Raw genomic sequence first — 81447 nt, forward strand, 5'->3', positions numbered from 1 at the left:
CACTTAAAACAGCGAAGCGCCGAATTTCAATTTCTGAATACAGGAATAATATCATTTTAAAAGGTGGTATGCTTATTGCTTCAGTCGTCGGTATAGAATCCAGATTGACCATGGTCATGGATGCAACCATTAGAGGATTTGAACTGTCTGAAGAGAATCTATCTATAGTTCTGAAGGATATACTTGAGATTCCCATTGAAGACGGCGTGACTATGACACTTGGTAAACTAGAAGTTATACGGGAAGAAGCTGAATATCCAGGAATTCGAGTTTCGATTGATGCTAAGTTTGACAAGACCCGGCAGACCATGAAACTCGATATTTCAACAGGCGATATTATTACACCAGATGCAATAGAATATGACTTCAAGCTGCTTCTTGAAGACCGTAAAATTAAGATTTTTGCATATAGTCTGGAGACAGTGTTTGCCGAGAAAATGGAGACAATCCTTTCAATGGGCACTACTACAACTAGAATGAGGGATTATTATGACATCCATACCTTGTCCTTATTGCATGGTAACAATCTTAATGAAGAGATGCTGAAAAAGGCTTTCCAGACAACTTCCTCACATAGAGGAAGTTTGGGTGTGCTGCTCGAAAATAGCAATCATTATATCAAAATGATTAATGAATCGGATGTGCTCAAGGTACTTTGGGGGCAATATCAGTCAAAATATGTATATGCATCTGAAATTGGTTGGCCTGATGTGATGAACAGCGTAAAATCGGTACATGATATCATCACTCATTCTTGACATTAAAGCTAACATCGAAAATTATTTTAGCACGAATGTCAAAAATAAAAATGGCCGCAGGGACATCTTAGGACTGTCCTGCGGCCATTTCCTATTACATCTATCCCCTGACCTTCAGCGAGATATCTATTATCCTTGTTATCAGGTCCTTGTAGCTAAGGCCGATGCCCTTTGCGCTCTTCGGGAAAAGCGAGGTCTTTGTCATTCCCGGAAGAGTATTTAGCTCCAGGAGGTAAGGCTTTCCATCGTTAAGGATGAAGTCTACCCTGGCATATACCGAGCACTTCAGTGCCTCATATGATACTTTGGCAAGTGAGTTGACCTCGTTCTTAAGCTCTTCTGGAAGCTCTATTATCTCCTCTATGGCTCCGCCTTCCTCGTATTTTGAGGTGAAGTCGAAGAATCCGCCCTTCTGAGGCTTTATCATGAGTGTAGGAAGCACTTCTCCGTCAAGGACAGGGACAGTGATCTCATCACCCTTCAGGAATCTTTCTATCATGACTTCGGTGTCGTACTTGAGCGCTTCCTCAAGTCCTTTCCTTGCCTCTTCGTAGCCATCGCAGATGAATGTGGCTACGGATGAGCCTCCGCTGTTGGGCTTGACAACTACCCTTGCTCCAAGCTCCGCCATGGATTCCCTGGTAAAGTCCTCCAATGACCTCGCTATCATCCAGTCAGCCGTCCTTACGCCCTTCTGCCTGAGGACTGTCTTTGCGATATCCTTGTCCATGCACATTGAGCTCGCAAGCACTCCGCAGCCTGAATAGGGGACTCCAAGGGCTTCAAGCACAGCCTGGACTGTTCCGTCCTCGCCGTACTTTCCGTGAAGTGCAAGAAGTGCAAAATCAAGCCCCTTCGCCTTCTCGAAAATGTCATCCCTTGAATCAAGCACTACCTCTACCGGGTCAAACCTTTCAGTATCAATGTTGGCAAGCATCTCCCTGCCTGACCTGAGTGAGATCTCCCTTTCACTGGATATCCCTCCCATAAGCACGCCTATCTTCATCTTCATATGTTCATCTCCTGTAAATTGGTTATTCTGTCAAAAATCCAGTCGGAAAACTTTATCGATGCAGTGCCGTATATTATGCCTCCCAGTATGTCGAGGACTACATGCTGCCTTATAAGCACCGTAGATACTATTATAAGCACCGAAACTATTATTGAAAAGACTTTCCAGCCTTTCGAATATACATGGCTCCTTATGACCGCAGCGCAGACCACGAAGGTAACCAGCACATGGATCGACGGAAAACAGTTGTATGGTTTGTCATACCCATAGGTGAGCCTTATGAGGTACAGGAATATCCCTTCTCCCGAGACATCAGGCCTTGTGACCGTCGACTGGAAGAAGTAGAAGGTCACGTATGAGGACAGATAGCCGATATCCAGTGCAAGGGCCGCCCTCTTGAACGTGTTCCAGTCATGGAAAAAAAGTATGAGCCCGAAAACTATTATGAAAGGATACCAGATGTCATAGAAGATTATGAAGGATGGCATGAATGGAAGCATCCTGTCAAGTCCTGTTGAAAGGTCCAGGACGTTTTCCGTCGGGTTGTTGAATAGAAAATACAAACTCGCTGAAGCGACCACAGAGAGGAGCAATAGCACCCTACCCCATGTGATCCCGTATTTTACTGTGCTTTGCCTTACCATATGCTGTCCTCCAAAATCATAAGTCTGATAGCTCGATCGCTACCCTCTCTCTGCTTATCTCATAGCTTTCCGGGCCATCACCGTCGTCATCAGCCTGGACATCCGGCAGTATGACTGAGAAATCCGAGCCCTTCTCAAGCTCGCTCATTACCTCGCAGCGTCCACCCATGATGTCAACAAGCTTGTCTACTATCGAAAGTCCGATTCCTGTGCCTTCATGGTCCCTTGTTGTCGATTTGTTCACCTGTATGAACCTGTCGAATATATCTTTCAACTTGTCCTGGGGGATACCTATTCCTGTATCGCTTACGCTTATCCTCACCTCATCGTCCTGCTCGGAAATCATGACCTTTATCTCACCACCTGGCGGTGTGAACTTTATCGCGTTAGACAGGAGGTTCAGGATAACCCTTTCAAGGCTGTCCTTGTCCAGGGCTATGTGCTTCTCTTCGAATTCAGTGTCGAATACTAGTTCAATACCCCTGCTCGAGGCATAAGGAACAACCGATGTGACAGTATCTTCAACAAGCCTCACGACGTCCATGTTGACCAGCTTGATGTTGTAGAACTTGGCATCGAACTTGGTAGAGTCAAGGATGTTGTTGACAAGCTTCAGAAGCCTGTAGGAGTTCTGCCTTATTATAGACTTGTACTCATCCTGCTTCTCCTCGTTGTTCCTGTGGAGGTCCATTACCTCAAGTGCAGAGAATATCACGTTGATTGGCGTCCTGAGCTCATGGGATATGTTGGCGAAGAACTCGTTCTTTACCTTCTCATGCTCCTGGGCCTGATAGAGCCTCCTGAGGTTACCCTCGTTTTCAATCCTCAGCTCATCGAGCTTCTTGGCATTTGTGACATTCCTCAGGAAAACAAGGATCTGCTTTGCCTTGCCATCTACCTTGATCAGCCTGAAATTAGGCTCCACATAAGTGACCTTTCCGTTTTCGCCATATATCTTGTAGGTATCCAGCTTGATTATGTCGTCAGCATATATGGTCTTCGCCAGCTTTTCAAGGCTGAAGTTGCCCTGTGTCTCGAAAAGCTTCCTAGTGATGTCATCACCCAGGTTCCTTCTCTTTACCTCATCAAACTCAGTGTATATGGCATCATTTGCCTCAAGGATCCTTCCGTTCTCTATGTCATAGACGAAAATGAAATCGGGGATAAGGTTGAAGAAAGACCTGTACTTGTTCTCGGATTTCGCAAGGGATTCCTGCATCACCCTGAAGGATGTTACATCCTTTGCATTTATGCAGAACACATTCTCATCCTCTGAGGGTATGTACACGACATCAAGTTCAAGTATGTGCTGCTTTCCCTCCAGGTCTATCTGGATGCTTGATGAGTAGTTCTTCCTCTCCTTTATCCTCCTTGCCTTCTCAATGAGATAATCCCTGAGTTCAGCCTGAAGCTCCTTGCCTGAATTACCGAAGTAAGACCTGTATTTCGGGTTTGAATAGACTATCTCAAACCTATCGTTTACGAATACCGATATAAGGTCGTTGTATTCCGCGGACTTGAAGAACATGAACAGGTTCTTCTTCAGGATATCTGACTTGTTTATGACCCTGTCCTTCTCCGCTATGCTTGCCATGAGAGTCACCAGAGTCGAAAGTATCGGAAGTGAAAAGGAGAATGTCTCAAAGACCTGTGCCGTTAGGTAATACGGAGCATATATCCTGTAGTAGAACATGCTGTAGTATACCTGTGAAAGGCTATAGAATATGGCACCTACCACAAACAATGAATTGAAGAGGTTCTGCTTCGTCTCCCTGGTGTTGTAGTACATGAATCCAAAGATTGGAATGGTTGCGAGTATGCATGCTTCGATATATGGTGCGGCAGCCGATGTGTAGTATATCTCCTGTATGATCCCCATGCTTACAGCAAGGGTATTAAGCAGAAGTATAACCATTCCAATTGCGAAAAGAACCACAAATTCCCAGCTTTTAAGTGTCCGGTCAGTATTCTCCATTACAAGCATGAACATGGAGAATATGATAAGAACCAGGAAAAGGCCTTTGAAATTGACGTTTATCTCCCTGTTTATTATGAACAGGTTATTGCCGTACTCAAGTATCCCTCCCCCGAAGAGAACCGCGGCAAGTACAAGCGAGTATTTCTTCCTCATGGCTATCGCATAGGTCAGGATGCACAGGGCAGATACCACGGAAAGCGTCAGCATTATGACATCCAGGCTTTCGCTCTGTATCACCGGGAAAACTGCAAGATAAACATCCACCGCCTTCCTTATGCCAAGGGCAAGGAATGCGGAGGATATAAGAACGAGCAGTGAATTTTTAATCTTTCTCTTTGCGTTCTCGCTCATTTTTCTTGCTAAGAAGCAGAAATGCCTCCATTCTCCTTGTAGTAGTCGCAGTGAAGCCTCAGAGGACATTCGCTGCACAGTGGCTTCCGCGCATGGCACAGCCTTCTTCCATGGAATATCAGCATATGGTGAGCCTTTGTCCAGACATTCCTGTCCAGACTTTTCATTAGAGCTTCTTCAGTCTTTTCAGGGGTATCAGCCTTTGCCATGCCCAGTCTGTTTGAGACCCTGAACACGTGGGTGTCGACGGCTATGGCAGGTACGCCGAAGCAGTTCGACATGACTACATTTGCTGTCTTCCTCCCTACCCCCGGAAGCCTGGTAAGCTCCTCCATTGTCTTTGGAACCTCACCTCCAAACTCATCGCGAAGCATCCTGAAAAGTCCCATGAGGTTCTTTGCCTTGCTCTTATAAAGTCCGATAACCCTTATGTATTCCTCAAGCTCCTCCTGGGTTATTTCCAGGAAGTCCTGAAGTGTTCCATATTCTCCGAAGAGGACGGATGTGACTTCATTGACCTTCTTGTCAGTGGTCTGTGAAGAGAGTACCGTAGCTACAAGAAGCTGGAACGGAGTCCCGTGGTCAAGCTCACATCTCGCGTCAGGATAGGTCCTCTCAAGTATCTCCATGATCTCCCTGTTCTTCTTTTTCATCCGGTAAATATCCCTCTCATCAGGCGTAGATTCCCCTGTATTCCCTGGGCAGCATGCTGGCGATGCTTATCATGATCGCATCCATGGAGCGCTTCTCGAAGTCTTCCTTTGATTCATCCTCCAGCTTCAATGGAAGATTGAACGGTTTGCCGATCGTCAGGCTTATGTTCCCCTTGTGGACCTTCTCAGCCCCCATTTCACCCTCCTGATTTATCGGAAGTACCTTGTCTGTTCCGGTCAGGGCCATGGGCACTATCGGAACCCCAGAAAGCCTTGCAATGAGAAGTATCCCTCTCTTCCCTTCCTGAAGCGAATATGACCTTGACCTGGTCCCCTCAGGGAAGATCATGATTGATTCGCCTGACTTCAGGTGACCGAGTATTGCCTTCATCGCTTCCTTGTCGGGTGAATTCGGCTTTATGTCAACACTCTTGAAAAGGTTCTTGAACAGTGATGTCAGTGACACATTGTCGAGCTTCATCCCTGCTACAAAGTAAGGATCCTGTCTCTTCAGCACCCGCCTGATAACAGGACCATCCAGGTTAGAAAGATGGTTGCAGACGAATATTGCCGGCACACCGGGTTCAGGAAGGTTCTCAGCTCCGTTTACCTTGATCGGTGCTACCCTCGTGAATACGTAATCCAGCACTTTCTCTGCAGCAAATTTCTGGACCTTCGGCGGAAGAACCATCGCAGTCTTAAGTAGTAAATTTCTGAACATATGCATACCCCTCATATATATCAATTATAAATTATATCTCTTTAAAAGTCTTTCCCTCATATCCTTCAGATACTCGGTATCAGCATATTCCTCACGGATCTCCATCCCCTTCGAAGCCAGTGCGATCATGGCATTCCTTTTAAGGAGCTTCTTGCCTCTCCAGCCTGATGATGTTTCCCTGTACTTGTTGAATGTCTTATTGTCCATGGCCATGATCTCGTTAAGGTCAGGGTCCCTCATGTAAGGAAGCGGCTGGAACAGGGAAACATGTGACCTCTCAGCGAACTTGTTCAGCGGGCATACCCTCTGGCATGTATCACAGCCGAAAAGCCTTCCCCTGAACAGGTCAATGTCCTCATCCTTAACCTTCTTGTCCTGGGTTATGTAAGACATGCACCTGCTTGTGTCATAGTATTCTCCATGAAGTATGGAGGTCGGACATGCCCTCTGGCAGATATCACATTCTCCGCATATCGTGTGTTTCAAGGCATCCTCAGGATCCCTTTCATCTGCTTCTGTCTCCCAGTCTGTAAGTATCTCACCAAGGAACACATAAGATCCGTATTTCCTTGTTATAAGCAGGTGGTTCCTGCCAATGGAGCCTGTCCCTGCCATATGTGCAATAAGCCTTTCAGGCAGGGCGTTATCATCACAGAACACCTCTGACCTGAAGCCATTGGCTGAAAGGACAGCTGAAACCTCCGAGAGCATACCCCTTACTACTGCATGATAATCCTTTCCCTGGGAATAAAGCGAAAAGTATGCCCCTTTCGATATATAAGAATCATAGTAGTAAGGAATGGCAAGGCTTATGACCGTCCTTACCCATGGCATCCCTAAAGTGAGGTCGGTCCTCAAATCAGCATCTGATTCCTCGAAGGTGGTTGATAGCTTCCTCTTCTCACGTTCGAGGAAGTATTCCCTGGAGCCTTCAAGCCTTCTCGCCTTTACAAAGCCATAATGCTCGATTCCAAGCTTCCTTATCCTGTCATGGAGTTCCTTCATTCCGCACCTCCCTGGTCGCTTACAACCATTATAACCAAAACCGCCTTAAAATGACACAGTCCCGCCAAAGTAGGGGTACGAAGGTACCTCAGCCAGGCGGGACTTAAGTTCACGGGAATCACCCGGACCCACATCATATGTAGTTGTAGTAGTATACCTTGAGGTTCGGGTCGTCCTTCTTCTTCTTTACGAGGATCTTAGCCGGGATTCCCACGGCTGTCGCTCCTTCAGGAACCTCATGGAGAACAACCGCATTCGAGCCTATCTTGGAATTGTCCCTGACCTTTATGGGACCCAGTACCTTGGCTCCGGCACCTATGATAACGTTGTTGCCTATGTCAGGATGCCTCTTCTTCTCAAGAGTGGATACTCCGCCAAGCGTAACCCCATGGTAGATCACACAGTCATCTCCGACGGTTGCTGTCTCCCCTATCACTACTCCCATCCCGTGGTCGATAAGCAGCCTCCTGCCTATCTTCGCACCGGGGTGGATCTCTATCCCGGTCAGGAACCTTGCTGTCTGGCTGAAGAGCCTCGCAAGGAAAAACCACCTGTTCCTATAGAGGCAATGGGCCATCCTGTGCCAGATTAGGGCATGTATGCACGGGTAAAGGAGAAGCACCTCAATGACGCTTCTCGCTGCCGGATCCTTCTTAACTATGTTCCTTGCATCCTCCATGATGGACTTCAACATTTGTTTCACCCTCTAATGCAGGCTTTATGGTTTAGTCGTAAAGCCCCATGCTTATGTATTTTTCACCGCCGTCTGGAGCTACAGTGACAACCTTCCTGCCTTTTCCAAGCTTCCTTGCAACCTCAAGTGCTGCAAATATGTTAGCTCCGGAGGATATGCCGACAAGCACCCCTTCCTTCTGGGAAAACTCCCTGGCAGTCTGGAACGCATCCTCATCCCTAACCTGGATGACCTCGCTCACAACATTCCCCCTGTAGTTTTCAGGTACGAACCCTGCACCTATACCCTGTATCTTGTGAGGACCTGCCTGTCCGCCTGAAATTACAGGTGAATTTGCAGGTTCCACCGCAACTATCTTTACACCAGTTCTTCTTTCAGCAATATAGGCAGACACTCCAGATATAGTACCTCCTGTTCCGACTCCTGCAACGAATGCATCAAGGTCCGGAATATCGTCGAAGATCTCCTTTCCTGTAGTCCGGTAGTGCATCTCGGGATTGGCCGCATTTTCGAACTGCTGTGGAACGAAAGCGATATCCCCAAGGTCTGATTTCAGAAGCATCGCCTTCTCGATGGCTCCCTTCATGCCCTTTGCACCTTCGGTCAGGACAAGCTCGGCACCATACGCCTTGATGAGGCTCCTTCTTTCAAGGCTCATCGTTTCAGGCATCACTATTACCACTCTGTAGCCCTTGGCCTTTCCTAGCATTGCAAGCGCTATACCGGTGTTCCCGCTGGTTGGCTCTATTATTATGGAGCCAGACTTGAGCTTTCCTTCCTTCTCCGCAGCCTCGATCATCCCCAATGCTGCCCTGTCCTTTATGCTTCCGCCCGGATTGTATTTCTCTAGCTTGACGTATACATCAGCCCTCTTACCGTCGTCAAAGGATGATACCTTCAGAAGAGGTGTACTTCCTACAAGCTCCATTACGCTTCCATATATCATGCCATTATTCCTTTCGGGTCATGACCCAATTATTTCCTAGTAAAACAGTAGGAATTCTTATTCCTATTATCCTAAAGCCTGGCTTCTTTGTCAACTGCGACATTCCTTGACAGTATCCTGGCAATGTCATGGACTGCCACGCCATATTCGATCCTGAAATTCAATTGAATGCAAGGCAGCCGACTATCTTGCAAGCCGGCTGCCCTCAGCATCTGTGTTACTTGTCCCTTCTCTTCTTCCACATCGGTGCAAGGAACTCATCTATGACATCGTGTATGTTCAAGACTCCCACGATCCTGCCATCATCGTCCACGACAGGTATGAGAAGAAGCTCGTACTTTATGGCCAGGTCCACTGCAGTTACCGAATGGTCTGAGACTTTTACGTTCTCAAGGGATGTGTCCATGATATCGGCAAGAAGCTTACCTCCATCCTCCACCAGGAGGTCCCTAAGGTTTATGAAGCCCTCAAGGACCGCATTCTCATCCTGTACGAATATGAAATATATCTCGTCATACTCAGGAGCCAGCTCCTTTAGGAGAGATACGGTGTCCTTCGCGGTGATATTCTTGTTGAACACGAAAAAGTCCTTTGACATGAGGGCTCCTGCCAGCTCTTCCTCATACTGCATAAGTTCCCTTACTTCAGCCTCATCATCATTTTCGAGGTTAAGGAGTATCTTCTCCCTTGTCTCGTCATCAAGGTCATCAAGGAAATCAGCGATCTCATCATTGGGCATCTTTTCAAGGAGTTCTGCAGCCTTCTCTTCACTCAGCCCTGATATTATCTTTGCCTGTACCTCAGGTTCCTCGATCTCCTCAAGGGTGTCTGCTGCAAGCTCTTCGTCAAGGCTTTCAAATATCTTGTTCCGATACTCGTGGTCTACTTCCTCAAGTATATCTGCAAGGTCAGCAGGATGCAGCGTGGATAGCTTAGCGTACGGGACGCTTATCTTAAGGTCCTTTCCTTTTCCCATATCGAACTCAACGTCATCCCAAAGGATAAGGGAGTCACCCGTCTTCTTGCCGATCAGCTTCAGATAGGCCCTGTAAATCCCCTCCATGTTCCTTCGCCTTCCAAGACCCATGGGGCTCTTGTCCACGGCTACGATCCTCAGGTCCCCTGATATCTGGGCAAGCCTGACATCATACGCCCTGAAGACCTTCTTCCCTTCCTCGTCTAGGATCTGCTTGTCCAAAAGGTTCTTCACAAGCATGAAGGAAAAGGTCCTGGGTATGATGTCCCTCGCTCCCTTTATCTTTATCTGCACATCCTTGCCGTCATCATAGAAGTCAATGTACTTGAACTCGAAGTTGTACTGTTCCTTGTTCCTCTCCACCACATAGCCTATTGCCTTGGGGTAGCCTTCCTCTGCGGCGAAGTATATGTCCTTGAGGTTCCCGACAACCTCATTGTACTCGTCGTATACCCTCCTGTTGAGTATCGAACTGAAATAGAGCAGATTCAATCTTTCCATACGTCTCTCCTTCTCCAAGGAGAAAAGATCTCCTCGGCTGTTATTCCTTTTTCCTACTGTCAGGCAGTGGTTCCAACTTTTTTCACTTCCTTTTCAAATTAAGCGTCAGTAAAGCCTTTTTTTGCAAAAAGTCTTAGCCTTTTTTGCAAAAAGTCTTACATCCTTATACATCATACTTCCTTGGCATTCCCTTTTCAACGGGAATCATCAGGTTGCGGTCCATACGGCCCTTTTACTTGCGGCAAGTTCATCCTCATTGACACCCATAACCAATATCGCATCAGGGATGCACTTTATCTTAAGAGGAAAATCAGGACCTTTCTCCCCGTCTATGTCGCTGACGAGGTTCCGGTCAGTGGTCTCAATGGTAAGCTCGTCGGTCTGGAAGTAGATGAGCCCTACCGGCTCCTCCAGATGCTCTCTCCTCAGGAACTTTATGAGGAGAGGAAATATCTCCCTCAAGGCTTCATCCTTGATAAGGATGACATCAAGCTTTCCGTCGTTCCCCCTTGCCTTGTATGCAAGCTCTATGTTTCCGGCTGTCCTTCCATTGAAGACAAGCACCATGAACATGCCGCCGTCATAGCTGCCGTCCTTTGATGTTATCCTTACATGGATCCTCCTGAAATTCGGGAGCTGCTCAAGGCCTTTCAGATAATACGCCAGTTTCCCTATGGAATTCTTCATGTCGTCATCCGTCTTCTGGGATACGTCTGTGAACAGGCCGGCACTTGCCACGTTTATGAAATACCTCTCGTTTATCATTCCAATATCCATTGGAACAGGGGCAGAGGAAAGTATCCTCTCGCATGCTGCAGAAAGGTCAGGCGGCATCCCTATGTATTTGCTGTAATCATTGGCCGTACCTGCAGGTAGGATTCCTATCGGAATCCTTAAGCCTGCCCTCATCATCTCATTGACAAGGAGGTCGACCGTTCCATCTCCTCCTGCCACTATGACATGGTCATAACCGTCGTTTATGTCAGACAGCGCTTCAATCATCCTGAAGCTTTCATCCAGTCTGGCTGTGACCAGCTGGTAGCCGTGCTTCTGATGTATCCTGATGATATCGTCAAGTTTGTCAATGACGATGCTCTCTCCCGCGCTGGGATTATAAAGGAGCTTTGCTTTCTTCAACTCCAATCACCTCGCTTTATATATTTATAATACCACTTGTGAAGGATATATGCCCAGTGGAATAATCATGCTGACTCAGGAATTTCCACATGCGGGAACATAAAAGTTTCACTTAAGCCCAAAATAGTTTATAATGAAGTATCGCATTAGAGCCGGAGGTAACAATGAACAGCGCACTGATTCCCAATATGATGACATTCCTAAACCTCACACTTGGGGTCATGTCCCTGATCAAGGGCGTGCAGGGCGACTATGCCACTGCAGGGCTATTCATACTTTCCGCCGGAATGGTGGACAGGTACGATGGCAGGATAGCGAGGGCGCTGGGCGCCGAATCGCCCCTTGGCAAGGAGCTTGACTCACTGTCAGACATGGTGTCCTTCGGGGTTGCACCTGCAATACTTGCATACTTCATGTTCAATCTCCATGAGCTCGGACTCATGGGACTTCTGCCGGTGATCCTGTTCCCCATAGCTGGAGCGTACAGGCTGGCAAGGTTCAATTCCTGTGATTTCGACGGAGTGTTCACTGGGATCCCCATAACACTGGCAGGCTGCATGCTGGCAATGCTGGCGCTGCTCCTCCGCAATAACCCGGACCTTAGGAGCCTTGTCGTCATAATGATGGTCGCTCTATCTTACCTTGAAGTCAGCACGATAAAATTCAAGAAATTCTGAATGAGGACAGGTTTATAGCCTGTCCTTTTTAATCCTTCCCACCGAAGATCCTCCTCGCGAGGACCTTTCCCGTTTCAGTACCTGCAAGTCCTCCGATTCCTGTCTCCCTGAGTGATTCAGGCATTGCCCTGCCAATCGAGTACATGGCTTCGACTGTGTCATCGAACGGGATCCTTGATTTCACTCCTGCCAGCACCATATCGGCTGCGCCAATGGCTGAAAGCACACCCTGTGCATTCCTTTTGGCGCAGGGGACTTCAACGAGCCCTGCTATGGGATCGCAGACAAGGCCAAGAGTGTTCTTGAACACAATGGCGCCTGCATCAAGGCACATCTCAGGAGTTCCACCCATCATCTGGACAATGGCGCAGGCAGCCATGGCCGCGGCTGAACCGCACTCCGCCTGACATCCGCCTTCAGCACCGGATATTGTTGCGTTCTGGGCAATTATTGCCCCCACCGCACCTGCAGCGAACAGACTTAGAATTATGTCATCCTCGCTGATACCATGCTCGTCCTTCAGTGTCATCACAGCTGCAGGTAGAATCCCGCACGCTCCAGCTGTGGGGCACGCGACGATCTTACCCATCGATGCGTTGACCTCTGAGCATGCAAGTGCATATGCCATGGCCCGCGTGGCAACGCTGCCTCCTACGCTTTTCCCTTTTTTCAGGTATTTTCCCATCCTGTATGCATCTCCACCAATAAGGCCTGATACGGATATCACTTCTTCAGATACTCCCTTTGATGTGGAGCCTTCCATTACCCTTAGCGCTTCCTTCATCTTATTCCATATATCTTCACGGGAGATCCCCGTCTCATCGGATTCCTGCCTTATCGCAAATTCACCTATGCTTATGCCCATGGCTTCACATGCTTCCACAAGTTCCTTACCGCTTGAAATGTTCATAAAGACCCTCCCTCATGTCGTGACCGGATAGCTTACCGAGTCCGAGGATACTGGCAGGAACCTTATCCCGCCTACCCCGGAGACTGCCTTCAGCTTTTCCAGAGTTTCTTCAGGTATGTTCTCGTCCGTCTCGAAGATTATTGTTGCATCTTTTCCTCTCTGGGACCTGAATACGGACATGAATGCAATGTTTATGCACGCCTCGTAAAGAAGCCTTGTGACATGGGCAACAACTCCCGGTGCATCGGTATGGGTAATGAGTAGTGTAGGGTAGTTCCCAGTGAACTGGACATCCTCATCCCCTATCCTCGTTATCAGTACAGCTCCGCCTCCTATTGACGAGCCGGTAACTGTCACGATTTCTCCATCTTCACGGGTCATGTCGATCCTGACAGTGTTAGGATGCACATCTCCAAGGCTTCCTTCCCTGAAGGTTATGGATATGCCGGCCTCCATTGCAAGGTCCATCGAGTCCCTCAGCCTGTCGTCATCCGGCAGCATGCCAAGGAGCCCCGCAACAAGGGCCCTGTCAGTGCCGTGGCCGCGATAGGTCTTGGAAAACGAACCGTGAAGGATAAAGTCTGCCTTTACGACCTCGCTTCCCGCAATCAGCCGTGCTATCCTTCCTATCCTTGCAGCTCCTGCTGTGTGTGAGCTGGACGGACCTATCATTACCGGACCAATAATGTCGAAAATGCCGTATTTCTTCTGCATGTTCACCAGACCTTTCTTCAGTATTCGTAGAAGCAGCTGCCTCCGATAAATTCCCTTAGTATGGAGTTTTCCGGAACCATCTCGTCCTTTATGTCCCTCACAAGAACCAGTATTGACGAGAGTCCCTTAGCCTCCTCATAAAGCAGGTTCGACTTGTCAATAGCCCGCAGTTCCTTGAGACAGTGCTTCTTAAGGACTGCAAGCTCATATAGGATAGTGGAGTTGAACATGGCGTCAGCCTCTTCCTGGTATGGGTATATATGCTCCTTTTCCCCTCTTGCGACCGACGGAAATATGCCAAGGGTTTCGGATGCCGAATAGCCTCTTGAGAGGATGTCACGAACCATCCTTCTCAGCTTCCTGACATCTGTTGTTGCTATCCTGTTGTGCCTGTCCATGTTCATGGCAGTGAGTGCGCTGATATAGACCTTGAATTTTGATTTTCTTGGGATTTCCGGCAGCAGAGCCGGATTCAGCCCATGGATACCCTCTATCATGAGGACCCCCCTTTCAGGAAGCCTTACGATATGTTCTGAAATAGTCCTCTTCCCGGTCCTGAAATCAAAATGCGGAAGAGCCACACCTTGCCCGTCTATCAGTTTGAGCACATGCTCCTGGAAGAGGTCAAGGTCAAGTGCCCTTAAGCTTTCAAAATCAAAGGAGCCGTCCGGATTCTTCGGTGTGTGCTCCCTGTCTACAAAATAATCATCCATACCTATCGCTACCGGTATGAGTCCGTTGACCCTGAGCTGTATGCCAAGCCTTTTCGTGAATGTTGTCTTCCCTGATGAGCTTGGTCCCGCGATCATTACGACCCTCACGTCCTTTTTTCCCGCAATCTCATCGGCAATGTACGCTATTTTCTTCTCATGCAGAGCCTCTGTCACCCTGATAAGGTCGAAGGCTTCACCGCCGATTATCTTTTCATTAAGGTATCCGATACTGTCTACACCGATGATCTCATCCCACTCCTGTGTCTCCCTGAAAATCCCGAACAGCTTGTCCTGCGGTTTGAATATTCCAAGTGACAACGGATCGTATACTGGTGGATACGTAAGGACAAAACCTCCCTTGTACGGTTCAAGGCCGAAGAGGCTTATGAGTCCTGTATTTATTGCCATCTTCCCATAAAAGTAGTCGTAGTGTCCAAGCAGCCTGTAGAGGGTGACTGACTCAAGTCCTGATTCCCTCAAAAGGTCTATCCTGTCCTCCATATGTTCCTTCCTGAAGATCTCAAAGGCCTCTTCCCTTGACAGCTTGACCTTCTCCAAAGGATGGCTGCCTTCAATGATCCTCTTCATCTCCACCTGGAGTCTTCCTATGAATTCCCCTGAAAGCTCAAGTCCAGGCATCCTGCAGTAGAGCCCTCTGCTTATGGAGTGCTCAATATACAGCTGATGTCCGGGGCAGATTGTCTTCACTGCCACAACAAGGATGAAGGACAGCGTCCTCTCATAAGCCTTGTTTCCATGGGAATCGGTAATGTATACGGGGAATACTTCCCCTTCCTTCCTTATTTCCTCATCAAGCTCGAAATATTCTCCTGCCTGTCTTGCAAGCATTGGTTTCAGCGGCCCGTCCTCATCCCTGAGGAGGTCCCTGTACCTGATCCCAGACTCCACGCTGATGTCAGAATCCCTGTATCTGAGTTTAAGCATAATACCGCCTCCAGTGCCCTTTCCTTGATTATAACCTAAACTTAGCACCCTGAGTCTATCCGAAGCTTAAAGTATCCTCCCCGAATCGCCTTTTTCACAAGGTTTCCATAATGTTAACAAGTATTTGACAGACTGTTTCTTCAAAATAATCTCATAAACCTGTACAGTTGTTGTGGAAGTATCCTTGGGATTGGATTATAATGGTATTGTAATTGTCCCTACGGGCACAAAATTGTCCCATACGAAAGGTGGTCAACAAATGGCATTAGTAACAACCAAAGAAATGTTCAGAAAGGCTTATGAAGGTAAATATTCCATCGGTGCGTTCAACATCAATGACATGGAGATCATACAGGGCGTAGTGAATGCGTGCAAATCAAGAAACTCTGCAGTAATACTTCAGGTTTCGACAGGAGCGCTGAAATATGCAGGTCCCGATTATCTCATGAATATGGTGGATGCGGCGATAAAGGAAACGGGAATCGACATCGCAGTACATCTTGACCACGGCCCGGACCTTGAGACAGTGAAGAAGGTAATAGAAGCCGGATTCACATCTGTAATGTTCGACGGGTCACACTATGACTTCGAGGAGAACGTGAGGCTTACGAAGGAAATAGTTGATTATGCCCATGCAAGAGGCGTAGTCGTTGAAGCTGAGCTTGGAGTGCTTGCAGGAGTAGAGGATGATGTCCAATCTGAAAAGCATGTCTACACCCAGCCAGATGAAGCAGTGGAATTCGTACAGAGGACCGGCTGCGATTCACTCGCGATAGCTATCGGAACCTCACATGGTGCGTTCAAGTTCGCAGGAACACCTGAGCTTAAGTTCGATATCCTTGAGGAGATCGGAAACAGACTGCCAGGTTACCCGATAGTACTCCACGGAGCATCAGCCGTAAGCCAGGAGCATGTGGCAACATGCAACCAGTTCGGCGGAGCCATAAAGGGAGCACAGGGAGTTCCGAAGGAAATGCTTAGGAAGGCCTCAGAGATGGCAGTGTGCAAGGTAAACATGGACACCGACATCAGGCTTGCAATGACAGCCGCTCTTAGGAAGTTCCTCGCTGAGAACCCATCGGAGTTCGATCCGAGAAAGTACATGGGAGCAGCCAGAAAAGAGATCCAGAAGCTTGTCGAAGAGAAGATCGACGATGTTCTTGGTTCAGCTAACAGCATGGCATAAGAAACAGGCTCTGATGAGGCATAACCTCATCAGAGCCTTCCTTTTCCAATCAATTTCAATTTTCATTTCCATTTTCCTTCATTATTTCCACATGTACATTTTTTCATAGGATGCAATCAGCCGGAAGCTTTCGCTTCCGGCTGTGCAGTTTACTCTTTAGTTATTCAAGCAATTCATCTTAAGTGTGCTTCACCTGGCAGTGGTTCTTTAGTTACTCACATCGCTCATCATTAGTACCGGGCTGCTCTGCCCTTCGTCCTTGGTATGTTCTAATCTATATTGGGGATGATTAGAAGGCTGTCTGTACCGGCACCTGCAATTTCTCAAGGCTGTGCTTGAGTCTGAAGAACTCGTCCTCGAGAGCGTTTATCTTCTTTTCGATAAGCTCCCTGGCGGTTGGCTTCACAGCTGCTCCAAGTTCGTGGGAAAGAGTAGTCAGTTCGTCGCTGATGTTGACAAGTCTCCTCACAGCATCGTATCCGTTCACTTTCATCTCTCCTTTTTTAAAGTCAATACGTTAGTATTGATCTGTAAATGCATATGGCAATTGCCTTATACTTGTTTACATGTGAATCATAGGGCAACCAGACAGTAAACACAAGTGGCCCATGAAAACTTTATGAAAATGAATAATGTATGCGTTTCAACGCTTTTTCATCGCAAAAGTAAAGGGTTGCATTTACCGGATGCGTTGCACAATTTGCAGTTTACATTGACTTATTACAAGAATCACATCGCAAAACCCTGCATAATTTCACTGACTAATGTATAATCAGGGTAACAGACAAGGGGTTGATCAGATGGAAATGGAAGTCAAGATCCTTGATATAGATATCGAGGATGTAAGGAAAAGGATGAAGGAAGCCGGCGCCATGCTTGTCAAGGATGAGGACCAGGAAAACAGGATATTTGACTTTCCTGACGGGAGGCTTCTTAAGGAAAGGGGTTATGCCAGGATACGCAGTGTCAGGGACAGAAGGGACGGAAGCATCCAGCATACCATGACAACCAAGCGGATGCTCTCACAGGAGAAGTACAAGGTCATGGACGAGCACGAGACCGTAATATCCTCAGGTGAGGAGGGCGAAGGCATCTTCCTTGCCCTGGGGCTTGAGCTGTCACATGTCATAAGGAAGTCCAGGGAGAGCTACAGGTACAAGGACACTTTGGTGGAGATAGACATCAACGAGAAGGAATTCTTCCCGGTACCCTACCTTGAGGTGGAGAGCGCCTCTGAGGATGAGCTTGAGGAAACGGTGAAGCTTCTCGGATATACGATGGCTGACGCTACCTCAAGGACCATGTATGAGATCATGCGTGACATGGGCCTTGTCAAGGGCGACGATTTCGGGTTTTAGGTTGACGGTAGGCAAAGGTTAGACTATAATTTTAACGATAAGCTTTGAACGGGAGTATTAGCGAAATTTACCTTTTAAGAGAACCTCCGGATGGTGCGAGGAGGCAAAGGGAAAGCGTGAACTCGCCCGGGAGCTCGGCCGAAAAAACGGCCGCGGGCAGGACCGTTATATCCTTTTTGAGAGGGGCAGCCTTGCCCAACTAGAGTGGTACCGCGGACATGTTCCGTCTCTTGACTGAGACGGGACTTTTTTTAATTTTAGGAGGAATATCATGGCAAACTATGGAAAGGCCACGGACATCAAGTGGCAAAGGACCTGGGAAGAATCTGGAAAATTCAAGTTCGACATCAACGGAAAAGGCGAAAAGCTGTATGTGCTGGAGATGTTCTCCTATCCTTCAGGCAGCAACCTGCATGCAGGGCACTGGTTCAATTACGGACCTACTGATTCATGGGCAAGGATGAAGAGGATGCAGGGCTACAATGTGTTCCAGCCGATGGGCTTCGACGCATTCGGACTGCCTGCTGAAAACTTCGCGATAAAGACCGGGATCCACCCCATGGACTCCACGCTGAAGAACATCGAGACCATGGAGAAGCAGCTAAGGTCAATGGGAGCAATGTTCAGCTGGGACAATGAGGTAATAACATGCCTTCCTGACTACTATAGATGGAATCAGTTCCTGTTCCTCAAGCTATACGAGAACGACCTGGCATACAGGAAGAACGCGCCTGTAAACTGGTGTCCGAGCTGCATGACAGTACTTGCCAATGAGCAGGTCGTTGATGGAGCATGCGAAAGGTGCGGAGCGCTTGTAACCAAGAAGGACCTGACACAGTGGTTCTTCAGGATAACCAAGTATGCAGACGAGCTCCTTGAAGACCTTGAAGGCCTGGACTGGCCTGAAAAGACCAAGGCCATGCAGAGGCATTGGATCGGGAGGTCATACGGTTCAACTGTCAATTTCAAGGTCAAGGATACAGAACTCGATTTCTCAGTCTTCACCACAAGGGTCGATACGCTATTCGGGGCAACCTATGTCACACTTGCACCAGAGAACGACCTGGTCCTTAAGATAACCACTCCAGGCCAGCTTGCAGAAGTGGAAGCGTACATAGAGAACGCAAGAAGCCAGTCTGACATCGAAAGGCAGTCCCTCACAAGGGAGAAGACCGGAGTGTTCACAGGCTCCTATGCCATAAACCCTATAAACGGCAGGGCTATCCCGATATGGATCGGAGACTATGTCCTCAACACCTATGGAACGGGTGCCGTAATGGCTGTCCCTGCACATGATGAAAGGGACTACGACTTCGCCATCAAGTACAACCTCGAAATCGAGAGGGTAATCCTCGGAGGAGATGGACTTCCATTCTGCGAGGATGGGGAGATGACGAATTCAGGCAGCTTCAACGGATTCGCCGGGGATGAGGCCCGTGACAAGGTAACTGATTACCTTGCATCAATAGGAATGGGAGAAAAGAAGGTAAACTACAGGCTGAGGGACTGGCTGGTCTCAAGGCAGAGATACTGGGGAACCCCGATTCCGATGGTATACTGCGACAAGTGCGGAGTGGTTCCGGTTCCTGAAAAGGACCTGCCGGTAGAGCTTCCTTACGATGTCGAGTTCACACCGGATGGAAAGAGCCCTCTCGCAAAGAGCGAGAAATTCATGAACACTACCTGCCCGCACTGCGGAGGCCCGGCAGAGAGGGATCCTGACACTCTTGATACCTTCGTCTGCTCATCCTGGTATTACCTGAGATATGTGGACAACAAGAACGGCAATGAGATGTTCAGCAAGGACATGGTGAACAGGATGCTGCCTGTCGACAAGTATGTTGGCGGACCTGAGCATGCGGTTATGCACCTGCTCTATGCCAGGTTCATAACAAAGGCGCTCAGGGACATGGGGTACCTTGACTTCAACGAGCCGTTCCAGTCGCTTACACATCAGGGGCTGATACTCGGGTCGGACGGACAGAAGATGTCCAAGTCAAAGGGCAACACAATAACACCTGACCACTACATCGAGCAGTACGGCTCCGACGTATTCAGACTTTACCTTATGTTCGGATTCGCATATTCTGAAGGCGGAGCATGGTCTGACGATGGAATAAAGTCCATAGCGAGATATGTGGACAGGATAGAGAGGAACTTCCAGACATCCCTTGAGCTGATGGAATCAGCGACGAGGACTGAAACCGGAAAGAGGGAAAAGGAGCTTCTGTACTGGAGAGCCAATGCAATAAAGGGAGCAACAGAAGACGCATCCAAGATGCAGTTCAATACCACGATCGCAAGGACCATGGAGCTCATGAACGCTATAGGAAAGTATATCCAGGACGGCGATGTCAACAAGGAAGTCCTCATTGATGTACTTAAGGACTATACAAGGATAATCGCACCGTTTGCCCCCCACTTCTCCGAAGAGCTCTGGCAGCTTCTGGGAATGGATTTCACCATATTCGATGAAGCATGGCCGGTATGGGATGAATCAGCGCTCATCAAGGATGAAATCGAGATTGCAATCCAGGTCAACGGAAAGATCAGAGGAAGGATCATGGTACCATCAGACGCCACAGAAGACATGATAAAGGAAATGTCCCTTGCCGCTGACTTCACAAGGTCAGCTACAGATGGAAAATCCATAATGAAGGTCATCGTAGTCAGGGGAAGCCTTGTAAACATTGTGGTCAAGTAACCGGAACTTCAAATTGGCAATGGAAGGTTTGAAAGCTCCATGCGGATTATCCCGCATGGAGCTTCTTCTTATGAAAACAATCTTCCATCTGCATGTTCAGTCTGCCACTTCTCAGCTTCCCGTCCAGTTCAGTACCTCAGCATATCTACAGCATGGCCAAGGAGCATTAAAGGATGCCTGTATATCATCTTAGGGCCTACAGTCCTCATGACAAGCCTTATCCTCTGCCTGAACTCATCCTTGTAGCAGTGAACGGTACATCTTCCGCAAACCTTCTTCTTCTCACCGAACCTGCAGGTCGTGAGCCTCTTTTTTGAGTAGCTTAGAAGTTCCCGGCATTCATCGCAGAGGGCATTGGTTCCGTGCCCTTCATCCTTGCAGTAAATATGGACCATAGTCTCCAGAGTCTTCAGTTCCCTTCTGATCCTGTCACCCATAAACCTCACGCTCCCGTATCTTCTGGAATACCGTAACATGTGTGCCCCTGATTCAAGGATACCCTTAATACGTAAGATTTACCAGGAAAAATCAGATTGACTGTCTGCCAGAGGACTCAAAAAAATGGCAGGGAATCGCTTCTCTGCCATTTCATTCATACTGCCTTCCCGTCCAGTTCATCTTTACTTCCACTCAGGATATCCATACCGGTCAGATTCAGGACCCTCTGGTTCGATGACCCAACAAAAGGTATGGATAGCGTCCGCCTTGAGAGGATGAACCTTCCGTCTACCAAAGTGTCGATATGAGCCAGTAGGTTCCTTTGGGCTCCGGTTCCCTTCTCCATCAGCTCCTCCATGGTGTAGCCTGTGTAGCACCAGATTCCCAGTCCCTTTCCCTTCAGCCTTTCAGCGATGTCGATGAAGGGCTCAGGTTGAGAAAACGGGTCTCCACCTGAGAAGGTCACTCCTGATAACAGGGGGTTTTCCAGGATTTCATCCACAATGCGGGATGTTTCGTCCACAGTTCCGCCAAGGAAGCTGTGGGTTTCCGGATTATGGCACCCATGGCAGTTGTGCGTGCACCCCTGGGAGAATATGACATACCTGAGTCCAGGACCGTCTACTATGCTTTCCGGCTCAATACCTGCTATCCTTATCTCCATTCTATGAATGCCTCACCCTATCGCGAACCTCTGCCTGCTTTGCATCATTGAACCTGTCAAGTGTCCCCACAAGGTAGCCGGTTATCCTTCTGATCCTCTCGAAAGGAATGTCACCCTCCTGCCTTCCGCAGCTTGGGCAGGTATCCTCGATAACACCTGAGAATCCGCAGACAGGGTCCCTGTCAAGAGGATGGTTGATGCTTCCATATCCTACTCCTGCTTCCTTCATGGCCTTGATCAGCTTTTCAAAGGCTTCAAGGTTTGAGGAAGGGTTGCCGTTGAGCTCAATGTAGGTTATGTGACCTGCATTGGTAAGCTCATGGTACGGAGCCTCAAGCCTTATCTTGTTGTAGGCGCTTATCTTGTAGCCAACCGGAACATGGAATGAGTTGGTGTAGTATTCCTTGTCGGTTACGCCTTCAATATTCCCGAATTCCTTCCTGTCGATCCTCGTGAACCTTCCTGAGAGGCCTTCAGCAGGAGTGGCAATCAGAGTGTAGTTAAGCTGCTCCTTCCTGCTCCTCTCGTCAAGGTACTTCCTTATCCTTCCGATTATCTCAAGCCCAAGCTTCCTCGACTCCTCATCTTCCGCATGGTGCTTCCCGGTAAGCGCTGTCAGGCATTCTGCAAGTCCTATGAAGCCTATGCTGAGTGTTCCGCTCTTTATGGCTTCCCTGAGCTCGTCGTTCCAGTCGAGCCCCCTTGCGGTCTTCCAGACACCCTGTCCCATGAGGAACGGGAAATTCTTGACCCTCTTCATGGCCTGGACCTCGAACCTCTCAAGAAGCTGTGCGCATACAAGCTCAAGCCTCCCGTCAAGTTCCCTGTAGAATCCTTCAAGGTCCATCCTTGACCTTTCCTTTAGGGCAATACCGTGCTTTATGCCTATCCTTGGAAGGTTGATGGTCGTGAACGAGAGGTTCCCTCGTCCGAGGACCTGCTCCTCACCGTTGACGTTTCCGATGACCCTGGTCCTGCAGCCCATATATGCAGCTTCAGTCTCAGGTCTGCCTTCAACGTAGTGCTTGAGGTTGTATGGAGCATCAAGGAAGCTGAAGTTAGGGAACAGCCTCTTTGATGAAACCCTCATGGCCAGGTGGAACAGGTCATAGTTCCTGTCGCCTTCATTGAGGTTTATGCCTTCCTTGACCTTGAATATGAGTATCGGGAATATCGGAGTCTCTCCGTTACCGAGTCCTGCTTCCTGAGCCAGGAGAAGGTTCTTTGTTACCATCCTTCCCTCTTCGGAGGTGTCGGTTCCGAAGTTCACGCTTGAAAAGGGAACCTGAGCCCCTGCCCTTGAATGCATTGTGTTAAGGTTGTGTATGAAGGCTTCCATGGACTGGAAGGTTTTCCTGTCTGTTTCTGTGAGGGCTTCCTCGAATGCGAAGCCTACAGCACCTGCGGCATCCGCTCCTGAAATCTCATACCTGATGGATACCGCTTGAATTACAGCGGATTTCTCTGTCAGGCCGTCCTTCATCCTGCCGGCATTATTCTTGTCAACAAGCTCCAGGAGCTCCTCCTTATCAGCCGTTATTCCCATCACTGCCAAGGCCTTCCTTAGGTTGTCACCATAAAGCTTCCTGAAGGTCTTCTCAACACCCTTTGCCAGGTTGTAGTCAAAGGTAGGTATTGACTGGCCGCCGTGCTGGTCGTTCTGGTTCGACTGTATGGCTATTGCCGCAAGTGCAGCATAGCTTGTAATGTCCTGTGGCTCCCTTAGGAATCCGTGGCCTGTGGAGAAGCCTCCCTTGAACAGCTCGTCCAGGTCTATCTGGCAGCACGTGAGGGTTCCCATGTTAAGGAAGTCCATGTCATGTATATGTATCTCGCCCTTGTCATGCGCTGACGCATGGGCTGAGGAAATGACGAAATCCCTGCAGAATTCCTTTGATACGATGCTTCCATACTGCAGCATGGTTCCCATTGCAGTATTTCCGTTGATGTTGGCATTCTCCCTCTTAAGGTCCGATTCCTTGGCATCAAGGAAGGTGACGTCCTCAATGCTCTTCATGAGCCTTGTCTTTGAATTCCTTATCCTGCTTCTTTCTGCCCTGTATAGTATGTATGCCTCGGAGGTCCTTGCATGTCCGCCTTCGATCAGCACCTTTACTACCGAATCCTGGATGTCCTCAACCGTAGGGGTAATTCCGTGGAACTTCCTGTGTACGAGCTTCTCCACATCACCCGTGATCCTCTCTGCCATCCCATAATCTGGAGTCTCCCCCAGTCTGTCAGCAACGTCCTTTGCTGCGAGGAATATTGCGCGCGTTATCTTTTCGGAATTGTATGGTATTATCCTGCCGTCCCTTTTCCTGACCTCCGTGATCATATGTCCGCCCCTTTACTACATCTTGTGTCATATATTTTCATTTTATCTATATATTGTGGTCCATACAATGATACAGCACAAAAAAAATCGGGTCAACATTTGTGAATTGCTATATGTCCAAAATTCCCCGAAAAAAAATGAAAGAACGGGCTTTTCCTAGTCCGTTCTACATATTCCTTGCCTTGACAGCAGCCTATATTCCATCTCCGTATGCGCTTCCGGTTTCGTTCTTCAGATAGTCCAGGACCCTGAGTTCAAGATAGCATACCTCTCCCATGGACTCGAATATTACATCCTTAAGCTCCGTCCTTATATATGTAACAAGCGGCCTGACCTCAGCTGTATCGAGTACCCTCAGGACTCCTATGTCATTTCTTCTCAGGAAAAGGCAGAACCTTTTCAGAATATACCTGGTAAGGTCCAATGAAATATCGACAGTCCACTCATAAATGACCATCCTTTTCTCGTTCAGCTTCACCCTTATGGATCCTTCGCCTGTTATGAAGGAAACGAAAAGATTCCCGTCCTCATGCACCTCTATCAGCGATTTCCCAACTTCCTTGCGCAGATTGAGATTGATAGGCGAAAATATGACCCTTATGAGCTCTTCTTTGGCTCCGAAATGCACACCCTTCTTATCCATCTTTTCCTCACTGTGTTCACAAAATGTTTTCAAATTTTAATTGATAATCACTTTCAATTGCATCCAATCCATGCTATTATAATACTAGACACACTACACATGCAAATGCTTTGAACCCTAAGAAGTATTTCATATTTCCCCCTTTTATGCGATTGTGTTTACCAGTGGAGGCCGATTTTCCCCGAATCGGCCTTCATCTTTTTTTGGGGGTTCCTCACCTACATTCTACCACACCGGAGGGTAGCTTACATGTAAAATAGCCGGAATCACCCTGCCACAAGATAGACCAGCTTCAATTTCACTTAAGGAAAAAATAATTTGAAAGCTCAGGGAAGCTGTTATATAATATATCCAGAATGTTGATTAAATTACTATGATTTAAAAAAGGAGTTGTCATATAGATGGAAACGGTAAAGACCGGCATCATCGAGATGAGCGAGGAGGCATACAGCGAATTCTTCGATCTGCTCGAGATCAATGAGATAGAGCCGAAAATCGTCAGGATCGCACTTGCCGGCTATGGATGCAGCGGCCCGAGCTTCGGACTTATGATGGATGAACCGGGTGCAAGTGACGTGGTGCAGGTTTACGAGGACATCACCTTCATTGTTGCAAAAGAGCTCTATGAAGAGTATGATGGCTTTAAAGTGCTATCAGACGACGAGAACTACGGCGGCGGTATGTCACTGAGACCTAGAAATACAGACACAGCATCAGGATGCTCAACATGTGCATCCGGATGTGCAGTTTAGGAGGAAAATCAATGGAAACAACAAAGAAGGAAGTACTCACGCTCAGTGAAGGCGCATACAACGAATTCAAGTCATTCCTTGCGTCAAACAACGTAACTGACAGCAACATAAGGATAAGCCTTGCAGGCTATGCATGCAGCGGACCAAGGTTCGGGCTCATGGTGGATGCACCCGGAGCTGAAGACCTGGTAGCAACAGTGAACGACATCAACTTCATAGTCGAGAAGAACCTGTACGAGGAATTCGAAGGATTCCAGATCCTGTCAAGCGAAGAGAACTTCGGACAGGGTATGGTCCTAAGACCAAACAAGGTAGACGACAGCGCTGGCGGATGCTCATCCTGCTCAGGCTGCTAAAAAGAAAAACTCATGCTCCATTCACATACGTGAATGGAGCATTTTTTTATGAAAGGACTCCTCACTGAATGCCCTAAGGCAGATTAGTGGACTAAATTGCATTTCAAGGTGTTGATTTGGCTCAATCAAATTGACGGTTATCTCAGATTTACAGTCCATTAAAAGTGAAGTGTTCTCAATTTCCACGATGCCCATTAAAGATACCCTACAGGTATAGCTCGTGTGCCCTTGTCAAGGTATATCAATTCAGGATTTTGGTTAATCAATGCTCCCGCCCCTAACTTCATATCCCCTGCTTCAGTTACAGGTTCCAGAAGATGGAATGCTTGTACCATATTCTTATTCGGTCTGGCAGTCATTTTGATTTCAACAGGATACACTGTCCTGCCAATTTCCATAACCAAATCGATTTCCCTTTGATCTGCATCTCTATAAAAATAGAGATCGCGCACCGACTTACCAGCATTTAGAAATGACTTGACAATCTCTGAGACAACCCAGGTTTCGAAGAATTGTCCAGCTTTTGCCCCGAATTGAATTGTCTCTGGTGTAATCCATCTTGTCAACCAAGCCATCAGTCCTGTATCCATAAAGAATACTTTTGGCGTCTTGATCACGCGTTTCAAACGATTATTATGGTATGGATTCAGTTGCAGTATGATGCCCGAACTTTCCAGGATCTGAAGCCACCGTCTCACAGTTGTCGCAGATACCCCTGCATCCCTTGCAATGCTGTCATAATTCAATAGCTCCCCGCTTCGCGCAGCTACTGCTGCCATGAATCGCACAAAATCGCCTTTATCAGATATCTTGGTCAGTTGGTTAACATCGCGTTCAATATATGTTGTCACATAACTCGAGTAGTACGTTTCCCAATCATCCTGAGAGGCAATAAGCCTTGGCATATACCCTCTGTGAATCATGGTCCAGAGATCATCTGTATTTAGACTCTCTTTTTTTCGGATATCTAGATACTCATCAGTCGGTACGAAGGGCAGTGCACATTTAATGTTTTTTTGCTCACGATAAGAAATTCCCTGAAGCGGGAGTATTGCCAATCTTCCTGCCAGTGATTCGCTTACATTCTCCATCAGATGGTAAGCCTGTGAACCAGACAACAGAAACAGGCATTTTTCTGTACTTTTGTCCTTCAGGGCGGCTAACCTCATCTCATCAATCTTAATTTTCAAAAAAGGAAACAATTCTGGCACATATTGTATTTCGTCAAGGATCAATTTTGCAGAATGATTCATAAAAAATAGTTCTGGATCCTCTTTAGCCTGCTGTAAAACAAAAGGATTGTCAAAAGTGATATATTCAAAGTCATCAACAACCATTTGCAGCAAAGATGATTTTCCAACCTGGCGGGGGCCAGTTACCAATACTGCCGGGAAAGTATTTATCGTTTTTACAAGGTAGTCCTCGATAGCTCTATCAATCCATTCCATCAAGCTTCCTCCTCTCATCTTTTTAATAATAGCATATAATCTCGTATAATACAACATTACAGAGTTGAATATACGAGATTATATGTCTTCCTTTCCGATATGTTGATTTTTGCATCTAGTGGTTTCCCTGACCCAAAAATCCCCTGATGGCAATAATAAATCTAATCAGCATTATTTCTTTTATTTAGGTAAATTCGTAATCCTTCCAGCCTTACATCTTGCTCAGTTCGTCCTCGAGTGCAGACATCCCAAGGGCTATTGCGCCCTTTATCCCTGCATCTATCCGAGTACTGGTACACGATGTAAGTGTCCAGGTCCTCAAGCTCAGCAGTCCTTATTTAGCCTGCAAGGAGCTCACTCACATAACGCCTCACCGCTCCGAGTAAGTGCCCCCTACTCATGGCTTCGCTGCCAGCAATTATCCTCTTTGGTGAAAGGATGAGGATGAAGTTTACGAGGGCATGAACCACGTTGCAAAAGAGTTCTATGAACATTATGATGGCCACAAAGTGATATCAGACGACGATAATTACGGCGGCGGAATGGCACTTAATCCTAGAAACACAGACATAGCATCAGGATGCTTAACTTGTGCATCCTGATGTGCAGTTTAGGTAGAAAATCTATGAAACATCAAAGAAGGAAGTACTCACTCTAAGTGAAGGCGCATACAGCGAATTCAAGTCATTCCTTGCGCCAAGCAATGTAGACGGCAGAGCCACCAGATGCTCATCCTGCTCAGGCTGCTAAAAAGAAAAACTAATGCTCCATTCACTTACGTGAATGGAGCATTTTTCATAAGCATTGGAGTTCGACATCTTCAATATTTTTAATCAGCTATCGTATTAATTCCTTCCCTCATCGATACTAATCAGGTATTCCCTTATAGAGTCCACAACGGAAATTACACTTTCCTCTCCTGTGTAGCTTGCAACAAGCACCAGGTCACCTTTTGAGGCGAACACAAGACAGCCATTCCACCTTTCCTCTGTGGACAGATAATCCAGCCAGACATCCTCCGAAATCATAAGACTGCCTTTGCTTAGCCTTGATTCCCAACCTTCTGTTACCAATCTTGAATGATCAGGGATCTTCAGGTCATAGAAATTGACAAAAAGATGGGGCTCGTATCCATCTGAAGACTTCCAGACTTCTGAGCCGGTGTACATCCTGTCTGTCAGCAACGAGCCTGGTTCATGGTAGTACGGAAGTTCCTCTGATACAAGGTCATTCCTTGTCTCTATGTCAGGAAGCCTTAGTATATCAGATGAAGGTTCATACAAAGGCATGATCCTCTGGTCACTTACTATGATCTCACCGATGTCAGCGAATACGCACCATGCAACACCTGCAGTAAGGACAGCAACTGAAGCGATCCTTTTTGTAAGGGCCTTCCTCCAAAGCATATCCTGCTTGCCTTCTCTCCTCAGATACCTGCTCAGCTCGCTTATTCCAACGTATTCCTCAAAAGCCCTGAAAGATGATATTGCAAGGAGCGCCAGGTTTATTCTGTTCATTGTCCCCCTGTCAAGCATTCTAAGATAGAAATCCATATCAGTCATTATGAAAAACACTAGCGCAGCGATTCCTGATACTATCAAAGTGAGAGCAAGGATAATTCCAGTATTCATCTTTCTCTGGAGCCTCTTGATGGATATCGACCTGTCGAACATATCAGTATGGAGGGGCCTTGCGCCTGAACTTCCAGAAGTCCTGAAAAGATGGACATCCCTCCTGTAGCCTACATGCTCCCAGCCGCAGTCAGAGAACACCTGAAGTTCATCCTTCCCCGGATCCTTTGCCATGATATCCATAGAATACCTATAATCCTTTGGCTCTCCCTTTTCGAAGGCTGAGTAATAGTATCCGAAATCCCTGACATGCAGGCCGTCCATCGACATGTCGTGGAACCAGGCCTCAAGCATCCCTGTCCTGTACATCCCTGATGGCATTATCTTTCTTATTACGGTGCCCATCCCCTGCCTCCTTCAACTGCAACGAAGTCCCTGTGCATCATCGCTATCCTGTCATGCTCGGCCTGAAGGGCATGCCTTCCGTCAATGGTCAGCTGGTAGGTCTTCCTCCTGTTGTCTTCCTTAACCACGGATATCAGCTTATCCTTCTCAAGCCTTGCAAGGACTCCGTAAAGGGTTCCCGGGCCCATCAGGACCCTGCCTCCGGATACCTCCTCTATGGCCTCCATGAGCCTGTATCCATGGGATGGGTTCATGAGTGAAAGAAGAACATAGAACATGGCCTCTGTCATCGGACCTCCCTGATATGGCATTTCTTCACCTCCAGTCTTGCTATGCGTCGCGTTATTATGTATAGCGATATATCGTATAACATAATAGTAGAGTAACGCATGTATGTTGTCAACAGCAAAAAGGATGCTGCAGCTGCAATATTGCAGCCGATGCATCCTCTTTATACCGTATCCAAAATACGGGTATGTTTTTAGTTTCTGTCCCTATCTCTTCCTCTGTTCATCCTCGAGGGCTGACAGCCCAAGGGCTATTGCGCCCTTTATCCCTGCATCGTTCCCGAGTTCCGGGTACACGATGTAGGAGTCGAGGTCCTCAAGCTCAGGAGTCCTGATGTAGCCTGCGAGAAGCTCTCTGACATAACGCCTCACCATTCCAAGCACGTGTCCCCTGTGCATTACTCCTCCTCCTACGACTATCCTCTTCGGCGAAAGGATGAGTATGTAGTTTACGAGGGCCTGAGCCACGTAATATGCGAGAATATCGAACACCTTATGGTCATCAGGTATGTCCCTGCCCTTCATTCCGGTCCTTGCTTCAAGTGCCGGACCTGCTGCAAGGCCTTCAAAGCAGTCCCCGTGGAACGGGCAGACCCCCTTGAAGTCATCATCCTTGTGCTTCCTGAGGATTATGTGCCCCATCTCAGGATGCAGCATTCCGTGGATGAGCTTCCAGGATTCCATGGCACCCGCACCGATTCCTGTGCCTATAGTCATGTACAGGCAGGAATCAAGCCCTCTGCAGGATCCGAAGAAGGCTTCTCCCAGGGCTGCGCCATTGACATCCGTATCGAATCCCATAGGTGCATCAATATATGTCTTAAGCTCTTCGATCAGATTATAATTCTGCCATTTGACCTTTGGGGTGGATGTTATTGACCCGTAGGTTGGTGAATCCCTGTCAAGGTCGATAGGACCGAATGATCCCACTCCAATGGCATCAAGTTCCTCTCCGCTGAAGAATTCCCTTACCCCGGCCATTGTCCTTTCCGGTTCTTCAGTAGGTATTTCCTGTCTTCTTTCGATTTCGCCCTTCTCGTCGCCGATAGCAAGGACAAACTTGGTTCCGCCAGCTTCGATTGCTCCTATCCTCATGGTTACCTCCTGAAACATCTTTTCTTTAAGTCTATTCTATCTTGCCCACTCGTGCAACAGTGTCCTCATGACCTGGAGACCGTAGGTCCTGTCGACCTCTTCCCTGTCCACCTTGAGTATGAACACATCACCTCTCGGGTCCTTTAGGGATATGGAGGTCCCAAGTACCACCCACAGCGTCCTGAAATGCACAGGAGACATTGAAAGCCGGTCCTCGCCTTCACCGTCTGTAAAGTAAACGAGGAAGGTTGACCTCAGGTTATTCTCCCTGATGTACTCGAACACAGGGGAGAACCTGGTGCCTCCGCGCCTTTCAAGGAGCGGTCTGATATCCTTTATGCTCCTTATCATGTAGTCCCGCCTGACTTCGTTATCGCACTCGAGGACCCTTATTGGAGCATCATGCTGCCTTGTGAGCATAAGCATCTCGGTTAGGAAGCCGTTCATGTCCTTGTCACTTATGCTGCCAGAGATGTCCAGTGCGACCGTTATGTCCGGTGCGAAATCCCTTAGCTCCCCCTTCAGGTCAAGCCTGTCAGGCTGCCTCCTGTCAAGCCTTGCGACCGTCTTCCTTCTGCCCTTGGGTACTGTCCTCAAGGCCCGCCTCACGCTGCTCTGCCAGTTTATCCTTCCCTTTCCGCCGGTCTCGAGTATCTTCAGGATCTCTCCCGGTACTCCCTTGTCACCTGCATGGGAAAGTATCGCCTTGATCGTCTCCCTGGACCTGTCTTCATCCTCGGTTTCAGACTCAGCCCACCTGTCATGGGCGGTCTCGATGTCGATGCCGTTGTCCTTCTTCAGGTCCAGAGACTTCCTGTCCATCTTCATCATGGCATCATGTATGGATTCAACATAGAACTCAAGGGTCTCGTTTGTACGGAGGTTCAGGTTGAACCTGACGTTTACGGAATTTATCCTTTCCGCGAAATGCGGAAGGTTCGTTATGTACTGGTTCACTGATATGTCCATGCCAAGGCTTATGGCAAGCTTCTGGTACTTGTTCTTGAGAGCCTTCTCCCTTGAATGGTGCTTGAGGATTATATGGTATATCTCATGCTTGATCATTGCCCTTGCCTCAAGCTCCTCGAGGAACAGGAAGCTTAAGGGGTTGAACATGAACACGACGCTGCCCTTCCTCATAACGCTTGCCGTTGGGTAGGTCAGAGTGAAGTCTATCTCCCTGATTGTCCTTGAAAGGAAAAGGGCATAGTAGTCCTCACCGCCAGTCACCATCCTGAATGACAGCTCATCCAGGTACTTAAGGAAATCCCTGCTGAATCCCTTCCTCAGGCTTCCTGATTCTGTGAAATCCACCGCATCGGAAAGAAGCTCCCTTCTCCTTGCCGATATGGCATCCCTGTCCCTCAGGTCCTTGTGGAAGTTAAGATCTGCCATAGCACTGGAAGAAGCCTTCTATGAAGGTGTCGGAATTCAAGAGAATAGGGTACACATCTCCATAGTCAGCCCTTATCTCCTTCATGACTGATATCCTCAGGTCCTTTGGCATGAGGTTCAGGACCTCTGAGTACCTGTCAGCGAAACCTGGCTCCATATGGTCCCTGAGGTATAGGATCATGTTCTTCGCAAGGATGTACAGCCTTGAATGGCTTGCCTGGGAGATCTCATCCTTCACGAACTGGCTCAGGACCTCCATAGAGAACAGGTCATCAGGAGATACGAGCGGATTCCTGTTGTCCTCGATGAACGCCATGAAATCCTGGGCCACCTTCATGCCCACGTTTCCCTTCACCACATTGTAGAGTGTCTTCTGGTCGATATCCCTGATCTCTGCCACCTTGAGAGCATTGGAGACCCTTTCCCAGCTTCTTGGGGTAGACCTTATGAATTCATCCTGAGGCTTGTAGTTCAGGTATTCCCTGAACTGCGATATGAACTGGATGACAAGAGGATGTATCTCACCTTCCTCCATGCCCCACGTTATCCATTCCCTTGAGTCAGAATCCATGTTGAACCATACGAACCTGTCTTCCTGGGCCGGGTCCATGTCAACGACCTGGTAGTCTGTCTCCGAGAAATCCTCCATCCTGTTCGAGGGATTCATTGCAGCCGCGACAACCACGCGTCCGGAAAGCCTGTACCCGTTGATCTCCCTGTTGAGTATGAGGTTCATGAGCTCCTGCTGAACCGAATGGTCGCACCTGTTGATCTCGTCAATGAATAGAAGGACAGAGCCTTCGCTTTTCTCCAGATACTCGTCTATTTCAGTAAGCTTGTGATGTGTGGCGTATCTGGTCCTTCCACCAACCACTGTGGGAAGCCCGCCTATCTCCCCTTCCTTGAGGAGGTTTGCGTCAATGTTCACCAGATACAGTCCCTTTTCCTCAGCATACTCCCTGATGAGGGATGTCTTGCCTATTCCGCTCTCCCCTATGATAAGGGGCACCGCCCCTGATAGGACCGCAAGGTCCAGAGCTTCAAGAGTCTCCTTGTAGTTCATGCCCCGTCCTCCTATCTCGACAGCACGTAGTCGATGAGCTTCATCTTAGCAGCCTTCGACCCGTGCTCGTTTATGAAATCGACCTTGTTCATGTCAAGGACCTGAAGCTCCATGAAGTCCCTTACATACCTTTCTGTGACATCGTCCCTTGAAAACACACCGGTCAGGACCTCCAGGAGGAAGTCCATGTCCAGGCTGTCGTACAGGTACTTTGCGATCCTTATGTTAAGCCTGAGGTACTCCCTCAGCTCCTCATCGTCATACCCCCTGATGTAGGTTATTGCCTGCTCGCTGGCTTTCAGCGCTTCCTTCCTTGCCTCGAGGCAGGGCTCCTTTATGTATTTGAGCGCGCTCCAGTAGTTCCTGACTGCAGCTACCTGAACCTCGCACTCCGGGTCAGCTATGTACTGAATGGCGTCGTAGTCTCTCCTGACTGCTGCAAGCTTAAGCGCAAGGTCGGGTCTCCTTATGTACTGTATGGCCCAGCCCTTGTTCTCAACTGCCGCCATCATGACCTCGTATGATGGGTCCTTGATGTGCTTCAGGCTGTTCCAACCTGCCCTCACCGCAAGAAGCCTTACCTCCTCCGGCGCATCCTTGATGTGCCTTATTGAGCCGGGAGTCTTCCTCACCGCCTCTCTCATGGTTTCAAGGCCCGGGTCCATGATATGCCTGATCTCATTTCCGTTTTTCCTGACTTTCTCTATGTCTTCTGACTCGTTTCTCATGAACTGCTCCTCTGTATCCTATCTTTCAATGTATTATCCGCCATCATTATATCAATTAATTGGATACAATTGAAGTGGCACCGTGAAAAAACGGCATTTCTGCCGTCATTACCAATAGTCACTGCCTGTGCCTCTCAAGCTCCCTCTTCACCTGCTCCTGCAGCTCATTAAGCTCTGTGACTCCACCGTACTCTATCAGCTTGTTCAATGTCACCTGGAACCTTGCAGCCTCCTGTGACCTGCCCATGGACATGAGGGACAGTATGTCACTCATTATCGACGATATCATCGCTGACTTCACCTCGAAAAGCTTCTGGGCATCCTTTATCTCATCCTTGATGTCCATCATTACCTGGTCCAGCTGATACGCCGACTCTGCCGCTGTCTTCAGCTTGCCCCGTATTTGCTCGGGAATGTGGGCCTTGTACTTGTAGTTCAGTGAATGCTCGGTCACCGCCCAAAAATTCATTGCAAGAGTCCTTATCTGTATCTCTGCAATGATCTCCGTAACCCCTCCAGCCATGTTTACAGGATACTTTATCACGACATGGTAGCTCCTGTAGCCTGAAGGCTTCACATTGCTGATATAATCCTTCTCGTACATGATCTGCATGTCGCTCCGTTTCCTAATTATGTTCACAACAGTCTCTATGTCGTCCACGAACTGGCACATGATCCTTATACCCGCTATGTCTTCCAGCTCGAACCTCAGCCTGTCGTGGGGGATGTTGAACTTGTTCGCCTTTTCGAGCATTGAGGATATCTCCTTCACCCTTCCTGTTATGAATTCGATTGGTGAATATTCATTCCTCCTCCTGTATTCGGTCCTTATCGACCTGAGCTTGACCTTAAGCTCTTCAACAGCCTGGTCGTATGGTATCAAGAAGGTCTTCCAATCCGTCCCGGACATCCCAATCACCTCTTTACTTCCTTGCCTAACATCACTTGCTCATTCAATTATAGCAAACTTTGACAATTGTTTTAACATGCATACAAAAAAAGACCCTCCGGTGACACAGAGAGGCTGAACCTCTGTGTTCCGGAGAGTCTTTAAAATGCTATATGAATAGTGTGGCGTTTGAATCCTCTGATTCTGAAAGCATGTAGCCTACTCCGCCGAGCTTTATCCCGTCTATGAGCTCCTCTTCCTTGAGTCCAAGGAGGTCCATGCTCATCTGGCATGCGACTACCTCAACTCCGCTCTCAATCGCTGACTTGATGAGGTCTTCAAGGGAGTGTACGTTCTTGTCCTCCATGATCTTCCTGATCATCATCGGTCCGAGTCCGCCCATGTGCATCTTGGAAAGTCCAAGCTTCTTTGAGCCCTTTGGCATCATCATGCCGAATGCGTTCTCAATGAAGGTCTTCTTTACAGGTCCGGCGTTTTCCTTCCTGAGGATGTTTATTCCCCAGAATGTGAAGAACATGGTCACCTTCTTGCCCATGGAAGCTGCTCCATTTGCTATGATGAAGGATGCTATGGCCTTGTCCAGGTCACCTGAGAAGACTATCATGGTCTTGTTGTCCTTCACCGGCTGCATTGCAGCATAGGATCCTGAACAGCCTATCTCCGTATCATTGTCATCTTCGTAAAGTCCCTTCCTGATGCTGGCCTTGATGAGACCCTTGTCCTTCTTGACTGAGATCAATTCATTTCCGGTCCTCTTGGCCCAAGCCTTGATGTCCTCGTAGAAGCCCATGTCTGATGCGGTTATATCAAGCCTGTCGCCCTTATCCATGCTGTCAATTGAAGACTTTACCCTCATGAGAGGTCCAGGGCAGCAAAGTCCTGTAGCATCAAGCTCTACTGTCTTTGAGATCCTGTCTGGCTCCTCAGTATTTACGCCGGGGGCGCCGATCCCGGCTTCCTCAAAAGGGCCGGTCTTTCCTCCGCCAATTCCGCCATCATTTCCATCTTTCTTTGAAGGCTTGAACTTCGCGAAGTTTATGAGCTTGTAGCCACCAGAGAGGTTCTTTGTCATATATCCGTTCTGGTTCAGTATCCTTGCAGCTATGTAGCCTCTAAGTCCGACCTGGCAGTAGATCCATATGAGCTTGTCCTTCGGAAGCTCCGACATCCTTGCCCTGAGGCTGTTGAGAGGAATGTGCACCATGCCGTCAACGCTGCCGTTTTCAACCTCGATCTTGTCCCTTACATCAAGAAGTACCATTGCAGCCGGGTCATACTCAGCGTTGAACTCATCGATTGTCCTGTTGTCCGCAAGCCCTTCCAGCGTGTTCTGGGCTACGAATCCCATCATGTTCGCTGGTGACTTTGCTGATAGGAATGGAGGTGCATACGCAAGCTCAAGCTCTGCAAGGTCGTCTACTGTAGCTCCGAACTTTATCGCTGTCGCGATAACGTCTATGAGCTTGTCTACTCCGTCATATCCTACTGCCTGTGCTCCAAGGACCTTCCTGTCCTCTGTGAATACAAGCTTCGCGGAAAGCTGGGTTGCTCCGGGATAGTAGGTAGCATGGCTGTTCGGGTGGATGAATATCGCCTTTACAGGTATACCAGCCCTCTTCGCATTTCTTTCGTTCATTCCTGTAGCAGCTGCAGTCATGTCAAAGACCTTGAGTATTGAGGTTCCCATGGATCCTGAATACTTCCTGTCGATTCCCGCTATGTTGTCGGCAATTATCCTGCCCTGCCTGTTTGCAGGTCCTGCAAGAGGGATCGCCGTCCTTCCCTTAGTCATGAAGTCAACTATCTCTGCGGCATCTCCTGCTGCATACACGTTCTCGAAGTTTGTCCTCATGTGGTCATCTGTTACAATGTGTCCCCTTGGCCCGAGTACTATGCCTGAATCCTTCAGGAAGCCTGTTTCAGGCTTTACTCCGATAGCGGCAACAACGAAATCTCCTGTGAGTACAGTTCCGGAAGCAAGCTTTACTGATATCTTGTTTCCCTCTTCAATGAACTCGCTTACTCCGTCTCCAAGGTGAAGCTCCACTCCCCTTGACTCCATCTCAGCCTCGGCAATCATGGAAAGCTCTGAATCAAATGGTGCGAGAATATGCGGTACAGCCTCTACGAGGATAACATTCAGTCCTCTCTCCACCATGTTCTCAGCAGCCTCGATTCCAATGAAGCCTCCGCCTATTACGATCGCAGTTGCCTTGGTATTCTTGTCAACTTCAGCCTTAATCGCATCAGTGTCAGGAATGTTCCTCAGTGAATAGACCTTCTTTGAGTCGATTCCCTTGATTGGAGGCTTCATCGGTGATGCGCCTGGTGAAAGTACAAGATAGTCATATGACTCCTCGTAGGTTCCCCTGTCCTTGGAGTTTACAGTCACTGTCTTCGCAACCGGGTCAACCTTCACCACTTCGCTGAACACCCTTACGTCAAGCTCGAACCTGTCCTTCATCGCCTTAGGTGTCTGAAGCAGGAGCTTGCTCCTGTCCTTTATGACCTCTCCGATATGGTATGGGAGTCCGCAGTTTGCAAAGGATATGAACTCATCCTTCTCAAACATCACTATCTCCATGTTCTCGTCAAGTCTTCTAAGCCTTGCCGCAACGGTTGCTCCTCCTGCTACTCCACCTACGATTACTGTCTTCTTGCTCATTTCTTCTCCTCCAGATCAAGTATTCTTATTATATCTTTGGCCGTCTCACTTACGACCCTGTACGTTATTTCCGTGCCTTTCCTCTCGCCCTCGATGATACCCGCGGCCTTAAGGCTTCTTATGTGCTGAGAGATGGTAGACTGCGGTATGTCCAGGCATTCCTGCATGAAGCTGACGTTGCACCCGTTCTCCCTTATGAGTCCCCTTGCTATGCAAAGCCTTACCGGATGTCCTAATACCCTCATTATCTCTGCCGGTCTTTCCAGCTGATCAAGGTTGTTGTCCATATATCCCCTCTCCCTCAATTAGTACATTATAATATTACGTTTTTTAAATATATTTGTCAACATTTTAACGTGTAATTTTTTCACAAATTACAGCCTTATTCTCATATAAATATTCAACAACCGTCCCTGTATTTTGACATATCAGCAGAATCGCATCATGTGTTCAGCTTTTTCACTGCCCGTGTAACTACAAACCTGGGTACGAACCTCGACAGCACCGGGATCGCCTTGTTGAACGGACCCGCTACAACAATGCTCTTTCCCATCATCATGCCCCTGTATCCTTCCTCTGCAACAGCAGCTGCAGACATCTTGAAATGATTCGCCACATTGGTCCTCGACACTTTAGCCTTCCTCTGGAAATCAGTGGTGGTAGGCCCCGGGCAAAGGGCTGTGACAGTGACTCCAGTGCCTTCAAGTTCGTGTGACAGGGCTTCGGACAGACTGAGGACATATGCCTTGGATGCATAGTATGACGCCATGAGCGGCCCTGGCTGGAATGCTGCTGTCGAGGCTATGTTAAGCACCATGCCCCGTCCTTCAATAACCATACCTGGAAGGATCAGCCTTGTCATTTCAGTTAGGGCAATGATGTTAAGATTAAGAAGGGCTGTTGTTTCTGATAGGTCCAGCTCATGGAACAGTCCATAGCATCCTATCCCGGCATTGTTAACAAGGTTCTCAATTTTTATCCCCATCGCCGATACTTCGTCAAAAACCTCCCTGGCTGAACCTATCCTAGACAGGTCTTTGACAATGGTCACAATATTGATCCCATACTTCCTGCTGTAGAAGCCCTTTATTCTCTCAAGCATGTCATTGCTTCTGGCAACAAGCACAAGGTCATTCCCATCCTTCGCAAACAGCTTCATGAGCTCGTAGCCTATCCCGCTTGTCGCTCCGGTAATCATTGTATGTCCCACTTCAACCCACCCCTTATTAATCCATGTCCCACCACCATTATATCCCTCCTTCCAGAAGGATTAAAATAAACGATTTCTGAACGTTCGCCATAATCAGTATATCTGCAGTATGAAAACAGGACAAAATTGAAGACCCCGCTCGCGCGGGGTCCTTGAATCAGAATATATTATTTTACGAGTGACCTGACCTTATCAACAACATTTGCTACTGAGAAGCCATATTTTTCAAGGACTATGCTCTCCGGTGCAGATGCTCCGAAGGTGTTTATCCCGATCATGACTCCCTCGTCCCCGATGTACCTTTCCCATCCTAGAGGATTTGCCATCTCAACTCCGACCCTCTTCCTGACCTTAGGATCGATGACAGAGTCCCTATATTCCTTGCTCTGCTTCTCGAACCTGTCCCATGAAGGCATGGATACCACTGATACGTCAATTCCTTCTGCAAGGAGAACCTGCTGAGCCTCGTATGCAAGAGGAACCTCAGAGCCTGTTGCGATTATCATTGCATCTGCTGTTTCCTTAGTTGCAGGGGATACGACGTATGCTCCCTTTTCAACTCCTGCCATTGCAGTTTCAGAAGTGCCTGGGAGTGTCTTCAGGTCCTGCCTTGTGAGGACAAGCACTGTAGGCTGGTCCTTTGACTCAAGCGCCAGTTTCCATGCGGCTATGGACTCGTTTCCGTCTGCAGGCCTTATTACCGACAGTCCCGGCATCGCTCTCAGCGATGGAAGGTGCTCTACCGGCTCATGTGTAGGTCCGTCTTCACCGACCGCTATTGAGTCGTGGGTGAAGACGTAGGTCACTGGTAGTCCCATAAGGGCTGAAAGCCTCATTGCAGGCCTTACGTAGTCTGAGAACACGAAGAATGTTCCTCCGTATACCCTTAGTCCGCCGTGGAGTGCCATACCGTTCATGGTGGCTCCCATAGCGAATTCCCTTACTCCGAACCAGATGTTCTTTCCTTCATAGCTCTCAGCTGAGAAGTCAGCTGTTCCCTTGACGTTGGTCTTGTTAGAACCGGCAAGGTCTGCTGAACCTCCGAAGAAGCTTGGAACCTTCTTTGAGATAAAGTTTATTATCTCGCCTGAGGAATTCCTTGTAGCTACCTTCTTGCCAACCTCATACATCGGGAATTCCTTCTCCCAGTTCTCTGGAAGCTTTCCAGCAATTGCAGCTGAAAGCTCTTCAGCAAGCTTTGGATAGTTTGCCCTGTACTGGGTGAAAAGGTCGTTCCAGGCTTCATTGGCCTTCACTCCGAGAGACTCGATATTGCTTGCGAATGTCTCGTATGCAGTCTCAGGAACCTCGAACTCACCGTAGTTGTAGTTGAAGTATTCCTTTGTCTTCTTTACTCCTTCAGCTCCCAGTGGTGATCCGTGTACCTTCGATGTGCCTGCATCAGGTGAGCCGATTCCTATTACGGACTTTATCTCTATTATTGTAGGCTTTTCTGTCTCTTCCTTGGCAAGAGCTATCGCATGCTCAACACCCTCGAGGTCGTTCGCATCCTCGACTCTCAGGTACTGCCAGCCATATGCCTCGTATCGTCCCTTGATGTTCTCGGAGAATGACTTGTTAAGCCTTCCGTCAAGTGAGATGTCATTCGAATCGTAAAGTATGACCAGCTTGCCTAGCTTCAGGTGTCCTGCAAGTGATGAGGCTTCGCCTGATACCCCTTCCATAAGGTCTCCGTCTCCGCAGAGCACGAATGTATGGTGGTCTACCACGCTGAAGTTTTCCCTGTTGTACTTTGCTCCAAGATGGCTTTCAGCCATTGCCATTCCGACAGCCATTGCGATTCCCTGCCCAAGAGGTCCTGTTGTGGCTTCTACTCCTACAGTATGGCCGAATTCAGGATGTCCCGGGGTCTTCGATCCCCACTGTCTGAAGTTCTTGACCTCTTCAAGTGAAAGGTCATAGCCTGAAAGGTGAAGCAGGCTGTAGAGGAGTGCAGAGCCGTGTCCTGCAGAAAGAACGAACCTGTCCCTGTTGAACCAGGTCGGATTCTTAGGATTGTGGTTCATGCTCCTTGTCCACAGTACGTAGGCAAAGGGTGCTGCTCCAAGCGGAAGGCCAGGATGTCCTGAATTTGCCTTCTGTACTGCTTCGATTGACAGTGCCCTTACGGCATTGATTGAAAGCGTGTCTTTTTCGTTAAACATTTTCATCCTCCGTATCGATATTAGAAATTTTTTTCAGTAAACGAGTGTAATCCAGAACTATTATATCATAGCTTGGCAATTTTTTTCAGAAAAATTCATATGATTTGTGAAATGATTCAATTGAAGCCAGATAAGAAAAGGACCCCTGATTATAGAAACAGAGGTCCACTACAAATGCCTATTCCTTTATCAATACCGGCCTGAATCCGATATGGTCGCAGGAAGTGAGGATGTATTCCACACCCTTGCGGTTTCCTTCCATCACCCTCTTGAGGGCATTCCCGTGAAGATGCCCGTAGATCACCTTCTCCACGCCGTACTCCTCGAAGAGGTCGGTAAAGGCTGAATCCTGAAATGTTTCATTGGTCGGCGGGTAATGGATCATAGCGATAATTCCCATATCAGCCTTCTTCTTTGCGGTTTCAAGGGAGAGCCTCATCCTTATCAGCTCCCTCTCGAATATCTTCCTGTCGTTCTCCTCGTCAAACGTAGAGCTTCCAGGGATCATCCAGCCCCTGGATCCGCATATGGCATATCCATCCCACAGGAAGCTGTTGTTCTGTATGAAGTCTATGTCAGGATACATGCTGTTTAGCTTTGTAATGCCCTTCCACCAGTAGTCATGGTTGCCCTTAATCAGGATCTTCCTTCCGGGAAGGCCTGACAGATAGTCAAGGTCCTGCTTTCCGGAATCCATCCTGAGTGACCATGAAAGGTCTCCCGCCATAAGGACCGTATCGGAATCCCTAACTATTTCCCTCCAGTTGTCCTCTATCTTCTGCTGATGATCTTTCCAGACATCGGAGAAGACATCCATTGGCTTTTCACCTGACAATGAAAGATGAAGGTCGGAGATTGCATACAGCGCCATTATCTGTTCAAAAGGATCCTGTAGAAATGCTTCTTGCCCTTCTTGACGAGCACGGAATCCTCCTCGAAATCATCCAAGGCAAGCTTTTGCATCGGATCCGACACCTTCATTTCCTTAAGTGTCACACCGCCCTGTACGATGTTCCTTCTTCCTTCTGCCTTCGACGGGAAAACACCGCCCTTGACAAGGATGTCCAGGAGCGTCCCTTCAAGGTCTTCAGCGGTTATCTCTATGGTAGGGACATTTGTCATGTCTTTGCCTTTCTCGAATAATGCCTCTGCAGCGCCCTTGGCCTTTTCGGCCTCATCCGCCCCGTGTACGTTCTTTGTTATCTCATATGCGAGGACCTTCTTGAACTCGTTTATGTTCACTCCCTCTGCGCTTTCCATTGCATCGATATCCTCAACAGGCACGAATGTAAGAAGCCTCAGGCACTTGAACACGTCCGCGTCATCAACGTTCCTCCAGTACTGGTAGAAGTCGTAGACCGAGGTCTTTTCAGCATCAAGCCAGAGCGCACCGTTTACTGTCTTGCCCATCTTCTGGCCCTGTGAGTTGGTAAGGAGAGCACAGGTCATTGCGTATGCGCTCTTCCTTTCCTTCCTTCTTATAAGGTCGGCACCGGCAAGCATGTTGGACCACTGGTCATCGCCGCCAAGCTGCATTGTGCAGCCATAGTTCTGGTTCAGGTACAGGAAGTCATAGCCCTGCATCAGCATGTAGTTGAACTCAAGGAAGGACAGTCCCTTCTCAAGCCTGAGCTTTATGCTCTCCGCCCTCAGCATGTTGTTCACTGAAAAATGTACACCAACATCCCTCAGGAAATCCACATAGTTAAGGTTGAGCAGCCAGTCTGCGTTGTTAGCGAGAATGGCCCTGTCATCGGAGAAATCTATGAACTTCTCCATCTGTTTCTTTATTGAAGCCGCATTAGCCGCTATGGTCTCCTTCGTCATCATGGACCTCATGTCGGTCTTTCCCGATGGGTCCCCGATCATGGCGGTACCGCCTCCAAGAAGCGCTATTGGCCTGTGACCAGCCCTCTGCATGTGCGCCATGAACATCAGGGCTATGAAATGCCCGACATGAAGGCTGTCTGCTGTCGGGTCGAAGCCTATATAGAAAGTGACCCTGTCATTTTCCAAAAGGTCCCTTATCTCTTCCTCATGAGTCATCTGTTTAATGTAGCCTCTTCTCTGAAGCTCCTCGAAAACGCTCATCTTCATTCCTCCTAAGCTATCTTTATCTTTAATAGTATATCTGCAAAACCTGATTTTGTGAATAGCACATGGTGATCAGTACCGCCTGGAACCCAATGAATTTGAGAGGAGAGGAACAGAACCGGCGGTTTTTCCGCATTCCATGCAAAAGAAAAAGCCCAAACGGGCTTTTTTATCAAAAAGGATCAGATGACCTTGAACTTTTCCAAATCACTTGTGCCGAGTTCACCCTCGTCATGCATTGTAATCATGAGGTTCACGCTATGTTTCTCCGAAAATTGCTGGAGTTTGTTGAAGACCTTCTCTGTTGTCTCATCCTTCTTGTCCAGCGTGTTGAAGAGACCGTCTACGAATATGGTCTCAACGTCGTAGTTTGTTGAAATTATCCCTGAAAGGAATCCGTATATCGCCTTATAGTCCTTTAGCTCGAAATCTTCGGTATTGATGAATCTGATGTGCCTGTCCAGTTCGTGGATCGCCCTGTTGTCATCGTCAATGTAGACTATCGTCCCCTTTGCCGACTTTACCTGTTCATTGGCAAGAGATACCATTCTTTTGCTCTTCCCCGAGCCTCTCTTGCCATAAATAACCTGTATCATGTCAACCACACCCCTTAAATTATTTTATTGATTGTAAACCTTTAACCTTACTAACATTATATGATTATCAGAAAATTAAGTCAAACCGGAAGCCGCCTTTTCGGAAGTTTTTTGGATCCCTGTTTTCCCAGTAAAATAATGAAACCAATTCTCAATTCAGTTTTTTCATGCTGTCAGGAAATCGTATACCAATATCATCATCGAATTTCAAAATGAGAATATTTCAGGTTATTGTTTGCCGATGAAGTCAGCAAATCCTGATTTTTTTATCAAATATCCCCAATTGATAATGAAAAACAGCGCAAACAAATAATGTCATATTTTTCACGTTTTATCTTCACATGTTTTTCTCAATCTGATATAATTAAGGTGCCCATTAGGGTAAAAATATCACAAAGTACAGTTCATTTCCAGGAATTAATCCATAGACCTCAGCGTCAGGTAATTCTAAGAAATACTGTCGCTGAGGAGGAAAAGAAAAATGGAAGACAAGAAGATCATCTGCAGAGACTGCAACCAGGAATTCGTATTCACCGTTGGTGAGCAGGAATTCTACAAGGAAAAGGGGTTCGAGAACGAACCGGTAAGATGTCCTGACTGCAGAAGAGCAAGAAAAGCCCAGAAGTTCGACAACAGAAGATAGTAATCGGAAACGGCCAGTAACTGGCCGTTTTTTTGTTGCCTATGCAGGGCTTTCATCAGGTTGTCTGCAGACTTAACAGGTGTTAATATATATTGGTAAGGAAAAGTATTTTATATATGGAGGCATTTCATGGAAACTAGGAAGAAAAGGATCTTCAGCGGAGTAAAGCCGTCAGGGGATCTTACTTTAGGAAACTATCTGGGGGCGATAAAGAACTGGGCTACGCTCCAGGAGGAATACGAATGCTTCTACAGCATCGTCGACCTGCACGCGATAACCGTAAAGCAGGAGCCAGCTGAGCTGAGAAAGAGGACTCTTGAGATCCTTGCAATATACATAGCGTCAGGAATAGATCCTGAGAAGTGCACCCTGTTCATCCAGTCACACGTGCCCGCACACTCAGAGGCATCCTGGCTTCTGACCTGCAACACCAATATGGGTGAGCTTTCAAGGATGACCCAGTACAAGGACAAGACCGCTAAGGTAAAGGACAATGAGGCTATAGGCTCAGGTCTGTTCAACTATCCTGTGCTTATGACAGCTGACATACTCCTTTATCAGGCTGATGCCGTACCTGTAGGTGTCGACCAGAAGCAGCATGTCGAGCTTGCAAGGGACATTGCCCAGAGGTTCAACAGCACATACTCTGACACCTTCGTGCTGCCTGATGTCATAGTACCGAAGGAAGCGGCGAAGATAATGGACCTCCAGGACCCTTCAAGGAAGATGTCAAAGTCGGATGACAACCCTAACTCCTTCATCCTCATAATGGACAAGCCGGAAGTCATAAGGAAGAAGATCTCAAGGGCAGTCACTGATTCAATAGGAGTCGTGAACTATACCGATGAGCAGCCCGGAGTCAGGAACCTCATAAACATACTCTGCGCACTTAAGGGCTACAAGCCTGATGAAGTAGTGGATATGTTCAGAGGAAAAGGTTATGCTGAATTCAAGTCTGCTGTTGCAGAGGCACTGGTCGATGAATTCACACCTGTCCAGGCCAAGGTAAGGGAGCTCCTTTCAGAGAAGTCAAAGCTCGAGGAGATATACAAGAAGGGCGCTGAAAGGGCTTCCTATGAGGCACAGAAGACCCTCAGGAAGATGCAGAAGAAGATAGGCCTGGTTCCCAGGTAGGCCGCTCCTGCCATTACCTTCATTATTCATGAACTCTTCGATAAAGCAGGTTCAGGATGTATAGGGAAGAGTCAACCGGTCTGGCTGCCTCTTCCCTGATCATTGATGAATGGAATGTATAATTTTCGGATCATGATTAATCGCACAGGACAAGACTGCCCGATGAACATGATGTTTCGAAATCATAATCCGTTTTTTAACAAATAGTTTGAAAATAAATAAATCTCTTGCACTTATCCAAAGATTCTGCTAACATTCATAACAATATAACAATATTTCCATCGCCATGATAGGAAAAGAGAAATTCAAACGGTCGCTAAAGAGAGTCTGCATATGGTGAAAGCAGACGCGATACGGGTATTTTGAAATCATCCTTGAGCTGGAATGCCTAAAGCGCCTGTCGCAAGTAAGTATCCCCGGAAGGCTCCGTTAACGGCCCGAAGCTTGTCTGAGCTTTTGAGTGGCATTCGTGCAATTAAGGTGGTACCGCGGATTTATCCGTCCTTTCAATTCTGAGAGGACGGTTTTTTTTTACAGAAAAGTCCCTTCGTGACCATTACCTGTGGCGCAGTCTGGCAATACTGTCATTCATCTATTCATTGGAGGTAAGAAAATGGAAATGCTTAACGAAAGAAAAAAAGTGAACTATCAGGAATACATGAACTTTGATGCCGCAAGAGAAACACTCCGGCCTGTGATCCGTGAAACACCTCTTATCCACAGCGAGGTCTTCAGCGAAGAATGCGGCAACCAGGTCTTCATAAAGCCAGAGAACCTTCAGGTCACCGGAGCATTCAAGATACGCGGAGCATACAATAAGATCTCTCAGCTGAGTGACATTGAAAAGTCCAAGGGTGTAATCGCTTCGTCCGCAGGCAACCATGCACAGGGTGTGGCGCTGGCTAGCAAGCTCCTTGGTGTAAGGGCTACGATCGTCATGCCCAAGACGACCCCGATCATAAAGGTCGAGGCTACCCGAAGCCATGGTGCGGATGTTGTCCTTGCAGGTGACTGCTATGATGAGGCATATGAAGAAGCCTTGAGACTCCAGAAAGAGCAGGATAGCGTCTTCATCCATCCATTCGATGATTTGGATGTGATTGAGGGACAGGGAACCATAGGTGTTGAGATCTTGGATGAGCTTGATTCTGTTGATGCAGTACTGGTACCTATAGGTGGTGGAGGCCTTATAAGCGGTATCGCACTTGCAATGAAAGCCCTGAAGCCTTCGATCAGGATCATAGGTGTTGAGCCCGAAGGAGCCATGGCAATGAAGTCTTCCGTGAATGAGGACAAGGTAGTCTGCCTTTCCCATGTGGACACTATTGCTGACGGAGTTGCAGTCAAGCGCCCCGGCGACCTGACCTTTGACATAATCAGGGTATATGTGGATGAGATCGTAACCGTCAGCGACCGCGAGATCATGGAAGCCTTCCTCATGATGCTTGAGAAGCATAAGCTGATAGCTGAGAACTCAGGCGCTGTCTCCTTAGCCGGCCTCAAGAGGCTTCATATGATCAACAAGAATGTCGTCTGTGTAGTAAGCGGAGGAAATATCGATGTGGTGACAGTCTCCACCATGATCAACAAGGGCCTTGTCTCCCGCGGACGGTTGTTCTGCTTCAGCGTGGAGCTGCCTGACAAGCCTGGAGAGCTCCTGAGGATCTCAGAAGTCCTGGCAAGACTCAATGCGAATGTCATAGGCCTTGACCACAACCAGTTCAAGAACACAGACCGCTTCATGAACGTTGAGCTTGAAGTTACCTGCGAGACCAGTGGTCACGCCCACATCGAGGAAATACAGTGTGAACTCTCGAGGATGGGCTACAAGGTGAGGAAGGTCTATTGAAGTTAGAAATCCCTGTATTTCTTAGAAGCAGATAGAGCTATAGATGTTTCAGCGTTCCTCTTAAGGCTCTGTAATGAAGACTAATAGATTTGAATTGGAGAGGCAGTCATCTTTCGATATGACTGCCTCTCTTGTTACCTGTATTAAAGTCACTTATCAGAACTGTACCTTTGGAACCGCCTTCTCTTCCTCTGCTATCTTGAAAAGAGGCTCCTGCCTGAAGTTGAATATTCCAGCGAAGATGTTCTTCGGGAATATCTCGATGTCCGTGTTGTACTTCATGACCGTGTCATTGTAGAACTGTCTTGAGTACCTGATCTTCTCCTCCGTGTCCTTCAGGTCTGCCTGAAGTGACAGGAAGTTCTGGTCTGCCTTGAGCTGTGGATATGCCTCAACGACCACCATCAAGCGCTGAAGGGCTGCCGTAAGGTTGTTGTTGGCATCTGCGGCTTCCTGGACTGTCTTTGCGCTGACAGCCTGGTTCCTTGCCCTTACTACTTCCTCGAAGGTGCCCCTTTCATGTGCGGCATAGCCCTTGACAGTCTCAACAAGGTTCGGGATGAGGTCTGCCCTGGTCTTGAGCTGTACGTCTATCTGAGCCCATGCGTTCCTGACTCTGTTCCTCAGCCTTACCAGGCCGTTGTATACCGAGACCGCGTACAGAAGTATAACTGCTATTATTCCCAGTATGATCGGCAGTGTCCAGTTTCCATTATTCATACTATCATCTCCTAAATATTAATCTAGAATGCTCCGCCGCCACCGCCGCCGCCACCGCCGCCTGAGCTCCCTCCAGAGAAACCTCCCCCACCGCCGGAGCCGGAAGACATTGCAGAAGATGCGATGTTGGCTGTGTTTACAGCAGAAGCTACGCTTCTTGCCGTATCGCTCACCATATGGTTCATCATATACATCGAGTTGTAGCTTCCGTACCCTCTCATATATGTAAGGTTTGGATCTGAAAGGTCACTGTCACTGAATACCTTCGGCAGCTGGTCTATGACTTCCTTTGCAACTCCCAGGGAAACAGCATATACGAGGTAGTGCTCCCAGATGGTTATTGCCGGTATGTCAGCCTTTTCAAGGTTCGAGAAGTCAAGGAGGAACTTCTTGAAAGCATCCCACATTGCCTTCTGCTCCGCTCCATACTGAGTGAGCTTCTTCCTAACCGACTGGATACCCATCGATGTCACAAGTAGGAGCCCTGATACCGCTACCGCTATGCCGAAGCCCGGTCCGAGGAGGAAGGTTGCCAGGCCACCGATTATCAGAAGACCAAATCCGATTGCGATGAATACACCTATTCCATTGGTCTTGTTCCCTGTATAGAAGCCTTTATTCTCACCTTCATCAATGACGTAGGCCTTGAACTTCTCGTAGTCCTTGGCGAACTGCCGTGCGAATGTCTTCTTCTTGGCCATCTTCTCAAGGTCGTCAATATCCAGATACTCTCCACCGCCTATCCTGTCTATGAACCACTCAGCAAGGAATGCTTCGTGAGGCAGAAGCTCATCAATTTTTTCCCTGTTCAGCCATTCAAGCCTGTATACTTCATCTGTCGACTTGAAAAGAAGCCCTTTTTCAGTGGTTGAAACAAGGGTCAGTCTGACCACCTTTTTCCTTGCAAGGTCAAGAAGTGTCGCCATGATGTCTTCCGGCTTTGTGCTTCCTCTGGTCATGAGATAGCTCATTACAGCAGGAGAGTAGTCACCCGGAAGCTCCCTGTAGTAATCCCCCTCGAACTGAGGCTTCAGTTCACAGGAGAATTTCATGTTGCCATATGCAGTTGCAGCCAGACCGAATATCGCAGCGAGTATGAAGACCGGATTCAAAATGCTCTTCAGGTTCTTAAGGAAATTTTCCCGTTCGAGCTTCTTTATTGCTTCCTCTCGAAGCTTGTTGGCCTCGTCAGCGAGCTTCTGCTCGTTTGTGAGTATTGCCGGCAGCTCATCCCTGCTGAATGTGTTGGTTGATCCCGGAACAAGTTCCGGCGGGAATATTGCAAGGGTCTCGACGAATGTCCCCTGCACAAGAGGAACAGTGAATTCGAAGGTGCTGCTGTCTTTGATGGATGATGTCCCTGTCAGCGGTCCGTGCGCGAACACCTTAAGGTCATCCTTTGATGCCCCTTCCGGGATCCTTATGATGATCCTTACGTTTTCAAGTGGAACTGTCCAGTTGGCATCTATTATCTTCCTGTTGAAGGTTGCTATGTCGTTGTACTTTTCAACCACGTTCTTCAGTGTATAGCCATACAGGAACGTCTTCGTATCTGACCCTGACTTCTCATAGACCTTAAGCTTCATGAGGTTTCCGGAGGTCGCCGCCTCGTACGTGTTGGCGGCTCCTGTGGCAGCCTCGCTGAAAGTCCTTTCAGATCCGTCATGTGACACCCTGACCGTCACATCGCTTATGCCTGATGTCCTTGAAAAATCGATGTCCCTGAGTACTCCATTGAATGACCCTGAAAATGAATACTCAATGGCTTCAGTTACCCTGGCGTCTCCATTTTCCATGATCTCAACAATAACCTCAAAAGATGTTATATCATAGGTCCCGCTCGAGGCATCTGCCCTGAAGACGGGCAAAAGGAATAAGATGAGGAGCACCCCTATCCATACGGTCTTGCGGATAAATCTTCTATCCATGTTCAACCTCCTTTGAATTCTTCCATTCCGAGGTTCATAACCTTGTTAAGCGCATACGCGACTCCGTCCTCATCTTCAGTCCGTGTGACAAGCTTTGCGGCCTTCTTGATTTCATCGGCGGCATTTCCCATGGCTACACCAACGCCAGAATACTTTATCATTTCATAGTCATTTTCCGAATCCCCAATCGCCATAACCTCTTCATTGCCTATGCCAAGCTCCCTTGCGAGAGCTGACAAGGCGCTGTACTTGCTGAGGCCCTTGTCCAGAAACTCAAGGAAAAATGGGGCTGTCCTTACTAATTCATGCTTCTGCCTTATAGCTTCAGGTATCCTGGGAAGGTATCCCTCGAGTATGTGCTCATAGTCTAGGAACAGGACCTTCATAACTGTTGCATGGTCATCGATGGTTTCAGGATCACCTATCACAAGCGGGATCCCGTTGACTGTAGCCTCAAGTGTGGAATAAAAATTTTCAACAGGAGTCATGGCATGGTCAGCAAAGTGGATTATGCAGTTGGCTCCGATTTCGGATGCAGTCCTTGCAAGGACCTTCGCATCCTTTCCAGACATCCCCTGCTCATATACCCTCTTCTTTGACTTCGCCTGGACCACCAGGGCGCCATTGAATCCGATCAGGAATTCCTCGTCGTTGTAAAGTCCCAGCTCCTCGATGTATCTGACAAGCCCCTTTATGGGCCTTCCGCTGCACAGCACTATCCTTGCCCCGTTTTCACATGCAAGCGCAATAGCCTTCCTGTTCGCTTCACTTATCTCAAGCCTGCTGTTCAGCAGTGTTCCATCCATATCCAGGGCCACTAGTCTAACCATATCCGACCTCCATTTACTCATCTTCTAATTATATCATTATTTTGTTTCATTTCTTTTCACCTACACGTTAACAATGTTTAAACATGGTTGGTGAAAAGTGCTGGCTTTGCTGCGTTAATCATTCAGGGTATGCCTGCACATGCGTGACTTTTTCCATAAGCTTCAATTTTCATTGCTTTACATCCATGCTTTTACATAGTAGAATAAATTAGTTCAATAGTGAACTAATTTCAAGCGGAGGATTCATCATGCAGATAGATATCAGGGAAGACAACATATTCATTCTGTCCAGCTGGAAATTCAAGAAGATGTACGAAAAGGCATTCTATCCGACAACCAGAGAACTACAGTTGACACAAGGAGAGATCGATGTCCTCCTTTTCCTGTTCAATAACAAACCTCTTGATACGGCTAAGGACATTGCCAAATACAGGTCCATCTCAAAATCAATGGTCTCGAAGTCACTGGATTCATTGCTGAAAAAGGGTTACCTTTCAGGCGAAACAGACAGGTCTGACAAGAGGAGCATACACCTTTCAATCGAACAGGAAGCCGTTCCGAAGGTTGAAAAACTGGCAGAAGTCCAGAAGGGCATCTTAAGGTCCCTGTTCTCTGACATTACAGAGGATGAATATGCGGTGATGAAGAGGATATTCAACAAGATAAGCGACAACATCTCAAAAGAGCTTGATGAAAATGGAGGAAAACAAAAGTGGGAGTGACAAGAGAGAACAAGATGGAGACCGAGAAGGTAGGAAGGCTGCTCTTTGGCATGGCATTTCCCGCGATCATAGCGCAGGTAATAAACGTTCTGTACAACATAGTGGACAGGATGTATATCGGACACATCCCTGAGATCGGTGCTGATGCCCTGACCGGGGTCGGCGTCACCATGCCGCTCATAATGGTAATATCAGCCTTTGCCGCACTTGTAAGCATGGGAGGCGCTCCAAGGGCATCCATAATGATGGGAATGAAGGACAAGACTTCTGCTGAAAAGATACTTGGCAGCAGCACCAGCGCACTGGTTATCGTAGCAGTCATCCTTACAGCCCTGGTGCTTGTTTTCGGTGAAAAAATGCTGATGATGTTCGGCGCAAGTGAAAACACGATCGGATATGGGCTGGACTACATGCGTATATATGCAATGGGAACCATCTTCGTCCAGCTTTCACTTGGACTTAATGCATTCATCACGGCTCAGGGCTTCGCCAAGACCAGCATGCTCACGGTAACAATAGGTGCTGTAGCGAACATCATACTGGACCCCATCCTCATGTTCGGATTCGGTATGGGTGTCAAGGGTGCCGCTCTGGCAACGATCATCTCACAGGCAATCTCAGCTGTGTGGGTCTTAAGGTTCCTATTGAGTAAGAATAGCCTTCTTGCAATCAGGAAGGAATACCTCAAGATCGACCTCGGAATATTCTTACCCTGTGTTGGACTGGGATTATCCCCGTTCGTCATGCAGGCGACAGAGAGCATCATTGTAATAACCTTCAACTCCTCCTTGCAGAGGTATGGCGGTGACCTGGCAGTCGGGGCAATGACCATCCTTTCAAGTGTCATGCAGTTTTCCATACTTCCAATCATGGGTCTCACCCAGGGTGCTCAGCCCATAATAAGCTATAACTATGGAGCAAGGAACCTTTCAAGGGTGAAGGATACATTTATCCTTCTTCTTAAGAGCACGCTTGTTTACTCCACACTTCTCTGGCTGTCTGTAATGCTGTTCCCGCAGGTTTTCGCAAGCATGTTCACAAGCGATGCACGCCTCATTGCTGCAACAGTTTCAGCACTTCGTATATACATGGCAGTATCCCTACTGCTTGCGATCCAGATCAGCTGCCAGCAGACCTTTATCGCACTGGGCAATGCAAGGATCTCAATATTCCTTGCACTTCTGCGCAAGGTGTTCCTCCTTATTCCGCTGATATTTGTCCTGCCGCTGTTTATTGAGGACAATGTCACTGCAGTGTTCATTGCGGAACCGATAGCTGATTTCATAGCAGTTGCGGTAACGTCCATAATCTTTGCGCTGCAGTTCAGGAAGCTGCTTGGGAAATCACCCTCGGTATTAAGGAGTCAGGTCACCCTTGAGTCGTAGCTTACATTCAGATCCCATCTATTGACACTCCTCCGGAACAGGAATCAATGAAAGGCAATCAGGAGGTCCCGGGGAAAAGCGCATGAAATTCAATGAATTTCATACTGAAAAACTATGGAGCATTCACTGATTATGTTATATAATAATTAGTTGTTACGGAAAGAGAATGATGACCGGCTTATGGCCACCAGGAGGCACTTTTGGAATCGATAAGGAAAGAAATAGAAAAAAGAAGGACGTTTGCGATAATTTCGCATCCTGACGCAGGTAAGACAACACTTACCGAGAAGCTGCTCCTGTACGGAGGAGCCATAAGGCTTGCAGGATCTGTAAAGGCAAGGAAGGCGTCAAAGCATGCAGTTTCTGACTGGATGGAGATAGAGAAGCAGAGGGGTATATCAGTAACCTCATCCGTCATGCAGTTCAACTATGACGGCTATTGCATAAACATCCTGGATACACCGGGACACCAGGATTTCTCTGAGGATACCTACAGGACCCTTATGGCTGCCGACTCAGCAGTGATGGTAATTGACGGAGCCAAGGGAGTGGAGGAGCAGACCAGGAAGCTTTTTCATGTCTGTTCACTCAGGGGAATCCCCATATTCACATTCATCAACAAGATGGACCGTGAGACAAGGGATCCATTCGAGCTTCTCGAGGAGATAGAAAGGGAGCTTGGAATAAAGTCATATCCCATGAACTGGCCCATAGGGACAGGAAATGACTTCAGGGGAGTCTTCGAGAGGGACACCAACACCATACATGTATTCGCAGGCGGAAAGCATGGACAGCTTGAGGTCGAATCGGTCGTCGGAAATGTAGAGGATGACGTATTCAAGGACCTTTTGGGCAAGCCTCTCCATGACAAGCTTATGGAGGACATCGAGCTCATCGATTATGCAGGAGACGACTTCGACCTTGGAAAGATCCAGAAGGGAGAGCTTACTCCGGTATTCTTCGGGTCCGCCCTCACCAACTTCGGTGTTGAGCCATTCCTCCGGGAATTCCTGAAGCTGACATCCGAGCCGCTGTCAAGGAACACTTCAGACGGTGATGAGATTGACGTCTTCAGTGACAAGTTCTCCGCGTTCGTATTCAAGATCCAGGCAAACATGAATCCAGCCCACAGGGACAGGATAGCATTCATGAGGATCTGTTCCGGAAAGTATGAGAAGGGAATGGAGGTCTTCCATTACCAGGGCAACGGGAAGATAAAGCTTTCACAGCCACAGCAGTTCCTGGCGCAGGACAGGGAGATCATCGAAGAAGCTTATGCCGGAGACATAATAGGAGTCTTCGACCCGGGTATATACTCGATTGGTGACACGCTCACCGACCCTTCAATGAAGTTCAGGTTCGAGGGAATCCCTACCTTCTCTCCAGAGCATTTTGCGAGAGTAAGGCCAGAGGATACCATGAAGAGGAAGCAGTTCGTAAAGGGCATAACCCAGATCGCACAGGAAGGGGCAATCCAGGTGTACAAGGAGCTCCATATCGGAATGGAGGAGATCATTGTCGGAGTAGTCGGAGTTCTCCAGCTTGAAGTCCTTGAATACAGGCTGAAGAATGAATATGGAGTCGACCTGAAGATGGACAGACTGCCATACAGGTTCGTAAGATGGATTGAAAATGACGACTATGACACCTCGAAACTTAACATAACTTCAGATTCAAGGCTCCTTAAGGACATGAAGGACAGGGACATCCTGATTTTCCAGAATGACTGGGGAATAACCTGGGCACTCAACCATAACAAGGGTCTTGTGCTGTCTGATGTAGGAAAGGTAGACTAAAAAAATGCCGTTGTGAAAATCACAACGGCATTTTTGTTTGTCCTTAAGGTACATTCGCTTTACATTTATAATATTATGTAAAACAAACCTCCTATTTTCAGTTTTCTTCGAAAAATACCTTCAGCGCCTTCACAAGATACATGTGGTCATCTACTCCTCCAAGCTCCCTAACCGAGTGCATTCCAAGGAGTGGTGTTCCTATGTCCACGCTCCTTATCGGCAGGTGAGATGTTGCAGCCGGTCCTATGGTTGAACCTCCTGCAAGGTCGCTCCTGTTTACGAAGGTCTGGAATGGAACCTCCGCCTTTCTGCAGATCTCGCTGAAGGCTGCAGCTGAATCTCCGTCCGTAGTATACTTCTGGTTCGCTGAAAGCTTTATTACCGGTCCCCTGTTGAGCAGCGGTCTGTTTACAGGATCATGCATGTCAGCGTAGTTAGGATGCACGCTGTGCGCAAGGTCCGCTGAAATCATGAAAGATCCCTCAAGGCTCCTGAGGAAGCCTTCCCTGTCTCCGCCAAGGGAGTAGTAAACCCTCTCAAGCAGATTTGCTAGCAGTACGGAGTCCGCACCCTGCTTCGACCTTGATCCGCACTCCTCGTTGTCGAAGAACGCAGCAATCCTTATTCCGCTTCCGCCTTCAGCTGCCTTAAGGGCTTCCATTGCCCCATGCACGCTGTTCAGGTTATCCTGTCTCTTTGATGATATGAACTCATGGGAAAGGCCCATTACTATCCCCTTCTCTGCTTCGCAGAGGAACAGGTCATAATCCAGAATATCGTCTGACGGCACATTCATCTCTTCCGCTATCAGGTCCCTTATCAGGTTTTCCTTTGCAAAATCCTTACCGGCCATGGACATTATAGGGAGCACATGCTTCTGCTTGTCTATCGCCACCCCTTCGTTCACATTCCTGTTGAAATGGATCGCTACGCTCGGAATGACAAGCATGGGCCTTCTGAAGTTCACAGTCTCCATTCTGGGCTTAAGCGGACTGTCCCCCTTCAGTACGACCCTTCCTGCGAGTGTAAGAGGCCTGTCGAACCAGGTAGAAAGAATAGGTCCTCCATACGTCTCTGTGTTAAGCCTTAAAAAACCATCATTCACCATCTCTGCACCAGGCTTTATCCTGAAGCCCGGTGAATCGGTATGAGCCCCTACCATCCTGAAGCCCCTGACAAGAGGTTCACTTCCGATCCTTACCATGAAAAGCGAAGAGCCGTTCTTGGTATAGAAAGCCCTGTCACCTTCCTTAAGGCTCCATTTTACCTCTCCATCAAGCTCCACATATCCATCAGCCAGAAGCTCCTTTTTCATAACCTCAACTGCATTGAATGCCGTCTGGGATTCATGCAGGAATTCAAGCAGTCTGCCTGCAAGTTCCATCTTATCCATAATGACCTCCTACAATGTTTAATACTCAATATATTACCATTCTAACACAAGTGTGATACAATTGAATGAAGGATTCCAATCCGCAGCTGCGGATCCTGGAATCTTTCCATTTATCTAGAAGGTGAAAAGATGATTGATTTATTCATAGACAAGATTATCAACGGCAAGAACTACAGCAATGTCCATGAGAGGGAAAAAATCGGTATAAAGGCAGGATTTGTGGGGATATTCCTAAACTTCATCCTGTTTCTTGTCAAGCTTACCCTTGGATTCGTAACAGGCAGTATCTCTCTTATGGCTGATGCCTTCAATAACCTGACTGATACCACATCCTCGGTGATCACGATACTTGGCTTCAAGCTTGCCAACAGGCCCCCTGACGAGGACCATCCATATGGCCACGGAAGGCTTGAATACCTGTCAGGACTTACGATATCGGTACTTGTGATGTTCGTGGGCTTCCAGTTCATACTGTCCTCATGGAAGAAGATAGTTGATCCCAGCCCGGTGGTCTCGGAGTGGTCAACAACCCTCATACTTGTGCTCTCCATAGTTCTCAAGTACTTCATGCACTTGTTCTACAAGAGGCTCGGAAGGAAGATCGGATCACAGACCCTTGAGGCTACCGCTACTGATGCCCTCGGCGATGTGTTCACGACATCTGTGGTTGTGCTGGGTCTCATAGCTTCAAGGTTCACCACCCTGCCTATCGACGGAGTAGTCGGAATAGGCATTGCAATATATATCATCTACAACGGGCTTATGCTGACGCTGGAGACACTAAATACCATAATCGGTGAAAAGCCTGATATGGAACTTGCAGAGAAGATCAAGCTGAAGGTGGTTTCCTACAACCATATCTATGCGGTCCATGACCTTGCCATACATTCCTATGGTCCCGGAAGGACAATGGCCAGCATCCATGCTGAAGTCCCCTTTGATATGAATCTGGTTGAGATCCATAACGTTGTAGACAAGATCGAAAGGAAGGTCCATGAAGAGCTTGGTGTTGACCTTGTGATCCATATCGACCCACTCAATGACCATGACGATGCTTTCCTGGCAGTGCAGCAGAAGGTAACCGAGCTTGCTCTTTCGATCCCCAAGATCCTTTCGGTCCATGACTTCAGGTATACCGGTCTCAAGGACCACAAGATGCTCATATTCGAGGCTGTCGTCGATTCGAAGAACCTCTCCGAGAAGGAAAGGCTGTCTATCAAGCATGAGCTCACCGAAATGGTAAGCAAAGAATTTCCTGATACCAGGGTATTCATAACCCTCGACCTTGATGTGACCATACTTTAATATGCTTAGACAATAGCCGGGAGATTTCCCGGCTATCATTATTTGGGAATCCTTGTGCACAATTGCCATGGACTTCTGATAACCAAATAATGATATTATGTTCATATTTCAAAATCCCAACTGAATTAAAACGATATCATAATAGATTCATCTTTCACCAACTCACTTTTCAGTCGATGATACCGATTTCCTTTGATTCTGAACGGATTTCCCAATAATTATTTTCATTTAAAAATTGATTTTCATGAAAATAAGGAGTAGGATGTATATTGTTTGTAAATTAACACTTGGAATCATATTTAATTTGAGGGGTGCAACTAATGTCAAAGTTTGAAAACAAATGGACCCGTGCGGCAATTCCGGCTCTGCTTATCCATTGCAGCATAGGTACGATATACTGCTGGTCCCTGGTCAAGGGAAACATAGCAAGCTACATCGGAGCTCCTACCAGTTCAGTCGAATGGGCTTTCAGCCTGGCGATCTTCTTCCTTGGAATGTCTGCCGCATTTGCAGGCAACGTGGTTGAGAAGGATATACACAAGTCCTCGCTTATTGCTGCCATATTCTTTGCAGCTGGAATGGCTGGGACTGGGTTCTTCATACAGCAGAAGTCGCTCCCCGGAATATTCCTTACATATGGTGTAATAATGGGTATAGGGTGCGGAATAGGTTACCTTTCACCCGTAAAGACACTGATGCTCTGGTTTGACAAGCAGAAGGGACTTGCTACAGGAATTGCAGTCGCCGGCTTCGGTCTTGCCAAGGTCGTAGCGAGCCCTGTAATCGAAATGCTCCTAGGTACCGTAAACGCGGATGGAAGCCTTGCAGACCCGACAAGGACATACAAGATGTTCTATATACTGGCAGTTGTCTATTTTGTAATGATGATCGCAGGTCACCTTCTCCTCAAGAAGCCTGCAGGCTGGAAGGAAGCTCCCAAGAAGGTTGGCGGCTCAAGCCCCCTTGTCATATTCAAGAACAGGACCTTCATCGGAATCTGGCTCATGTTCTACATCAACATAGCCTGCGGCCTTGCTCTGATATCACAGGAGAAGGGTATCCTTCACCACATCGGATTCACTTCAGTTGCAGCCATAAGCTCACTGACAGCCATATTCAATGCAGGCGGAAGACTTGGATTCTCAGCATTTGCTGACAAGCTCAAGGACAGGAACACAATTTACAAGGTAATATTCGCTATTTCAATGTCACTTGCAGGTCTTGTCCTGGTGACTGATGGAATAAACAATGCCATAGTACCCCTTGTCATAGCGCTGCTGTGCGTTATCAATGCAGGCTATGGCGGTGGATTCTCAAACCTTCCGACCCTTCTCTCCGATAGGTTCGGAATGAAGAGCATAAGCACGATCCATGGCCTTGCGCTTTCAGCCTGGGCGATAGCAGGTCTCACAGGAAACCAGATAAGCGCACTTATCCTGAAGAAGACCGACTCATACAACAACGTGCTTTATGTCATCCTTGCACTGTATGCAGTTGCAATGGTAGTCACCTTCACAATGGTCAAGCCAGGGAAGAACGACATCTAAGCAGGCTTAGGAAACTCAATTGTTGATATAGCAGAAGGCATCTTTCCATTGAATAGTGGAATGATGCCTTCTTTTGATTTGATTCTCAAAACCAGGGTTTACGTATCCTGATACTCCATCCTATGAATCAAAATGACTGTTACGCTTTACTATGTAGTACCTGATCAATTGGCAAACTTCAACTTTTCGAGTTCCCAGTATCCGTCTGTTGATGATCCAACTCTGACAATTATGTTCATAGCCTGCAGTTTTTTCATATTCCTTTGAACTGTGCTCTCATGCCTGCCAAGTTTATTGCTTATCTCTTCTTGAGTAATGTGCTTATCATTCCCAATTAATTTTATTATTTCGATTTGCGTAGAATTCAATTTTGGAAGTTCAATATCAGAAATCTTCCCCGCATTCTTCCCCGCATTCTTCCCCGCATTCTTCCCCGCATTTTCATCATAAACTTCAATTGGAAAAACAACCTTCAAGAAATTCGCACTGAACTTAAATATATCTTTACTATAAATGCTCAATATTCTTTGTACTCCAGATCCAAGCTGTTCAACTAATCTGACATCCTTAAACACTCTCATTAATTCCTTGTTTCTAGGAGCCGAAATTCCTTCAAAAAACTCTTCCTGCGTCAATTCTTGAGGTAATCCTCCAGATGATGTAATTACGAGCTTATTTGAAAAAATTTCAAATACTGGAGGAATGCCATTCGAGTAGTCATTATGAATAATGGCATTTATGACCGCCTCTCTCAAAGCTGTGGTATCAATGAGCCTCTTCTCTTTTCTTACCGATGAAGTTAATTCTGTCTTTGTAATATTCTCGATATCCAGTTTATTTAGGATGTTCTCTGTTGCCTTGATCAAAGAACAGTAGCCAAATTCGGCATTTTCGATCAGATTGACTTTGTTCTCTCCTGAATACTTTGCCACCTTCATGGAAACTCCGTTTGAGTCAGACAGCAAATAAGCGGCATAATTCAACTTACCATCTTCAGTCAATAGTTCCAAGTTACTCAGAAATTTTTCATTCAAGTCAAATCCATTTTCCTCGTAATAAATTTTGAGTTGTTTGAACGATAAATCCTGACGCGGAGATATGAGTTTTCCCAGTGAATTCCGAATTCGCCTCGAATACAATAAATCAATCATTTCTGTAGGCATCGGCTGAGCAGTAGTGCCTAATCTTATATAGCATCCATTAGGCGACATTCCATACTTCTTGATATAATAAGGCTTTTCAGGACCGCTGGATATTGTAACTTTAATTACAGATTTTCCATGGTGATCTTCTGTACTGACATCATACAATCCCATTGTTGATGGATATATATTGTTTTTGATCCTATCAATAATCTTTTTTTGGGTGTCATCTGGATTCTCCACACCAAAAATTGCACCATCATCAGAAATTCCTATATAAATCATTCCACCCTCAGAATAATTCAAGAAACCAACAACTTCCTTCTCCAAGCTATCGTTCAATTCTCTTTTCAACTCTAAACGATTGTTCTCAACCAATTAAGTCACCTGCTTTCTTAAGAACATTATTCCTTAGCTACCGGATGAAAGCCTTATATGCTATTTAGGTTATACAGGTATTGCTCCTTCTATAACTTTACCACACACAGTGCCTGATTGGCATCATAGTTCTCTCAAAAGAACATCGAGGCATTAATCAGTAATCATAGAGAATACATTATCACTATGACGCATTGGTTCAGTTTAGTTTTATCGAGGCAAGTGCATGAAGCGCTCTTGTCGCCATGATGTACATTACAAGGTCCTGCTTATTCTCTTCAGTCTTATCCGTTACCACAACCACCGCATCGAACTCAAGTCCCCTTGCGTAGTATGAGGGCATTATGTAGGTGCTGCCTGTAAGGAATGCATCCTCAGTGTCGATGAGCTTCATTGAAGCTTTGCCCTTGAGGAGCGAATGCAGCTTCCTTGCTGTCTCCATGTCCCTGGTGAGTATCGCACAAGTCCCAAGGTCGATATCCCTGTATGCAGACAGGATTCCTGTAATCTCATCCGCAGCTGTCTCTAAGCTTTGGCAGCTTATTTCATCGACAGGCCTTCCGTTCCTTACAAGCGGTACTATCCTCCTGTCTGAAGCGAACCTGTTGGCGTATTCCATTATCTCCTGTGTCGACCTGTAGCTCTTCTCAAGATGGTAGTACCTGATGTCATCGAAGCAGAATCCAAGGTCATTCATTACCGCTTCGCCTTCAAGCAGCATCTGGTTGGTGTCTCCTACAACCGTGAAGGATGAACATCCGGTTATCTCCTTCAGCGCAAGGAAATGGAACGGTGAATGCTCCTGTGCTTCATCAAGGACGATATGCCTGACTTCGAACGGAAGCTTTATCCCCTTAAGCCTGTTTGTCATATAAAGCATGGGTGCTAGGTCTTCCTGTGTAAGGAAGTCGAAGGTCATGAGCCTCCTGTATATTTCAAGTGCATCATGCCTGGACAGGTCGGAAAACTCCTCCCTCTTGTCTGCGAAGGTTGCCACAAGTGCCCTTATCTCTGTCATTCTGGCATGGTCCAGCTGGTTTCTCTCTTCATCGCTTGACAGCGACTGCCTGAGGGCCTTGTATTTGGCATCGATCTCGTACCTCTTCTCATCCCTTGCCTCCCTCATCCTTCCGAGGATAAGCCTCTTGAGCCTGAGGCCTCTCCTGAAGTATGGCAGTGTCCCGAAATCCTTGGTAAGAAGTCTTTCCCAGTCTCCGGCGCTTATGATGTCACGTTCAAGGTAGGAAATATCCCTTGCCTTGTAGTAGCCTGACTCAACATCGGCAATAAGTTCTTCAAGCTCTTTCTTGAAGGGCATTCCCCTCTTCCGCCTGGTATCTGCGATAAGCTCCTCGTCTCCTCCGAGTATTGCCTCTATGAAGTCCTCTCCAGAAAATACATCTCCGTCGTCAATCTCAAGCAGCTTAATTGCAAGGTCATTGAAGGTATCCTGGTTTGCTCCTTCCTCACCCAGTGAAGGAAGGACATGGCCTATGTAATCCATGAATATGTTGTTTGGCCCAAGGATAAGCACCTTATGCTCCAGCATCTTCCTGTAGTTGTAGAGGAGGTATGCTGTCCTGTGGAGAGCTATGGTCGTCTTTCCGCTTCCTGCCACTCCATTGACTACTACAACGCCTTCCCTCTTGTCACGTATTATGGAATCCTGCTCCTCCTGGATGGTCATTATGATATCCTTGAGCCTGCTTCCGGCCTTTGAGGACAGTACTTCCATGAGTATCTCGTCCTTGACGTCGCTCTCAGAATCAAACACGCCCTTGAGAAGACCGTCCCTGATCATGAACTGCCTTCTTAACGTGATGTCAACGTCGATCTTCCCAATCGGTGCCTCATAGGAGGCTTCACCGAGGGAACCCTTGTAGAAGAGCGATGAAATCGGAGCCCTCCAGTCGACTACTAGAGGTTCAGTGCCATCCTCATCTATGAGACTGTACTTACCCACATATATCTCATCTTCGGTATCATTCTCTGAAAAGCCCACCTTTCCGAAGTATGGTGAGGATGACAGCTCAGACAGCTCGCCAAGCCTCTTGTCCACTGCCCTGTAGGCCTCTTCCTGTACGAACCTCTCATGGTCGAAATAGTCTATTACCTTATCCTCATCAGGGCGGTATTCGTCTATCTGGTTCCTTCTATATTCAACTATGAATTCGGTGACCTTCTGTTTCTTGGAAGTGTTTTCAAGTATATCCTCCTGTATCTTTTCCGATACGTCCTGAAGATACTTCTCTTCCTTTTCCAGTTCTGCCTTGGGCAGGTCTATGTTCAATCTTTTCAAGCTAAAGCCTCCTGATTCATTCAGCCGTGGCCAAAGCAGGCCACGGCTGACAAGCATATTTATTCCATTTGCGTTATTCCAAGGTAATGCTATTCGTCCCCTGAGTCACCCTCAAGGTCCTCGGTGATGACATACCTCATCTCATCAAGTTCGTTGACCTGTGGCTGAGGCTCTGTTTCCGGAACAATTTCCTCCGCCTTTGCCTCGGCTACAGGAGCTGGATCTTCCTTCTTCCCAAAGCCTTCACCCTTGTACTCCCTCACGACCTCCATGAACTCTTCACCGGTCATTGTCTCTTTTTCGAGAAGCCTTTCTGAAAGCACAGTCAGGAGCTCCCTGTTGTCATTTAATATATCAAGGGCAGTCTTATGTCCCGCCTTGATTATCTTGAGTGTCTCCTCGTCTATCTTAGTAGCGGTCTCATCACTGACATTAAGGACTGCACGTCCGTCGAGATATTGGCCTCTTATGGATTCAAGCGCCATCATGTCGAAGGTATCGCTCATTCCGTACATGGAAACCATCCTTCTCGCCATCTGGGTTGCCCTCTCGATGTCGTTGGAGGCTCCTGTCGTTATGGAACCGAACTCTACCTCTTCAGCTGACCTGCCTCCAAAGAGTATCGCTATCTCCTTCAGCATCTCATCCTTTGACATGAGGTACTTCTCATCCTCAGGCACCTGCATCGTGTAGCCGAGGGATCCCATGGTCCTTGGTATTATGGTTATCTTGATTACAGGGTCTGTTCCCTTCTGCATTGCAGCTACAAGCGCATGGCCTATCTCGTGGAACGCGACTATCCTCTTCTCGTTTACGGACATTATCCTGTCCTTCTTCTGCTGTCCTGCTATTACGACCTCTATGGATTCCTGGAGGTCCTCCTGCATTACGAACTTACGGCCGTTCTTTACAGCCCTAAGCGCAGCCTCGTTTATCATGTTCGCAAGGTCCGCTCCGACAGCTCCTGGTGTACCCTTGGCTATCTCATTGAGGTTGACATCCTCCCCCATCTTGACATCCTTGGAATGCACCTTGAGTATGGCTTCCCTGCCCTTCAGGTCCGGTGAATCGACTATTATCCTCCTGTCGAACCTTCCAGGCCTGAGAAGGGCCTTGTCCAGAACTTCAGGTCTGTTGGTAGCTGCAAGGAGTACTATACCCTTTGAGGAATCGAAGCCGTCCATCTCAGCAAGGAGCTGGTTCAGCGTCTGTTCCCTCTCATCGTTTCCGCCTGGAAGCCCTCCGGTTTCCCTGGACTTTCCGATGGCGTCGATCTCATCTATGAAGATTATGCACGGTGCCTTGGCCATGGCTTCCTTGAACAGGTCCCTGACCCTGGCAGCTCCCATTCCAACAAACATCTCAACGAAGGCCGAGCCTGATAGGGAGAAGAACGGCACCTTGGCCTCTCCTGCGACTGCCTTTGCAAGCAATGTCTTTCCTGTTCCCGGAGGCCCCACAAGAAGCGCTCCCTTGGGAAGCCTTGCTCCGATATCCACATACTTCTGGGGATTATGCAGGAAATCTACGATCTCAATAAGTGATTCCTTTGCTTCCTCCTGTCCCGCTACGTCCCTGAAGGTAACACCGGTATCGCTCTCATACAGCTTCGCTGTGTTCTTTCCGAAGCTCATCATGCTTCCGCCACGCTTCTCCATGTTCTTCATCAGATAGCTTCCGAGGAAGAGCAGTAATCCAAGCGGCAGCACCCATGAGAACAACAGGGTCATCAGAGGGCTTGCCGTCTCAACAGGCTTTGAATATAGGTCCACTTCCTTTTCCTTGATCAGGGAAAGGACCTCTTCATCTCCTGTGACCATTCCTGTATACAGCTGCAGGCCTGCGAGCTCATCGCCTTCCTTCATGGTATAGGTGTATATCCTCTGTGATTCGTCAACGGTTATCTCAACAATCCTGTCAGCCTTCAATGCCGCATAGAACTCATTGTAGTACTGTCTCTTGTTCCTTATGTCGTTCATGAAGTAGTTGAAGACAGTAACCATGATGAGTATCGCAACGAAATACACTGCGTAGAACTTCAGATTTCTGTTGTCGTTGTCACCTTTTTTCTTGTCATTGTTCACAATATTTCACCTTCATTCAGCCAAGGCCTTCATGGCCTTTGCATATACTTCCGCACACAGCAGCAGGTCGGTAACGCTTATGTATTCGTCCGCCTGATGTGCGATGTCTTCCCTTCCGGGCAGCATGGGCCCGAAGGCCACTATGTTCTTCATTTCCTTGGCATAGGTCCCGCCGCCGATAGCAAGGGGTCCTCTCTGGTCCCCTGTAGTCTCCCTGTAGGCATCCATAAGCCTTGAAACAAGTTCATGGTCAACCGGGTAATAAAGGGGCTTGTCCTCATGTTCAACTACCATCCTGAAGCCGTTCTGATTCAAAGTCTCTTCAAGCTTCAAGAGAACATCCTTGCCGTCAAAGGTGACAGGATATCTGATGTTCAGTCCTATCTCAAGCATCCCGTCCTTAAGGCTTAAAGTGCCCATGTTCATTACAAGCTTTCCTGACGGTTCATCAGAAAGGTCAATCCCGAGTGTCGATCCGCCCGTATCCCTGCAAAGGTAATCATCTATGAATTCCATCGTCTCTTTAAAGCTTTCAGAAAGCTTCGCTTCACGAAGTTCCCCTGACAACATCGCTTCGCGAAGTTGTCCTACAAGCTTCCATACGGCGCTTTCACCCTTGTGGGGAGTGCTGCCATGCGCTGATATGCCTCTTTCCTCGAACACCGCTTCAGTACCGTCATCGAGGTTTATCACAGCCCTGGCCCTGTCAGGGACCATGTTGACAGCGCTTCCGCCTCTGATCATGATGTTCCTGTCCGGCAGTTCGCTTGTCAGCTTCAGGATCAGGATTCCCATCTCAGCGTTTATCGCAGGAAAATCCGCATCCGGGGTGAAGCCGGCAGCTGGCTGTGCTTCAGTCATAAGATAGTTCTTTATGTCGGGTCCTCCTGTCTCTTCGCTGGTCCCGAATATCAGCCTTATCCTTTTGGAAAGTACAGGGCTCTCTTCCTTTATGGCCTTCAGAGCATACAATGCAGCGATCATAGGTCCCTTGTCATCAATCGCTCCGCGTCCGTAGATCCTGTCTCCAATGATCTCCCCGTGGGGGTCCCTTGTCCAGTCAGACCCTACAGGAACTATGTCGAGATGTCCCAGGACGGCCACATATTCTTCCCCGGTCCCGTACTCTATATATCCTGCATGTCCTTCCAGGTTCCTGACCTGAAAGCCCATCCTGCTTCCGATTTCAAGTGCCCTTTCAAGTGCATCGTTGACCGCCTTGCCCTCCGGCATAAGCTCAAAAGGCTCACCTGCAACAGACTCTATCTCAAGCAGGCTCAAGATGTCATTTATCATGTCTTCTTTCCAGTTTGAAAGGATTTTCTTAAGTTCCATAGCTATTTCAGGAATCCGATGTCAGACAGCGGATACACCCTTAGTCCTCCCTTGCCGATAACTTCATCCATGTCTATATAGGGTTCGTCCCAGAACCTGGCATCGTTCGATGTCGCCCTGTTGTCTCCAAGGAACAGGAACTTGCCTTCAGGAACTTCAAATACCTTGGTGAAATCCAGGTCATTCTTGACGTACTCCTCCGGATATGGCTCCCCGTTGATATACAGGTCCCCGCCCCTGAGCTCGACCCTGTCACCGGGCAGTCCAATGAGCCTTTTTACCAGCAGGGTGTTGCCGCCCTCCACGAAGTTGAATACTACTATATCGCCTCTATCAAGCTTCTCAGGATTGTAGACCCTTACAACATAGATCCTGTCATCAATGTTTATGGTAGGTATCATTGAGCCCGTCGGCACCTCTATCCTGAATATGAGGAACTTGTTTACAAGAAAAGCCAGCATGAATGCTGCCAGTATCGGAAATACCCATTCCTTTACAATATGATTGAGCAGATTGCCCTTACCACCGTTCTCCAAAGCTAACACTACCTTCCAATTCGGACAGGAATTGTCCGATTCTGATATTAAATTTCTCACAATCTAATTAAACTTGCCTTAAACGGCACACATTGCTTTCCTTTTGTGTGCTATCACTCATTTAAGTATACCACACTGAGGCTTCAATATCGTCTGAAACAGCCATTTTGCGCATATCCGAGCGCCCCTATCCATTAATTTAGTGTAAATTCACGGATTGTACCTGATATATGTTAATATACTGTGATACTATGGAATTGGAGGTGAATGAAATGAAAAAATTCATGGGAGAATTCAAGGCCTTTGCGATCAGAGGCAATGTCATCGACCTTGCTGTCGGTGTCATCATAGGCGGAGCATTTGGAAAGATTGTCGCTTCACTTGTAAATGACATGCTTATGCCTATTATCAGCCTTCTTTTCGGCGGTGCTAAGTTCTCAGAGCTCAAGGCTACAGTCGGAGGTGCGGAGATACTCTATGGTAACTTCATCCAGAATATATTTGATTTCCTGATTATCGCCCTCGTAATATTCATAATGATCAAGAACATCAACAAGATGAAGAAAAAGGAAGCTGAGGCAGCTCCTGCGGCTCCACCTGCTCCTACCAAGGAAGAGCTTCTTCTCACTGAGATCAGGGACATACTGAAAGAGAAATAATAAACTATATTTCAAGAAGAAGCGGCTGGAATTTCCAGCCGCTTCTTCCTATAGGTCTTTAAAGCTTATAAGCTCTATGCCGTGTCTCTTCACTATCTCCCTTGCTTCCTCCGATACGAGTACATCCAGCTCCTTTGCCCTTTCTTTGTTGTAGCTCGAATTCTCCATGACGAAGGTGTCGAGATAACCAGGGTGGCACATCAGTTCAACTGTCTCATACTTTGAAGCCGCCTCTATGGCCTTTTCAAGGTCGGCTGGAGACAGATTTTCCCCATGGAAGCTTGCTATCATCCTGTCAGGCGATGGAATGCCCTTGAGACCTTCCGGTATATGGTCCTTTGTGTGTATCCTCACTGGAACCATGAGCTCCTTCGCAAGGTCTCCCACTATGTCAGATATTCCAGGCTCCATATGTACATGGTGATGACTGTCTAAATGAGTTGGTGTCAGACCCATCATCAGAGCCTTCTCTATCTGGCTCCTGAACTCCTTCTCAACATCCTTCAATGAATATCCCTTTAGCTGCTCTCCCCTCTTCCTGAACCTGCCGTCCTCACCCACAAGGCTCGGTACGTCTGCAGAAACCGGGAAGCCTGAAGTCATGACAAGGTGCAGTCCTACAGGCAGCCCGTGTTCTTTGGCAAGAATCACTGCATCCTCAGCCTGCGGCATGTTCATCATTATTGTTGCCGATGTGACTATCCCTTTCCTGAAGCAGTCTATGATTCCCAGATTTACAGCCCTTGACACTCCGAAATCATCCGCGTTGACAATTAGCCTCAAATCGATCACTCCTCAAAACCAGTCTTTACGTAGATTATACCAAGATAGTCCCCGGCATATGTGAACCAAATTGAAACTCTTGAGAAAACCTCCGGAAAACTCATCTTTAATCTTTAGTTAATCGAAACCGCACTTTAGTAGTGGTATAATATATGGTGATTATTAATATTCAAGGAGGACATTATGATCAGCTTCAAGAATGTTACAAAGGTCTATGGCGGTACGGTAAAGGCTGTAGATAACCTCACACTCGACCTCTATCCCGGCGAGATCTATGGATTCCTGGGGCCTAACGGCGCCGGAAAGACGACCTCTATAAAGATGCTTACCGGAATACTAAGACAGGATTCAGGTGAGATAACTATAAACGGAAAGAACATGCTTACTGACCCACTGGAAGCGAAGAAGGAATTCGGATATGTCCCTGACAATCCGGACATGTTCCTCAGGCTAAAGGGCATAGAGTTCCTTAACTTCATGGGGGACATCTATCAGGTCCCGGGAGATGTAAGGAAGGAAAGGATCGAAAGCCTTGCAAGGCGCTTCGACATGGAAAGCGCTCTAGGCGACACCATATCCGGCTATTCACACGGTATGAGGCAGAAGATCGTCCTCATGGGTGCCCTGGTACACGAGCCAAGCGCATGGATACTCGACGAGCCCATGACCGGCCTTGACCCCAAATCCTCATATATGCTCAAGGAGATGATGAGGGACCATGCTGACAAGGGAAACGTCGTGTTCTTCTCCACCCACGTGCTCGAAGTCGCCGAAAAGCTCTGCGACAAGGTGGGCATTATCAACAAGGGCAGGCTCATGTTCTCAGGCACCATGGATGAGCTGAGGCAGCTGGCTAAAGAGAACGAGAGTCTTGAGAACATATTCCTGGAGATGACTAAGGATGAGTAACCATATATTCCACCTGACAAAGACCATGTTCGGAAGCGATGAGACGCTCTCAAACCTTGGAATCGGCAACAAGAGGAAAAAGAGCGTCTTCAGCAAAAGACCTGTAAAGATACTCCTCTTCCTTCTTCTCTTCCTTTCAATGGGAATGTCCACAGGAAGCTTCGCGTACCTGCTGTACGACTCTCTCAGCATGTATGGCTTCCAGTCGCTCATAATAAGGCTTGCTGTGCCTGCATCAGGCATAACCGTATTCATGTTCGGCATATTCTATGTCATGAACGTGTTCTACTTCTCAAGGGATATCGAGAACTATCTGTTCCTGCCGGTAAAGCCCGGTGAGATACTTATGTCAAAGTTCCTGGTCGCCCTCGTATACCAGTATTTCATATACGGCATGCTCTTCATGCCCGTGCTTCTTGTCTACGGGTTCCTTGACAAGGCAGGACCATTGTTCTACCTGTACCTCATTCTGATAACGCTGTTCGTGCCGGTGCTTCCAATGGTAGCAGCCTCACTTATAGCAATGGTAATCATGAGAGCCGGCAAGGGTATAAAGAACAAGGACCGATTCAACATGATTGCCGGAGTATTCGGCCTTGGCATATCGTTAGGCTTCAGCTTCGGCATACAGTACATCGCCCAGAGGGCGACTGCAGGAAGCATGGTGATAACTGACCTTTCACAGCTGCCTGCCATAAAGGTCACTTCGCTTGCAATCCCCACCTCATACCTCGCAAGTGAAGCCCTCATAGGCTTCGATGGCTTCAGCGGCCTCATGTATCTTCTTGCTCTGATCGCATTATCCATTTTATCAATGGTGGTCTTCTATGTGGTGGGCAACGCCATATACTTCAAGGGAGTCATGGGTGTCCTTGACAGCTCATCAAGAAGGAAGAAGCTGTCAACTGGAGAGCTTGATAAGGAAACAAGCTCAAAGCCGATACTTCTCGCATACTCACTCAAGGAGTTGAAGCTCCTCATGAGGACCCCTGCATACTTCATGAACTGTATTCTAGTGTCCCTTATTTTCCCGCTGTTCTTCGTGGTCCCCCTTCTCATCGAAGGGCCTGACAGCGCGGAGATCAAGGAGATCATAAGCTACATAAGCGCTACTCCTGATGCAAATCTTCTGATAGTGCTTGCAGCTGCAGGAATGTTCCTTGGAGGACTCAACATAATCTCCTCCACATCGATATCAAGGGAAGGAAAGAGCTTCTTCTTCATGAAGTACATCCCCGTTCCGTACATGACACAGCTATACGCAAAGATACTCAGCTCGTTCTATGTGGAAGGCGCTGCAGCAGTTGTCCTGTACGGACTGCTGATATGGTTGTTCAGACCGTCAATGATCGTAGTGCTGCTTTCAATTCCCCTGTTCATCCTCTCTTCGATATTCATGAACCAGTTCTCGATTGCTATCGACGTATACATGCCGAAGCTTGAATGGGACAGCGAACAGAAGGCGGTTAAGCAGAACCTGAACTCCATGTTCCAGATATTCGGAAGCTTCATTTTCGGAGGAGGAATGATATTCCTCTCAACAAAGCTCTCACCATCCCTCATCCCGGCATTCCTTGGCCTCTTTGTCATATTCGGTGCACTTGTGGTCATTACCCACAAGTTCCTGGAAAGGCTGGTTGCCAAAAGATTTGCGGAGCTATAGGACAAAAGTATAATGAAAAGACAACAGGACAAGATGACAGTAAGATGTCGCCTTGTCCTGTTAACATTATGATGAAGATCCAAATACTGCTCTCTGATTCAAAACTTAATTTCAAAACATCGTTTTGTGAGTAAAGTTTTGAAGAACGGAGATTATCAGCCGTTATTCCAGTCCATATTTTTCCATTAATCTGCTAAAGACTTCCTCCCCTTCCAATAACTCTACCCCTTGTCTGATCTGGTCTTCAGCCTCTCCGATCTTTTTGTAGAGCTCCTGCCTTGCAGACCCCTTCTCCTTGGATTCCATATAAATCCACATTTATCGTATTCAAGGTATTGAAGGTTATTGTGAACTGGATAAGTCATGCTTATTGCGTAACCTTCTTTCTTGGATCATATTCCTTAGTCCCTTATCCGCCAGTCTATAGGTTCCTTTCCCATGTCCCTTAGTATATCATTTGCCCTGCCAAATGGCCTGGATCCAAAGAAGCCCCTGTGAGCTGAAAGCGGGCTTGGATGCACCGACTTGAGTACCCTGTGCCTTTCGTCTATGAGTGCTTCCTTCTTTCCCGCAGGCGCTCCCCAGAGCAGGAATATGATTGGATCCTGCCTCTTTGACAGATGCCCTATCACCGTATCTGTGAATATCTCCCAGCCCTTGCCCTGATGTGAGTTGGCCTGGCCCTCCCTGACTGTGAGGACAGTATTAAGCAGCAGCACACCCTGCCTTGCCCAGGACTCAAGGTTACCATGTCCGGGAATCGGATATCCCAGGTCATCCTTAAGCTCCTTGAATATGTTGAGTAGCGAAGGTGGCTTAGGCACTCCCTTCTGCACTGAGAAAGCCAGTCCGTGGGCCTGCCCTTTCCCATGGTACGGATCCTGTCCGAGTATGACTACCTTGACATCCTCATATGAGGTAAGCTTGAGCGAGTTGAATATATTGTGCATGTCCGGGTATATTACCTTAGTCCTGTATTCTTCCTTCAGGAATTCCCTAAGCTTAAGGTAATATTCCTTGTCGAACTCCCCTTCAAGTACCCTGTCCCAGCTGTTGCCTATCCTGACCATATATCCCTCCGCGTTCAATAATCATTTTTTCGTAAATCCACATATATCCATTGTACTTCAGAGATAGTTTACAATTCCATGGTATCCTTAAAAGTAGTCAGAGATTTCCCCTGGAGGTTCATATGGATAAGATAAACAGCAAAAGTCGCTTTGTAATAATTTCATTTGATGCGCTTTCTTCACGTGACATGGATGTGCTGAAGCATCTGCCAGGTTTTTCAAGGCTGTACCGGGAAGGCTCCTATTGCGAGAATGTAAGGAGCGTCTATCCCAGCCTTACATATCCAGCCCATTGCTCGATATCAACCGGAATGCTTCCAATGAACCATGGTGTAACTTCTAATCATCTGCTTCAGCCAGACAGAAAGGATCCTGACTGGCACTGGACAAGGGACCACATAAAGACAGATACGTTCTATGATGCTGCGCTAAGGAAGGGCATGACAGTAGCTTCCCTGCTCTGGCCTATTACCGGAAAGTCCGCCATAACCTGGAACATGCCAGAGATTTATGCAAACAGGCCATGGAAGAACCAGATTGCCGTTTCACTTGCAAACGGAACACCTGACTATCTCCTTGAGCTCCAGAAAAGGTTCGGAAAGACCAGGCAGGGACTTAAGCAGCCAATGCTTGATGATTTCGTCCATGAGAGTGCACTCTGGACAATAAGGGAAAAGAAGCCCGATGTCATAATGATCCATTACGTTGACCTTGACTCAATGAGGCATCACCACGGATATGCCTCCAAAGAGGCTGATTCAGCCCTTCTAAGGCACGACAGAAGACTCACCGACATATTGGAAGTCCTTGAGGAAGAAGACCTCATGGAGGTTACCACGCTGTTCGTTCTTGGCGACCATGACCAGATTAAGGTAAATAACATAATATACCTTAACTCCATATTCAAGGATAAAGGGCTCATAGAAGCAAAGGGTGGAAAAATAACAGACTGGAAGGCATATGCCCAGACCCTTGACGGTTCCTCCTATGTCCATGTAAAAGACAGAAGCGACACGGAGACATATTCTAAGGTTGAGTCGATCCTTAAAAAGCTTCAATCGATACCTTCATACGGCATCGAGAAGGTCTGCACTTCCGATGAGGCAGTCGCTTTAGGTGCAAGCCGCGATGCCTCATTCATGCTGGAAGCGGCATCAGGCTTCAAGTTCCTTCCTGATATCGACAAGCCTGCAGTTGCACCAATACCACCAGCAATCGATGGATGGTTTGAGGAATCCATATCCACTCACGGCTTCTCACCCGACAAGGAAAACTACACGACAGTGTTTTACGCTATGGGCAATGGAATCAGGAAGGGCATCGTAATCCCATCCATGTCACTCATTGATGAAGGTCCGACATTCGCGAAAGTGATGGGGACTGTACTATATGACACAGACGGCAGAGTCCTTGATGAAATACTTGATTAGAGCCTTGAAATTTAATAATCTACCTTTTTCAAAGCAAAGAATCATACGACTGTATTCGTAAAGTTCTTTGCTTTTGTGTAGTTCAAGTCAATGTTTGCGCTAAAACTACTTTATATTTTGCAATAATGTTATTGTACTTAATCAGCCCAATCATCTTCTCCAGACTCTATCATCAGGATTCCAAATACTTACAAATTGTTCATCTTCAATTAGTGAATTAAGAATCGGCTTTAGGAAAATGCCAATGTCAGTCATGATTTCAGGAAAAGATTGCCCTACTGCTTGTCCTAACCTCCTCTTGAATATTCCCCATTGCTTATTTAAACTATCATTCTCTGCATACTCAGAAGTGAAGATATAAACCGCATCAGATATGTCAGTGTTCCTTTGTGCAAAAGTTTGTCTAATCGCATTTTGGAGAATTTCACCATCAAATTCTCTTGTAGAAAGAAAACTGTGGACATCGTAAAAGTCCTTAAGCCTGCCGTTGAACACAGAGTGTCTAACCATTGCATGGAATTTTTCTGCAATTAATGAATCTATTGAATATGCCTTGAGTATAATAGGTTCAAGTTCTGATAGCATTGGAGGATATTCTAAAATGCTTGGATTAATCACAATATCCCCAAATCCTATATCTATGTGCATGTGAATATTTGTATTCTGTCCTAGATAGCATGTGATTTTGAGCTGGACACCAGGATAACCTGCGTGAACCATTATTTTCTGTATAGTCATTGTATTGATATTAAAGTGTAATCCATCACCATCGTAATCAACACTGAAAATTTCAGTAAAAATCGCTTCAATGTTCTTAAGTTCATTTTTAAGTTTTATTGCGAGTAAATCAATATCCAAAGTAGGCCTAGACTTCATCCTCATCAAAATGAATGTCAAGAGACCACCTTTCAGAATAAAGTTATCCTTGTATTGTGATTTCGAAATTCTCAGCAAAATTCCATTCTGCATGTGAAACCTTAGCAACATCTCATATGGCAGTAACTCTCTACGTGCAATATTCTTTAATCGCATCTCAATTGACTTCGACATGTCCTTCACTAAATGAGAACCTCCATATAGGTATTCAGTATTTTTTGAACTCTACAGATTTTGGCATATTTTAGAAGCACATCCAGTTTCCTGTCATTTCTGTCAAAGTAGTTTTCAAGTGTTTCTTTTACGATATCTTTTCCGATTTTTTCCCTGTATCTCAGGCAATCTATTACAGTCTTTTCAAGGTCATAAACCCTGAATGGGTGACCATCGATGTACTTTGTTTCTATACCAGTACCAAATGTATTTTGGGAGAAGTAAACAAGCTTTATCGGAGGATATTCAGGCAGCGCAATTTTCTTATCACGTTCAATTGCTACTTCATATACTCTTGGTGTGTATGTTGTCAGACCATGGTAAGCCAGCGCGCTGCTAAGGCAGAGCACTCCATCTGGTACGATTTTTGCAACATCTACAATAGACACGTCAAATTTAAAATCAAATCCCTCTTCATTGGCTCTATAAAGACCACGTTTGACGCCCACTATCTTCCCAGTTTTTTTCAGCGAATTAATATAGTATGGATTAATGTCTTCTTTTACCATATCTGCAGTTGTTGCATATCCATTATTTCTCCTGATTATCTCGAAGATTCTATTTATCTGTTGATCCTCAACGCTTTCACTGACTGTCTTTTCTGTATTACTGTGGTTCACTTGTGAATATTCGCTTTTCGCTTTCATCTCTAGCCTCCCCTTACGGAAATAACCGCACTAATTATTATATGCAGTTGTTTTCTTAATTTATTATACCATACACTACTCCAAAATCTACTTTGCTATCTCATCTTGCTTAGAAATGACATATTAGTTCAAATGTGTTGATAATCATCCTTATATTGTTGAAAGATTTCATATTGAATCAGTACCTTAAGAAGGCAGAAAGCCTTGCTGCCAATAGACACACAAGGCTTTCTGGTTATATTTGAATTCACAACGCTTCCATAATGTTGTCTACATCAGGTCCCTTCTCTTCTTTATGAGTTCGACGAAAAGATCAACAGTACTTGCCTCCTGATGTGAGAAGAACAGGCTCTTACCGGTATCCAGGGTCCTTATGGTTTCCATGTCCTCTACCGACAGCTCGAAGTCGAACACTTCGAAATTTTGCTGTATCCTTTCCCTGTGGATTGATTTGGCAAGTGCAACAACCTTTCTTTGGATCAGCCATCTTAGTATGACCTGAGCTACACTCTTGTTGTGCTTTAAAGCGATTTCCTTAAGTACCGGATTCTCGAATATCCCGTTCCTTCCTTCTCCAAATGGAGCCCAGGCTTCAATCTGTACGCCATTCTTTACCATGTTCTCCTGAGCAAATATCTGCTGGTTAAGTGGATTTGTCTCCACCTGGTTGACCTGAGGCACTATCTCATTGAATGCTGCAATATCTGAAAGCCTGTCAGGATAGAAGTTGCTGACACCGATAGCCCTGACCTTGCCTTCCTTGTACAGGTCCTCCAGTGCATGATAAGCACCGTAATAGTCACTAAAAGGCTGATGAAGGAGAATCAGGTCAAGGTAATCAGTCCTTAGTTTCCTCATCGACTCAAGAACCGAAGCTCTTGTCATATCGTAACCGTAATTGTCTATCCATACCTTTGTAGTAACAAACAGTTCTTCGCGGGGAATTCCGCATTTCTCTATCGCACGTCCTACCGCTTCCTCATTGAAATAGGACTGAGCAGTATCGATCAGCCTGTATCCAATACTTATCGCATCCAGTACGCACCTTTCGCAATCCTCCTTTGGTATCTGGTAGACGCCAAATCCAAGAAGCGGCATCTTAACTCCATTGTTCAATACAACATGCTCCATAATTTTTCCTCCTTGTTTTCCTCACTATTTTTAGTTACAATTCAACTATAATCCCCGTTAGTAACTACCGGTCAATACCTATGTTTGAATTTTGGAGGATAAGAAGATGTACACCATGAAGGAAACCAGCCAGAGAGTAAAAATGACATATGAGGCTCTTAAGTTTTATTGTAATGAAGGTCTTGTGCCCAATGTAAAGCGCGACAAGAACAACCACAGGATATTCGATGACAGGGATGTCAGCTGGATAGAAGGGCTTACCTGCCTCAGGAAATGCGGAATGAGCATAAGTGACATGAAGGTCTATATGGAACACTGCATGATTGGGGAAGAATCAATCCCTGATCGGAAAGCAATGCTGGATATCCAAAGAAAAATCCTTATAGATAAGATACGCGAACTGAACGAATCTGTAGAATATATTGACTCAAAGCAGAAGTTCTATGACGACGTCCTTGAAGGCAGGATAAAGTATTTCAGCAACCTGATTTCGGTTGTAGATTAGCCATAGGAGCCATTTATCAGCTGAAGATCCCCGCGTTTCATCATGAGCCTTAAGGACACTACCTTGAGTACTGTGATGACTACTCCTGCCCAATGAGAAAGGACCTCTTGCGAGGTCCTTTTTCAGGGAAACAGTATAGTTACAAAGGGTAGGGGTATTACTACCCTTGGATATGGGAGCTTATCCATGAAATTAGTATATCAGAAAATATAGATATTTTTTTAACATGATTGTAAATAAATCGTTAATTAACGAACACTATCATTTATTACCTGTTCACTTTTCGAACGCTCAGCCTATCTCATACTTCTTCATCTTGTAGTAAAGAGTGTTTCTGCCTATTCCAAGGGTCCTTGCCATTTTTGAGATGTTCCACTTGAGGGCTTCACCAGCGTTGATTATCGCGAACTTCTCATACTCCTCCAATGTTATTGGTGCATCCTTGGCGAGTGCATCCCTTGAATGGAGTGTCGTCTTGTCGAAACCCTGAGACTTGAGATACGCATCATTAAGCGTAGTATCAGCAATCTCTCCGATCCTCTCAACAAGTTCATCCTCATTGAGCTCAGTGTAGAAGAATACGACTATCCCCTTCATGTATCCAGCTGAAAACACCGGAACCGCGCATGCGATAGCACCGGAGTTCAGTCTCCTGGTTATCGGCTTCTTCCTGTCCCTGGCTTCTTTCGATATGCAGCCTAGAAGTGTGTTCTCAGACAGTTTCTGATTGACCCTTGTGTCCCTTATTATGGGAAGTCTTACTATATCCTTTTTCTCTTCATGTGTTATCCTCAGGTCTTCTGAAACTATGAATGTTGCATTGCACTTCATGGGAATAAAGCCTTCTGGATCGACTTCTTCGAGAAGGTTCTCAAGCTCAGATTCCCTTAGACCATGATATGTGTCGGAATTGTTAATTCCAAAACCAGTTCTGTTTGCTGCATCCATTAAGTCCACCAACTTTCCTTATATATTGATAATATATTAACGAAAGTTGGTTTTCAAGTTAATTTATGGCAAAAGTCAATAATTAGCACCATTGCAGAAATTGGATAAAATAATGGACAAATCTTCATTTACAAGGATTTCTGTTGTGAAATCCATTTTCAATAAAGGTCTGCCCACTTAAACGTGTACTAAAACAGGTAAAAACTGCCAATTGTTGATACAGTATTCATGTTTATGGATTGTTCATTTTCAGCCCAGATTCGAGGAAACAAGGCCCAGGCTCACCAGAGCCTTGAGAACTCCTTCCTTGTCCACTTCCTCTGTGATGTGGGTTGCCTCTTCCTTCAGGATATCGCAGGCGTTTCCCATGGCAATGCTGACATCCACAACGCTGAATAGGGTCCTGTCATTCATCCCGTCTCCAAAAGCATAGGTCTCATGGTCCTCACCGAAGTGTCTTCTTACCGCAAGAGCCCCCTCAGCCTTGGAGCTTGAGGTGAACAGCACGTCATAGGCCCTGTAGCCTGTCTGCCTTATGAATGTGAATTCGCGCAAGAATCCCCTAGCCTTCTCCTCCTGCTCCTTAGTGTCCAGGAACACTATGAACATGTTAACTCCCTGGTAATCCCTTACCCTTGCATCCTTTGCATACTTCCTTGGCATCTTCGCTACCGTGACATAATCCACAATCTCCTTGTCATTCAGGTGGCTGTAGTATGAGAACTCCTGGGTTTCAGCAATGTACATGATCCTGTTCTCATCAAGGAAATCAAGGACCTCTGCAAGCCTGTCTCCTGTAAGGCTGACGTTGTGCACAATCTCACCGTCTATCTCGGCATACGCTCCGTTGGATGTCACGTAACCATCCACGGGAAGGCTCCTAATATGGTCATCCATTACAGAAAGAGCCCTTCCGGAACAGAGAACTACCTTTCCGCCTTTCTGCCTTATCTCCTCAAATGCCCTGATCGTGGCGTCAGATACCTTGTCCTTGCCTATCCTGTACTCCACAAGAGTCCCGTCAATATCAAGAAATACTATCTTCTTCAAATCATCAACTCCAAAAATCTACTCTGTCCATTTTACCACGAGCATGGTGATTTGGGTCAATAACTGTGCAATGGTTAGATACCATGACCCCTCACTTTCATCATTTCCGCTTAATTCAACACTTTCCCACATTAACATAATTGCATATTTTGCCGATTATTTCTGAAATTGCTGTGATATAATACATGGGTAGGTATAAAGATGCATAAACAAAGGAAGGCGGTCGGTCACATGATGCTGGGAAATTTCGTCAACGTAGCGGCTATATTAGGCGGAAGCCTGTTAGGGTTCATATTTAAAAAGAAGATAAACAAGAATACATCTGCAAGCGTGTTCAGGGTCCTCGGACTCTGTGTCCTGTACATTGGAATTGCGGGAGTACTTGAGACTGAAAACCCACTTCTTCTCATTGTCTCAATGGCAATAGGGACAGTAATAGGAGAAACACTTGATATAGAAGGCTTCCTTGAAAGGACGTCTCAGAAACTTGAGACCATGCTGAAGGCTGATGAGGGAAGCGGACTGAAGGAAGGTTTCCTTACGGCTACTCTGCTTTTCTGCGTAGGCTCAATGGCCATAATCGGGCCAATAGAATCAGCGCTGACCGGGAACCATACCACACTTTTTGCAAAATCCGTACTCGACGGAATTTCATCGATAGTGTTTGCAGGGACGATAGGTGCAGCCGGAGTCGCGCTCTCCTCTCTACCCTTATTCACATATCAGGGCTCAATAGCTATTTTTGCAGGGATACTGAAGCCATTCATGACTCCTGAGCTTATCACCGCACTCGCTTCAACTGGATCACTCATGATCCTGGGGCTGGGACTCAATATGGTTCTGGATGCGAAGCTCAAGATTTCCAACATGCTTCCAGCCCTTCTGGTGCCTGTAGTCTATTTCTCAGCGCTCGCATGGATAGGCTAGCGGAAGCTTCCTGACCGGATACTTCACTCCGATAACTGAACTGACAGTAAATATGCCAGCTGGTACCTCCAAGAGGTTTCCAGCTGGCATTCAATTTTTCAGATCATTCCCCTGTATTCCAGAAGCCTTTCAAGGAAGTACACTATCTGGACTCTCCACCATGGCCAGTCATGCGCCACCTCATATCCCCAGAAGTCTACCCATGCAGGGATGTTCTTCTCCCTGAATATGTCCCCTATCAGTCTGGTGTCCCTTATGGACTCCGCCTCGAATGCTCCCTGGCCTACGCAGACGATGATGTCTCCATTCCTGTATCTGTCCAGGTAATACGGGTCATCAATGTTCTTCAGGTAGTCTACAGGTGAATTGATGTAAACATTGTAGCCGAAATCCTCTCCCACGAAGAACCTGGCGTCATATATTCCGCTAAGTGCTATTGTGGCATCGAACACATCAGGATGCCTGAGGTATATGTTGAGTGCGTGGAATGCGCCCATGCTTGAGCCGTGGGCGATGAACCCCCCGTACCAGCCGGTCTGTTCCTTTATCAGCGGTACCAGCTCGTCTACAATGAAGAGGTCGTACTGGTTGTGTCGCTTTGCCCTTTCCTCGCTTGGAAGCCCGTAGTTGTACCAGCTTTCAGAGTCGATTGAGTCGGGTGTGAACACCCTTACAAGTCCCCTGTCTATGAGATGCGCTATGGCATCTATCATCTTGAAGTCCTCGAATTCATAGAACCTGCCTCCTGATGAAGGGAATACTATCATCGGCTTGCCGGCATGTCCATAACTCTTGAATTCGATGTCCCTGTTAAGGTTCCTGCTATAGATCTTCTGATAACTTATCTGCATGTCTGGCCCTCCTTGGTTACTTAAGTCATTTTTCTTATGCTATCTCTTTTCAAGGATGAATTTCACCCTCTCCCTCAGGTCTTCGAATTCCTCAACCCTGAATATGAATGCGTAGTCGCCGAGCGCTTTGGAAAGTATCTTCGGTATCTCCCCATGATAAAGTATTCCGGTGTTGTACCTGTACACTACCTCATCCACTGAATTCCTGTAGTTTGCCGTCAGCTTCCTTCCTGTGTAAACGCAGTAATATTTTCTAAGGAGGCTCGCATCATAGAAGTTCCTTGCAACTACCTGGGCATACTGCCTGTACATGTCTATGTCATTGGCAAAGTTCCATATGTCCACAGAGTAGCCTCCGGGTGGTCTGATATTTACCTCCAGGGCTACAAGCTCTCCCAGCTTTGTCCTGAAGAATTCGATATGGAAGAACCTCTCCTTGAGTCCGAAGGCAGCTACAGCCTTCCTGCCCATCTCCTCAAGGTCATCAGGAATCTGCTTCTGTGAATAGTAAAAAATATCAAGGTCAGAGTTCACCACGTCCATTATCCCGTTGCTGAATATGAAACTTGACGAGAATACCACATTGCCATCCTGGTCTGCAAGACCGTCATAGCTGTGTATGTCCCCTTCTATGAACTCCTCGAGGATATACTCTTTACCCGCCCTTGTACTGAAGAAGTCTGTGACATCCCTTTCGCTTACAAGGAGCATGGTATCCTGTGCCCCCACTCCCATGTCCGGCTTTACCACCACCGGATAGCCGTATTCGGCGATCAGGACCCTGGCTTCATCTTCATTTGTCACCACCGCACCTCTTGCAACAGGTATGCCGCATGACCTGAATACTTCCTTCATCTTCGACTTGTACTTCATCTTATCCATGTCACAGCTCTTCAGCCCATGTACATTGAAGTCGGTGCGCAGCCTGGCATCCTGCATGAGCCAGTGCTCATTGTGGGATTCGATCCTGTCTATCTTCCCGTACTTGTGCGTGAAGTACCCTATTGCCTTCAGCATTTCATCATAGTTTTCCATATTCTCTACCCTGTAGTATTCCGTCAGGGTCTTTTTAAGGTCGCTGTTCAATTCGTCAAACTTATCCTGTCCAAGCCCCAGAACATTCACGCCCTCAGCCTTCAGCCTCACGGCGAAGTTTGAATAGCCCCTTGGGAAATTGGGCGATATGAAAACATAGTTCATTTTGATCCCGCCTCCCGAATCTTGCCCTGCCTGCAAAGCGCCTGCCAGACAACTGAATTTTCTTAATTATAGCACGATTTGAGCCCGAACGACATAAAAGCATTGATGCCACGTGTTCCCTGCACCCCTGCAAGGCCTGACTTTTACAGTTAACAA

General features: G+C 47.1%; 74 protein-coding genes and 2 other annotated features. Of the genes, 21 read left to right on the forward strand and 53 right to left on the reverse strand.

The features are described from left to right. On the forward strand, positions 1-758 hold a 758-nt coding region (locus tag T472_RS15135), incomplete at its 5' end, for a nucleotidyl transferase AbiEii/AbiGii toxin family protein (protein WP_023863688.1). A gap of 100 nt (positions 759-858) precedes the next feature. Here T472_RS15135 and T472_RS15140 read toward each other — a convergent pair. The 10 genes from T472_RS15140 to T472_RS15185 form a co-directional block, all read right to left on the reverse strand. Further along, positions 859-1764, reverse strand: a complete 906-nt coding sequence (locus tag T472_RS15140) for a D-alanine--D-alanine ligase (RefSeq protein WP_040907873.1) — start codon at positions 1762-1764, stop codon at positions 859-861. Positions 1765-1766: 2 nt separating this feature from the next. Next, entirely contained in the window at positions 1767-2414 is a 648-nt protein-coding gene (locus tag T472_RS15145) for a phosphatase PAP2 family protein (RefSeq protein ID WP_023385602.1), read from the reverse strand. A 16-nt stretch (positions 2415-2430) separates the two neighbouring features. After that, complete coding sequence (locus tag T472_RS15150) at positions 2431-4743, reverse strand: sensor histidine kinase (RefSeq protein ID WP_023385604.1); 2313 nt, start codon at positions 4741-4743, stop codon at positions 2431-2433. Between the two features lie 8 nt (positions 4744-4751). Next, positions 4752-5396, reverse strand: a complete 645-nt coding sequence (gene nth / locus T472_RS15155) for an endonuclease III (protein WP_023385606.1) — start codon at positions 5394-5396, stop codon at positions 4752-4754. A gap of 19 nt (positions 5397-5415) precedes the next feature. Further along, positions 5416-6117 (reverse strand): lysophospholipid acyltransferase family protein, encoded by a 702-nt coding sequence (locus T472_RS15160; RefSeq protein WP_023385609.1) that lies wholly within the window; start codon positions 6115-6117, stop codon positions 5416-5418. Positions 6118-6141: 24 nt separating this feature from the next. Beyond that, a complete protein-coding gene (gene queG / locus T472_RS15165; protein WP_023385611.1) occupies positions 6142-7122 on the reverse strand; it encodes a tRNA epoxyqueuosine(34) reductase QueG in 981 nt (326 codons plus the stop codon). 133 nt (positions 7123-7255) lie between these two features. Further along, the gene (gene epsC, locus T472_RS15170) at positions 7256-7816 is read right to left on the reverse strand and encodes a serine O-acetyltransferase EpsC (RefSeq protein ID WP_023385613.1); all 561 of its coding nucleotides are present in this window, start codon (positions 7814-7816) and stop codon (positions 7256-7258) included. A 31-nt stretch (positions 7817-7847) separates the two neighbouring features. Then, positions 7848-8762: a cysteine synthase A gene (gene cysK / locus T472_RS15175; protein ID WP_023385615.1), complete on the reverse strand. Its 915-nt coding sequence runs from the start codon at positions 8760-8762 to the stop codon at positions 7848-7850. A 217-nt stretch (positions 8763-8979) separates the two neighbouring features. Further along, complete coding sequence (locus tag T472_RS15180; protein WP_023863689.1) at positions 8980-10239, reverse strand: magnesium transporter MgtE N-terminal domain-containing protein; 1260 nt, start codon at positions 10237-10239, stop codon at positions 8980-8982. A gap of 207 nt (positions 10240-10446) precedes the next feature. Continuing rightward, the gene (locus T472_RS15185; protein WP_023388760.1) at positions 10447-11376 is read right to left on the reverse strand and encodes a YegS/Rv2252/BmrU family lipid kinase; all 930 of its coding nucleotides are present in this window, start codon (positions 11374-11376) and stop codon (positions 10447-10449) included. 164 nt (positions 11377-11540) lie between these two features. Here T472_RS15185 and pssA point away from each other — a divergent pair, with 164 nt between their 5' ends. After that, entirely contained in the window at positions 11541-12053 is a 513-nt protein-coding gene (pssA, locus tag T472_RS15190; protein ID WP_023388759.1) for a CDP-diacylglycerol--serine O-phosphatidyltransferase, read from the forward strand. Positions 12054-12081: 28 nt separating this feature from the next. Here pssA and sdaAA read toward each other — a convergent pair whose 3' ends face one another. Genes sdaAA through T472_RS15205 form a run of 3 tightly spaced genes read right to left on the reverse strand, consistent with a single transcriptional unit; the run spans position 12082 to position 15335 of the window. After that, positions 12082-12963, reverse strand: a complete 882-nt coding sequence (sdaAA, locus tag T472_RS15195) for an L-serine ammonia-lyase, iron-sulfur-dependent, subunit alpha (protein WP_023388758.1) — start codon at positions 12961-12963, stop codon at positions 12082-12084. Between the two features lie 12 nt (positions 12964-12975). Continuing rightward, positions 12976-13677, reverse strand: a complete 702-nt coding sequence (gene sdaAB / locus T472_RS15200; protein ID WP_040907880.1) for an L-serine ammonia-lyase, iron-sulfur-dependent subunit beta — start codon at positions 13675-13677, stop codon at positions 12976-12978. 17 nt (positions 13678-13694) lie between these two features. After that, positions 13695-15335, reverse strand: a complete 1641-nt coding sequence (locus T472_RS15205) for a nucleoside kinase (RefSeq protein ID WP_023388756.1) — start codon at positions 15333-15335, stop codon at positions 13695-13697. A gap of 259 nt (positions 15336-15594) precedes the next feature. On the opposite strand from T472_RS15205, the gene fba reads away from it, so the two are divergent. After that, on the forward strand, positions 15595-16521 hold the full coding sequence (fba, locus tag T472_RS15210) for a class II fructose-1,6-bisphosphate aldolase (protein ID WP_023388755.1): 927 nt from the start codon (positions 15595-15597) through the stop codon (positions 16519-16521). Positions 16522-16810: 289 nt separating this feature from the next. Here fba and T472_RS15215 read toward each other — a convergent pair whose 3' ends face one another. After that, positions 16811-17008, reverse strand: a complete 198-nt coding sequence (locus T472_RS15215; RefSeq protein WP_023388754.1) for a hypothetical protein — start codon at positions 17006-17008, stop codon at positions 16811-16813. 313 nt (positions 17009-17321) lie between these two features. Between T472_RS15215 and T472_RS15220 the strand changes: the two genes are divergently transcribed. Then, positions 17322-17879 (forward strand): class IV adenylate cyclase, encoded by a 558-nt coding sequence (locus T472_RS15220; RefSeq protein ID WP_023388753.1) that lies wholly within the window; start codon positions 17322-17324, stop codon positions 17877-17879. A gap of 35 nt (positions 17880-17914) precedes the next feature. After that, positions 17915-18113 (forward strand) — a binding site (T-box leader). 37 nt (positions 18114-18150) lie between these two features. After that, positions 18151-20583: a leucine--tRNA ligase gene (leuS, locus tag T472_RS15225; protein ID WP_023388752.1), complete on the forward strand. Its 2433-nt coding sequence runs from the start codon at positions 18151-18153 to the stop codon at positions 20581-20583. A 128-nt stretch (positions 20584-20711) separates the two neighbouring features. On the opposite strand, the gene T472_RS15230 is transcribed toward leuS, so the two are convergent. The 4 genes from T472_RS15230 to T472_RS15245 form a co-directional block, all read right to left on the reverse strand. Then, entirely contained in the window at positions 20712-21020 is a 309-nt protein-coding gene (locus T472_RS15230; RefSeq protein ID WP_023388751.1) for a nitrous oxide-stimulated promoter family protein, read from the reverse strand. Positions 21021-21175: 155 nt separating this feature from the next. Then, positions 21176-21685, reverse strand: coding sequence for an anaerobic ribonucleoside-triphosphate reductase activating protein (gene nrdG, locus T472_RS15235; protein ID WP_023388750.1), 510 nt, complete (start codon positions 21683-21685; stop codon positions 21176-21178). Position 21686: 1 nt separating this feature from the next. Continuing rightward, positions 21687-24020: an anaerobic ribonucleoside triphosphate reductase gene (locus T472_RS15240; protein ID WP_023388749.1), complete on the reverse strand. Its 2334-nt coding sequence runs from the start codon at positions 24018-24020 to the stop codon at positions 21687-21689. A 193-nt stretch (positions 24021-24213) separates the two neighbouring features. Further along, positions 24214-24663 (reverse strand): hypothetical protein, encoded by a 450-nt coding sequence (locus T472_RS15245; RefSeq protein WP_023388748.1) that lies wholly within the window; start codon positions 24661-24663, stop codon positions 24214-24216. Between the two features lie 431 nt (positions 24664-25094). Between T472_RS15245 and T472_RS15250 the strand changes: the two genes are divergently transcribed. Together T472_RS15250 and T472_RS15255 are read left to right on the forward strand one after the other, a co-directional pair. Then, positions 25095-25415 (forward strand): HesB-like protein, encoded by a 321-nt coding sequence (locus T472_RS15250; protein ID WP_152975185.1) that lies wholly within the window; start codon positions 25095-25097, stop codon positions 25413-25415. An 11-nt stretch (positions 25416-25426) separates the two neighbouring features. Continuing rightward, entirely contained in the window at positions 25427-25771 is a 345-nt protein-coding gene (locus T472_RS15255; RefSeq protein ID WP_023863691.1) for a HesB-like protein, read from the forward strand. A 194-nt stretch (positions 25772-25965) separates the two neighbouring features. On the opposite strand, the gene T472_RS15260 is transcribed toward T472_RS15255, so the two are convergent. The 16 genes from T472_RS15260 to T472_RS15330 all read right to left on the reverse strand — a co-directional run bounded on the left by T472_RS15260 (position 25966) and on the right by T472_RS15330 (position 43403). Continuing rightward, positions 25966-27219: an ATP-binding protein gene (locus tag T472_RS15260; protein ID WP_023388127.1), complete on the reverse strand. Its 1254-nt coding sequence runs from the start codon at positions 27217-27219 to the stop codon at positions 25966-25968. 338 nt (positions 27220-27557) lie between these two features. After that, positions 27558-27713: a hypothetical protein gene (locus tag T472_RS19805; RefSeq protein ID WP_023388128.1), complete on the reverse strand. Its 156-nt coding sequence runs from the start codon at positions 27711-27713 to the stop codon at positions 27558-27560. Positions 27714-28064: 351 nt separating this feature from the next. Continuing rightward, entirely contained in the window at positions 28065-29195 is a 1131-nt protein-coding gene (locus tag T472_RS15265; protein ID WP_023388129.1) for a DUF2812 domain-containing protein, read from the reverse strand. Next, positions 29183-29506: a PadR family transcriptional regulator gene (locus T472_RS15270; RefSeq protein ID WP_023388130.1), complete on the reverse strand. Its 324-nt coding sequence runs from the start codon at positions 29504-29506 to the stop codon at positions 29183-29185. The genes T472_RS15265 and T472_RS15270 overlap by 13 nt, the downstream gene beginning before the upstream one ends. Positions 29507-29689: 183 nt before the next feature. Beyond that, on the reverse strand, positions 29690-30577 hold the full coding sequence (locus T472_RS15275; protein WP_023388131.1) for an ROK family protein: 888 nt from the start codon (positions 30575-30577) through the stop codon (positions 29690-29692). A gap of 36 nt (positions 30578-30613) precedes the next feature. Next, positions 30614-31972 (reverse strand): vWA domain-containing protein, encoded by a 1359-nt coding sequence (locus tag T472_RS15280; RefSeq protein WP_023388132.1) that lies wholly within the window; start codon positions 31970-31972, stop codon positions 30614-30616. Next, positions 31959-33035: an ATP-binding protein gene (locus tag T472_RS15285; RefSeq protein ID WP_023388133.1), complete on the reverse strand. Its 1077-nt coding sequence runs from the start codon at positions 33033-33035 to the stop codon at positions 31959-31961. The genes T472_RS15280 and T472_RS15285 overlap by 14 nt, the downstream gene beginning before the upstream one ends. Before the next feature lie 11 nt (positions 33036-33046). Further along, positions 33047-33763 carry a hypothetical protein gene (locus tag T472_RS15290; RefSeq protein WP_023388134.1) on the reverse strand — a complete coding sequence of 239 codons (717 nt, stop codon included), beginning with the start codon at positions 33761-33763 and terminating at the stop codon, positions 33047-33049. A 118-nt stretch (positions 33764-33881) separates the two neighbouring features. Continuing rightward, on the reverse strand, positions 33882-34673 hold the full coding sequence (locus T472_RS15295; RefSeq protein ID WP_023388135.1) for a GTP pyrophosphokinase: 792 nt from the start codon (positions 34671-34673) through the stop codon (positions 33882-33884). A 148-nt stretch (positions 34674-34821) separates the two neighbouring features. Beyond that, complete coding sequence (locus T472_RS15300; protein WP_023388136.1) at positions 34822-37338, reverse strand: FAD-dependent oxidoreductase; 2517 nt, start codon at positions 37336-37338, stop codon at positions 34822-34824. Then, positions 37335-37625, reverse strand: coding sequence for an ArsR/SmtB family transcription factor (locus T472_RS15305; protein WP_023388137.1), 291 nt, complete (start codon positions 37623-37625; stop codon positions 37335-37337). The genes T472_RS15300 and T472_RS15305 overlap by 4 nt, the downstream gene beginning before the upstream one ends. Positions 37626-37780: 155 nt before the next feature. Then, complete coding sequence (locus tag T472_RS15310; protein WP_201781770.1) at positions 37781-38548, reverse strand: SDR family NAD(P)-dependent oxidoreductase; 768 nt, start codon at positions 38546-38548, stop codon at positions 37781-37783. A gap of 167 nt (positions 38549-38715) precedes the next feature. Beyond that, positions 38716-40713 carry a transketolase gene (gene tkt / locus T472_RS15315; protein ID WP_023388139.1) on the reverse strand — a complete coding sequence of 666 codons (1998 nt, stop codon included), beginning with the start codon at positions 40711-40713 and terminating at the stop codon, positions 38716-38718. A gap of 178 nt (positions 40714-40891) precedes the next feature. Next, a complete protein-coding gene (locus T472_RS15320; protein ID WP_023388140.1) occupies positions 40892-41584 on the reverse strand; it encodes a metallophosphoesterase in 693 nt (230 codons plus the stop codon). Further along, positions 41584-42804, reverse strand: coding sequence for a tyrosine--tRNA ligase (gene tyrS, locus T472_RS15325; RefSeq protein ID WP_023388141.1), 1221 nt, complete (start codon positions 42802-42804; stop codon positions 41584-41586). The genes T472_RS15320 and tyrS overlap by 1 nt, the downstream gene beginning before the upstream one ends. A 185-nt stretch (positions 42805-42989) precedes the next feature. Continuing rightward, entirely contained in the window at positions 42990-43403 is a 414-nt protein-coding gene (locus tag T472_RS15330; RefSeq protein ID WP_023388142.1) for an ATP-binding protein, read from the reverse strand. Positions 43404-43884: 481 nt separating this feature from the next. Here T472_RS15330 and T472_RS15335 point away from each other — a divergent pair, with 481 nt between their 5' ends. The 3 genes from T472_RS15335 to ilvA all read left to right on the forward strand — a co-directional run bounded on the left by T472_RS15335 (position 43885) and on the right by ilvA (position 47029). Further along, positions 43885-44046 carry a zinc-ribbon domain-containing protein gene (locus tag T472_RS15335; RefSeq protein WP_023863693.1) on the forward strand — a complete coding sequence of 54 codons (162 nt, stop codon included), beginning with the start codon at positions 43885-43887 and terminating at the stop codon, positions 44044-44046. A 129-nt stretch (positions 44047-44175) separates the two neighbouring features. Then, positions 44176-45180: a tryptophan--tRNA ligase gene (gene trpS, locus T472_RS15340; protein ID WP_023383962.1), complete on the forward strand. Its 1005-nt coding sequence runs from the start codon at positions 44176-44178 to the stop codon at positions 45178-45180. Between the two features lie 277 nt (positions 45181-45457). Continuing rightward, positions 45458-45689 (forward strand) — a binding site (T-box leader). Between the two features lie 110 nt (positions 45690-45799). Continuing rightward, a complete protein-coding gene (gene ilvA / locus T472_RS15345) occupies positions 45800-47029 on the forward strand; it encodes a threonine ammonia-lyase (protein ID WP_341372055.1) in 1230 nt (409 codons plus the stop codon). 156 nt (positions 47030-47185) lie between these two features. Here ilvA and T472_RS15350 read toward each other — a convergent pair whose 3' ends face one another. The 3 genes from T472_RS15350 to T472_RS15360 are packed head-to-tail and all read right to left on the reverse strand — an operon-like array spanning position 47186 to position 50507. Then, positions 47186-47749: a LemA family protein gene (locus tag T472_RS15350; RefSeq protein WP_023383966.1), complete on the reverse strand. Its 564-nt coding sequence runs from the start codon at positions 47747-47749 to the stop codon at positions 47186-47188. Positions 47750-47772: 23 nt separating this feature from the next. Next, positions 47773-49677 (reverse strand): DUF2207 domain-containing protein, encoded by a 1905-nt coding sequence (locus T472_RS19965; protein ID WP_023383968.1) that lies wholly within the window; start codon positions 49675-49677, stop codon positions 47773-47775. 2 nt (positions 49678-49679) lie between these two features. Then, positions 49680-50507, reverse strand: a complete 828-nt coding sequence (locus T472_RS15360; RefSeq protein ID WP_023383972.1) for a Cof-type HAD-IIB family hydrolase — start codon at positions 50505-50507, stop codon at positions 49680-49682. 248 nt (positions 50508-50755) lie between these two features. On the opposite strand from T472_RS15360, the gene T472_RS15365 reads away from it, so the two are divergent. The 3 genes from T472_RS15365 to T472_RS15375 all read left to right on the forward strand — a co-directional run bounded on the left by T472_RS15365 (position 50756) and on the right by T472_RS15375 (position 54410). Beyond that, a complete protein-coding gene (locus T472_RS15365) occupies positions 50756-51229 on the forward strand; it encodes a MarR family winged helix-turn-helix transcriptional regulator (RefSeq protein ID WP_023383976.1) in 474 nt (157 codons plus the stop codon). Next, positions 51220-52614 carry an MATE family efflux transporter gene (locus tag T472_RS15370; RefSeq protein WP_023383978.1) on the forward strand — a complete coding sequence of 465 codons (1395 nt, stop codon included), beginning with the start codon at positions 51220-51222 and terminating at the stop codon, positions 52612-52614. Before T472_RS15365 ends, T472_RS15370 begins: the two co-directional genes overlap by 10 nt. A gap of 200 nt (positions 52615-52814) precedes the next feature. Further along, positions 52815-54410, forward strand: coding sequence for a peptide chain release factor 3 (locus T472_RS15375; protein ID WP_023383980.1), 1596 nt, complete (start codon positions 52815-52817; stop codon positions 54408-54410). 97 nt (positions 54411-54507) lie between these two features. Here the strand turns inward: T472_RS15375 and T472_RS15380 are convergent, their stop codons facing one another. Then, the gene (locus T472_RS15380; RefSeq protein WP_023383982.1) at positions 54508-55803 is read right to left on the reverse strand and encodes a M18 family aminopeptidase; all 1296 of its coding nucleotides are present in this window, start codon (positions 55801-55803) and stop codon (positions 54508-54510) included. 129 nt (positions 55804-55932) lie between these two features. Between T472_RS15380 and T472_RS15385 the strand changes: the two genes are divergently transcribed. After that, a complete protein-coding gene (locus T472_RS15385; protein WP_023383985.1) occupies positions 55933-57108 on the forward strand; it encodes a cation diffusion facilitator family transporter in 1176 nt (391 codons plus the stop codon). A gap of 320 nt (positions 57109-57428) precedes the next feature. Continuing rightward, positions 57429-58655 carry an OFA family MFS transporter gene (locus tag T472_RS15390; protein WP_023383988.1) on the forward strand — a complete coding sequence of 409 codons (1227 nt, stop codon included), beginning with the start codon at positions 57429-57431 and terminating at the stop codon, positions 58653-58655. A 164-nt stretch (positions 58656-58819) separates the two neighbouring features. On the opposite strand, the gene T472_RS15395 is transcribed toward T472_RS15390, so the two are convergent. The 5 genes from T472_RS15395 to lepB form a co-directional block, all read right to left on the reverse strand. Beyond that, on the reverse strand, positions 58820-60175 hold the full coding sequence (locus T472_RS15395; RefSeq protein ID WP_023863694.1) for an RNA-binding domain-containing protein: 1356 nt from the start codon (positions 60173-60175) through the stop codon (positions 58820-58822). 199 nt (positions 60176-60374) lie between these two features. Then, positions 60375-62474 (reverse strand): HelD family protein, encoded by a 2100-nt coding sequence (locus T472_RS15400; protein ID WP_023388857.1) that lies wholly within the window; start codon positions 62472-62474, stop codon positions 60375-60377. Positions 62475-62563: 89 nt separating this feature from the next. Continuing rightward, entirely contained in the window at positions 62564-64561 is a 1998-nt protein-coding gene (ftsH, locus tag T472_RS15405) for an ATP-dependent zinc metalloprotease FtsH (protein WP_439334313.1), read from the reverse strand. A gap of 9 nt (positions 64562-64570) precedes the next feature. Further along, positions 64571-65893 carry a Sapep family Mn(2+)-dependent dipeptidase gene (locus tag T472_RS15410; RefSeq protein WP_023388859.1) on the reverse strand — a complete coding sequence of 441 codons (1323 nt, stop codon included), beginning with the start codon at positions 65891-65893 and terminating at the stop codon, positions 64571-64573. Positions 65894-65895: 2 nt separating this feature from the next. Beyond that, positions 65896-66438, reverse strand: coding sequence for a signal peptidase I (gene lepB, locus T472_RS15415; RefSeq protein ID WP_439334312.1), 543 nt, complete (start codon positions 66436-66438; stop codon positions 65896-65898). Positions 66439-66701: 263 nt separating this feature from the next. On the opposite strand from lepB, the gene mscL reads away from it, so the two are divergent. Beyond that, positions 66702-67088 (forward strand): large-conductance mechanosensitive channel protein MscL, encoded by a 387-nt coding sequence (gene mscL, locus T472_RS15420; RefSeq protein ID WP_023388861.1) that lies wholly within the window; start codon positions 66702-66704, stop codon positions 67086-67088. Between the two features lie 48 nt (positions 67089-67136). Here the strand turns inward: mscL and chbG are convergent, their stop codons facing one another. Then, positions 67137-67871 (reverse strand): chitin disaccharide deacetylase, encoded by a 735-nt coding sequence (chbG, locus tag T472_RS15425; protein WP_023388862.1) that lies wholly within the window; start codon positions 67869-67871, stop codon positions 67137-67139. Positions 67872-68054: 183 nt separating this feature from the next. Between chbG and T472_RS15430 the strand changes: the two genes are divergently transcribed. Both T472_RS15430 and T472_RS15435 read left to right on the forward strand, forming a co-directional pair. Then, positions 68055-68780: an ABC transporter ATP-binding protein gene (locus T472_RS15430; RefSeq protein WP_023388863.1), complete on the forward strand. Its 726-nt coding sequence runs from the start codon at positions 68055-68057 to the stop codon at positions 68778-68780. Then, the gene (locus T472_RS15435) at positions 68773-70443 is read left to right on the forward strand and encodes a putative ABC transporter permease subunit (RefSeq protein ID WP_023388864.1); all 1671 of its coding nucleotides are present in this window, start codon (positions 68773-68775) and stop codon (positions 70441-70443) included. The genes T472_RS15430 and T472_RS15435 overlap by 8 nt, the downstream gene beginning before the upstream one ends. A 162-nt stretch (positions 70444-70605) precedes the next feature. Here the strand turns inward: T472_RS15435 and T472_RS19810 are convergent, their stop codons facing one another. Next, on the reverse strand, positions 70606-70749 hold the full coding sequence (locus tag T472_RS19810; RefSeq protein WP_160319144.1) for a hypothetical protein: 144 nt from the start codon (positions 70747-70749) through the stop codon (positions 70606-70608). A gap of 95 nt (positions 70750-70844) precedes the next feature. Beyond that, on the reverse strand, positions 70845-71513 hold the full coding sequence (locus T472_RS15440; RefSeq protein ID WP_023388866.1) for a uracil-DNA glycosylase: 669 nt from the start codon (positions 71511-71513) through the stop codon (positions 70845-70847). 122 nt (positions 71514-71635) lie between these two features. On the opposite strand from T472_RS15440, the gene T472_RS15445 reads away from it, so the two are divergent. Then, positions 71636-72943, forward strand: a complete 1308-nt coding sequence (locus tag T472_RS15445; RefSeq protein ID WP_023388867.1) for an alkaline phosphatase family protein — start codon at positions 71636-71638, stop codon at positions 72941-72943. Positions 72944-73093: 150 nt separating this feature from the next. Here T472_RS15445 and T472_RS15450 read toward each other — a convergent pair whose 3' ends face one another. From T472_RS15450 to T472_RS15460, 3 genes are all read right to left on the reverse strand, one after another. Next, positions 73094-73993, reverse strand: coding sequence for a nucleotidyl transferase AbiEii/AbiGii toxin family protein (locus tag T472_RS15450; RefSeq protein ID WP_040907896.1), 900 nt, complete (start codon positions 73991-73993; stop codon positions 73094-73096). Positions 73994-74001: 8 nt separating this feature from the next. Beyond that, the gene (locus T472_RS15455) at positions 74002-74679 is read right to left on the reverse strand and encodes a type IV toxin-antitoxin system AbiEi family antitoxin domain-containing protein (RefSeq protein ID WP_023388869.1); all 678 of its coding nucleotides are present in this window, start codon (positions 74677-74679) and stop codon (positions 74002-74004) included. 270 nt (positions 74680-74949) lie between these two features. Then, entirely contained in the window at positions 74950-75810 is an 861-nt protein-coding gene (locus T472_RS15460; RefSeq protein ID WP_023388870.1) for an aldo/keto reductase, read from the reverse strand. A gap of 106 nt (positions 75811-75916) precedes the next feature. On the opposite strand from T472_RS15460, the gene T472_RS15465 reads away from it, so the two are divergent. Further along, positions 75917-76315, forward strand: coding sequence for a MerR family transcriptional regulator (locus tag T472_RS15465; protein WP_023388871.1), 399 nt, complete (start codon positions 75917-75919; stop codon positions 76313-76315). A gap of 291 nt (positions 76316-76606) precedes the next feature. Here T472_RS15465 and T472_RS15470 read toward each other — a convergent pair whose 3' ends face one another. Next, positions 76607-77263, reverse strand: coding sequence for a helix-turn-helix domain-containing protein (locus tag T472_RS15470; RefSeq protein WP_023388872.1), 657 nt, complete (start codon positions 77261-77263; stop codon positions 76607-76609). Between the two features lie 249 nt (positions 77264-77512). Next, positions 77513-78313 (reverse strand): Cof-type HAD-IIB family hydrolase, encoded by an 801-nt coding sequence (locus tag T472_RS15475; RefSeq protein WP_023388873.1) that lies wholly within the window; start codon positions 78311-78313, stop codon positions 77513-77515. A 231-nt stretch (positions 78314-78544) separates the two neighbouring features. Between T472_RS15475 and T472_RS15480 the strand changes: the two genes are divergently transcribed. After that, positions 78545-79240, forward strand: coding sequence for a DUF554 domain-containing protein (locus T472_RS15480; RefSeq protein WP_023388874.1), 696 nt, complete (start codon positions 78545-78547; stop codon positions 79238-79240). Positions 79241-79338: 98 nt separating this feature from the next. Here T472_RS15480 and T472_RS15485 read toward each other — a convergent pair whose 3' ends face one another. Next, positions 79339-80091: an esterase family protein gene (locus T472_RS15485; protein WP_023388875.1), complete on the reverse strand. Its 753-nt coding sequence runs from the start codon at positions 80089-80091 to the stop codon at positions 79339-79341. A 39-nt stretch (positions 80092-80130) separates the two neighbouring features. Next, positions 80131-81291 (reverse strand): ATP-grasp domain-containing protein, encoded by a 1161-nt coding sequence (locus tag T472_RS15490; protein WP_023388876.1) that lies wholly within the window; start codon positions 81289-81291, stop codon positions 80131-80133. Positions 81292-81447: the final 156 nt, after the last annotated feature.

It is taken from the genome of Youngiibacter fragilis 232.1, assembly GCF_000495435.3.
Classification (GTDB): Bacteria; Bacillota; Clostridia; order Clostridiales; family Clostridiaceae; genus Youngiibacter; species Youngiibacter fragilis.

Bases quoted from the DNA above. Each gene is read 5' to 3' on its own strand.
- T472_RS15140 (WP_040907873.1), bottom strand. From the start codon at position 1,764: ATGAAGATAGGCGTGCTTATGGGAGGGATATCCAGTGAAAGGGAGATC.
- T472_RS15145 (WP_023385602.1), bottom strand. From the start codon at position 2,414: ATGGTAAGGCAAAGCACAGTAAAATACGGGATCACATGGGGTAGGGTG.
- T472_RS15150 (WP_023385604.1), bottom strand. From the start codon at position 4,743: ATGAGCGAGAACGCAAAGAGAAAGATTAAAAATTCACTGCTCGTTCTT.
- nth (WP_023385606.1), bottom strand. From the start codon at position 5,396: ATGAAAAAGAAGAACAGGGAGATCATGGAGATACTTGAGAGGACCTAT.
- T472_RS15160 (WP_023385609.1), bottom strand. From the start codon at position 6,117: ATGTTCAGAAATTTACTACTTAAGACTGCGATGGTTCTTCCGCCGAAG.
- queG (WP_023385611.1), bottom strand. From the start codon at position 7,122: ATGAAGGAACTCCATGACAGGATAAGGAAGCTTGGAATCGAGCATTAT.
- epsC (WP_023385613.1), bottom strand. From the start codon at position 7,816: ATGTTGAAGTCCATCATGGAGGATGCAAGGAACATAGTTAAGAAGGAT.
- cysK (WP_023385615.1), bottom strand. From the start codon at position 8,762: ATGATATATGGAAGCGTAATGGAGCTTGTAGGAAGTACACCTCTTCTG.
- T472_RS15180 (WP_023863689.1), bottom strand. From the start codon at position 10,239: ATGGAAAGATTGAATCTGCTCTATTTCAGTTCGATACTCAACAGGAGG.
- pssA (WP_023388759.1), top strand. From the start codon at position 11,541: ATGAACAGCGCACTGATTCCCAATATGATGACATTCCTAAACCTCACA.
- sdaAA (WP_023388758.1), bottom strand. From the start codon at position 12,963: ATGAACATTTCAAGCGGTAAGGAACTTGTGGAAGCATGTGAAGCCATG.
- sdaAB (WP_040907880.1), bottom strand. From the start codon at position 13,677: ATGCAGAAGAAATACGGCATTTTCGACATTATTGGTCCGGTAATGATA.
- T472_RS15205 (WP_023388756.1), bottom strand. From the start codon at position 15,335: ATGCTTAAACTCAGATACAGGGATTCTGACATCAGCGTGGAGTCTGGG.
- fba (WP_023388755.1), top strand. From the start codon at position 15,595: ATGGCATTAGTAACAACCAAAGAAATGTTCAGAAAGGCTTATGAAGGT.
- T472_RS15220 (WP_023388753.1), top strand. From the start codon at position 17,322: ATGGAAATGGAAGTCAAGATCCTTGATATAGATATCGAGGATGTAAGG.
- leuS (WP_023388752.1), top strand. From the start codon at position 18,151: ATGGCAAACTATGGAAAGGCCACGGACATCAAGTGGCAAAGGACCTGG.
- T472_RS15230 (WP_023388751.1), bottom strand. From the start codon at position 21,020: ATGGGTGACAGGATCAGAAGGGAACTGAAGACTCTGGAGACTATGGTC.
- nrdG (WP_023388750.1), bottom strand. From the start codon at position 21,685: ATGGAGATAAGGATAGCAGGTATTGAGCCGGAAAGCATAGTAGACGGT.
- T472_RS15240 (WP_023388749.1), bottom strand. From the start codon at position 24,020: ATGATCACGGAGGTCAGGAAAAGGGACGGCAGGATAATACCATACAAT.
- T472_RS15245 (WP_023388748.1), bottom strand. From the start codon at position 24,663: ATGGATAAGAAGGGTGTGCATTTCGGAGCCAAAGAAGAGCTCATAAGG.
- T472_RS15250 (WP_152975185.1), top strand. From the start codon at position 25,095: ATGAGCGAGGAGGCATACAGCGAATTCTTCGATCTGCTCGAGATCAAT.
- T472_RS15255 (WP_023863691.1), top strand. From the start codon at position 25,427: ATGGAAACAACAAAGAAGGAAGTACTCACGCTCAGTGAAGGCGCATAC.
- T472_RS15260 (WP_023388127.1), bottom strand. From the start codon at position 27,219: ATGGAATGGATTGATAGAGCTATCGAGGACTACCTTGTAAAAACGATA.
- T472_RS19805 (WP_023388128.1), bottom strand. From the start codon at position 27,713: ATGTTCATAGAACTCTTTTGCAACGTGGTTCATGCCCTCGTAAACTTC.
- T472_RS15265 (WP_023388129.1), bottom strand. From the start codon at position 29,195: ATGGGCACCGTAATAAGAAAGATAATGCCATCAGGGATGTACAGGACA.
- T472_RS15270 (WP_023388130.1), bottom strand. From the start codon at position 29,506: ATGCCATATCAGGGAGGTCCGATGACAGAGGCCATGTTCTATGTTCTT.
- T472_RS15275 (WP_023388131.1), bottom strand. From the start codon at position 30,577: ATGAGGATAGGAGCAATCGAAGCTGGCGGAACCAAGTTTGTCCTTGCT.
- T472_RS15280 (WP_023388132.1), bottom strand. From the start codon at position 31,972: ATGGCAGATCTTAACTTCCACAAGGACCTGAGGGACAGGGATGCCATA.
- T472_RS15285 (WP_023388133.1), bottom strand. From the start codon at position 33,035: ATGAACTACAAGGAGACTCTTGAAGCTCTGGACCTTGCGGTCCTATCA.
- T472_RS15290 (WP_023388134.1), bottom strand. From the start codon at position 33,763: ATGAGAAACGAGTCAGAAGACATAGAGAAAGTCAGGAAAAACGGAAAT.
- T472_RS15295 (WP_023388135.1), bottom strand. From the start codon at position 34,673: ATGTCCGGGACGGATTGGAAGACCTTCTTGATACCATACGACCAGGCT.
- T472_RS15300 (WP_023388136.1), bottom strand. From the start codon at position 37,338: ATGAGCAAGAAGACAGTAATCGTAGGTGGAGTAGCAGGAGGAGCAACC.
- T472_RS15305 (WP_023388137.1), bottom strand. From the start codon at position 37,625: ATGGACAACAACCTTGATCAGCTGGAAAGACCGGCAGAGATAATGAGG.
- tkt (WP_023388139.1), bottom strand. From the start codon at position 40,713: ATGTTTAACGAAAAAGACACGCTTTCAATCAATGCCGTAAGGGCACTG.
- T472_RS15320 (WP_023388140.1), bottom strand. From the start codon at position 41,584: ATGGCGCTGTATGCAATCTCCGACCTTCATCTTTCATTGTCAGGTGAA.
- tyrS (WP_023388141.1), bottom strand. From the start codon at position 42,804: ATGAGCGTTTTCGAGGAGCTTCAGAGAAGAGGCTACATTAAACAGATG.
- T472_RS15330 (WP_023388142.1), bottom strand. From the start codon at position 43,403: ATGATACAGGTTATTTATGGCAAGAGAGGCTCGGGGAAGAGCAAAAGA.
- T472_RS15335 (WP_023863693.1), top strand. From the start codon at position 43,885: ATGGAAGACAAGAAGATCATCTGCAGAGACTGCAACCAGGAATTCGTA.
- trpS (WP_023383962.1), top strand. From the start codon at position 44,176: ATGGAAACTAGGAAGAAAAGGATCTTCAGCGGAGTAAAGCCGTCAGGG.
- ilvA (WP_341372055.1), top strand. From the start codon at position 45,800: ATGCTTAACGAAAGAAAAAAAGTGAACTATCAGGAATACATGAACTTT.
- T472_RS15350 (WP_023383966.1), bottom strand. From the start codon at position 47,749: ATGAATAATGGAAACTGGACACTGCCGATCATACTGGGAATAATAGCA.
- T472_RS19965 (WP_023383968.1), bottom strand. From the start codon at position 49,677: ATGGATAGAAGATTTATCCGCAAGACCGTATGGATAGGGGTGCTCCTC.
- T472_RS15360 (WP_023383972.1), bottom strand. From the start codon at position 50,507: ATGGTTAGACTAGTGGCCCTGGATATGGATGGAACACTGCTGAACAGC.
- T472_RS15365 (WP_023383976.1), top strand. From the start codon at position 50,756: ATGCAGATAGATATCAGGGAAGACAACATATTCATTCTGTCCAGCTGG.
- T472_RS15380 (WP_023383982.1), bottom strand. From the start codon at position 55,803: ATGGATAAGATGGAACTTGCAGGCAGACTGCTTGAATTCCTGCATGAA.
- T472_RS15385 (WP_023383985.1), top strand. From the start codon at position 55,933: ATGATTGATTTATTCATAGACAAGATTATCAACGGCAAGAACTACAGC.
- T472_RS15390 (WP_023383988.1), top strand. From the start codon at position 57,429: ATGTCAAAGTTTGAAAACAAATGGACCCGTGCGGCAATTCCGGCTCTG.
- T472_RS15410 (WP_023388859.1), bottom strand. From the start codon at position 65,893: ATGGAACTTAAGAAAATCCTTTCAAACTGGAAAGAAGACATGATAAAT.
- mscL (WP_023388861.1), top strand. From the start codon at position 66,702: ATGAAAAAATTCATGGGAGAATTCAAGGCCTTTGCGATCAGAGGCAAT.
- T472_RS15430 (WP_023388863.1), top strand. From the start codon at position 68,055: ATGATCAGCTTCAAGAATGTTACAAAGGTCTATGGCGGTACGGTAAAG.
- T472_RS15435 (WP_023388864.1), top strand. From the start codon at position 68,773: ATGAGTAACCATATATTCCACCTGACAAAGACCATGTTCGGAAGCGAT.
- T472_RS19810 (WP_160319144.1), bottom strand. From the start codon at position 70,749: ATGGAATCCAAGGAGAAGGGGTCTGCAAGGCAGGAGCTCTACAAAAAG.
- T472_RS15440 (WP_023388866.1), bottom strand. From the start codon at position 71,513: ATGGTCAGGATAGGCAACAGCTGGGACAGGGTACTTGAAGGGGAGTTC.
- T472_RS15445 (WP_023388867.1), top strand. From the start codon at position 71,636: ATGGATAAGATAAACAGCAAAAGTCGCTTTGTAATAATTTCATTTGAT.
- T472_RS15450 (WP_040907896.1), bottom strand. From the start codon at position 73,993: ATGTCGAAGTCAATTGAGATGCGATTAAAGAATATTGCACGTAGAGAG.
- T472_RS15455 (WP_023388869.1), bottom strand. From the start codon at position 74,679: ATGAAAGCGAAAAGCGAATATTCACAAGTGAACCACAGTAATACAGAA.
- T472_RS15460 (WP_023388870.1), bottom strand. From the start codon at position 75,810: ATGGAGCATGTTGTATTGAACAATGGAGTTAAGATGCCGCTTCTTGGA.
- T472_RS15465 (WP_023388871.1), top strand. From the start codon at position 75,917: ATGTACACCATGAAGGAAACCAGCCAGAGAGTAAAAATGACATATGAG.
- T472_RS15470 (WP_023388872.1), bottom strand. From the start codon at position 77,263: ATGGATGCAGCAAACAGAACTGGTTTTGGAATTAACAATTCCGACACA.
- T472_RS15480 (WP_023388874.1), top strand. From the start codon at position 78,545: ATGATGCTGGGAAATTTCGTCAACGTAGCGGCTATATTAGGCGGAAGC.
- T472_RS15485 (WP_023388875.1), bottom strand. From the start codon at position 80,091: ATGCAGATAAGTTATCAGAAGATCTATAGCAGGAACCTTAACAGGGAC.
- T472_RS15490 (WP_023388876.1), bottom strand. From the start codon at position 81,291: ATGAACTATGTTTTCATATCGCCCAATTTCCCAAGGGGCTATTCAAAC.